This window comes from Bradyrhizobium zhengyangense (assembly GCF_022012435.1).
Taxonomy (GTDB): domain Bacteria; phylum Pseudomonadota; class Alphaproteobacteria; order Rhizobiales; family Xanthobacteraceae; genus Bradyrhizobium; species Bradyrhizobium zhengyangense.
In genome coordinates this window covers 111251-225555 of record NZ_JAKLUA010000008.1, presented here as the reverse complement: position 1 = coordinate 225555, position 114305 = coordinate 111251, and the positions used below count along the sequence as shown (strand labels likewise).

Below are 114305 nucleotides of genomic sequence, written 5' to 3'. Positions count from 1 at the left end.
TCACCGCCTCATCGTAGAGCCCCTTCTCGACGCCGTGCCCCTCATGCAGCGACTTCGCGAGGTCGTAGATCATCTTCCCTTTGGGATCGTCGAATTCGGGCGTGCGGCGATCGCGGATTGCGTCGATGATCTCGGGCCTCATGCCGCCCGCCAGCGCGAGCCGCTTGTGCGCATACCATTCGTAATGCGCGGTCCAGTGCCGCGCCGTCACCAGGATCGCGATCTCCGACAGTTTCGCCGGGAAGATGGTGTCGTAGCGGAGCACTTCGCCGAGCCGCGTGGCGTGACGGGCCATGTCGGGGCTGTTGAGCCAGGCCATCATCGGCGCCGGTGGCTTGCCGCGTTTGCCGGCAATCGACTCGTCATAGGTCTGCCGCTGGCTCTCGTTCATTTCGCCAGGCGAAAGAAGCTTTAGGCGCATTCGCGTTTCCTCTTTGTTTTCAAGCACCGTCGCGCTGCGACTATAGCCGACAACGGACTGCGGAAGTGGTTGAATTCCGCGAGGGCTTGGCCCAGAGTCGCGCCCAACAAGTTTTTTGATGATGGAAACGACCATGAGCGAGTCTGAAACCGCAGATCTTGAGAAATTCCGCAGCGAGACGCGCACCTGGCTGGAGGCGAACTGCCCGCCGGAGATGCGCAAGCCCGCGACGTCGGATGCCGACGTGTTCTGGGGCGGGCGTAACGCAAAATTCTCGTCCGAACCACAGCGCATCTGGTTCGAGCGCATGCGCGACAAGGGCTGGACCGTGCCTGACTGGCCGAAGGAATATGGCGGTGGCGGCCTCACCGCTGCCGAGCACAAGGTGCTGCGCTCCGAAATGGCGAGGATGGGCGCGCGCCCGCCGCTGTCGAGCTTCGGCATCTGGATGCTCGGGCCGGCGCTTTTGAAGTATGGCAACGAGGCGCAGAAGAAGGAGCATCTGCCAAAGATCGCGGCGGGGCTGATCCGCTGGTGCCAGGGCTATTCCGAGCCGAACGCGGGCTCCGATCTCGCCTCGCTGCAGACCCGCGCCGAAAGCGACGGTGACGATTTCGTCATCACGGGGTCGAAGATCTGGACCTCTTATGCCAATTACGCCGACTGGATCTTCTGTCTGGTGCGCACCGATCCCACGGCCAAGAAACACGACGGCATCAGCTTCATCCTGTTCGACATGACCTCGAAGGGCGTGACGACCAAGCCGATCCTCCTGATCTCCGGATATTCGCCGTTCTGCGAAACCTTCTTCGACGGCGTCCGCGTGCCGAAGTCGCACGTGGTCGGCACCGTCAATCGCGGCTGGGACGTCGCCAAATATCTGCTGCAGCATGAGCGCGCGATGATCTCAGGCATGGGCGAGCGCGGCGTCGGCCGTCCTCTCGGCCAGATCGCGGCTGATTCCGTTGGTGCCGATGCGCAAGGCAAGCTCGACGATGCGATGCTGCGTGGCCGGATCGCGACCTTCGATGTCGATGAAGCAGCGCTTGCCGCTTGCGCCGAGCGCGCGGTCGATCTCGCCAAGGCAGGCCAGGCGCATCCGGCGTTCTCGTCGGCGATGAAATATTACGGCACCGAGCTCAACAAGCGCCGCTACGAGATCCTGATGTCGGCCGGCGGCGTCGATGCGCTGGAATGGGAGAGCGAGCGTTCGCGCCAAGGCGCCCGCCCACGCGCCTGGCTCCGCACCAAGGCCAACTCGATCGAGGGCGGCACGACCGAAGTCATGCTCGGCATCGTCGCCAAGCGCATCCTGGATCTGCCGGGGGCGTGAGGCTTCTGTCATTCCGGGGCGCGACGAAGTCGCGAGCCCGGAATCCATTCCTCCACCGACTCTGCCGCCCGATGGATTCCGGGCCTGGCCCTTTGGGCCATCCCGGAATGACCAAGGCAAAATAGATTTCGAATCGGAAACACATCCATGGCCCTCGTCCTCACCGAAGAACAATCAATGCTCCGCGATTCCGCGCGCGGGCTGATCAGCGACAAGGCGCCGGTGTCGCACCTGCGCGCCTTGCGCGACAACAAGGATCCCACCGGCTTCTCCAAGGAGCTGTGGCATTCCTTCGCCGAGATGGGCTTTGCCGGCCTGCTCGTGCCGGAAGAATTCGGCGGCAGCGGTCTTGGTTTCATGGAAGCCGGTGTCGTCATGGAGGAGATCGGCCGAACCTTGATGCCGTCGCCGTTCCTCGCCACCTCTGTGGTCGCAGCCTCCGCGCTGAACCGCGGTGGCAATGCCGCGCAGAAGGCGGAATATCTGCCAAAGATCTCCAATGGCTCGCTGCTCGCAACGCTCGCAATCGACGAGGGCGCCAAGCACCGCCCGCTCCAGACCGCCTTGCAGGCCGTGCGTGCCGGCAACGGTTTTAAACTTTCCGGCGCCAAGGCGCTGGTGGTCGACGGTCACGTTGTTGACCTGTTCATCGTCGCCGCGCGCACTTCCGGTTCCGCCGGCGAGCGCGATGGTCTGACCTTGTTCCTGGTCAACCCGAAGGCCAAGGGCGTGTCGATCGAGCGCACCATCATGGTGGACGCGCACAACGCGGCGCGGATCGAGCTTGCCAATGTCGAGGTCAACGCCGACAGCGTGCTTGGCGAGGTCGACCAGGGCGCCGCTTTGCTCGATAGTGTGCTCGATATCGGCCGCGGCGCGGTCGCCGCCGAGATGGTCGGCCTCAGCGACGAGGTCTTCAGCCGCACCGTCGAATACCTCAAGAACAGAAAGCAGTTCGGCAAGCTGATCGGCGAATTTCAGGCGCTGCAGCACCGCGCCGCCGAGCTCTATGTCGACATCGAGATCACCCGCGCCGCCACGATGAAGGCGCTGCAGGCGCTGGATGCCGACGTTGTGAAGGCCACTTCAAGCGTCGCGGTCGCCAAGGCACGCGCCGGCACCACCGCCACCCGCGCGGTGCAGGAAGGCGTGCAGATGCACGGCGGCATGGGCATGACCGACCAGTTCGACATCGGCTTCTTCATGAAGCGCGCACGCGTGTGCGAAGAGCTGTTCGGCGACGCCAACTACCACACCGAGCAGCTGGCGCGCGCGCGGGGGTATTGAGGCGAACTGAGGCGCGAGGAGCCCGCCTCATACGCGGTGTCGTCGCCCGGCAAGCCGGGCGATGACAGTTGAGAGTGTTGGGAGCGCTTACCTCAAGCCCGTCATTGCTTCGCTTCGCTCGCAATGACGGCGGAGGGACCTGTCACCTCATCGGCGGTGCATACTGCACGCCGCCCGCATTCCACAGCTGGTTCATGCCGCGCGGGATCTTCAGCTGCGACTTCTCGCCGATATTGCGCTCGTACATCTCGCCGTAATTGCCGACATGGCGGATGATGCGCACGGCCCAGTCCTTGGTGAGGCCGAGCTGTTCGCCGTAATTGCCCTCGGTGCCGACCAGACGCATCACTTCCGGCTTCTTCGACTTCAGGGCCTCGTCGATGTTCTGCGAGGTGACGCCGAGCTCCTCGGCGTTGATCATCGCGTAGAGCGTCCACTTCACGATCATCATCCAGTCGTCGTCGCGCTGGCGCACGACGGGGGCGAGTGGCTCCTTGGAGATCATGTCGGGCAGGATCATGTGATCGCCGGGCTTGGACAGGTTCAGCCTGAGCGCATAGAGCTGCGAGACGTCGGCGGTGAGCGTATCGCACTTGCCGGTGTCGTAGGCCTTCACCACGTCTTCCAGCTTGTCGAACTTCATCAGCTCATACTTCATGTTGTTGGCTTTGAAGTAGTCGGCGAGGTTGAGCAGCGTGGTGGTGCCTGATTGCACGCAGACCTTGCTGTCGGCGAGGTCGAGCGAGGTCTCCTTGGTGCGCGAGCGCGGCACCATGAAGCCTTCGCCGTCGTAATAGGCGACAGCAGGGAAATAGAGATCGTATTCGAGCTCGCGCGACATGCTCCAGGTGGAGTTGCGCGAGAGGATGTCGACCTTGCGGCTCTGCAATTCCTTGAAGCGCTCGCTGGCGTCGAGCGGGATGAACTTCGCCTTGCCCGGATCGTCGAAGATCGCCGATGCCACCGCGCGGCAGAAATCGACGTCGAAGCCGGTCCAATTGCCCTTGTCGTCGGGGATCGAGAAGCCCGGCAGGCCCTTGTTAACGCCGCACAGCACTTCGCCGCGGCGTACGGTGCGCTTCAAGGTGCGGGTGTCGTAGAACTCGTAGGTGATGGCCAAGGCGGCGACCAGCACGGCGACCGCGAGCCCGATCAGCAGGCCGCCTCGAAATGTGCGCATCATGTTGCTCTCTCGAAAAAATCGGGAAAAGGAATTCTGGAAGCGGCGGGACGCATGATCCCAAGGAAATTCCAAGGGATCATGCTCGGAGCAAGAACTTAGAGTTCGGGCTTCTGGCGGATGACCACTTTGGTCCCGACAGGGACGCGATCGTAGAGATCGGCGACGTCGTTGTTGACCAGGCGGAAGCAGCCCGAGGACACCTTGGTGCCGATCGTGTCGGGACGGTTGGTACCGTGGATGCGATAGACCGTCGTGCCCAGATACATGGCACGGGCGCCGAGCGGGTTGCCGGGGCCGCCCGCCATGAAGCGCGGCAGGTAAGGCTGGCGCTGGATCATCTCCGGTGGCGGCGTCCAGTCCGGCCATTCCTTCTTATTGGTGATCTGCACCAGGCCCTGCCACTGGAAGCCGTCGCGGCCGACGCCGATGCCGTAGCGGATCGCGCGCCCACCAGGCTGGATCAGATAGAGGTGGCGCTCGGCAGTCGAGATGATGATGGTGCCCGGCGCTTCGGTGGTGCGGTAGTACACGACCTGCTTCTGCCATTCCGGATCGAGCTCGTAGCTGTCGCCGGCGATCAGGCCGGGCTCGTCGCCGCGGTCGGGCTGCTGGGCGAAAGCTTGTGGCGCGGACAGGATCAGGCCCATCGCAGCCAACAACGCCCCGGTCAGGCGACGAAAATCCATCATTTCAAGCTCTCCCCGCTGCCACAGCGCAAATCGTTAGGGTCCATCTGAACTCAGGGGCAGCTTCGTGGCAAGTTCAAGGCGCGCCCGGTTGGTATGTCACGAGAATGCTTTGGTTTTTTGACGAGGATCAACACCATGAACAGGGTGGGTTGGCGCGAAAAGCAGTGAGGCGGCCTCGCCCCCGGGTGGAGCGCCCAATAGCAGCGCTCTCACCGTTCCCTCCCCCCCTTTTGGGGGAGGAGTAGGAGGGGGGTGCCACTCGGGGACTCTCTCGATTGCGCACCCGCCCTTGCATCTTCAACAAACTGACAGCTTTTCCTGAGCTACCCCTCCCGCTAGCCCCCCACAAGGAGGGAGGGAACGCACCTTCGTCTCGGCGCTAGCGCGGTCTCATCTCATCGATCCCTAAATCTGATTAGCCTCCGGCCCGATCCCCAGCCGCCGCACGATCTCGGTGCCCACCGCGCGGGCCTCGTTGCGGGAGCCGATCCTGGGGCTGCGAAACCGCCGTCCCGAGCGGAGGCGGATCGTGACGATGCAGTGCTCGTCCTCGGAGCGGCCGCGGCGATCGACCGTGATCGCTTTCACGTCGTGCCCTTGGATTTGATCCACGCGCGGCTGGCCGTTGCCCCAGAGGCGTTCGACGCGAATATCGCCCTCGCGGATGATCCAGAACGCGCCGGTGACCAGGTTTGCAAATCGGTAGACGCCGAACGCCGCGATCAGACCCAGTGGTAGCAGCAAGTAGTCGATCCATTGGGGCGGCAGGCCACGCCAGAGCCTGTAGGCATAGGGTGCGACACTCAGCGCGACGGCGATCAAGGCCGCGATGCTGAGGTCTCGCTGCGAAAATGGCTCGACGGGATCGCCAAGCCGCATCTCGGAATTGCTGGCATCGAGCGGATTGACGGGGGCCTCGACATCAGGGACGTCGAACTGCGCCGCGATCCGCGCCACGGTGTCATGAACATGGGTGACGTCGGACAGCGGCGGGGAGGTCAGGCGTTCGCCGGAGGCCAGCGTAAAGGCGAGTTGGAAGCGGGCCTTTGCGGTCTTGCTGCCGGGAACCTGCAATCCCGTGATGTCGTCCTTCGCGACGATTCGCGTCTGGAGCTTTCCGAACGGACGCTGCCGTCCGATCAGGATCTCATCCGGCGTGATGATCCACACCACGGCGGGCGTCAGCATGACCACGCCAACGAAGGCGGCCCCTGCCAGCAGCGCGACCACCGAGATGACGATCTCGAGGGCATCGTGGGTGAACAGCCCGGGCGTGAAGCAGAGCGCAACGGCCGCCGCCGAGCCGGCCACGACCAGCCGCTGCGCGATCGAGGAGCCCTCGCGAAGGCGGATGTCGTTGCTGGTGGTCGCGTCGTTCATTGCGGCGGCTGATTGCGTCGCGCGCGAAACTCCACGGACGGGTCCGTGGAGTCAAGCGGCAACGGCAAAGCCGCCGCAGGTTGGCCTAGCTGCTGGCGTTCAGCAACTTCGCGACGGTACGGTCGATCTCGTCGTAGCGGCCTTCGCCTTCGTGTTGGAACACGATCTTGCCGGTCTGGTCGATCAAATATTGAGCCGGCCAATACTGGTTGCGGTAGGCATCCCAGGTCTTGGAGTCATTGTCCTGTGCCACCGGATAGGTGATGCCGTGGCGCTTCAGCGCGGCCTGCACGTTGGACGCCGAGCGCTCGAACGGGAATTCCGGCGTGTGCACGCCGACCACGACGAGGCCCTTATCCTTGTATTTGGCATAGAGCTCGGTGACGTGCGGCAGCGTGTTGACGCAGTTGACGCAGCCATAGGTCCAGAAGTCGACCAGCACGACCTTGCCGCGCAGGTCAGAGATGTTCAGCGGCTTCGAGTTGAACCAGTTGCTGATGCCGGCGAAGTCGGGCGCGGTCACCGCTTGGCTCGCTGCGACCTTGACCGGCACTGCGGGCGTGGCCTCGTCGCAGATGCCGGGGATCACAGCGCCGGTGACGGCGAAGCCGATCAGGGCGGCGGAGACGGCGAGCAGCTTGAAAGTCATGTTCATGTTCTCCGTTCGAGAGGTGAAGGATCACAGGCCGATCTGGCCGGTGGGATAGAAGCCGGTGAGCCACGCCACGATCAGCGTGTCGTATTGGAAGTAGGCCGCGAGCGCGAAAGCGATCACGACCACGCCAAAGCCCTGCTGCAGGCGCGGCGAGATGCGCGCCAGGCTGCGCACGCGCGTGGTCGCGGCCTGTCCGCCATAGGCGATCGCCAGCATCGGGATCGCTGCGCCAATCGCATAGGCGACCAGCAGCGTGCCGGCCCAGGCCAGATTCTTCGACGTCGCGACCAGCGTCAGAATCGAGCCGAGCACGGGGCCGGCGCAGGGTGTCCAGACGAGGCCGAGCGTGGTGCCGAGAACGAGCCCCCCGAGTGCGCCCTCGCGCTGTGCGCCGCCCACTGCGCCGAGATTGAGCCAGCCATTGAGCCGGACCGAGAGCCATTCGAACGGCGCCGGCCACAGCATCAACAGGCCAAAGCCGAGCAGCAGCACCGCCGCCGCCTCGCGCAGCACATTCGGATCGAAATCGAACAGTTTCGTCAGCGCACCGAGCAGCAGCGCCACCGCGGAGAACGAAACGACGAAGCCGAGCGCGATCAGCGCGGGGCGCGCAGGCGAGGAATGCCCGATCGAGGCGCCAAGCAGGATTGGCAGCATCGGCAGCGTGCACGGCGCGGCGATGGTGAGGATGCCGGCGAGGATGGCGAAGAGAAGCTCGAGCATGACAGGCCACTCGTGAAAGAGGTCACGAGGGCAGTTCGCGATGGAGGCGTGGATCGTTACGCGGTGTCACGCGCTCGTGACGGGGGAGGAGAGCAACGGTGTCGGCGACAGCGGCAGTGCGCTCCCTCCCCCACAAGGGGGGAGGGAATGATGGAGCATTGGCCGCCTCACTGAGGAGCAGCCACGAACATCGCAACTTGGCCTCCCAAATACAAAACGACCCGGAGGGGGGCATCCCGTCCGGGTCGCTGGAGGTCTTGGGAGGGTTTAACGAAACCGTATGTGATCTTTATAGGGACGAAGTTTTTCCGCCTGATGTTGTGCTTTGTTTCATTTGTTTCGTCGGCGGTAACGCTTTCGTGTCCCGGGAAGGGACCGGAAATCCGGTCCTATCCCATTGAAATCATTGGCTTTAGGCGGCGAAACGGTCGACACCGCAAGTCTTAAGCAAATCGGCGAGTTGCTTGCGGGCGTAGAACATCCGGGTCTTCACCGTGCTCTGAGGGATGCCGATGATCTGTCCGACCTCCTCCACCGACTTCTCGTGGTAGTAGACGAGGTTGATGATCTCGCGATGCGCGGGTGAGAGCTTCTGGACGCAGGCGCGCAGGATGGCGCTGGTGTCGCTGCGGTCGAGCGAGGTCTCCGGCGTGTCGCAATCGTCGGGGATCTGGCGCACGTCCTCCTGGTCGATGTCCTCGAAGCGGCGCTGGCGCATCGCGGTCAGCGCCTTGAAGCGGGCGATCGAGAGCAGCCAGGTCGAGACCTGCGAGCGGCCCTGGAACTGGCCGGCGGTCCGCCACACGTCCAGAAACACCTGGCTGACGAGATCTTCGGCGGTGGTGGCGTCACGCACGATACGCAGGATGAAGCGATAGACCCGCACATTGTGACGGCAATAGAGGATGTGCATGGACGTCCGGTTGCCGTCGGCAATGCTTTCGAGAAGCATGTCGTCCGAGGTCGCCTGGGCAGCGATGATGCTCTGGCTGGCTTGGGCGTTGATGGCGATGACGTTCGGCATTGACTTGGCTCCCCGGTGACGCCGCAACCGAGCGGCGTTTCCTTGGACCAAAGTGTTAATCAGCCATCGTTTCGGGACGTCTGCACGAAAAGGGGAAAATGGTTTCGTGCGCCGCTAAATTGTTTCGTCGAAGAAATTGCGACGAAACATTCGGACCAAAAAAGCGTGGAATTTCAAGGCTTGGAAAATACGGTACTGCGGAATGGGACTGGGAGGAACGAATTTCCGGGCCTTGCGTTTGGTCGCGTTACACCCATCGGCGTCGTCACGACGCAGGTCCGGCTCCAAGCACCGTGCTGTGGGGTGGGCAAAGACGCCCTTCGCGCCGTGCCCACGATCTTTTTGTAATACTGCGAGAATGGTGGGCACGCTCCGCTTTGCCCACCCTACGGCACCTGACGAGGCGCGGTCTACGCCTTCTCGCCCTGCGGCGAGAACAAATAGCCGCCGCCGCGGATGGTGCGGATCACGGCGGGCTTGGTCGGGTCGGGCTCGATCTTGCGGCGGATGCGCATGATGCGCAGATCGACGGCGCGGTCGAAGGCTTCGGCGTCGCGCGCATTGGCGAGCTCCAGCAGGCGCTCGCGCGACAGCACGCGCTTCGGATTGGCTGCGAAGACCTTGAGCAGCCCGAACTCGGACGCGGTCAGCGGATGCTCATTGCCCTCGTCGTCGCGCAGGGCCTGGGCTTCGAGATCGAGCCACTTTGTCCCAAAGCGCACCAATTGATCCTTGTCCGATTTCGCCGGCGCTGCGTCGCTGCCTGCTGATTTCGCCGGCGTGCTCCGCCGCAGCACCGAGCGGATGCGCGCCATCAATTCTCTGAGCTCGCAGGGCTTTGCGACGTAATCGTCGGCGCCGAGCTCGAGGCCGACGACGCGATCGATCGGGCTCGCGGTTGCCGTCAGCATGATGACAGGCACGTTGATGCGGCTCTTGAGGTCGCGGATGATCGAGAGGCCGTCTTCCTCGGGCATGTTGAGGTCGAGCACGACGAGATCGGGCATGCTGCCGTCGATCGCGGCGCGCAAGGATTTGCCGCCGTCGCACAGCGTCACGGTGAAGCCGTGCATCTTGAGGTAATCGCCGACCATCTCCCGGGCCGGGGCCTCGTCGTCGACGATCATGATGTGCTGGCTTTGTGTCATGTCACTCAGATCTCGTACTCAAATCACGGCATTTCGGTCGCGGGCAGGGTGATGGTGAAGGTCGAGCCCTTGCCCGGGCCGTCGCTGTCGGCGGTTACCTCGCCGCCATGCATGTCGATAATACGCTTGACGATGGACAACCCAAGCCCCGTCGAGCTCTCACCCGCCGTCGGCTTTGCGGATAGCCGCTGGAACCGGCCGAACAGGCGGCCGAGATCCTCCGGCGACAGGCCGGCGCCCTCGTCGCTGACGCGGATGATAGTGTCGTTGCCCTCATGGCTGACCGCGACGGTGATCTTGCCCGCGATCGGTGAGTATTTGATGGCGTTGCTGATCAGATTGTCGATCGCCTCGCGGATGCGGTCGGTGTCGCACATGGTGACGATGTTGGCGGGCGCGCTGACGCTGATCGCCTGCTGCTTGTTGACCGCGAGCGGCTGGTTGGCCTCGGCGACCTCCTTCACCAGCGCGGCGACGTCGACCGGCTCGCGGCGGATGGTGATGTCGAAGGCATCGGCCATCGCGTCCGAGATCAGATGATCGACCATCGTGGTCAGGCGCTTGGTGGCGTCGCGGATATGATCGACCTGGGCGACCACGCCTGACGACGAGGCGCCGGTCGAGATCAGCTCCTTCAACATCTCGGTGCGGCCGAGGATGACGCCGAGCGGGTTCTTGAGATCGTGCGCGACGGTGCCCAGGATCTCGTTCTTGAAGCCGTTGGCGCGCTGCAGCCGCAGCCATTGCGCCGAGAGCCGGCGGTTGGCCTGCATCAGGGCGCGGGTGCGCTGCGCGACGCGGTCTTCCAGCTGCGTATTGGCGTCCTGGAGCTGCTGATACAGGATGACGTTGTCGAAGGCGATCGAGAGCCGGCTCGAGAAGATCTCCACCAGCGAGCGGTCGGTCTCGGACAGATCGCGCTCGGACTGCAGCAGCACCACGACCTCGCGCCCGGAGCCGGTGCGCAGATAGATCACGCTGCGGTGGTCGGCGAATTCGTTCTTGCGGCGCTGGAAGGCGTCCTCCACCAGCTGGCGCAGATCGGGGTCGAGCGCCTTCGACGAGGTCGTGCCGATGAAGCGGCTGTAGCAGCCGCTGCCGGCGAGCACGGAGAGCTCGGCATCGACGCCGCCATTGTCGCGCAGCACGAGGATGCCGGCGCAGTCGACATTGAGCAGCGAGGCGAGCTGGGTCAGCACGCCCTCGGCGAGCCGCTGCATCGACTTGAAGTCGTACAGCGTCGAGGCCGCATCGATGATGATCTCGAGCCCGCGCCGCGTCTGCACCATGCGCTCGAGCTGCTGGTAGGAGCGCAGCGCCGCGGTCAGCGAGGTGAACAGCTTGTCGGCGGTGAGCTCGGTCTTGGCCTTGTAGTCGTTGATGTCGTACTGCACGATCACGCGCCGCTCCGGCGCCTGGCCGGGCTGGCCGGTGCGCAGGATGATGCGCACGGTCTCGTTCTTGAGCACGTTGCGGATGTATTCGACGAGCTCCAGGCCCGCGACGTCGGTCTCCATGATGACGTCGAGCAGCACCGCGGCGATGTCGCTGTGCTCCGCCATCAGCTTGCGACCTTCCGCCGCGGAATGGGCGGAGAGGATCTCCAGGCCCTGGCCGTTCAGGCTGTAGTCCGAGAGCGCAAAACGGGTGCCGTCATGCACGGCCGGATCGTCGTCGATGACGGCGATTTTCCATTTCCGGGCATCCGTATCCTCCGACGCGGTACCGGTGTCGTCGATCAGGTGGAGGACATCGTCCTGTTCGGCCATTGAGAAGTCCCGTCACTTTCTGTGCTTTGCGCGCCGCCCTTGGCGATCCGCGGCATGATAATCCGAAAAGTAGTGCCTTGTCCCAGCTTGGATTCCAGCATCATCCGCCCGCCGAGCTGCTGGGTGACAAGGTTATAGACGATATGCAAGCCCAGTCCCGTGCCACCTTCATTGCGCCGGGTGGTAAAGAATGGGTCAAAGGCCTGGCGCTGCACGTCCGGGGTCATGCCGGCTCCGTCATCGGCGAAGATGATCTCGATATCCTCGGTGCCGCGCGGCCGGGCCGAGATCGCGATGGTGCCGGCACGCCCGTCGGCGAAGGCGTGGTTGGCCGCGTTGAGGAACAGATTGGTCAGGATCTGGCCATAGGAGCCGGGATAGCCGTCGAGCAGCAGCCCCTCGGGCACGTCGACCTGGAGCGTGATCGGCGAGCGCTTCAGCACCGGCCGCAAGCTCGCGATGATCTGGTCGGTCGCTTCGCTGAGTGAGAACTGCCGCCGCTCGGCATGGGAGCGGTCGACCGCGACCTGCTTGAACGACTGAATCAGCTCGCCGGCGCGGGTGAGGTTGGCGACGAGCTGCTGCGAGGCGTCGCGCGAGGACTGCACGAATTCCTCGAGCTGCGAGCGGCGCAGGCCGCCGTCACCCTTCAGCTGCGCCTCGAAAATCTCGGTGCGCCTCGCAAAGCTCGACGCCACCGTCAGGCTGATGCCGATCGGGTTGTTGACCTCGTGCGCGACGCCGGCGACGAGGCCGCCGAGCGCCGCGAGCCGTTCGGCGTCGATCAGATTCTGCTGCGCGGCGTTGAGCTCCAGCAGGGCGCTTTCGGCCTTTTCCTTGGACGCGCGCAGTTCGTCCTCGGTCTGGCGCTTGGCGATCGCGTTCTCGCGGAACACCTCCACCGCGCGCGCCATGGCGCCGACCTCGTCGCGCGCGCGCGTGCCCTGCACCTCGCGGCCGAGATCGCCGAGAGTGATCGCGCGCATCGCGGTCATGATCTGTTGCAGCGGCAGCCGGATCGACAGCGCGATCAGCACGCCGGCGGTAAGGATGATGCCGAGGAAGATCACCGCGATCGACAGCACCCGCCGCGAAATATCCGCCAGCGTGCGGTCGAACGTCTCCTGCGCCTTCTGCTCGCGCTGGCGCATCTTGGTCGAGAGATCGTCGATGGCGCCGATCGCCTCGGCCTGGCTGGCGTCGATGGTGTTGCGCAGCAGCTCGGTGCGGTTCGTCAGCTGCTCGGAGAGTTTGGCAAAGCCCTCGCGCAGCGCCGTGGTGCGGATTGCGAGCTTTTGCAGCGCCATCTTCTGCAAATCGTTGTCGGCGAGATCGATCATCACGGGAATGGTCTTCTCGATCGTCTCGGTGTGGCGGCGCGCGTCGTCAGCAGCATCGACCGATTGCGACAGATAGTAGGAATTGGCCGCAACCAGCATCGCGGTGAAGGCCTCGCGCGACTTGCCGAGCGAAGGCCAGATCAGCGCGTCGCGATGGCCGGTGGCGCCCTCGATGATGGAGTAGAGGCCGGCCATGTCCTTGGCGGGGCCTTGCACCTGCTCCTCATAGGTCTTGGCGATGGTGGCCTGAACGCTGCGCAGCTCGCCGAAGCCGTTGAGGAAGCGGTCGGTGGTGCGCTCCAGCTCCTCGACCGACCCTGACAGCATCGGGTCCTTGGCGGCGCGGTCGGTCAGCGTGCCCAGCACGGCCTCGCGCAGCAGCAGGATCTCGGCGAACAGGTCCGGGCTCGGCTGGTTGATGTAGCGGTGGATCAGGTTCTGCAGCCGCCCGGTCTCGCTTTCGAGCAGCGCCAGGATGCGGTCGGATTCGCGCACCTGCCGCACGTCGTCCCAGGCTGAGCTCAGCACCTGCGCGCCGTTCCAGATCATCGCCACCAGCACGATCACCACGGCGGAGTTCAGCGCCGCGATCGAGAGGATGCGCCAGCGGATGGGCACCGCCCGCAACACGCCGACGAGGCGCGCGCGCAGCCGCCCGATCGGGCCGGCCGGCCGTTCTGCGCTCTCGCTGGTGCCGGGCGCGATCAAGTGGCGTCACTCCACCTTGCGAATACGTTCGATCAGCGCGGCCGCAGCGGGATCCTGCGCGGCCTTGGCGTAAATCGGCGCCATCGCATCCTCGAACGGCTTGCGGTCGATATCCCTGGTCACGACGATGCCGGCGGCCTCCGCCTTGCGCTGCGACTGCTCCTCGAGGTCGCGCCATTTCTCGCGCATGTAGAGGCTCGAGCGCGCCGCGGCTTCCCTGAAGATGGTCTGGTCCTCGGCCGACAGGCTCTTCCAGGCCTTCAGCGAGATCACCAGCACCTCCGGGCTCATCGTGTGCTCGGTGAGGGTGTAGTAACCGGCGTGCTTGTAATGGTCTGTGGTCACGAAGGATGGCCAGTTGTTTTCGGCGCCGTCGATCAGATGGGTCGAGAGCCCCGTCAGGACCTGCCCATAGGGCAGCTCGACCGGTTCGGCGCCGAGCGCGCGGATCATGTCGCTCATCAACTCCGATTGCTGCACCCGGATCCGCAACCCCTTGAGGTCGGCGATGCTCTTGACCGGGCGAACGCTGTTGTAGATCGAGCGGGCCCCGGAATCGTAGAAGGCGAGCCCGACGAAGCCGTAGGGCTCGAAGCTGCCCAGGATTTCCTTGCCGATCGGCCCGTCCAGCACCTTCTGCATGTGCTCGATGGACCGGAACAGGAACGGCATGGCGAGCACGTTCATCGCCGGGACGAAATTGCCGATCAGGGCCACATTGGTCCGGTTGAGGTCGATCGCGCCGGCGCGGGTCTGCTCGATCGTCTCCTTCTCCTCGCCGAGCTGGCGGGAGTGAAACACCTTGATTTCGTGCCGGCCGCCGGTGCGCTCGGAGATCAGCGCGCCCATGTAGCGCAGCGCCTGGACGGTTGGGTAATCCTCGGCCTGGGTATCGGCGGCGCGGAATTCGCGCGCAGCTGCGCTCGTCGCGCCGATGGCGAGCAGAAGCGCGACGAAAATCACCCCGGTCCGTGAGAGTTCGGCACGGTTTAACACTGGCACACTCAACCCCTCGGAGATGGAGTCTATGACGGGACCAAAAGGTTCAACGCAATCTACCAGATGGTAAAGGGAAGGCCATCCCGCCCGGGGGGCGGCGGATTGTGCGGTGCCGCCGCCGTCATTCCCGGTTGAAACCGCTTCTCGCGCGCCTTAAGCAGGGTGCGGTCGCCTTTTGCCGCGTCATACGGGAAGAGCCATCGTGACTTCAGCATTGCGCCTCTTGCAGGTCGCCGCCGCCACCTTGGCCCTCGCCTTGAGCTGCGAGGCGCGCGCCACCACCGACATCGCGCTGTGGCACGCCATGTCGGGCGAGCTTGGCAAGCAGCTCGAGAAGCTCACCTCGGACTTCAACGCCTCGCAGTCGGACTATCGCATCGTGCCTGCCTACAAGGGCAATTACACCGAGACGGTGACGGCCGCGATCTTTGCCTTCCGCTCGCGCAGCCAGCCTGCGATCGTGCAGGTCAACGAGGTCGCCACCGCGACCATGACCGCCGCCAAGGGCGCCATCTATCCCGTCTACAGCATGATGCGCGACATGGGCGAGCCGTTCTCGCTGAACGACTACCTTCCGGCGGTCTCCGGCTATTACACCGATGCCACGGGCAACCTGCTGTCCTTCCCGTTCAACTCGTCGACGCCCATCCTCTATTACAACAAGACCATGTTTCGCGACGCCGGCCTCGACCCGGAGACGCCGCCGAAGACCTGGCCCGAGCTTGGGCTGGCGGCAAAACGGCTGCGCGACCGCGGCGCCGTGTGCGGCTTCACCACGTCGTGGCCGTCCTGGATCCACATCGAGAATTTTTCGGCGTTTCACAATCTGCCGGTGGCCACGCGCGGGAATGGCTTTGCTGGCCTTGATGCGGAATTGACCATCAACAATCCGGTCGTGGTCAAGCACATCGCCCAGCTCGTTGAATGGCAAAAGACAAAGCTGTTCGACTATAGCGGCCGCGGGCAGGCGGCCGAGCCGCGTTTCCAGAACGGCGAATGCGGCATCTTCATCGGCTCGTCGGCGACGCGCGCCGACATCAAGGCGAATTCGAAATTCGAGATCGGCTACGGTATGATGCCGTACTGGCCGGATGTGAAGGGCGCACCGCAGAATTCCATCATCGGGGGCGCCACGCTGTGGGTGCTGCGTGACCGGCCGCGCCAGGAATACAAGGGCGTGGCGCGGTTCTTCGCCTATCTGTCGCAGCCCGGCGTGCAAGCCGCCTGGCACCAGAACACGGGCTATTTGCCTGTGACCCGCGCCGCCTTCGAGCTGACGCGCGCGCAAGGCTTCTATGAGCGCAATCCGGGCTCGGCGATCTCGTTCGAGGAGATCACGCTGCATCCGCCGACGGAGAATTCGAAGGGCATAAGGCTCGGCTCCTTCAACCTGATCCGCGGCACCATCGAGGAAGAGCTCGAGCGGGCATTTGCCGGCCAGAAAAGCGCGCAAGGTGCGCTCGATGCCGCGGTCGAACGCGGCAACAAGCTGCTGCGCCAGTTCGAGCGCGCCAGCCCCGAGCGATAGCGGTCGGCCTGCGCGCGGGGCGTGGGTCCGTTCACCGGCCAAGCCCCATCCGTCGCCACACAACCTGAAATATGTGCGCGAGTTCACACACACCGCGCCATGCACCTGCAATAATCGCAGACGGCCTGTCACCCAAGCTGGTGGCAACGCTTGTCGCCGCCGATCGGCGGCGATGAAACTTGTAGCTGTTTCGCCCTTTCATTTTTCAGAAAATCGCATTGGAGGCTATCAATGCCCTGCTCATGCTTCATCATCCCGAATGATGTTCTGACCAAGCTCTCCCAGGACAAGAAGCTCTCGGCTTCGGTCCGCAAGCGGATGGTCGACACGGTCCAGATCAGTCATGAACTGCGCGAATTGCGCAACCAGGCTGCGAGATTCACCAGCGTCGCTGCGACGCGTGCCGATGGGTTGGTCACGCTTGCCGCGGCACCATCAGTCACGGTCTACGACTGCAAGCACACGCAGACGCTGCCGGGCACCCCGATTCCGAAGCCGAAGACGTCGTCGGACGGATCCGTCAAGCGCAGCTTCAACCAGACCAGCAAGGTGGCAAAGTTCTACGAGCAGGTCTTCAACCGGAACTCGATCGACGATCATGGCATGACCATGATGTCGTCGGTTCATTTCGGCCAGAGCTACAACAACGCGATGTGGAACGGGTCGCAAATGCTCTATGGCGACGGTGACGGCAGCATCTTCGTCGATTTCACCAGAGGCAACGACGTCATCGGTCATGAGCTGACCCATGGTGTGACCCAGCATAGTCTGCAGCTGGCCTATAGCGGCGATGCCGGCGGCCTGAACGAGAGCATCTCGGATTGCTTCGGCTCGATGTTCCGGCAGTGGGAAGCCAACCAGAACGTCAAGAAGGCGGACTGGCTGATCGGGCGCGACATCATGGGGCCGGGCTCGAAGAAGAAAGGTTTCACCTGCCTGCGCGACATGGCCGATCCCGCAGCCAAGCACTGCCTGGCGCCGCAACCGACCAAGTACTCCCAGATCACGCCGGGCATGGATCCGCACTATTCGAGCGGGCCGCCCAATCTGGCTTTCTGCACGGCTTGCGTGACGCTGGGCGGTAATAGTTGGGGCCCGATCGGGCAAGTGTGGTATCGTTCGCTCACGGGGTTCGGCCCGACGCCGAACATGACGATGAAGGCGTTCGCCGCCCGGACCCGTCAGGTGGCGCACACAATGTATCCGAGTACGGCTGCCGTCTCCGCCGCCGTCAACGCCGGGTGGACGAAGGTGGGGCTGTAATCGCTGCAGCACGCCGCGAAAGGATGAGAGCGTGGATCGTTTGAAGATCGAGCGCGTAGGTGGGGTCGCCGGCTTCGGCGGCCCTCACCTCAAGAGCCGGGGTGAATTGGCATTGTCGGATCTGTCGCCCGCCGATCAGAAGACGGTGGAGTCGCTCTTTGCCGATCCAAAGAAAGTTCCCGCCTCGCATCCAGGACAGGCTGACGCGTTCAGTTACCGGATCACCCGCGGTTCCCAGACGATCGAAGTGCCCGAACATGCGGTCCCCTCGACCATCAAGAGCAGCGTCAAGGATGTGCTGGAGTAGGGTCAGGCCGAGCCGGGGACTCTGATGGAAGAGACATTGTCGCCGGATGCGGCCGGCGCTTGGGGGCCGTCGGCTTCGACGAACCTTGCGGCCTATCGTGCCTTGCGTGCCGACCGGTCACGATGGCTGCCGATCGCGCTCGATATCGCTCGCAGCCACGGCATCGATGCCGGCGCGCCGCATGTGTTCTCGACCGGCACCAATCTTGTGGTTGGCCTCGGCGATCGCCTGATCCTGAAAATCTTCCCGCCGCTGCTGCAGGCGCAATTCGTCTCCGAACGCGGCTCGCTGATGCAGCTCGCGGGCCGGCTTCATTTGCCGATCCCCGAGATCGTCGCTGAGGGGGAGCGCGACGGCTGGCCCTATCTGATCATCACGCGGCTATCTGGCACGCTCGGATCGGAGGTCTGGCCATCCTTGCCGGAAGCGCAGAAAGAGCGCGTGCTGCGCCAGATCGGCGAGACCATCGCCGCCGTCCAGCGCGCGCCGCTCGGCCCGCTCGCAGGGCTCGAGCCGCGCTGGGATGTTTTCATGCGCGCGCAGATGCAGCGCTGCCGTATGAGGCACACGCGTCTTGGCCTCGCGCCGAAATTTCTTGCTGGCCTCGACGATCTCCTGCGCGACGCGGCGACGCTGATCCCGATGGACGCGCCGCCGGTGATCTTGATCGGCGAATACATTCCGGAAAATTTTCTGCTCGCCAGCCGCGACGATCAATGGTCGCTCGCCGGCCTGTTCGATTTCGGCGACGTGCGCGCGGGATGGCGCGACTACGATCTGCTCGGCCCCAGCGCCTTCATGTCGGCGGGCCGGCCGGGCAGGGTGTGCAGCCTGCTCGAAGGCTTTGGCTACGCGAAGCCTGATTTCGCGCTGAAGCGCCGTCTGATGGCATTGATGCTGCTGCACCACGCCAGCGACCTCAACAGCCACATCTGCATCGAGGGCTGGCAGGACAAGGTGAGCGATCTGGTCGAATTGCAGGAGCTGATCTGGGCGGAGTGATTATTTGGCTCCGTCCCTCTCCGTCATTCCGGGGCGCCGCGAAGCGGCGAGCCCGGAATCCATTCTTCGGCATGTTCTGCGGCCCGATGGATTCCGGGCTCGATGCTGCGCATCGCCCCGATTGACAGGCGTTGCCTATTGGGCGTGCCGGCCTCAAACTTGGCCTATTAAATAAGCAAATGTTTCTCTTTGCATGCAATGCTTGGAGCTTGAGCTTCGATCCCTCGTCCGCGTATTCGATAATACACAAGTAATATCAAATATTTATTCTTGATTTGGCTTCCCCATAACCTTGGCATGAACCTTGCGAATCCGGTTCCAACCAGAAACTTCTGAGTTGGAGCACCCGCCATGAAGCGCCGCGATTTCCTCAAATCCGTCTCCGGATTGGCCGCTGGCGCGGCGCTTCCGGCCGCGCCCCAAATCATCTCCTCGGCCTATGCCGATGCCCGCTCCGAGACGCTGCTGATCGTCTCGGAAGGCGGTCCCAACAATCTCGACATCCATGGCGTCGGCACCAACGTGCCCGGCTATGAGGTGTCGTGGAATTGCTACGACCGCCTGATCAGCCACGAGATGAAGAGCGGTTCCGGCGGCGTGCCCTATTACGACCGCGACAAGTTCAAGGGCGAGCTCGCCGAGGAGTTCAAGATCGACGACATGTCGGTCACCTTCAAGCTGCGCAAGAACGCCAAATTCCACGATGGCGCGCCTGTCACGGCGAAGGACGTGAAGTGGTCGCTCGATCGAGCCGTCAGCGTCGGCGGCTTCCCGACCTTCCAGATGAGCGCGGGCTCGCTCACCAAGCCGGAGCAGTTCGTCGTCATCGACGACTACACCGTGCGTGTCGACTTCCTGAAGAAGGACAGGCTGACCGTTCCCGATCTCGCCGTCATCGTGCCCTGCATCGTCAACTCCGAACTGGTGAAGAAGAATGCCAGCGAGAAAGACCCCTGGGGCCTCGAGTTCACGAAGCAGCAGACCGCGGGCTCCGGCGCCTACAAGGTGACGAAGTGGACCGCCGGCACCGAAGTGATCATGGAGCGCAATGACGATTGGGTCTGCGGTCCGTTGCCGAAGATCAAGCGCGTGATCTGGCGCATGGTGCCGCAGGCCGGCAACCGCCGTGCGCTGCTGGAGCGCGGTGACGCCGACATCTCCTACGAGCTTCCGAACAAGGATTTTCAGGAGATGAAGGCCAACGGCAAGCTCAACGTCGTCTCGCTGCCGTTCTCCAACGGCATCCAGTATATCGGCATGAACGTCACCAAGCCGCCCTTCGACAATCCGAAGGTGCGCCAGGCCGTCGCCTACGCGCTGCCCTATCAGAAGATCATGGACGCCGTGATGTTCGGGCTCGCGAACCCGATGTTCGGCGCGCCGAAGGACAAGCCGACCGAAGTCGCCTGGCCGCAGCCGCACAAATACAACACCGACATCGAGAAGGCGAAGGCCCTGATGGCGGAAGCGGGCGTCGCCGGCGGCTTCGAGACCACGATCTCGTTCGACCTGAATTTCGCCGGCGTCAACGAGCCGCTCTGCGTGCTGGTGCAGGAGAGCCTCGCGCAGATCGGCATCAAGACCACCATCAACAAGGTGCCGGGTGCCAACTGGCGCACCGAGTTGAACAAGAAGGAGATGCCGCTCTTCACCAACGTGTTCTCGGGCTGGCTCGATTACCCCGAGTACTTCTTCTACTGGTGCTATCACGGCAACAATTCCGTCTTCAACACCATGAGCTACAAGTCGGCGGAGATGGACAAGCTGATCGACGGCGCGCGCACCGCAGCCGCGGCCGGTGACACCGCAACCTACGAGGCCGACGTGAAGGGTTTCGTCGATCTCGCCTTCACCGACATCCCGCGCATCCCGCTGTATCAGCCTTTCGTCAACGTCGCGATGCAGAAGAACATCTCGGGCTATCAGTACTGGTTCCACCGCAGGCTCGATTACCGCGCGATGGCGAAGGGGTGAGCCGTCATGCTCACCATGATCGGCAAGCGCCTGATGTTCGCGATTCCCTCGCTGATCGGCGTCGTCATCGTCACCTTCCTGCTGACGCGCGCGCTGCCCGGTGATCCCGCCGCGTATTTCGCCGGTCCCGCCGCGACCAAGGAGGCGGTCGAGCAGATTCGGAAAAAACTCGGCCTCGACAAGCCGCTGATCGAGCAGTTCTTCCGCTACACCAACGATCTCGCCCATGGCGATTTCGGCAATTCGCTCACCACGGGACAGCCGGTCGCGACCGAGATCCGCAATCGCCTGCCGGCCTCCGCCGAGCTCACACTGCTCGGCCTCATCGTCTCCATCGTCATCGCCATTCCGCTCGGTGTGCTGGCGGCAACGCGGCCGGGCTCGTGGATCGACCATCTCTGTCGCATCACGACGACAGCGGGCGTGTCGCTACCCGTGTTCTTCACCGGCCTGATGCTGGTCTATCTCTTCTACTTCCAGCTCGGCTGGTCGCCCGCGCCGCTCGGCCGGCTCGACGTCTTCTACAGCGCGCCGCCGACGGTGACCGGGTTCTATCTGATCGACACGCTGATCGCGCGTGACTTCGAAGCGTTCCGCTCGGCGTTGAGCCAGCTCATCCTGCCGGCGACGACGCTTGCGATCTTCTCCCTGGCGCCGATCGCGCGCATGACCCGCGCCTCGATGCTGGCGGTGCTCGCCTCTGAGTTCGTCCGCACCGCGCGCGCCAGCGGACTGTCGCCGACGACCGTCATCGTCACCTACGCTTTCCGGAATGCGATGCTGCCCGTGATCACCACGCTCAGCATGGTGTTCTCGTTCCTGCTGGGCGCCAACGTGCTGGTCGAAAAAGTCTTCGCCTGGCCCGGCATCGGCTCCTACGCCGTGGAAGCGTTGATCTCCTCGGACTTCGCACCGGTGCAGGGTTTCGTCCTCACCATGGCGGTGATGTACGTGCTGCTCAATCTCGTGATCGACATCCTCTACGGCGTGATCGATCCGCGCGTGCGGTTGGAGGGCTGAACCATGAGCTCTGTTGCGCCTGCTGTTGAGCCTGTTGGTCCCGCACGCACCTCGGGGCTGTCTGCGATCCTCGAACAGACACGCTATGTGCTGAGCGAGAACAAGGTCACGGGCTTCGCTTTCGCTCTGCTGATCCTGATCCTGATCGCGGCGATCTTCGGTCCTTATGTCGTGCCCCACGATCCGCTCGCCTCCGACACTGCCGCGGCGCTGAAGCCGCCGTCGGCCGCGCACTGGTTCGGCACCGATCAGCTCGGTCGCGACATCTTCAGCCGCGTCGTGGTAGCGACGCGGCTCGATACGTTCATCGCGGTCGCTTCCGTCGTGCTGGTGTTCCTGATGGGCGGCCTCGCCGGCATCGCGGCCGGTTATTTCGGCGGCTGGACCGACCGCATCGTCGGCCGCATCGCCGACACCATCATGGCCTTTCCGCTGTTCGTGCTGGCGATGGGCATCGTCGCCGCCCTCGGCAACACCGTCCAGAACATCATCCTGGCCACGGCCATCGTGAACTTCCCGCTCTATGCTCGTGTCGCGCGCGCCGAAGCCAATGTCCGCCGCAACGCCGGCTTCGTGCAGGCCGCGCGGCTATCAGGCAACGGCGAATTCCGCATCCTGCTAATGCATATCCTGCCGAACATCATGCCGATCATGATCGTGCAGATGTCGCTGACCATGGGCTACGCCATCCTGAATGCCGCGGGTCTTTCCTTCATCGGGCTTGGCGTTCGCCCGCCGACGGCCGAATGGGGCATCATGGTCGCCGAAGGGGCGGGCTTCATGGTCTCGGGCGAGTGGTGGATCGCGCTATTCCCCGGCCTCGCGCTGATGATCGCCGTGTTCTGCTTCAACCTGCTCGGCGACGGCCTCCGCGACATCGTCGACCCGCAGCGGAGGACGTGATGGTCTGGAAGAAATTCTCCAATGATTCCGGTGCCACTTCTACTGTGCATGGGGTTGTTTTCGACCTCTTGAGCGACGGGAGGCATTCGTGACCGCCCGGCCGCTGCTCGAGGTCCAGGATCTCACGGTCGAATTCACCACCCGCCGCGGCATCATCAAGGCCGTGCAGCACGTCAACATCTCCGTCGCCAAGGGCGAGACGCTCGCCATCGTCGGCGAGTCCGGCTCCGGCAAGTCCGTGACCTCCTATGCGGTGATGCGCATCCTCGACCGGGCGGGGCGGATCGCCGAGGGCTCGGTGATGTTCTCCGGCATCGACGTCAAGGCCGCGAGCGAAGACCAGATGCGCGACCTGCGCGGCCGCGAAGTCTCGATGATCTTCCAGAACCCGCGCGCCGCGCTGAACCCGATCCGCAAGGTGGGTGACCAGATCGAGGACGTGCTGCGCACCCATGTTCAGCAGGCCCAGGTTGCCGATCATGGCGAGAAGGCGATCGAGGCGCTGGAGCAGGTCAAGATTGTCCGCCCGCGCGAGCGCTATCATGCCTATCCGTTCGAGCTCTCAGGCGGCATGTGCCAGCGCGTCGTCATCGCGCTTGCGCTCGCCTGCAATCCGCAGCTGCTGATCGCGGACGAACCGACCACCGGCCTCGACGTCACCACGCAAAAGGCGGTGATGGATCTCATCGTCGAGCTGACCAAGCGCCGCGCGATGTCGACCATCCTGATCACCCACGACCTCGGTCTCGCCGCCGCCTATTGCGACCGTGTCGTGGTGATGGAAAAGGGCCGCGTGGTCGAGACCGCCAAGGCCGCCGATATCTTCGCGAACCCCCAGCACCCCTACACCAGGAAGCTGATGCGCGCGACGCCGCGGCTCGGCGTAAGCTTGCGCGATCTGCTGCCGGAGGAGGAGGGCGCCTTAGCCGCGGCGCCCGCGGAGGCCGCTCCGGCGCCGACTGCAAGTGCGGAGAAGCAGCCCCTTCTGCTCATCGAAAAGCTGGTCAAGGAATATCCCCGCCAGGGCGCCACGGCCACGCTTGGCAAATTGTTCGGCCGCAAGCCGCCCGTCGAGCCGGACGTGTTCCGCGCCGTCGACGGCATCAGCTTCTCGATCGGCCATGGCGAGAGCGTGGGCCTGGTCGGCGAATCCGGCTGCGGCAAATCGACCACGTCGATGATGGTGATGCGCCTGCTCGACCAGACCTCCGGCCTGATCCAGTTCGACGGCGAGGACATCGGCGGCATTCAGCCTGCCGCCTTTGCCCGGCTGCCGCAACGAAGCCGCATCCAGATGGTGTTCCAGGATCCGACCGACAGCCTCAACCCGCGCTTCACCGCGGTGCGCGCCATCGCCGATCCGATCATGCAGCTCGGCGATATTAGGGGACGCGACGCGCTCCGCACCCGCTGCGAGGAACTGGCCACCATGGTCGGCCTGCCGCATAATCTGCTGGATCGTTTCCCGCACCAGCTTTCCGGCGGCCAGAAGGCCCGCGTCGGCATCGCCCGCGCCATCGCGCTGCATCCCAAGCTGGTGATCCTGGACGAGCCGACCGCGGCGCTCGACGTCTCGGTGCAGGCGGTCGTCCTGAACCTGCTTCAGGACCTCAAGGCGCGGCTAGGTATGAGCTATCTGTTCGTGTCGCATGATTTGAATGTAGTGCGCTTGTTGTGCGATCGTGTCATTGTGATGCGGACGGGGCGGATCGTCGAGGAAGGAGCTTCCGAGAAGGTCTTGAGCGACCCGCAGGACGACTACACCAAGGAGCTGCTGACGGCGATCCCGCACCCGCCGTTGCAGGTCCACTAAGAGTGCACTGAGCTTGAGAGAGTGATGGCCGAGCCGCTGGACGACTATATCGACGCCGTATCGAAAGCGCTGGCGCTGCCGGTCGAGGAGGCCTGGCGGCCTGCGGTGCGCGCCAATCTCGAGGTGTCGCTGCGGCTTGGCCGCCTGGTCGACGAATTCGCGCTGCCGGACGAGACCGAGCCGGCGCCAATCTTCACCGCCTGATGCTGCCATGACCTCCAAGCCAGAAATGACGGCCTCGGAAATCGCGGGCGCGGTTACGAGCCGGAAGATGTCGGCCCTCGACGCCACCGAAGCGGCGCTTGCGCGCATCAAGCAGCGCGACACCATCCTCAACGCCTTCACCGACGTCACCGCCGATCGCGCCCGCGCCAAGGCACGCGCCATCGATGCCGATATCGCCGCTGGCAAGGCCGTCGGCCCGCTCGCCGGCGTGCCTTTTGCTGTGAAGAACCTTTTTGACGTTGCCGGGCTTCCGACCCGTGCCGGCTCGAAGATCAATCGTGACCTCGCACCCGCAAAGCGTGACGCCACCCTGATCGAGCGCATGGAGGCCGCCGGCGCCGTCCTCGTCGGCGCGCTCAACATGGGCGAATACGCCTATGACTTCACCGGCGAGAACATCCACGACGGTCCCTCGCGCAACCCGCATGACACCACGCGGATGAGCGGCGGCTCCTCCGGTGGTTCCGGTAGCGCCGTTGGCGGCGCGCTGGTGCCCATTGCTTTGGGCTCCGACACCAACGGCTCGATCCGCGTGCCGTCGTCCTTCTGCGGCATCTTTGGCCTGAAGCCGACCTATGGCCGGCTGTCGCGAGCGCGCTCGTTCCCGTTCGTCGCGAGCCTCGATCATCTCGGCCCGTTCGCACGCTCGGTCACCGATCTCGCGCTCGCCTATGACGCGATGCAGGGCTCGGATGCTGACGATGGCGCTTGCACGACGCGCGGGCTGGAGCCGACCCTGCCGCTGATCGCCAATCCGGTGTCGGATCTGCGCATCGCGATCGCCGGCGGTCACTTCCAGAAGAACGTCTTTCCGGAAGCCGTCGAAGCCGTCAGCCGCGTTGCCAAGGCGCTGGGCGCGACCGACGTCGTGGACGTGCCCGAAGCCTCGCGCGCTCGCGCGGCAGCTTACGTCATCACCACCACCGAAGGTGCCTCGCTGCATCTCGATCGCTTGCGCAAGCGCCCGAACGATTTCGATCCGGCCGTGCGTGACCGGCTGATCGCCGGCGCGATGGTGCCGGCGGCGCTGGTCGACCGCGCGCAAAAATTCCGCCGCTGGTATCGCGCGCAGTTCGCCGAGATCTTCAAGTCGGTCGATGTGCTGCTCGCACCGGCGACGCCCTGCACGGCGCCAAAGCTCGGCCAGATCAATTTCAATCTCGACGGCGTCGAGCTGCCGGTGCGAGCCAATATCGGCATCCACACCCAGCCGATCTCCTTCATCGGCTTGCCGGTGGTTGCCGTGCCGGTGCCGCTCGAGCCGCTGCCGATCGGCGTGCAGATCATCTGCGCACCTTGGCGCGAGGACATCGCGCTGCGCGTCGCGTACGCATTGGAAAAGATGGGCGTGGCCGCCGCGCCAGCCCCAAGGGGACTTTAAGAGGTTTTTGAGATGGAGATCGATCTCCCCGACGTGATCGCGGAAGTCAAAGCCGCATTCGAGCGCTATGAGCAGGCCCTCGTCAGCAACGACGTCGCCGTGCTCGGCGAGCTGTTCCGCAACGATCCCCGTACACTGCGCTACGGCATCGGCGAGAACCTCTACGGCTACGAGGCGATCGCAGGCTTCCGCGCCGGCCGCTCGCCGGTCGGTCTCAACCGCCGCAGGGCGAAGACCGTCATCTCCAGCTATGGTCGCGACACGGCGGTTGCTTCCACCTTGTTCTATCGCGACACGGCTCCCGGCAAGGTCGGCCGCCAGATGCAGACCTGGATTCGCTTCCCGGAGGGCTGGCGCGTCGTCGCTGCCCATGTCAGCATCATCGACGAGTCGAAAGAGACCTGACCGTATGACGCTTGACGATTTTCCGCCCGGGACACTGCCGGCCGAACCGATGGTGCCGCGCGTCGACCGTGCCTCGCCGTCGGTGCAGAAGGTCACGCGCGCGGAGGAGCTGCGTCTCCAACTCGCCGACGAGATCGTGCGGGGAACTCTGGCCCCTGGCGCGCCACTGGACGAGACTGACATCGCGCGGCGCTTCAGCGTCTCGCGGACGCCGGTGCGCGAAGCGCTGCGTCAATTGGTCACGAGCGGCCTGGTCGAGGCGCGGCCCCATCGTGGTGCCGTGGTCGCGCAGCCGTCGATCGAGCGGCTCAAGAGCATGTTCGAGGCGATGGCGGAGCTTGAGGCATTGTGTGCCGGCCTCGCGGCCGAGCGCATGTCGGCCGCCGAGCGTCACGGTTTGGAGGCCATTCACGAAGAGCTGCGCGTTCTCAGCTACGCCGGCAATCCCGATCGCTTCCACGAGGTCAATGAGCGCTTCCACAACGCGATCTATGCGGGATCGCAGAACGGCTACATCGCCGAGATCACGCTGGCGACGCGCGTGCGCGTGCAGCCGTTCCGTCGCGCCCAGTTTCGCAATCTCGGCCGTCTCGCCAAGTCACAAGCCGAGCACGACCGCGTCGTCGTCGCCATCATGCGCGGTGACAAGCAGGGCGCCGCCGCCGCGATGCGCGCCCATATCGAACTGGTGCGCGGGGAGTATGAGATTTACGCGGTGTCGGTGTAGGGCGCCGCCTACGTCTTGGCGGCTTCCGCCATGAACTTTCGCCAGCCGCCATACGCCGTGATATCGCGCGCCTCGCCCAGCACCTCCGGCTCGACGAGAAACCCTTTCACGCTACGACCATCCGTTAGCCTGATCGTCCCGATCGCCATCGGCGCCGGAATCGCATTCACGAACTTGCCGAACGCAGACGACGACAACGTCCAGATTTCGAGCTCAATCGACGCGCCCTTGCCCGCCTCGACGCGCAACATGCCGGGCTTCGGCGGTGCGGTCGGAAGCGCATAGAGCTTGTAGTCCGGTGCGGTCTTGGTCACCTCGATCAGCTTCGCATTCAGCGCCTTCAATTCCCCGTTCAGCGCCATGCCGGAGAGGTGTGCGCCGACGACGGCAATCGGAATCTCGTCGCTACTGTTCGTGGGAAGGGCCGCAAGCGGTGCCTGCGCCACGCCCTTCGCGCCAACGGTCAGTTTCGTATCTGCATGGAAGACGCGGCCGATGCTCGCGAGCATCCCATCGCGTCCTGCCGGCGCCAGCAGCGTGATGCCGAACGGAATGCCGTCCGCGCGCATCGATGCCGGCACAGCGAGGCCGCAGAGATCGAGCAGGTTGACGAAATTGGTGTAGGTGCCGAGCCGGCTGTTGAGTTCGATCGGATTGGCCAGCACCTGCGCGGTCGTATAGGCGGTCGGCGCCGTCGGCAGCACCAGGGCATCGATGTTGGCAAACGTGCGCTCCGCGATCTTGCGCAGTCCCTGGAGGCGATAAAGCGCGGAGAAGGTCTCGGCTGCCGTCAGCCGCGCGCCGGCCGCGGTGATCTCGCGCGTCACCGGATGAATCGAATCGGGCGCGGATGCCAGCAGATTCTTGATCACGAGATAGCGCTCTGCGACCCACGGGCCCTCATAGAGCAACCGGGCGGTCTCGTAGAACGGCTCGAGGTCGAATTCAACCAGCGTTGCCCCAAGTGCGGTCCAGCGCTTCAGCGCATCGGCGTAAGCGGCTTCCGATTTCTTGTCGCCAAAGAAGATCAGTTGCCCGTTGCGCGGCACGCCGAGACGCAGCTTGGTCGGGAAGGCGGTGATTGGCTCAAATGGCCGGTCGCGCGAAAACGGATCGGCCTGGTCGGGGCCGGCCATCACCGAAAGCGCGAGCGCGGCATCATCCACCGTCAGTGCGAACACCGAGATGCAGTCGAGCGTGCGGCAGGCTGGTACCAGGCCCGCGGTCGAGATCATGCCGAGGCTCGGCTTCAGCCCGACAATGTTGTTGAGCATCGCTGGCACGCGGCCGCTGCCGGCCGTGTCGGTGCCGAGCGACAGCGGCACGAGCCCTGCGCCGACGGCCGTCGCCGAGCCCGAGCTCGAGCCGCCGGGGATTAGATCCTCGCGGATCGAATTCTTCGGGATGCCATAGGGCGAACGCACGCCGACGAGGCCGGTGGCGAACTGATCGAGATTGGTCTTGCCGATGATGATGGCACCGGCCGCACGCAGCCGCTCCACCGCGGTCGAGTCGTGCGTCGGCGTGTAGGAGAAAGCCGGGCAGGCTGCCGTGGTCGGAAAGCCCAAGGCGTCGATGTTGTCCTTCACCGCGACGGGAATGCCATAGAGCGGCAAGCTGGCGGCATCGGCGCGCGCCGCAAGCTTTTCGGTTTCGGCAAGCGCGTCCTTTTCGTCGCGCAGGCTGATGAAGATGGCGGGATCGTTGTGCTCGCGGATGCGCTGATAGGTCCGGGCCACCGTCTGCGCCGGCGTGAGCGTGCCTGCGCGATGTGCGGCCACAATCGCGGCGATCGTTTCAGGCTGCTCAGCCCCCAGTTCAGCCCCCATGGCGTCAAAACTCCGGCAACATGTCTTCACCCGGAATGAAGCAAGCGATGTGCCATTGTGTACAGAATCCGGGCAGGCCCGACGCTTCGGATAATATCGCGAGATCAGTAGGTTGTGGGATGTTTTGCCGATCGGTGGGGTCGCGGCCCCAAAGCCCCGGAACGGGCATCTGCCCAAATCGTGGGCAGTCGTGTCAGGTGAAGCCGGCAAGGATCTGAAGCAGCCGCTCCCGGTTAGCCTTGCCGATCTTCTCCTCGATATGCCGTTCGTGCTCGGCGGCGAGGCGCTTGAATCCTGCCAGCGCTGTCTCGCCCTGCGCGGTCAGGTGCAGCGCGTGCGATCGCCGGTCCGATTTCGATTTGACCCGCTTCAGCAGCTTCCGCTCTTCAAGGCTATCGAGCAGATGCACCAGCCGGGCGCGCTCGATGCCGAGGCGTTTTGCCACCGCCATCTGCGAGAGCCCCGGATTGGCGCCGATCACAGTCAGCACCGAATATTGCGTCGGCCGGATATCGACCTCTCGAAGCGTCTTGATGAAGTCCTGAAAGATCCAGATCTGGAAGCGCCGCACCGCGTAGCCGGCGTGGCCGATCAGCCCATCGAGGCCGATCTCGTCCGCGTCGATCCGCCGCGCCGCGCCGTTGCCGGTGCGTTTGCGAGGGGACGTCTGGGCTGCGCTGGCTGTCACGTGGGATCTCCTGCCGCGCGACCATAGCGGCTGGAGGCCACGAGCGGAAGATTGTTGTTGACGACAACAATCGTCTTGCCCAACATTATGATCAAAAGCGGCCCGAAACGAGGCTGCGACCGATCCCCTGACACGGGTGAGGAGGAAACCATGACGGCGGCCATTCGCGGTGACGCTTCGAGCCTGTTCGCAACGCCCAAGACCGTCGCCGAGCATCGCGCCGACGGCAGCATCGTGCTGCGCTCGCCAGAGCCCCTGTGCGATTGTGCGCGCTGTATCGGCGACTGGCTGGAGCATTTTGCGCGGGAGACGCCAGACAAAATCTTCCTCGCGGAGCGAGACAGCGCCGATACGCCGTGGGCCACCATGACCTACGCGGGCGCCTTGCGGCGGGTACGCGCGGCAGCGTCGTGGATTCTGGAGCAGGGGCTCAGCGCGCGGCGTCCCGTCGTCATTCTGTCCGACAACAGCATCGATCACGCGCTGCTCGCGCTTGCCGCCCAGCATGTCGGCGTGCCCTCGGCCGCGATCTCGCCGGCCTATTCGCTGATGTCGAGGGATTTCGACAAGCTGAAAAGCATGATCGCGCTGCTTGAGCCCGGCGCGATCTATGTTTCCGCCACAAAGCCGTTTGCCGCGGCGCTCGCAGCGATCAAGCCGCTGCACACAGCGCAGATCATCAGTGGCGTCACTGACGACGCCGATGCGCTTGCCTTCCGTGCCATCGCGGCAACGTCCGAGTCTCCCGACGTTGCAAAGGCCTTTGCCGCCGTGACGCCTGATACGATCGCAAAATTCCTGTTCACCTCGGGCTCAACAGGCACGCCGAAGGCCGTCATCAACACCCAGCGCATGCTGACCTCGAGCCAGCAGGCGAAGGCACAAACCTGGACCTTTCTCGAACAAGGCGATGATCTTGTCATCCTCGACTGGCTGCCCTGGAGCCACACGTTCGGCGCCAACCACAATTTCAATCTCGTGCTGCGCAATGGCGGCTCGCTCTATATCGACGGTGGCAAGCCCGCGCCCGGCCTCTTTTCAACATCGCTGGCCAATTTGAAAAGCGTGATGCCGACGGTCTATTTCAACGTGCCGCGCGGCTTCGATATGCTGATCGCGGCGCTGCGTGGCGACGAGGAACTGCGCCGGCGTTTCTTTGGCGAGGTGAAGTTCGCCTTCTATGCCGGTGCGGCCTTGCCGCAGAATCTCTGGGACGCGCTCGAGCAACTCTCCGTCGAGACCGGTGGCCGCGCACTACCGATGGTCTCGGCGTGGGGCTCGACGGAAACGTCGCCGCTGGCGACCGACTGTCATTTCCTCGCGGAGCGTTCCGGCAATATCGGCGTGCCGATTCCCGGCACCGAATTGAAGCTCGTGACCTCCGGCGACAAGCTGGAGGTGCGGGTGCGTGGCCCCAACGTCACGCCTGGCTATTGGAAAGCGCCGGAGCTGACGAAGCAAGCGTTTGACGAAGAGGGATTTTATCTCATCGGCGACGCCGTGAAGCTCGCGGATGCGAAACGGCCCGAACGTGGCTTGTTCTTTGATGGCCGTGTCGCTGAGGATTTCAAGCTCAACTCGGGCACCTGGGTCAGCGTCGGCACGTTGCGCGTCGCTGGTATCGCCGCCCTGGCGCCGCTTGCGCAGGACATCGTGGTCAGCGGCCATGGCGGCGACGAAGTACGGTTCCTGGTGTTCCCCAATATCGTTGCCTGTCGCGCTCAGGCCGGTTTGCCGGAGGCGGCGGGCGTGGGTGATGTGCTGGCGCACGAGAAGGTCAGGACGGCCATCGCGCAAGGCCTGGCAAAGCTGAAGCAGCAGGGCGCCCATTCCTCCGGTCACGCCACCCGTGCGCTGCTGCTCGCCGAGCCGCCGTCGGTCGATGGCGGCGAAATCACCGACAAGGGCTACATAAATCAACGTGCCGTGCTTACGCGGCGCGCCGACGCTTTGGCGCGGTTGAACGACGATGCGTCGGCCGAGTGGATCGGTTGCGGCTAGACTAACGGAGCCGAATACCGATTGGCCGCGTGCTGCGGCTTGGCGTCCCCCCCTATGCGGATGATGCTTCAAATCGCCGGCACATGCCGCGGTGCGGCGGCACTTGCCAAAATAAGAAATGGAAGTAATGATTATAATATATAACTAAATAGGGAGGTCCGCATGAGGACTGGCTTGATATCGACCGCCGCGCTGGCCGCGCTTCTGGGATCGACCGCCTTGGCTCGCGCCGACGGCGAGGCCTGCTCGCCGGTCACCACCGCGTCGCTCGGCATCTCCAGCATCGAGATAACCGGGTCCAAAACGCAGGACGCCGCTAACGGTCTCCCCAAGCATTGTATTTTGACGGGGCTTGCCAACCGGCGCACGGGAGTCGACGGGAAGCAGTATGCCATCGGGTTCGAATTGCGATTGCCGGCCGAGTGGAACGGCCGCTTCCTGCATCAGGTCAATGGCGGCAATGACGGCGTGGTCGTGCCCGCTCTTGGCAGCCTGCCCGAGGGCTTAGCCTCCGGTGGCACAGTGCCACTGGCGCGCGGTTTTGCCGTGCTGTCGTCGGACAGTGGTCATTCCGGCTCGGACCCCGCGAACAAGTCGCTGGGCCTGACTGCCGGCGCGGCGTTCGGCCTCGATCCGCAGGCGCGGCGCGACTATGGTTATGCCGCCGACATGACGCTGTCGCCGGTCGCAAAGCAAATCATTGCCCTTCACTACGGACGCAAGCCGGATCGCTCCTATATGGCGGGATGCTCGAACGGCGGGCGTCACACCATGGTCGCGGCGTCGCGCATGCCGGAAAATTACGACGGCTTCCTCGTCGGCAATCCTGGGTTCGATCTGCCGCGCGCTGCGATCCAGCACGCCTGGGACGTGCAGGCCTTCCTGAAAGCTGATCCCGATCTGCGCAAGTCCATCACCAAGGAGGACGCCCAGCTCGTTTCCTCGCGCATTACGGAGGCCTGCGATACGCTTGACGGCGTCAAGGATGGGCTGACGGCCAATCTCGCTGCCTGTCAGAAGGCGTTCGATTTCAAGAGTCTGGCCTGTGCTCCGGGGCAGAACAGCGCTTGCTTGTCCGAAGCCAAGGTCGACGCCCTGAAGATGAGCCTCGCCGGACCGAAGAATTCCAAAGGTGAGCCTCTCTATTCCGACTGGCCCCTCGATGGCGGCATCGGCACCGGCAATTGGCGCACCTGGAAGGTCGAGAGCCCCATCGCGCCCTGGAACAATTACCCGATCATCGCCACCATGGGCGCAGCGTCACTGAACTACATCTTCTCGACACCCCCGGTCGTGGTCGAGGGCAGCAACGAGAAGCTGGTCGAGGCACTGAAGGCCTATGATTTCGACAAGGACGCGCCCAGGATTTTCGCCAAGGACGCCACCTTCACGGAATCGGCCATGGACTTCATGACGCCGCCCGACATCGATGATCCAAAGCTCGCATCGCTCCAGAAGTCCGGCGGCAAGATGCTGATCTATCATGGCCAGGCCGATCCGGTATTCTCTGTGAACGACACCATCCGCTGGTATGACCGGCTGAACAAGAACCTGCAGGGGCATGCCGACAGCGTCGCGCGCCTGTTCACGATTCCCGGCGAAACGCATTGCGGTGGCGGCGTCACCCTCGACAAGTTCGATGCACTGACCGCGTTGACCGACTGGGTGGAAAAGGGCAAGGCACCCGAGCGCGTCATTGCGTCCGCCAACCCCGCTAACAAGGAAGTCCCTGCGTCCTGGAGTCCAGGCCGCACGCGGCCGCTGTGCCCCTATCCGAGCTACGCCGCGTATTCCGGGCAGGGCGACAGCGAGGACGCGGCGAATTTCGTCTGCAAGACGCCGTAGCTCGTCGGGTGTCGGCAACCTCGAGGTTCAAAATAAGGGAGGCTCGGCGGATGCGGGGGAAAGGTCAGATTGCATCGAAGATGCAATCTCTCCTCACCCCTTCGCGGCCATCACTTTGGCTGCATCCGAAATCCCTCGTGCCATCGAGACGAATTCGCTCGGCATCATCACCAGCGTCATGGTGTTCTGCTCGGCGCCGACTTCGGTGATCATCTGCATGCGGCGGAGTTCGAGGCCGGCGGGGTTCTGCATGATCACTTCGGCGGCCTGGCGCAGCTGCTCGGCGGCGTCGAGTTCGGCCTCGGCCTTGATCAGGCGTGCGCGCTTCTCGCGCAGGGCTTCGGCCTCCTGAGCCAAGGCGCGCTGCATGCTTGGCGGAATCTCCACGCTCTTCATCTGCACCAGCTCGACCTTGACCCCCCAAGGTTCGGTGGTGGCGTCGATCGCCCTTTGCATGACGTCGGCGATGGTATCCTGTGCCTTGAGGATCTCGTCCAGCGTGTGCTGTCCGAGCACGGCGCGCAGGGTCGTCAGCGAGACCTGTACGACGGCGTTGGAAACGGCCTTCACCTCGATCACGGCGCGCTCGGGATCGACGATGCGATACCAGACCACAGCGTCAACCTTGATCGGAACGTTGTCGCGCGTGATGCCTTCCTGCTGTTCGACGTTGGCGGTAATGGTGCGCAGGTCGAGCTTGTCCTGCCATTCGATCACGGGCCACACCAGATAGAGGCCTGGCCCGGCGGTGCGGTTGAACCTGCCGAGCCGGAATACGACGCTGCGTTCGTATTGATTGGCGACGCGAATGCTCATCAGCAGAAGGATCAGCGCCGCGAAGCCGGCGATCAACAGGAACGAAAGAGGCGCGAAAAAATCGACGACGGACATGGCCGACTCCAACATGGATCCAATGCGCCGCGGATTAAATAGCGGCCATCGTCGGGTTCAAGCTGGGCGGTCGATGATCGCAGGCAATATATTTTTTGGTCGAGGGACTTGACGTTTAGCCCACCACCTTGCTGCTGCCCTGCGTGATCAGCCGCGCCGCGCGCTGGTCTCGCGCGTAGATCCACAGCCAGCTCAGCGCGACGCTGAGGCGGTGGCGGAGGCCGATCAGGAAGTAGATGTGGGCGATGCCCCAGATCCACCATGCGATGGTACCGCGCAGTTTGACCTTGCCGAAATCGATCACCGCGAGCCGCTTGCCGATCTGCGCGAGGCTGCCGGCGTGCTTGTAGCGGAACGGGGTGGTCGGCGCGCCCTGCAGTCGCGCCTTGATGGTTGCGGCGACATGTTTGCCCTGCTGCTTCGCCGCAGGTGCGATGCCGGGCACGGGCTTGCCGTTCCAGGCGTTGATGTTGACGGTGTCGCCGATCGCGAAGATTTCGGGATGGCCGGGAATGGTGAGATCGTCGGCGATTTGCACGCGTCCGGCGCGATCGCTCGGTGCGCCCAGCCATTCGGCCGCGGGCGAAGCGCGTACGCCGGCGGCCCAGATTCGTGTCTTGGCCTCGAGCAGCTTGCCGCCGAAGACCACGCCATCACGGTTGATCTCGGTCACGGCCTGCCCGAGCACGACCTCGACGCCGATCTTTTCCAGCGAGGCCTGCGCGTAAGCCGAGAGATCGTCGGGAAAGCCCGCCAGCACGCGCGGGCCCGCCTCGATCAGCACGACGCGCGCCTTGTGGGTGTCGATGTTGCGAAAATCTGCCGGCAGCGTGTGATGTGCCATCTCGGCGATGGTGCCGGCGAGCTCGACGCCGGTCGGGCCGGCGCCGACGATCACGAAGGTCAATCGCGCCGCGCGCTTCGCGGGATCAGTCTCCCGCTCGGCGCGCTCGAACGCCACCAGGATGTGACGGCGCAGTGTGGTCGCGTCTTCCAGCGTCTTCAGTCCCGGCGCCCATGTCTCCCACTCGTCATGGCCGAAATAGGCGTGGCGCGCGCCGGTGGCGAGCACCAGCGTATCGTAAGGCACCTCGCTGCCATCGTCGATCTGCACGCATCGCCTGTCGGCATCGACGCCGCTCACTGTGGCAAACAGCGTCGTCACCTCACGGCGGTCGCGCATGAGATGACGGATCGGCCAGGCGATCTCGCTGGTCGCAAGCGAGGCGGTCGCGACCTGGTAAAGCAGCGGTTGAAACAGATGGTGGTTGCGGCGGTCGATCAGCGTGATCTCCACCGGCGCGCCGGCAAGCCGGTAAGTCGTCTCCAGCCCGCCGAAGCCGGCGCCGACGATGACGACACGATGGGGATTTGCGGCCATGATGCACCCTCTGATCTCGCTGCTTCACTCACTTATTTAAGTGCGGATTGGGTGCCGTGGTCCAATAGCCGTCCTCAATGATGGAATAGGCTTGGCGTATCGATATTCCCGCGAAAAAGCGCCGCAGGCTCCGGACCGGCCTTGGCCGGCCTCGGCCGAAGTGAGTAGAATTATATTTCTTGCCATCTCCGTTTAGGGCGAAATATGGTGCAGGACGAGCCGCTGGGCCATTGGCGGCGCGACAGATTTTGCGTTCAATAGAGGCAGACCCGGGGCGGCGATCACCCCGTTTCCGGGGGCCAATAATAGGGAGGGGAGTGAGTTATGAGGACGGCATACTGGCTGGCGGGTGCAGCGGCGCTGGTGCTGGCAAATCCGGCATTCGCCGGCGACACCATCAAGATCGGTTTCGTCTCGACCTTCAGCGGCCCGACCGCCGTGATCGGCAACGACATGCGCAACTCGTTCGAGCTCGCGCTCGACCATCTCGGACGCAAGATGGGCGGCAAGCCGGTCGAGGTGATCTACGAGGACGATGGCCAGAAGCCTGATGTCGGCAAGCAGAAGACCGAGAAGCTGGTGCAGTCCGACAAGGTCGATTTCCTGGCCGGCTACATCTGGTCGAACGTGCTGCTCGCCTCGCTCAAGACCGCGGTGGACTCGCAGACCTTCCTGATCTCCGCCAATGCCGGCCCGTCGCAGCTCGCGGGCGAGCTGTGTAGCCCTTACGTGTTCTCGACCTCCTGGCAGAACGACCAGACGCCGGCCGCCATGGGCCTTTACATGAACGCGAACGCCGTCAAGAGCGTATTCCTGATCGGCCCGAACTACGCCGCGGGCAAGGATATGCTCGCGGGCCTGAAGAGCACCTTCAAGGGCGAGGTCAAGGGCGAGGAATACACGGTCTGGCCGAGCCAGCTCGACTTCTCCGCCGAGCTGGCGAAAGCCCGCGCCTCCGGCGCCGAATCGATCTTCGTGTTCTATCCCGGTGCGGCCGGCGCGCAGTTCCTCAATCAATATGTCCAGGCCGGCATGAAGAGCACCATGCCGCTCTACACCGCCTTCACCGTCGACGAGACGACGTTGCCGTTGCAGAAGGAGAATGCGTTCGGGGTGCCCGGCGCGCAGGAGTGGGTGAACGATCTGCCGAACGAGCAGAACAAGAAGTTCGTGGCCGACTACCGCGCAAAATATCCGAGCGCCCGGCCGAGCTATTACGGCGCGCAGGCCTATGACGCGGCGCAGCTCATCAACAGCGCGGTGGTCGCCGTCGGCGGCGACACGACCAAGAAGGACGCGATGAAGGCCGAGATGGAGAAGGCCAACTTCAAGTCGCTGCGCGGCGCGTTCAAATACGGCAACAACCACATCCCGATCCAGAACTTCTATCTGCAGGACGTGGTGAAGGGCGCCGGCGGCGAGCTCTCGCTGAAGACCGTCGCCACCATCGTCACCAACGATCAGGACCGCTTCCACGACAAGTGCCCGATGAAGTAAGGGCTTAGTTTCCCCCTCTCCCCGCGTGCGGGGAGAGGAGCCCGCGAGGGGAGAGGGTCATCACACCCGCGGCATGCTCGCGGGCCGCATCTCGCGCGCTTGCGCGGCGAGCCTGATGCCGGCATTGGGCGCGCCAAATCCCTGATAGCTCCGCCGCTCGACGATCTCGAAGAAGAAGCGCTCGTCGAAAATGTGGGTGTAGACCTGGAAGAATTCGCCGTCGCCCTCGCGGTCGTAGAGGATGTGGTTGGCGCGGAGCTTGGCCATGACATCGGGCGCGAGGTCGTATTTAGCTTCGATGTCGTCGTAGTAATTGTCAGGGATATCGAGGAAGCCGGCGCCGCGGGCGCGCATCGCGGCGACGGTCGCAAAGATGTCCTCGCACGCAAAGGCGACATGCTGCACGCCCGAGCCGAAAAACTCCGAGATGAAGCGGGCCGGCAGTGTGCGATTGGCCGAGGAGCCGTTGACGACGAAACGCAGGCTCTGGTCGCCATTGATGAGAGCCTGGCTCTGCACGAGGCCTCTGGGGTCGGCGATCTCCATCTGCGGCAGCCGCTTCAGGTCGAGGATGCCGGTGTAGAACAGCAGCCACGACAGCATCTCGTCATAAGGCATCGACTGCGCGATGTGATCGACCGCGATCAACGCATCCGCGCTTGCGTTGCTCGCGACGGGCTCGAAATCCGTGTCCCAGTTCTTGCCGGCCTGGTCGAGGAAGTACAGAAGGCTGCCGCCGACGCCGTGGATCGCGGGGATCTCCAGCTCGCCCGGCCCCACCGGTTGATAGAAGGTGCGCGCCTTCAGCGTCTCGGCCCGCTGCATGGCAAGGCCGGCATTGTCGATGTCGAGCGCGATGGCGCAGACGCCGGGACCATGGGTGACATAGTGCGAATGCGCAAAGCCGCCGGTCTCGGAGTTGATCACGAGCTCGACCCTGCCTTGCGACCAGCGCTCCACCGCCTTGCTGCGGTGCTTGCCCGTCTTGCGGAAGCCGAGCTGCGAGAACAATTGCGCGAGCTCGCCGGCCTTGGCCTCGTTGACGGCGAATTCGATGAAACCGGTGCCGCTGCTCTTGGGCTTAGGGGCCAGGGGCTCGCCGACGAGCTTTGGCCAGTCCGGGGCGAGGTGGTCCTGCAACAGGATCAGCGAGCGCAGGCCGTCGACCGCCGTCTGCGCCGCGGAGCCGGCGCGGAACTGGTCGTTGAAGATCTCCAGCGACCATGGCCCGGAATAACCGGTCGCCGCGATCGCCTGCATGAACTCGCCGACCGGCAGATCGCCCTGGCCGGGGAAGGAGCGGAAGTGCCGGCTCCACGATAGGATGTCGAGCTCGAGCTTGGGCGCGTCGGCGAGCTGCACCAGGAAGATCTTGTCGCCGGGGATCGAGGCCATGGCGCGAACCGGGAACCCCGGCGCCAGCGCGTGAAAAGAGTCGAGGATGACGCCGATCGCGGGATGATCGGCGCGCCGCACGATCTCCCAGGCGTCGCGATAGTCGTTGACGTGCCGGCCCCAGGCCAGCGCCTCATAGCCGACGCGCAGGCCCCGCTTGGCAGCGCGGTCGCCGAGCTCGCGAAAATCGTCGGCCGCGCGGTCGATGCCGCCGAGCGAGTGAGGGGACACGTTGGAGCAGATCAGCAAGAGATCAGTGCCGAGCTCCTGCATCAGATCGAACTTGCGCTCGGCGCGGGCAAAATTGCGCGTGCGCTGCGGCTCCGGCATGCCCTCGAAATCGCGGAACGGCTGGAACGCGCAGATCTCTAGATTGAGGTCCTTGCAGAGCTTTGCGATCTCGCGCGGCTTTGAACCGAACGACAGCAGGTCGTTCTCAAAAATCTCCACCGCCTCGAAGCCTGCGGATGCGATGGCACGCAGCTTTTCGTCGAGGGCGCCAGAGAGGGAGACCGTTGCGATCGAGCGCTTGTTCATGCTGCCTGCTCCATGATGTGGCCCGGCGATATTTTCTGGCCCGTGCGCGCGGCCTCGCTGACGGCCTCGACGACCGCGAGCGTCCCCATCGCATCCTCCGCCGAGATCAGCGGCTGTTCGCGCCCCGCGATCACCGCGCAGAAATGCCGGAGCTGCTCGGCCAGCGGATCGACAGCCGCCGGCGCGATGCTCTCGCGCGCCAGCGGCGCGTACCAGCCAGACTGTTGCGCGTAGGACCAGAGTTCCATGTTCGGCACGGACAACGAGCCCACGGTGCCGGAGAAGATGTAACAGGGCTGGTCTTGCTTGGGATACGCGGGGTTCTCGCCGGAGGTGAGCTCCCAGCTCCACGGTGCCGGCGTTGCGTCCGACACGGCTACTGTTCCGAGCGCACCGCATTCGAAGCGTAGCAGCAATGCGGCGGTATCCTCGACGGCAAAGCCGCGAGCCTTGTTCGAGGTCAGTGCCTGCACCTCGGCGATCTCGCCGCAGACAAAGCGGAGATTGTCGATGTCGTGGATGAGGTTGATCAGCAGCGGGCCGCCGCCGTGCTCGCGCCGCCACGCGACATCAAAATAATCGTCGGGTTTCTTCAGCAACCACAGCCCGACCACGGCCGTGAGCTGGCCGAGCTTGCCTGATGTCACTGCCTCGCGCGCGGCCTTGATGATCGGATTGTGCCGGCGATGATGGCCGACCAGCATCGGCACGCCGGTCCGCCTGACCGCGGCGCACAGGCGCCGCGCGGCTGCGACGGTATCAGTCACCGGCTTCTCGATCAGCGCGGGTACGCGGGCCTCAGCGCAATCGAGCGCCATCTGGAAATGCAGTGCGTTCGGGGAGGCGATAATCAAACCGTCTGGCTTCTCGTCCGCAAGCAAAGCGCGATGATCTGCGTGCCAGGGCGTCTTGCGTGCTTGCGCAAACTCTTTCGCGTTGGGGGAGGGATCAGCGATGCCGGCCAGCACGCAATCCGGCGAAGCGTCGATCAGTTCGACATGGCGGCGGCCGATCAGGCCGGCGCCGGCCACCGCGATGCGCATTTTCGCGCTCATGCCGCGCTCTCCTCCATGGCGCCGCCGAGGAAGAGCTGGCCGATGCGGGGATCGTTCAGAATGCGCTCCGCTTTGTCGACCATACGAGTCTGGCCGAGCTCGAGCACGATGCCGATGTCAGAAATCTCCAGCGCCGAGCGCGCGTTCTGCTCGATCATCAGGATAGTGACGCCGCGGTCGCGCAGGCTCTGAAGGATGTCGAAGGTCTGCTGCACCATCAGCGGCGACAGCCCGATCGAGGGCTCGTCGATCAGCACCAGCTTCGGCTCGAGCAGCAGCGAGCGGGCGATTTCGAGCTGTTTCTGCTCGCCGCCGGACAAGGTCGAGGCCTGCTGGGTCGATTTGCGCCGCAGCGCCGGAAACAGGTCGAGCGCGGCCTCGATTCGTGTCGGCAGGTCGATGCCCTTCGCCGCGACCCCGCCGAGCTCGATGTTGTGACGTACCGAAAGCTCGGGAAAGATGTTGCGGCCCTGCGGCACGTAGCAGATGCCGGCATTGAGCAGCGCGCGCTGGCTCAAGTTTGTGACGTCGCGGCCGGCAAAGCTGATCTTGCCCTCGCGGAGCTTCAAGAGACCGAAGATCGCCTTGAACACGGTGGACTTGCCGGCGCCGTTGGGGCCAATGATCGTGGTGATCGTCGCGGACGGCACCGAGAAGGTGGTGCCGTTCAGAATCGTCATCTTGCCGTAGCCGCCGACGAGATTGTGAACCGAGAGGATCGGGTCGCTCATGGCTCGCGCTCCCTAATGTCCGAGATAGGCTTCGATCACGGCCGGGTTCTTCCGAACCTCGTCGGGCCGTCCCATCGCCAGCACCTTGCCTTCCGCCATCACCATCACGCGCGAGCACAGCGACATCACGAATTCCATGTTGTGCTCGATCACGACGAAGGTGGCATTCTTCTCGCGGTTGATCGCGACCAGCCGTTCCTTCAGGTCGGACAGCATGGTCGGATTGACGCCGCCGGCAGGCTCGTCGAGCAGCACCAGGCGTGGGCCGCCCATAAAGGCCATGGCGGCATCGAGCAGCTTTTGCTGGCCGTAGGAGAGGCCGCCGGCGGGTTCAGCCGCGAGATGATCGAGCTTGAAGAATCCGATCATCTGGTTGGCGGCGTCGGTCAATCCGGCATCGGAGCGGCCGACCAGGCGCGAGGCCATGTTGCCCTGATGCTCCTGACCCGCGAGGATCAGATTCTCGCGAACCGAAAGCTTTGGAAACACCTGCAGAAGCTGGAAGGTGCGACTGACGCCGAGTTTGTTCAGCTCGGAAGGGCGCAAGCCCGTGACGACCTTGCCGTCGAGCCTGACCTCACCGCCTGATGGCGTGAGCTGGCCGAGGATGCAGTTGAACAAGGTCGACTTGCCGCAGCCGTTCGGGCCGATCAGGCCGAGGATCTCGCCCTCGCGCACGTCGAAGGAGACGTCGTCGACCGCGGTGATGCCGCCGAAGCTCTTCTTGATATTGGTGACCTCGAGCACCGCACTCATTGCGCCGTCTCCAGGCGGGATTTGGCGACGGCGCGCAGTGCGGAGGCCGCCTTGGTGCGCCGTGCGGCCATATGGCGGTCGAGGATTCCCAGGATGCCTGTCGGCGACCAGATCAGCAGCCCCATCACCGCGATCGCGTAGAGCATCAGATAATAGCCTTCGGTGAAGCGCAGCCATTCTGGCAGCAGCACCGCGATCATCGCGCCAAGGAACGGGCCGAAATAGAAGCCGGCGCCGCCGACGATCACCATCATCAAGAGATCGAGCGAGAGCGACAGGTTGAAGGGAACGGGATCGATATATTGCGTCAACGGCGCATAGAGCGCGCCGGCGACGCCGCCGAGCGCCGAGCCGATCGCGAACGCCATCAGCGTGTAGCGGCGGGTATCGATGCCGAGTGATTGCGCGCGCAGGGGATTTTCGCGCAGTGCCATGAAGGCGCGTCCCCAGGGCGAGCGGATCAGCCACCACACCGCCAGCGAGACGATCGCAAGCGAGCCGAGACAGATATAGTAGAACGGCAGCGGTTTGTTGGTCGCAATGCCGAAAAAGTGCGGCCGCGGGATGCCGGAGATGCCGTAGATACCGCCGGTCAGCCAGCTCTCGTTGCGGAACACAAGGAAGGCGAGGGTGGAGAAGGCGAGCGTCACGAACGCGAGGTAATGGTGTTGCACGCGTAGCGCGGGATAGCCGAGCACCCAGCCGACTGCGAAGCTCAAGGCGATCGCGACTGCAATTGCCGCCGGCAGCGGCCAACCGTGGGTCGTCATGATCGCGGCGGCATAGGCGCCGATGCCGACGAAGGCGCCCTGCGCCAGCGACACCTGGCCGGCATAGCCGAGCGTGAGATTGAGCCCCATCGCGGCGATGGTCATCACCGCCCATTGGCTCAGGATGAACAGACCGTAGCGGTTGAAGTTCATGGGGATGACGATCAGGCCGGCGATGACGGCGAGGCCGAGCGCGATCTTCAGGGGTTTGGCATAGCCGCTCATACCGTGCGCTCCTCGGCGCGGCCGAGCAGGCCCTGCGGCCGGAACAGGATCACGGCGATGAGGAAGATCATCGGCACGGCGGCTCGATACTGCGTCGAGACATAGGCGGCCGCGAGATTGTCGAGCACGCCGATCAACAGGCCGCCGGCGATCGCGCCGCGGACCTGGTTGAAGCCGCCGACGATCGCGGCGATGAAGGCGGCCTGGCCCAGCACTTCACCGGAGGAGAACTTGGCGAGATAGATCGGCGTGATCAGCAGCGACGCCAGCGCGACCAGGAAGGCGTTGATCAGGAACGTCAGCAAGATCATGCGCTCGACAGGCACGCCGATGATGCGCGCGACCGTGGGGTTCTGCGCCGCCGCCTGCATCTGGTGACCGAGCGAGGTGCGATTGAGCAGCGTGGTCAGGCCGAATACAGCCAGGATCGCGACGACCAGCACGCCGATGCTTTGCAGCGAGACGGCGTGGCCGAGGACGGAGATGTCGCCGGTCGGCACGATCGACGGAAACGGCGACGCCTCGGCGCTGAAGAATTGCTTCACGGCTTCCTTGATGCCGATGGCCAGCGCCATGGTCGCGATCGCCAGCGGCAGCACGCCGTGGCGCATCATCGGGTCGACCAGCAGCATCTTGAAGGCGAGACCAAGCAGGATCATCGACAAGAGAATGCCGAGGATGATCGCGAGCCAGAACGGCGCGCCGACATGCATCGCCGCTAGCATCAAAAACGCCGGCAGCATCACGAACTCGCCTTGCGCAAAATTGATGGTTTGCGAGGTCTGCCACAGCAGCGTGAAGCCGACCGCGACCAGCGCGTAGATCGCGCCAGTGGCGAGGCCCGCGACCAGGAGATCGAACAGATTGGACATTTTCCCCTCTCGCCGCCTTATCTTCTCCCTCTCCCCGCATCCGCCTTCGCTAAAGCTCCGGCGAGACAGGCGCGGGGAGAGGCGAAGAACGCCTCACTTCAGCTTCGGCAATACCTGCTTCACTACCTGCTTGCCGTCGACCACCTCGACCAGGAAGCTTTGCCGATCGATGTCGCCATTCTGGTCGAAGGTGACGTCCATCAGAATGCCGGGCTCCTCAGAGGCCTTGATCGTCAGGCCGTGCAGCGTGTCGGCGAACGCCTTGGGGTCGACCTTGCCCATCTTCTCGGTGGTGGCCTTCACCATGTAGACGGCGAGGTAGCCCTTCAGGCCGTTATGATCAGGGACGTAATTGTACTTCTTCGAGAAGCGGTCGCGGAAACCCTTGATCAGCTCGACCGGCGCATCCGTGGTGAGGCCGACATGGCCGCGCGCGCCGTTGGCGGCATCGCCGGCGAGCTCGATCACCTTCTGGCCGATCAGCGTGGTCTCGCCCATCAGCGGCGCAGTGACGCCCTGGCGCTTCAGCTCCTTCAGGATGCGCGCGCTCTCCTCTTCATTGAGGTAGACGAACACGGCATCGGGATTGGCGGCCTTGATCTTGCCGACGTCGGCGGCGAAATCGGCCTGGCCCGCTTCAGTGGAGAGATCGGCGACGACCTTGGAGCCGAGACGCTCCAGCTCCTTGATGACGACGTCGCGTCCGCCACGGCCGAAGTCGTTGTTGACCCAGACCACCGCGACCGACTTCGCCTTCATGTCGTCGTGGATGTACTTTGCGACCTTCGGCATCGAGGATTGCTGGCCGAACGAGGTGCGGAACAGGAATTTGTTGCCGGCCTGCGTCAACTCGGCGGCTTCGCCGCCCATGATCTGGGTGATGCCGGCTTCGGCGGCGAGCGGCGCGGTGACCTTCACCGAGCCGGAATAGCCGGGGCCGAGCAACACATAAGGCTCGGCGTCGAGCGCCTTCTGCACCTGCGCGCGCGCCACGCCCGGGTTCGATTGCGAGTCGGCGTGGGTGACCTCAAGCTTGCGGCCGAGAATGCCGCCCTTGGCATTGATCTCCTCGATCGCGAGGTCGATGCCGTTTTTCCAGTTGGTGCCGACGGTTGCGCCGCCGCCCGACAGCTCGGCGACGTCGGCGAGCTTGATCGTCTGTGCGAAGGCGCCCGTGGTCGTGATGGCAGTGAGCAGTGCGCCCACCAGTAGCGTTGATTTCATCGTCCTCTCCTCCCGTTTCAATTTTGCAAGCGGCCTTGTGTCCGGCCGCTTCGCCTCAAGCTGCCTGATAGGCGGCGCTGCGCGCTGCCATCACGGCGTCAAAAGCCTCTCCCATGACTTCAGTCGATGGGGCAAGGCCCGTGAACAATTCGAAGGCGTCGGCGGCCTGGTAGATCGCAAGCTCCCGCCCGGTCATGATCCGCGCGCCCTTCTCTCGCGCAGCGGCAAGCAGCGGCGTGATCAGCGGCGAGTAAACGGCGTCGGCGACCCACAGGTTTTCGCGCAGCAGCGCCGGGGGGACCGGCGTGTCCCGGTTCGGCAGCATGCCGACCGGCGTGCCGTTGACGAGGCCGGTTGCGCCATGAAGCGCGTCCTCGACGCTTCGGGCGACCCGTGCGCCGCCGTGGTTGGCCAGCAGCGCGGCAAGCTTCTCGGCACGCGCCGGCTCGCTGTCGAAGATGCGCAGGTCAGTCACCTTCAGGCTCGCCAGTGCGAAGGCGATGGCCTTGCCGACACCGCCAGTGCCGATCACGGCCACTGCATTTCCGGCAGGCGCCAGCAGCGGCTTGACCGCGCGCGCAAAGCCTGTGGTGTCGGTGTTGTGGCCGATCAGTCTGTTATTCCTGACCACGACGGTGTTGACCGCGGCCATGGTCGCTGCCGTCGATGCCAGCTCATCAAGCAGCGGCACCACGGCTTCCTTGTAGGGGAAGGTGACGTTGACGCCGGCAAAGCCGAGCCGGCGCACGCCCTCGAGCATCATTCTCAACCCGGTCGCGTCCGCGCCGGCGACCTCGATGAGCTGGTAGTGGCCCCGCAGGCCCAGCGCCTCGGCGGCGCGCTCATGCATGGCAGGGGAGGCGGAATGAGCGATCGGCGCGCCGATCAGGCCGGTCAGGAGTTTTTTGGAGGCAGCGGGGCCGCGGCTAGACATGATCCACTATCGTCTCTTGATCGTCCCTCGATGGTCCTTGGGGCGCGCGTTGATGTTAGGCCATTAGCGGGGAAATCCGCGCAATTCCAAGAGGGACGATAGCCCTTCCTCTGCCTAACACAATTACCCTTTCGTCCCGCAAACCTAACATAATGTTATTTCTTCCGCGTCCGCCCGGGCACGGCCTTGCCGTTGCCGCGGGACGGCTCGACCGCGCGCATCTCGGCACGCAGGGATTCGATGAAATATTCGACATGGAGCGACAGCGGCGCGCCGCGCTTCACCGCGATATAGGTGTCGAACCGCGTCGGCTCGGCGATCTTGATCAGCTCGATGCCGGGATAGCCGCCATGAGCCACCGTGAACTGATCGATGATGGCGATGCCGAGCCCTGCCTTCACCAGCGCGCAGACCGTGGTACCGAAGCGCGCGCGGATGGTGATGTTGTAGTCGAGCTTATGGCGCGCAAACATCTCGGCCATGATCCGGCCGTAGGGATCGTTGGGATCGATGCCGATCAGCGGATAGCGCGTCATCTCGGCCGCCGAGACCTGCTTGCGGCCGGCGAGCTCGTGGCCGGGCGGCACGATGCAATAGAGCTCGCCCGAGGCGAGCGGCAGGAAGTCGAGACCGGAATGCTCTAATCGGTAGCTCATCGCCACGCATTCGCCGCGGCCGAGCAGCAGATAGTCGATGGCTTCCTCGATCTTGAGGATGTTGATGTCGATGCCGAGATCCGGATAGCGGCGCCGGACACGCTCGATGGCGCGCGGCACCATCACCTGCGAGATGCTCGGCACCGAGCCGATACGCAGTTCCGACAAGCCGCCGCGGCCGATCTTGGAGATGATCTCGGAGAGGTCGTCGACCTTCTTGTAGACGCCGTTGATCTGCTCGAAGATGTTCTCGGCTTCCGGGGTCGGGAAGTAGCGGCCGTTCTGGCGCTGGAAGAAGCGGATGCCGAGCGAGCGCTCGGTATATTTGACCAGCCGGCTGATCCCCGGTGCCGATACGTTCAGCAGCTTGGCCGCGCCACCAATGGTGCCCGTCACCATCACGGCACGGATCACTTCAACCTGGCGCAGTGTCATCATGATCTTGGTATCCGAAAGACGATCGCGGCGGCGATCATCTCACGAGCGATGCAAGGTCATCCAGCGTCAAATACCTGGCGATGTGGATGGCGACGCGCCGGCTTTGTCCTCCCGGGAGGGGGGAGCTCATTCATGACGATACGAGCGGATCAGTTTCGCTGCCGGAATGTCCTGAAATCAGCGCGCTCAAATCGAAGGGCGTCGTCGCGCGATCCGTTGCGTCGGCGTCGTTTGCTGCAGCTGCGTCCTAGCTTGCCGGTCCCTCCGGCGACACGCTGCCGGGACGTTCCGCGCGTTCGCTCCGCAGCACGTCGCGGGCGAACTCGATGATCTTCTGCTTGTTCGCCGTATCGCGGACGGCGAAAAACACGCGGTTCAGTTCCAGGCCGAGCACGCTGTTGAGGGCGATGTTCTCGTCTTCCATCGTGGCTTTCCCGCTCTAGACGCCTGAGGTGTAACTGGAGGTCACTTCCTCCACAAGTAGATTAAATCTTCGATGCCGATGCCACCCCGGGGAATTACGGGCGCGAGTGAATTGAGGCAGTCCCCCAAGACGTGTTATACGGATGCGCGAGCGTCAGGGAACGCATCGATGACCGCCGTTGACTATGGCCGCGAGGCGCTGGACTTCATCGAAGGGCTGGGAGCCTATGACAGGGTCCCGGATGCCATGGACGCGCTCGAAACGGCGTTCGGTCGCTTCGGCTTCGAGACCATAATCGTGACCGGATTGCCGAATCCTGATCAGCGGTTCGCGCAGATGGTGCTCGCCAAGCGCTGGCCGGCGGGCTGGTTCAGTCTCTACACGCAAAACAATTACGATCGCGTCGATCCTGTGGTGCGCCTGTGCCGGCAATCGCTCAACCCATTCGAGTGGTCGGAAGCGCCGTATGATGCCGAGATCGAGCCGAATGCGGCAGAGGTGATGAATCGCGCCACCGATTTCCGGATGTCACGCGGCTTCATCGTTCCCATCCACGGGCTCACCGGCTACGAGGCCGCGGTGTCGCTCGGCGGCGTCCATCTCGATCTCAATCCGCGCAGCAAGCCGGCTCTGCATCTGATGGCGATGTACGGCTTCGACCACATTCGCCGTCTGCTCGATCCTGCACCGAGTCGCTCGGCGCGCCTGACCCCGCGTGAGCGCGAGGTGATCGCCTGGGCGTCGCAGGGCAAGTCCGCGTGGGAGATCGGTGAGATCCTCAACATCACGCAGCGCACCGCCGAGGAACATCTTGCAACCGCTGCGCGCAAGCTCGGAGCTGTCAACCGCACGCATGCGGTTGCACTCGCGATTCGCCACAAGATTATCAATCCGTAAGCAACGTACTGGGAAATTTCCCAATATCGACTCCGCGCCTTTTCGCGGAGGCTACCCCCGTTGAGGCTGGATGGGGGTTTTCATGATTCACGCAATTTCCGCCGTCAATCGCCACCTATATGAAGACGTACTCGAGCAGCATTTCCGGCTGCGCCACGACATATTCGTCGAGGAACGGCACTGGGAGACACTTCGCAGGCCCGACGGTCGCGAGATCGATTCCTATGACAACGAGGACACCGTTTATCTGCTCGCATTGGAGGAGCGCCGCGTCGTCGGCGGCCACCGGCTTTATCCGACCACCAAGCCCTCGATGATGAGCGAGGTGTTTCCGCATCTGGCCGCCGTGCGCGGCTGGCCCGAGGATCCGCTGGTCTGGGAGTGGTCGCGCTATTTCGTCGTTCGCGATCGCCGCGATGGCGCGCTCAACCTGCAACTGATGGCGGCGGTGCAGGAGTTCTGTCTCGATCAGGGAATCGCGCGCGTCAGCGCGATCATGGAGACCTGGTGGCTGCCGCGTTTCCACGAGGCCGGCTTCGTCGTGACGCCGCTCGGCCTGCCCGCGCTGGTGGAGAATGCCTGGACCATGGCGGCGACCATCGACATTCGCCAGGAGACGGTCGATGCCCTGCATGATCGCATCGGCATGGCCTCGATCGTCCATCAGGACGGACCGCGTCTCGATTGCATCGCCCATGCCAACAATTGCGGCCGCACTGCCGCGCAACGAAAGTGCGCCTGAGATGTCGAATATGATGCGAGATAGCCAAATCATGGCGCAAACCAAGGACGAGAATCTCGGCTACATGTCCGACATGGCGCTCGAGCTGGCGCAGATGGCCGAAGATTCGGGGTTGGCGACGCTGGCCTACCTGTTTCGGATGGCGGCGCTGGAGGCCTCGACGGCCAATAGCGAGCTCAACGTGCCGGACGATTTCTCCCGCCAGGTCACGTCGCACTAGACGCCACCCCTCGTTCCGACCTCTCACGCCCTCTCCCCGGAAACGGGGGGAGGGCTATCGTTTGGGTGCGGCAAGCTGTCCTATCCTGCGCGGCGTTGCTGGACCGATGGAAGGTCGCATGCACCGGCATGCAACAAAGTGCATGTCTGGTGCGGAATCGCTCTTGCCTCGGAACGATACTGCCATTACCCATTTTTCTGCCTTGTAGAGGCAGGGGGAGCTCTTTCACTGATGGCGACTGTGTTCGAACATCGGCGCGCGTCCGCGTGCGCCTGAAAGAGTCTTGATGCTGCTCGTCGTCGAACAGTTCCTGAACGGATTGCAGTTCGGCCTGCTGCTGTTTCTGCTTGCCGCCGGCCTGACGTTGGTGTTCGGGATCATGGATCTCGTCAACCTCGCGCACGGCTCGCTCTACATGATGGGCGCCTATTTCGCTGCGACCTTCGCGGCGTGGACCGGCAGCTTCCTGCTCGGCGCGCTGCTGGCGCTCGGTGCGACGCTGGTGCTCGGCATCGTGCTGGAAATGAGCGCGCTGCGACATCTCTACGGGCGCGACCATCTTGACCATGTGCTCGCGACCTTCGGCCTCATCCTGTTCTTCAACGAAGCCGTGCGCTTGATCTGGGGACCGGCGGGCCTTGCGCTGCCGCTGCCGGCCTGGCTCACGGTGCCGGTGCCGATCCTGCCCGGCATTCACTATCCGGCCTACCGCCTCGCCATCATCATCGTCGCGCTGCTGGTGGCGCTGCTGCTCTATCTCGGCGTGATGCGCACCCGCATCGGCATGCTGATCCGCGCCGGCGCCTCCAACCGCGAGATGATCGGTGCGCTCGGCATCAACATCAAGCTGCTCTACACGCTGGTGTTCGGCCTGGGCGCCGCACTCGCCGGCCTCGCAGGCCTGATGCAGGCGCCGATCCTCACCGTGCAGATCGGCATGGGCGAGAACATCCTGATCCTCGCCTTCGTCATCATCGTGATCGGCGGCATCGGTTCGATCCGCGGCGCATTCCTGGCCGCGATCTTCGTCGGCATGATCGATACGCTCGGCCGTGCCTTCCTGCCCAATCTGCTGCGGCAGGTGCTGAGCGGCGCCGCTGCCTCCACCGCCGCGCCTGCGCTGTCATCCATGCTGATCTATCTCCTGATGGCGATCGTGCTGGTGGTGCGGCCGGAGGGGCTGTTTCCGGCCAACCGTCGATGAAGGGTTTGAGCGTGAGCAAGGCCGTCACGGCCCTGATGCTGGCGGGCCTCGTGCTGCTGCCGCTCTATTCCTCCCTGTCCGGCAACATCTTCATCCTGACGCTGTTCACGCGCATCGTCATCCTGGCGCTTGCGGCCGCGAGCCTAAACCTGATCATGGGTTTTGGCGGCATGATGAGCTTCGGTCACGCCGCCTATCTCGGCATCGGCGGCTATGCGGTCGGCATGCTCGCGCAGGAAGGCGTGGGAAGCGGCTTCGTCCAATTCCCGGTCGCGCTTGCGGCGTCCGCGATCTACGCGCTGGTGATCGGCGCGCTGTCTTTGCGTACCCGCGGCGTCTATTTCATCATGATCACGCTGGCTTTCGCGCAGATGGCCTATTACGTCGCCTCGGGCCTCGCGCGCTATGGCGGCGATGACGGCCTCACCGTTTACAAGCGCAGCGATTTCTCCGGTCTGATCAACCTGTCGAACCGTACGCAGTTCTATTATCTCTGTCTCGCCTGCCTGTTCGGCGTGATCTTCCTGATCTGGCGCATCGTCAATTCGCGCTTCGGCCTCGTCGTGCAGGGCCTGCGCTCCAACGAGCAGCGCATGCAGGCGATTGGCTTCCCGGCAAAACGCTATCAGCTCGTCTGCTTCGTCATCTCAGGCACGATGTGCGGTCTCGCCGGCGCGCTGCTCGCCAACAACACAGATTTCGTCAGTCCTGCCGTGATGTACTGGACCCGTTCCGGCGACCTCATGGTGATGGTGATTCTGGGGGGCATGGGCACGCTGTTCGGCCCTGTCATGGGTGCGGTGGTCTATCTGCTTCTGGAAGAGTTCCTGTCGCAGATCACTGAATATTGGGCGCTGATCATGGGCCCGCTGCTGCTGTTGATCGTGCTGTTCGGCCGCGGCGGCATCATGGGCCTGCTCGGGAGGATCGGCCGTGGCTGAACCGCTGCTCCGCGTCGAAAAGCTGGTGCGCCGCTTCGGCGGTATCGTCGCGACCGATCACGTCTCGCTCGATGTCGCGGCGGGCGAGCTGCACGCCATCATCGGCCCGAACGGCGCCGGCAAGACCACGCTGATCAGCCAGCTCACTGGGCATCTCGCGCCGCATTCCGGCAGCGTCTCGCTTGGGGGGCGCGATATCACTTACTTGCCGGCCTATCGCCGCTGCGCGCTGGGCCTCGCACGCTCGTTCCAGATCACTTCGCTCCTGCTCGACTTCACCGCTGCCGACAATGTCGCGCTGGCGGCGCAGGCGCACGCCGGCACCTCGTTCCGCTTCTTCGCCAATGCCCGCAAGGAGAAGGGCTTGCGCGACGCCGCGTACGCCGCGCTCGACCGCGTCGGCCTTGCCCACCGCGCCGACGTCCAGGTGTCGAAGCTGAGTCATGGCGAGCGGCGCCAGATCGAGCTTGCCGTCGCGCTCGCGAGCAAACCGAAATTGCTGTTGCTCGACGAGCCCATGGCCGGTCTCGGCGTCACCGAATCTCAGGGCATGGTCAAGCTGCTCCAGGAGCTGCGCAAAGAGGTCTCGATCGTGCTGGTCGAGCACGACATGCCCGCGGTGTTCGCGCTCGCGGACCGCATCTCGGTGCTGGTCTATGGCCGCGTCATCGCCTCCGGCGATCCCGACGTGATCCGTGCCAATGAAGACGTCAAGCGCGCCTATCTCGGCGACCAGCATGTGGTGACGCATCATGGCTGACACGCTGCTCGACGTCGAAGGCATCGAGACTTGCTACGGCCTCAGCCAGGTGCTGTTCGGCCTGTCGCTGTCGATCAAGCCGGGCGAGATGGTATCGCTGATGGGCCGCAACGGCATGGGCAAGACCACAACGATCCGTTCCATCATGGGCCTGACGCCGGCACGATCGGGCGCGATCCGCTTTGCGGGCACTGACGTGCGGACGCAGCCGTCCTATCGGATCGCGAAGCTTGGCGTCGGGCTGGTCCCCGAAGGCCGCCAGATCTTCCCCAACCTCACCGTCCGCGAAAATCTTGTCGCGGCCGCGGCCGATCGCTTTGGCAGCGCCAATCCCTGGACGCTCGCCGCGATCTATGTGCTGTTCCCGCGGCTCGCCGAGCGCGCCGCCAACATGGGCAACCAGCTTTCCGGCGGTGAGCAGCAGATGCTGGCCATCGGCCGTGCGCTGATGACCAACCCAAAGCTACTGATCCTGGACGAAGCGACCGAGGGTCTTGCGCCATTGATCCGTGACGAGATCTGGAATTGCCTGTCGATGCTGAAGAGCCGGGGCCAGTCGATCCTGGTCGTCGACAAGAACGTCGACCATCTCGCCCGCATATGCGACCGCCATTACATCATCGAACGCGGCAAGACGGTCTGGTCCGGGACGTCGGACGAGCTGATGGCCGAGCCCGACCTGCAGCACAAGTACTTGGGAATTTAGTTGCGGGTGACGCGCGCGGTCTCGCGTCATATTCACTGGCGTCCCGGCCTAGTGCGCAATTGCGCACGGGGGGGCGGGATCCATACCGCGGAATCTATCGAGTGCGCGCGGATCTGCGCTTCGCTTGTCCAGGACGACGAAGCAACTCAATTCGAGCTATCGATCAAGTTCTCCAGCAGCCGCTTCAACTCGCTCGTCGATTTGTCGCCGTAGCTCTCCAGGATGTGCTCCTCCTGGTCCACCGCGAGCGAGTTGAGCTTCTTGCACAGCACCTTGCCGCGGTCGGAGATGAACATCAGCACCTTGCGGCGGTCGTTGGGGTCCTGCAGGCGATAGACCAGCGTGTCGGAGACCATGCGGTCGATCATCTTGGTCAGCGTCGGATGGTTGAGCAGCACCGCGTCGGCAAGCTCGCCCATCGAGTGGCCGTCGCCGTCCGACAGCACTTTCAGGATGCGCCACTGCTCGACGGGAACTCCCTCCTTGCTGAGGCGCAGTTCCAGCTGCCGGTTGATCTCCCGGTTGGCTTGCGCGAGCAGGTAGGCGAGGTGTTCGGTGATGGGAGCGTTCGATTTTGCCACGGCTAAGACTTCGTCTTGACCCAAATGAGTGAATGTCTTGCAATCAATGCTGCATCTATATGCACTTCAATTGTTGAATATTCAATATTTTCAAAATAGGATCATTGCCCAACAAAAGGGCGGAAGCCGCGGCCGCCTGCTCAATGTGCTTTCAGGTCTGGTGCCAGACAGGAGTTGGCGTGCGCGCGACGGTAAACTTCCCGGCTCACGGCGGTCCGGCGTTGCCGCCGTCTTTGCTGTTCAGGAATCTGTCGTCATCGGCGGCTGATGGCGCGCTGTCGCCGCGCGATCACGCCCTCTTCAAGCGGCGCGGCACCAACAGGCTGCGTGTCGGCGGCTTCATCTGCTGCACGGGATCCCCGGGCGTCTGGGGTCCCTGCGCGACCAATTCCGCGCAGCTCGCCGTTGCCGAGATCAACAAGCGCGGCGGCATCCTCGGTCGCGAGATCGAGTTTTCCGTCTACGATGCCGGCGGTCCGCTGGACGAGGTGCTGAACCGCGCCGAGCAGGCGATCGCCTTCGACGAGCTCGATCTCATCGTCGGCCTGCACACCAGTGCGGTCCGCGTCGCCTTGCGCGATATCACCACAAGGCATCGCATCCCCTATATCTACACACCGGTCTACGAAGGCGGCGAGCGCACGCCGGGCGTGATGGCGATCGGCGAGACGCCGCGCTGGCAGAGCCGGCCGTCGATCCACTGGCTCGCTGACGTCAAGAAGGCGAAGCGCTGGTACCTGATCGGCAGCGATTACGTCTGGCCCTGGCAGTCGCACCGCGCGGTGAAGAACTACATCAAGGAAACCGGCGGCCACGTCGTCGGCGAGGAGTTCGTCCCGCTCGGCGAGGACAATCACGAGCCGCATCTGGCGCGCATCCGCGCCGCGCGGCCGGACGTGGTGCTGATCTCGCTGATCGGCACCGACAGCAGCGCCTTCAACCGTGCCTTCGGCGAATGCGGCCTGGGGGCCACCACGCTGCGGCTCGCCGGCGCCATGGACGATACCGTGCTGCTCGGCATCGGCGCCGACAACAGCGAGAACATGTTCTGCGCCTCCGGCTATTTCACCGGCACCGGCGCGCGCGCCAATGACGACTTCCAGGGCCGCTATCGCGCGATGTTCGGCCCGAACGCGCCGCCGATCGGCTCGGTCGGTCAGTCCGGTTACGAAGGCATGCGCTTTCTCGAAGCGGTCGCCAACAAGGCGGGCTCATTGGCGATGGGCCCGATGCTCAAAGCCGGCCGCAACATCGTCTACAGCGGCGCGCGCGGAACGGTCACCGTTCGCGACGGGCGCGCGCGGATGCCGATGCATCTCGCCGAGGCCGATGGTCTCGATTTCAAGCTGATCAAGCCGATCTGACCGGCGCGCGACAATTCGCAGGGCGCCTGAGCGCAAAATAATACTTGAAAAGGAAAATATTTCCGTTTTGAATGTTTCCGCGGGGCCGATGGTGCGTCGCGCCGGGGCGGCCACGCCCATCTTCGTTTCAAGAAACTTCAGGAGAGCGCCGTGACAGTTGTCCTTCCCACGCCAGCCCAGCTTCGCAGCGTCGCCGAGCAGTGCGGCCTTTCACTGACCGACGACGACGTCGCCTCGTTCCGCGGTCTGATGCAGGGCTCGATCGAGGCCTACAATCTCGTCGCCGCGATGCCCGACGAGGTGCCCGAGGTGAAATACCCGCGCACGCCGGGCTACCGGCCCTCGGCAGAGGAGAACCCTCGCAATGCCTGGTATCGCAAATCGACGGTGAAGGGTGCGGCCAGCGGCAAGCTCAAGGGCAAGACGGTGGCCTTGAAGGACAACATCATGCTGGCCGGCGTGCCCATGACCAATGGCTCGTCGACCCTGGAAGGCTATATGCCCGATTTCGACGCCACCATTGTCACGCGCATGCTGGATGCCGGCGCCGAGATCGTCGGCAAAACGCATTGCGAGCACTTCTGCCTGTCCGGCGGCAGCCACACCGGCTCCTACGGCCCGGTGCATAATCCGCACAAGATGGGCTACTCGGCCGGCGGCTCGTCGTCGGGCTCGGGCGTCGTGGTTGCGCTCGGCGAGGTCAACATGGCGATCGGCGGCGATCAGGGTGGCTCGATCCGCATGCCGTCCTCGTTCTGCGGCATCTACGGCATGAAGCCGACCTGGGGCCTCGTGCCCTACACCGGGATCATGCCGATCGAGATCTATGTCGATCACACCGGCCCGATGACCGCGACGGTCGCCGACAATGCGCTGCTGCTCGAAGTGCTCGCCGGCGACGACGGCTACGATCCGCGCATCAAGGCACCGAAGGTCGAGGAGTACACCAAAGCGCTCGGCCAGGGCGTCAAGGGCATGAAGATCGGTATCGTCAAGGAAGGCTTCGAGCAGCCGGGCGCAGAGGCCGTGGTGAATGAAAGTGTTCGCGAGGCGGCGAAACGCTTCAAGGATCTTGGCGCCAGCGTGGAGACGGTGTCGATCCCGATGCATCTCCTGGGTGGCGCAATCTGGACGCCCATCGGCACCGAAGGTCTGACGCAGACCATGATGTTCGGCGATGGTTACGGGCTCAGCCGCGGCGATCTCTATTCGACCTCGCTGATGGATTTCCATCGCGGCTGGCGCCGCCAGGCCGATTCGCTGTCCGAGACCACCAAGCTGTTCATGATGCTCGGTACATACATCAACAATAATTTCGGCCCACGCTTCTACGGCAAGGCGCTCAATATCTCGCGGCGGCTGACCGCGGCCTACGACAAGGCGCTCGGTGATTATGACCTGCTGCTGATGCCGACCACGCCGATGAAGGCGACCAAGCTGCCGGAGCCCAATGCCAGCCGTGAGGACTACGTCGCCCGCGCGCTGGAGATGATCTCCAACACCGCGCCGTTCGACATCACCCACCATCCCGCAATGTCGCTGCCCTGCGGCATGGTCGACGGATTGCCGGTCGGCCTGATGCTGGTCGGCCGCATGTTCGAGGAATCCACCATCTACCGCGCCGCGCATGCCTTCGAGCAGGTCGGCGACTGGAAGAAGATGTGAGGGGCGCGCTGGTGCAGGCGGGGTGGATCGCATCCTATGGCTAACGCGTTCGTCGCGGCGTTCGAAATCCTGAGCTTTGGCGCGATCATCGTCCTGATCGTGCTGGGGCTCGGGATCATCGCCAGCATGATGGGCATCTTCAACTTCGCGCAGGGCGAGTTCGTCCTGCTCGGGGCCTACATCACCTATCTCGCCTATGCCAAGGGCCTGCCGATCTGGGCCGGCATGGTTGCCGCGCCCTTCCTGGTCGGCGCGCTCGGCTTCGTGCTGGAGGCGCTGATCATCCGCCGCTTCTATGCCGCGCCGATCGTGGCGATGCTCGGCACCTACGCGCTCGGACTGATCATCCGCGAATCCGTGCGCGGGCTGATCGGCGGCTTCTATCTCACGGTGCCCGAGCCGATCGGCGGCTCGATCGACATCGGCACCATGCACATCTCGGCGTGGCGCTTCACCATCATCGTCATCACGCTCCTGGTGATGGTCGGCTGCTATCTGCTGCTGTCGCGCACCAGCTTCGGCCTGCGCATGCGGGCCACGCTGGAGAATCCGTCGCTGGCGCGTGCGTCAGGCATCTCCACGCCGCTGATGTACGGCGCCACCTTCGCCTTTGGGTCGGCGCTCGCCGGCCTTGCCGGCGCGCTGATCGTGCCGGTGTTCAGCCTCTCCGCCGATCTCGGCATCCGCTTCCTGATTCAGGGCTTTGTCGCCGTCATGGTCGGCGGTGTCGGGTCCTTCATTGGCCCGGTCGCCGGTGCCGGCGTCATCGGCACGCTTAGCGCCGCGCTGCCGTGGATCATGGCGCCCGTGGTCGCCGATGTCCTCGTCTTCGTTCTCGCCATTGCCTTCATCAAATTCCGCCCGCAGGGCCTCATCGCTGGAAAAGGGGTTTAGTCATATGTTCGATCGTCAACTCTCGCGTCGCCGCTTCTTGTCCAATTTTGCCTTCGCCTCCGGTGCCGTCGCGACCGGCGTCGGCAGCTGGGTGATCCCGGCGCCCTGGGCCAATGCGGCCGAAGCTCCCATCAAGGTCGGCATCGCGACCGACCTCACCGGCCCGATCGCCTACGCCGGCAATGCCGACGCCAACGTCGCCAAGATGGTGATCAAGGACATCAACACCGCGGGCGGCCTGCTCGGCCGTCCGCTCGAGCTCTACATCGAGGACACCGCGTCGAATGAATCGGTCGCGGTCGGCAACGTGCGGAAACTGATCCAGCGCGACAAGGTCGACATGGTGCTGGGCGGCATCACCTCGTCGATGCGCAATGCGATCAAGGACCCCATCGTGGCGCGCGGCAAGACGCTCTACATCTACCCGCAGCTCTACGAAGGCAAGGAGTGCACGCCCTTTCTATTCTGCACCGGCCCGACGCCGGCGCAGCAATGCGACGAGTTCATTCCCTGGCTGATCAAGAACGGCGGCAAGAAGTTCGCGCTGCCGAGCGCCAACTATGTCTGGCCGCACACGCTCAACGTCTATGCTCGCAAGGTGATCGAATCCAACGGCGGCGAGGTCGTGTTCGAGGAATACTATCCGCTCGACCAGATCGACTTCTCCTCGACCGTCAACCGCATCATCTCCAACAAGGTCGACGTCGTCTTCAACACCGTCATCCCGCCGGGTGTCGGCCCGTTCTTCAAGCAGCTCTATGAAGCGGGCTTCCTCAAGAATGGCGGTCGTCTTGCCTGCGTCTACTATGACGAGAACACGCTCAACATCAATCAGGCCAACGAGATCGAGGGCCTTGCGAGCTGCCTCGACTATTTCAAGGTGCTGACCAAGGAGAACCCGTTCGACGCCAAGATCCAGGCGGCCTACGAGAAGGATTTCCCGGGCAACTTCCTGTTCGCCGCCGGCAGCGCGGCGACCGGCACCTATCGCGGCCTGAAGCTGTGGGAAGCTGCGGTGAAGGAGGCCGGCAAGATCGACCGCGAATCGGTCGCCGCCGCGCTCGATCACGCCAAGATTGCCGAAGGTCCGGGCGGGCCGGCCGAGATGGTGCCGGGCAAGCGGCACTGCAAGATGAAGATGTACACCGCGGTCGCCAAGGGCGGGAATTACGAGATCGTTGGACGCAGCGATGGTCTCGTCGATCCCAAGGAATGCTAAGCTCGTATGTCGAAGTCGATGAGCGCAGTGAAACAGGCGATCCCCGCCGAGCTCGGCGGGGAGACGGACGTCGCAATGACTGAACGCGTAGCGATCGCCCAGGCTGTCGCCGGTCGAAAAGTCCTGCCGGTCGTGGAGGGCGTGGTGCTCGTCGCCGCGCTGCTCGCGCCGCTGGTGCTGCAGGATTACCTCACGGTGTTCGCGACGCGCGTGGTCATCCTGGCGCTGTTCGCGCTGTCGTTTGACCTGGTCTGGGGCTATGCCGGCATCATGAGCTTCGGCCAGGCCCTGTTCTTCGGTTCGGCTGGGTATGGCGTCGCGCTGCTCGCGCGCGACCTCGACATCACCAACATCTTCCTGGTGCTGCCGGCAGGCACGCTGATCGGCCTCACCTTCGCGCTGCTGCTCGGCGGCTTTCTGCTGCTGGGCCGGCATCCCTCCAGCGTGATCTTCGTGTCACTCGGCACTCTCACGGGCTCCTACGCCGCCGACCGGCTCGCGCGCGGCTGGTATTATCTCGGCGGCCAGAACGGCATTCCCTCGATTTCATCGATGACGCTCGGCGGCTACGAATTCTCGGAAGGCCCGGCGTTCTATTACCTCGTTCTCGGCATCCTGATCGTCGTCTATCTGCTCTGCCGTTTCCTGGTGCGCTCGCAGTTTGGCCTCGCACTCGCGGGCTTGCGCGAGAACGAGCAGCGCATCGCTTTCTTCGGCTACAAGGCGCAGCACCTCAAGGCAATCATCTTCGCGATCGGCGGTGCCATCGCCGGACTTGCCGGCAGCCTCTATGCCTTCCACGAAGGCTTTGTCTGGCCCAATATGGTCGGTGTCGTCGTCTCGACGCAGGTCGTTCTTTACGTGCTGTTCGGCGGCTCCGGCACGCTGATCGGCGCCGTCATCGGCACCGTCATCGTCGAGGGTGTCAGCTTCTGGCTGTCGGACAACTACCGCGATATCTGGCCGATCATTCTCGGCGTGTTGCTGCTGCTGGTGATCCTGTTCCGGCCGCTCGGGCTGATCAGCTTTGTGCTGGGCGAGCGCGAGCGGGTCGGCAGCTTCAGTGCCAAGCGGAAGGAGAAGCGAAATGCCGCTCCTTGAAGCCGCGGGCATCTCAAAGATCTTCGGCAAGCTCACTGCGCTCGACGGCGCCGCGCTCACCGTCGGCGAGAACGAGTTTCATGGCCTGATCGGCCCGAACGGCTCCGGCAAGAGCACGTTGATGAAGTGCATCGCCGGCGCGGAAGTCCCGACGCAGGGCAAGGTGAGCTTCGTCAACACCGACATCACCGCGTTCACGCCGACCGAGCGTGCACGCGCCGGCATGAGCCTGAAATTCCAGATCACCTCAGTCCTGCCGTCGCTGACGCTGTACGACAACATCCTGCTCGCGCTGCAGGCGCAGTCCTCGCTGCTCGATCTCGTGTTCTCGCGCACGCGCGGCGCGCTGCATGATCAGGTCATGACCATGCTGACGCAATTCCGCCTTGCCGACCGCGCCTTCGACGCGGCGGCCGCGCTGTCGCACGGCCAGCAGCAATGGCTCGAGATTGCGATGGCGCTCGCGGGCAAGCCGAAACTTCTGCTGCTCGACGAGCCGACCGGCGGCATGAGCCTGGAGGAGCGCCGCGTCACCGGCGAATTGCTGCAGCCGATCAAACAGCATTGCTCGCTCGTCATCGTCGAGCACGACCTCGATTTCATCCGCGACATCTGTGATCGGTTGACCGTGCTCGACCAGGGCAAGGTGCTGGCTTCAGGCACCGTGCCGGAGATCCAGGCCAACACATCCGTCCAGGAGATTTATCTGCGCCGTGCCTGAATTTTTGGACATCAAGCATCTCGACGCCGGCTATGGCCGCAGCCAGGTCCTGTTCGACGTCAACCTCGGCATTCCCTGGCGCGGCGGCGTCGCCGTGCTCGGTCGCAACGGCGCGGGCAAGACCACGCTGATGAAGACCATCGTCGGCGAGCTGCCGGCGTGGAAGGGCGAGGTCGGCTTCGACGGCCGCGACATCAGCCGCCGCCGCCCCGAAGAGCGCGTCCGCGCCGGCATCGGCTACGTGCCGCAGGAGCACTCGGTGTTCGCGCGCCTGTCGGTGCGCGACAATCTCGCGGTCGGTTCGCTCTTCAACAAGGATGTCAGCGCGGTCGACCGCGTGCTGGCGATCTTTCCGAAGCTCGGCCAGCGCCTCGACCAACCCGCCGGCACGCTCTCCGGCGGCGAGCGCAAGATGCTCGCCATCGGCCGCGCCATGTTAGGGGATCCAAAGCTGCTGCTGCTGGACGAGCCGACCGAGGGCGTCTGGATCGGCGTGATCGAGGAGATCACCGAGCGCCTGATCGAGCTCGCCAAGAGCATCGCCGTCATCATCGTCGAGCAGCATCTCGACCTCGCGCTGCGCGTCGCCGACTACGCCTACGTGCTGGATCGCGGAAGAGTCGCGCTGCAAGGCGCAGCGGGCGAGGTGCGGGGCAATCCGGAATTGATGCGGTATCTGGCGCCGTAGGGTTGGGCGAGGCGCGCCGCTCTCGCCCAGAACTCAGTACGCCGCGGCTTATCGGTTCAAAAACTGCTGTCTCTGGAATACTGGATCGCCCGCTTTCGCGGGCGATGACGGCGGAGTTCGTTTCGAGAGCGAAGCCGCCCTTATTTCAACGCGCCAAAGCGGCTGTCGAACGAGTTGGACGACACCACGGGTGCAGCGCCGGCCATCTGGCCGCTGTCGCCCGCACCATCGTTCACCGACGGCTTCAGCGCGGGCCGCGTTGCGGCGACCTTGGTCTCCGCGGGCTTTGTCGGCTCGGCGGGCTTGGCGGCAACGGCCGGCTTATCCTTTGGGGTATCGCGATGGACGAGATGAGTCACCGCGGCCTTCAGCTTGGAGGCCGTGCTCGGCGCTGCGGGGGCCGGGGTCACGGAGGCGGTCGCTTGCGGCGGCGGCGTGGTCGCCGTGGTGTCGGCGGTGCTGAAGCCCATCTTGCGGCCGATATTGGAGAAGAAGCCGCCGGATTTTTCGGCAGGCTGAACCGAGGCGACGCGTGTGTTGGTCGCGGGCGCGCTGACGGCGACGACCGGCTCTTCCTGCGGCGCGGAGGCGGCCGGCTCGAGGTTCGGCTTCGGCGGGTTGACGGTGCCGGGGATTGTGCCCGGCGCCTTCGACATCGCCAGCATCTGCAGCGTATTGCCTTCGGCGCCTTCCGACAGGCCGGTCGAGCCTTCCGGAATCTTGGCTGCGAAGACCTTGTTCATGCCGCCGTCGATGCCGGTGTTCATGCGCGCCACCGGCGTGCCCTTGGCGACGAGCTTGTTGTACTCGGCCTCGTCGCGCTGCTCCTTCTCGCGCACGGCGCTGGCGATATCTTCGGGGATCACATAGGCCGGGCACTTGGCGGAGGCATCAAACACGGGATCGCGCTTGGCGTCGGGCGCCTTGGCCGCGTCGAACACGTACTTCTTCTCGCAGAAGTCGACCTTCGGCTCCTGCCGCGTCACCTCGAAATGATCATAGCCTTCCTTGATCATCTTCCAGAAGGCCATGTTCGGATTGTTGCGGTGCTTGGCCATGTTCACCGGCGTCATCCTGAAAGGATAGGCCTGGAACTGGAACGCCTTCTGGCCGCCGAAGAAAGATTCGCGGCCGAGCGAATAGATCTCAGCGATCTGCTCGTCCGTCATGGCGTAGCAGCCGCGTGACGAACAATCGCCATGCACCATCAACTGCGAGCCGGTGCGCCCCAAGGCGCGGTCGAACGCGTTGGGGAAGCCGGTGTTGAACGAGAGGTAATAGGCCGACTGCGGATTCATCTGGCTTGGATTGATCGAGTAGAATCCTTCCGGCGCCTGGCGGTCGCCTTCCCGCACCTTCGGTCCGAGATCGCCCGACCAGCGGCAGATCGGATAGGTCTTGAGCAGCGCGAACTGGCCTGACCGGGTCTGCTTCCAGATCTCGAGCTCGGCTTCCTGCTTGAACAGGCGGATCAGGATCGGCGAATTCAGATCCATATCTTTCTCGCCCATCGCGGCGATGAGCTTGGGCGAGACCGGCTGATTGGCCTTGGCGTTGGTCGCCAGCGACACCTGATCGGTATCGCAGCCGGCGAGCACGATACTGGCGGCAAGCGCAACCGAAGCCAAGAGCGCGCGAGCAAGCGAACGAGAATTCAAGATGGACCCCACAACGTGCCGGGCGGAAGCGCGAACCCCGATTTGTGGAGCTTGGCCTGACCGGACAGCCGGACTTTTTCAGACCAAACCCCAGCGCTTATGCCCTGAAGCCATTGATTAAAATTCTAACCTCCGCCCCTTGAGGTCGCAACCCGACCGGGGATCACGAGCCCGTTGGCGCGGCGGCGTGGTCAACAGAGACTTAAACTGGGCCGGAACTTGGACTTTGCAGTCGAACCGGTACTGAGATCGCCGATTTGGGCAAAAAAAGGGTTAATGCGGGGTTACCGGGCCACCAAACCGTCATTCCGGGTTCGATGCTGCGCATCGCCCCGGAATGACGATGAATCAGCCCAGTTTCCGGCCGATATCGAGGAATTTCTGCCGGCGCTGCTTGCGGATGGCCTCGCCGTCCATGCCGCGGAGCTCGTCGAAGGCCTTGGCGATGGCGTCTCCGGTGGTGGCGATCATGGCGGCGGGGTCGCGATGGGCGCCGCCGACCGGCTCCTTCAGGATGCTGTCGATCACCCCGAAGCGCAGCATGTCCTGGGCGGTGATCTTCATGTTGTTGGCGGCTTCCTGCGCCTTGGAGCCGTCGCGCCAGAGGATCGAGGAGGCGGCTTCCGGCGAGATCACGCTGTAGATCGCGTGCTCAAGCATCAAGACCTTGTTGGCGGTGGTGATGGCGATGGCGCCGCCCGACATGCCTTCGCCGGTGATGATGGCAACGTTCGGCACTGTCAGCGCCATGCAGGCATCGGTCGAGCGTGCGATCGCTTCAGCCTGGCCGCGCTCTTCGGCGCCGATGCCGGGATAGGCGCCGGCGGAATCGGCCAGCGACAGCACCGGCAGGCCGAACCGCTCGGCCATCTCCATCAGCCGCACGCATTTTCGATAGCCCTCGGGGCGCGCCATGCCGAAATTGTGCTTGATGCGGCTCTCGGTGGAATCGCCCTTTTCCTGGCCCATCACGCAGATGGCTTCGCCGCGGAAGCGGCCGAAGCCCGCGACCAGTGCCTCGTCCTCGCCGAACTTGCGGTCGCCGGCGAGCGGGGTGAATTCGGTGATCAGGCCCTTGATGAAGTCGTTGAAATGCGGCCGCTGCGGATGCCGCGCCACCAGCGTCTTCTGCCAGGGCGTCAGGTTTTGATAGAGGTCGGCCAGCGCCTGCGCGGCCTTGTCCTCGATCCGGCCGATCTCCTCGGCGATGTCGGTGCCGGAGGCAGCGAGCGTCCTGAGCTCATCGACCTTGGAGTCGAGCTCGGCGACGGGCTTTTCGAAGTCGAGATAGCTGCGCATCTGGTCTGGCATCGTTTCAATATAGGGGGACGGGACGACGAGGCGAAGCGAGGCTGGCTTCAGGAAAAGAAGTTTAGCTTCTTCAAGGGGTTGACCTGTGCGCTCTCGGGAGCGCGCCAAATCAAGGATAAGGCCACGGCTCTTTCTGCGGAGATGTGGCCGAAGTCAAGGCGGATTAGCCCGCCGCGGAGCGGTGGCGGCTACTTCTCCGCCAGCGGATGCAGGTCGCGCACCAGGCTCTTCAGCCGTTCCTCGACCACGTGGGTGTAGATCTGGGTGGTCGAGATGTCGGTATGGCCAAGCAGGGTCTGCACGATGCGCAAGTCGGCGCCGTTGTGCAGCAGGTGGCTCGCGAACGCGTGCCGCAGCACGTGCGGAGAGACCAGCCGTGCTTGCAGTCCCGAAGCGACCGCGAGCTCCTTGAGGTCGCGGGCGAAATGCTGCCGCGTCAGATGCCCGCTCTCGCCGAAGGAGGGAAACAGCCATTTCGTAGCGGCGAGGCTGCCCTTCTTCTCGCCCTTGGAGGCTTCCGTCGCACCGAGATAATCCGCCATCGCCTGCCGCGAGGCCTCGTTGAGCGGCACCAACCGTTCCTTGTCGCCCTTGCCGCGCACCACGATCATGCGGGCGTCGCGCTTGGCCGCCGTGCGTGGCAGCGACACCAGCTCGGAGACGCGCAGGCCCGTGGCGTAGAGCACCTCGAGCAGACAATAGAGCCGCAACGCCCGCAGCCGCTGCGAGGGCGAAGCGTCCGCCGCCTCGCTCATCTCCTTGGCGCGGCGGAGCATGCGGTCGACATCCGAGATCGACAGCACCTTCGGCAGGCCGCGGCCGCGCTTGGGGCCAGACAGGATCGCCGCGGGATCTTCGGTTCGGATGCGCTCGTTCAGCAGGAAGCGGAACAGGTGCCGCATCGCCGACAGCCGCCGCGCGACGCTGGAGGATTTGAAGCCGCGCGCATCGAGGTCGCCGAGATAATCGCGCAACGTCTGCGTCTCGGCGTCCACAAAGCTGTGGCCAGCTCGGGTCAGAAACTCGGAAAAATCGGTGAGGTCGCGCCTGTAAGCATCGAGCGTGTTGGGCCCGGCACCCTGTTCCGCCGCGAGCATGTCGAGGAACAGGCCGGTGAGCTTGGCGTCGGAGGGCTTGACGTTGGAGGGCTTGGCGGAGGATTTGCGCATGCCCTTCAGGCTAGCTCCTATTTCTTGAGAAACTTATCCGGCGGGATCGTCACCGTCATTTCCCGCGGCTTCGGATTGACGAAGTTGGCCAGCGCGAACACCACGCCATAGACGATGCCGGCGATCACGGCGACGACCGTCAGGAAGCGGAACAGGCTGGGCATCGGGCAAGGTCTCGATACGGGTCTTGAACGGGCAAATTAACCAATGAAATCATCCAACATGTTCGCCGGGTCATAGCAAGAGTCCTCTGGCGAGGGCCCCGAGGGGGTCGTATAGGTGGCCGGGATGCCCGCCTTTGGCGGCAGTTTGAGCGAGATCCAATCGAGCCAATAATGTCCGACGCCGAGTTGCCAGTACAAGCGAGCCCTGAGGCCGACATCCTGTCGGCACTGGGCGGGCGTTCGATCGTGCTGGTCGGCATGATGGGCGTCGGCAAATCGACCATCGGTCGCCGCCTGGCGGCGCGGCTCAAGCTCACTTTTGTCGATGCGGATACCGAGATCGAGGCGGCGGCCGGCATGACCATACCGGAGATTTTCGAGCGCCACGGCGAGCAGCATTTCCGCGACGGCGAAGCGCGGGTGATCGCGCGCCTGCTGGAGGGCGGGCCGCTGGTGCTGGCGACCGGCGGCGGCGCCTTCATGCGCGAGGAGACGCGGAGCCGCATCGCGGCGAAGGCGATCTCGATCTGGCTCAGGGCGGACCATGACGTCATCATGCGGCGGGTGCGCCGCCGCGCGGACCGTCCGCTGCTGCAGACCCCCGATCCCGAAGGCACCGTGACGCGCCTGCTCACCGAGCGCGAGCCTGTTTACGGCAAGGCCGACCTCACCATCGCCTCGCGTGAGGTGCCGCATGACAAGATCGTCGAGGAATGCATCGAGACGCTGCACGCGTATCTCTGTGGTCCACCATCAGCCGATATCGCGAGTGCCGTTCGATGACCGCGCCTTTGAAACATTCCGATCCCGTCAATGTCGACGTCGCGCTCGGCGATCGCGCCTATGACATCGTCATCGGCCGCGGCGTGCTGTCTTCGCTCGGTGAGCGGGTCGCGGCTTTGCGTCCCGGTGTGCGCACGGCCATCGTCACCGACCGCACTGTCGCAAAATACTGGCTCGAGCCCACGGAAGCCTCGCTCGCCGCCGCCGGCATTCCGACCTCGCACGTCATCGTCGAGGAAGGCGAGATCTCCAAGACCTATGCCGGCCTGGAAAAAGTCAGCGAAGCCCTGATCGCCGCCAAGATCGAGCGCAACGATCTCGTCATCGCGCTCGGCGGCGGCGTCGTCGGCGATCTCGCCGGCTTTGCCGCTGCGATCCTGCGCCGTGGCGTCGATTTCGTGCAGGTGCCGACCTCGCTGCTGGCGCAGGTCGATTCCTCCGTCGGCGGCAAGACCGGCATCAACTCGCCGCAGGGCAAGAATTTGCTCGGCGCCTTCCACCAGCCGGTGCTTGTCATCGCCGACACGGCCGTGCTCGACACGCTGTCGCCGCGGCAATTCCGCGCCGGCTATGCCGAGGTCGCAAAATACGGCGTTCTTGGCGACGAGGCCTTCTTCACCTGGCTGGAGAAGAATCACGCTGACATCTTCAAGGGCGGCTCCGCGCGCGAGCATGCGATCGCGACCTCCTGCCGCGCCAAGGCCGGCGTCGTTTCGCGTGACGAGCGCGAGACCGGCGAGCGCGCGCTGCTCAATCTCGGTCACACTTTCGGCCACGCGCTGGAGGCCGCGACGGGTTTTTCCGACCGCCTGTTCCACGGCGAGGGCGTTGCGATCGGCATGACGCTGGCGGCGCAGTTCTCGGCCAGGCTCGGCATGATCGGCGAGGCTGATGCGGCCCGCGTCGAACGCCACCTGATCGAAGCCGGCTTGCCGACGCGCTTGCAGGACATCGCCGGCTTTGCGCAGGAGGGGCTCGCCGATGCCGACGCGCTGATGGCGCTGATGGCGCAGGACAAGAAGGTCAAGCGCGGCAGGCTCACCTTCATCCTGCTGCAGGCCGTCGGGCGCGCCGTCATTGCCAAGGACGTCGAGCCGACCCCGGTGCGCGACTTCCTGAAGGACAAGCTCGCGCAAAAGGCTTGATGCGCGGCGGAACGATCAAAGCGTTTTCGAGCGAAGTGGATACGGGTTCGCGTCAAGAAAACGCGTCAAAAGAAGAGCTTTGAGAGTCTCATGGATTGGCTCGGCTTCACCATCGTCATCATCTGCCTGCTGGTCTCGGGCTTCTTTGCCGCGAGCGAGACCGCGCTGACCGGCGCCTCGCGCGCCAGCATGCTGCGGCTCTCCAAGCAGGGCAATCGCGACGCCGACGTGGTCTCGCGGCTGCTCGACATGCGCGAGCGCCTGATCGGCGCGCTGCTGCTCGGCAACAACATCGCCAATATCACCGCCTCGGCGCTTGCGACCTCCATCTTCACCGCCTGGTTCGGCGATGTCGGCGTGCTCTATGCCACCGGCGTGATGACGGCGCTGGTCGTGATCTTCGCCGAAGTGCTGCCCAAGACCATCGCCATCAATGCGCCGGACCGCATGGCGCTCGCGGTCGCGCGCCCGATGCGGCTGACGATGTATGTGCTGGGTCCGTTGCTGCGGGTCGTCGAAATCATCGTGCGCATGTTGATGCGCGGCTTCGGCCTCGCCGGCGAGCATCAGGCGATCCTGTCGCCGACCGAGCGCCTGCGCGGTGCGGTCGACCTGTTGCATCACGAGGGCAAGGTCGAGAAGCAGGACCGCGACATGCTCGGCGGCCTGCTGGATTTGCGCGAGCTCCAGGTCTCCGACGTCATGATCCATCGCACCGAGATGATGATGATCAACGCCGATCTGCCGCCGGAGGAGCTGGTGCGTGAGGTGCTGGCGACCGAATACACCCGCATCCCGCTCTGGCGCGAGAAGCCGGAAAACATCATCGGCGTGCTCCACGCCAAGGATCTCCTGCGCGCGATCCGCGCCTCCGACGGCGACACTTCGCGCATCGACGTCTCCACCATCGCGCTGCCGCCCTGGTTCGTGCCGGAGATGCGCCCCGTGTCCGAGCAGCTCAAGGCATTCCGCCGCCGCAAGACCCATTTCGCGCTCGTCGTCGACGAATATGGCGAAGTCGAAGGTCTCGTGACGCTGGAAGACATTCTGGAAGAGATCGTCGGCGACATCTCAGACGAGCACGACGTCGTCGTCGCCGGCGTGCGCGCCCAGCCGGACGGCTCCGTCGTGGTCGACGGATCGGTGCCGATCCGTGACCTCAACCGTGCCATGGACTGGCGCCTGCCGGATGGCGAGGCAACCACGGTCGCAGGCCTCGTCATTCACGAGGCGCGCTCGATCCCCGACCGTGGCCAGAGTTTTACGTTCCACGGCTTCCGCTTCCGCGTGCTCCGCCGCGAACGCAACCGCATCACCGCGCTCCGTATTTCACCGGTCCCGCGCGAGGCCGAGATGGAAGAGGCAAAGCCGAGACGGGCGGGGACGTCGTTCTGATGCATGGTCGGTGTCATCGCCCGCGAAAGCGGGCGATCCAGTACGCCGCGGCAGCTCGATTCTAGCCGCGCCGTCTCGGAGTACTGGATGCCCCGCTTTCGCGGGGCATGACAGCGGTTAGCCTTCCCCCGGCGCCTGCGCGTGGATCGCCAGCGCATGCACGCCGCCGGAAAGTTCCGCAGCCAGCGCCGCATTTATCATGCGATGACGGTCGACCCGGCTCTTCCCTTTGAAGGCTCCAGACACAATATAAACGCGAAAGTGCGTCTCGCCACTCGGCCGATGGCCGGCATGGCCCTCATGCAAATGTGACTCGTCGACGACTTGCAGGCTTTCCGGCGTGAAAGCTTCCTGCAACTTGTTGCTGATAATGTCGCTCATAGCCATGTGTGTGTGCCATTCAGGTGCAGAGACGCACTCCGTTATTTGCCGGGTTCGCAGCTAATTGCAATGTCAAGACTTGAAGGTTTTTGCATTGCGTAGTCAAAGTCAGCCATGCCGATCGATTCATCAAAGTTCTTCGACTCCATCCGCGTGAAGCCGCGGGGCAAGCAGGCCGAAGTGAAGCCGCGCGACACCGCGGTCGGTTGCGAGTGGGCCGGGTGTCAGAACAAGGGCGCGCACCGCGCGCCGAAGGGTCGTGATAACCAGCGCGAGTACTGGCACTTCTGCTTGGACCACGTCCGCGAGTACAATCAGAACTACAATTTCTTCTCCGGCATGAATGCCGACGCCGTCGCGCGCTATCAGAAGGATGCGCTGACCGGCCATCGCCCGACCTGGAAGATGGGCGCCAATGGCGGCAAGAAGGGCGCGGAAGCCGAGATCGATATGGCGTCCGATCCGTTCAGCATGTTCAGCGAGATCAACGGCCGCGCCAACTGGCGCAAGGGGCCGGAGGCCGAGCCGAAGGCCGAAACGCGCAAGGTCATGAATGCCGAGCGCAAGGCGCTCCAGGTCATGGGCCTCGGCCCGAATTCCAAGCTCGCCGACGTCAAGGCCAAGTACAAGGCCCTGGTCAAGCAGCACCACCCCGACGCCAATGGCGGCGACCGCTCCACCGAGGATCGCCTGATCGAGATCATCAAGGCGTATAATTATCTCAAGACGGTGGTGCGGGAGGCCTGAGCCTCCCGGCATTCTCTGGCGTCGTCCCGGCTTTCGCCCCATGGAATCTACGATTTCGGAATGCTGAGCGCCATCGCGTCTCAGCCATCCGTCATCACGCCACAAACGCCTCCGGCATTGCCCCCACATAAGACGAGCTCGGCCGGATCAACCGTCCCGTCCGCTGCTGCTCGCGTGCATGGGCGGTCCACCCTGCCGCGCGCGCCACCGCGAAGATCGGCGTGAAGGCCTGCCGCGGGATTGCCAGCGCATCGAGCAGGATCGCGGTGAAGAACTCCACATTGGTCTCCAGAGGCCGCTCCGGGTTCTTCTTGCGCAGCGCTGCGCGGATATAGGCTTCGACCTCGCCGGCAAACGGCAGATCGGTGCCGTTGGAGGCGAGCGCCTCGACCGCGGTCTTCAGCACATCCGCGCGCGGATCTCGCACGCGATAGACGCGGTGACCGAAACCCATCATCCGCTCGCCGCGCGCCAGCGCGGCATCGACCCAGGGCTGGATGCGCTCGCGCGTGCCGATCGCATCCAGCATTTCCAGCACCGGCTCCGGTGCGCCGCCGTGCAGCGGACCGGTCAGCGCGCAGTAGCCGGCGGTGACGGCCGCGAACAGATTGGCTTGCGTTGAGGCCACGACGCGCGCGGTGAAGGTCGAGGCGTTCATGCCGTGGTCGCTGGCGGTGACGAGATAAGCATCCAGCGCAGTCACCTCGCGAGCCGCGGGCGAGCGTCCATGCAGCATGCGCAACGTGTCGGCGGCGTGGCTGACGGTCGGATCAGGCGCGATCGGCTCCAATCCCTTGGCGCGCCGGACCAGCGCGCCCGCGATCACCGGGAAGGCGCCGACGATGGTCGCCTCGTGCTCGAGCCCGTGCTCGGCGCGCAAGCCGGCGACCGCCGCACGAAAACCGTCGATGATGCCCATGCCGCGCGTTGCCGGCAGCAATTCGTCCAGCCGCGCGAATGCCCGCTCGCGCGCCGCGCCGAGGCTCGCCCGGACATTGGCTTCGGTGAGGGTGGTCTTGCTCGCGCCGTTCCAGAGCCGGGCGGTGACGCCCTCGAAGCTCGAGACGGCGGCGAGGCGGCCGACATGCTCGCCGGCGATGATCAACTCACCGCGCTCGCCGTCGACGTGGCTCAGCACGGTTTCGGCCGCGGGGACGCCGTCCAGACCGATCTGGCTTTTGGTGAGGTGGATGTTCATGGACCAAATCTCCTTTTTTGCACTGCACCAGAAGAAAATCGGCCCTCTCGACAGATTGATCAATCTTGATTACATAAATCAATATGAATATTTCCGAAGAGCTCTACCTCTCTGCCCGGGAAGCCGCCGCCGAGCTCGCGATCTCACCGGCCACCCTCTACGCCTATGTCAGCCGCGGCCTGATCCGCTCCGAGCCGACGCCGGACTCGCGCAAGAACCGCTATCGCGCCGAGGACGTGCGCGCCCTGAAGGAGCGCCGGGTGCCATCGCCGGAGCCGCGCGGCCTGCGCAGCTTCGACGCGGACCTGCCTGTCATGGACACGGAGATCTCGACCATCACGGAGGAGGGCGCGATCTATCGCGGTGTGAACTGCATCGATCTCGCCGAGAACGACACGCTGGAGCACACCGCAACGCTGCTATGGGATGTCTCCGACGTCGATCCCTTCGCTCCTGACAATCAGCCAAAGATCTCCGACGAGATGCGCGCGATCGCGCAAGCCGCGCGCCGCGCCGCGCCGATCGACCGCGCCATTGCCGTGCTCGCGCTCGCGACCGGCGCCGATTCCCGTGCCTTCACCCGCGCACCCGATGGCCGCGCGCTGGTCGGCGCGCGCATCGTTCGGCTCCTTGTTGCCACGATGCTGAATTCCGAGCCGTCATCCGATCCGCTGCATCAGCAGATCGCGCGCGCCTGGGCGCCCGACAACAAGCACGCGCCTGATTTGATCCGCCGCGCGCTGGTACTGCTCGCCGACCACGAATTGAACGCGTCGACCTTCACCGCGCGTTGCGCAGCCTCGACCGGACTCAATCTCTACGATGCCGTGATCGCCGGTCTCGCTGCGCTGAAAGGCCCGAAGCACGGCGGCGCCGGCGTGCTGGCCTCGCAGCTCGTCAAGACGCTGGTCGACCGCGATGTCGAGCCGATGGTGCGCGAGCGCGTGGCGCTCGGCGAGCGCTTTCCGGGCTTCGGCCACGGCGTCTACAAGCGCGGCGATCCCCGCGCGCAATCGCTGCTGAACGCGCTGGCCCGCGCCGGCGCGCCGCGCAAATTCACCAAAGAGGTGCCCGAGCGGATCGCGGAGGCGACCGGCGAGTTCGTCAATATCGACTATGTGCTGGCTGTGCTCGTCCACGCGCTGCGCCTGCCTGCAGGCAGCGAGCTCGCATTGTTCGCCATGGCCCGCAGCGTCGGCTGGATCGCCCATGCCAGCGAGCAATTGCAGTTCGGCAAGTTGATCAGGCCGCGGGCGAGGTATGTGGGACCGGCGCCGGGGCGGCGGACGACAAATCCAGGGGCCGTCGTCCCGGACCAGCGAGCAAAGCGAGCGCCCATTCAGGACCCATAGTCCCAGGGTGGTTTGGCGAAGGCTCGGGATTGCCAATTTCGCCACACCATTCCCGGGAGCAATGAAGCCTGGTCTTCGCCACGACGACGGATGTGGGCGCCTTACCCCCGCGCCTTCGCTGCCGCCACGCCGCCACCGTGCCTTCTCCGGATGGTCCAGATCGCCAATCCCACCACGATCGCAACACCGATCACGCTGAACATCCAGATGTGCTTGCCGATATGCTCATGGTGCGGCAGCCCGGCATATTCATGCAGGGCCGACACCGCCAGTACACCCGGCAGCACATGGGCGGGCGCCCAGACCAGGATCGCCGGGATATTGACCGCGTAGAATTTCGCCGGCGTCATCCCGAGCGCACCGGCTGTGATGGGTACGAAGGCGCGGATCGGCGGCACGAAGCGGGCGAAGAACACCGCCCAGGTGCCGAAGCGATGGAAGAAGGTCTCGCTCTCCTCGACCACACGCGGATATCTGGTCAGCGGCCAGGTGTTGAGGATCCCGCGCTGCTGCCGGTGCCCGATCCAGTAGGCCGAACCGTCGCCGATCACGGCGCCGACGGCCGCCGCGAGCAGCACCCATTGCAGTTTCAACTCGCCGCCCGGGATGAGGGCGCTCAGAGCCAGGATGATGGTCGAGCCCGGGATGACCGATCCCACCACCGGGACAGCTTCGAGAAGCGCCGCCAGGAACAGGGTCAGATAGGCCAGCCACGCGTGGACTGAGACGAAGGATATCAGCGGATCAAGGAAAGAAGTCACGAGGTCTCTGTAGCGGGCTGGAGCATTCGGGTTCAGACCCTTACACAAGTAAGCAGAGGCGACGAAAGTGCCATTCGCTTGGGCAGGGCGCCTGCCCGGCGCGAAATTTGGGCGAGATTTGCATTGCAGCCTTCCAAAAATCGCGTTCCTTGCCTATCTAAATGAAAAGACAACGGAACTTTGATTGTGGGGCGGGCTTCTGCCGGCACGTTGTCTCTGATAGGTTCGCAGCCGCACCCAGCCGCAGCCAACGTGCAAATAACTGGTCTCGGGATCGCCCGGGACCTCGGAGGATTGATGACGACCGCCGCGATGTCCAAAGTTGAGGAAGTTTCCGGTTTGCCCGACATGAAGGTGTCGGTGCGCCAGGTGTTCGGGATCGACAGTGATCTCGAAGTGCCGGCCTATTCCGAAGTCGATCCTCACGTTCCTGAAGTCGATTCCGACTACCGTTTCGACCGCGCCACCACGCTTGCCATTCTCGCCGGCTTCGCTCGCAACCGCCGCGTGATGGTCACCGGCTATCACGGCACCGGCAAATCCACCCATATCGAGCAGGTCGCCGCCCGCCTGAACTGGCCCTGCGTGCGCGTCAACCTCGACAGCCACATCAGTCGTATCGATCTCGTCGGTAAGGACTCCATCGTGGTCCGTGACGGCAAGCAGGTCACCGAGTTCCGCGACGGCATCCTGCCCTGGGCGCTGCAGCACAACGTCGCGCTGGTGTTCGACGAATACGACGCCGGCCGCCCGGACGTGATGTTCGTGATCCAGCGCGTGCTCGAAGTCTCCGGCCGCCTGACGCTGCTCGACCAAAACAAGGTGATCAAGCCGCACCCGTCGTTCCGCCTGTTTGCGACCGCCAACACGGTCGGCCTCGGCGACACTTCGGGCCTCTATCACGGCACCCAGCAGATCAACCAGGGCCAGATGGACCGCTGGTCGATCGTCACCACGCTGAATTACCTTAGCCACGACGAGGAAGTGGAGATCGTGCTGGCGAAGGCCAAGCACTATCGCACCCAGGAGGGCCGCGACATCGTCAACAAGATGGTTCGCCTCGCGGATCTCACCCGCAACGCCTTCGCCAATGGCGATCTGTCGACGGTGATGAGCCCGCGCACAGTGATCACATGGGCCGAGAACGCCGATATCTTCGGCGATATCGGTTTCGCCTTCCGCGTGACCTTCCTGAACAAGTGCGACGAGCTCGAGCGTCCCCTGGTCGCCGAGTTCTACCAGCGCTGCTTCAACGCGGAACTGCCGGAATCGGCCGTCAACGTGGCGCTCAGCTGATATCTCTCGCGGCATGTCGTCCCGAAGGCCGGGACCCATACCGCGAGGTCTCTCGATGAAGCGATGCTGATAGTTTTCCCTGACGCACCAACCGTCGGTGGCTATGGGTCCCGGCCTTCGCCGGGACGACGGTGAGATCGAGATGAGCACGCCCTCCAACTCCAAATTCCGCAACACCAAGGAAGCGCCGACCGAGCCGTTCAAGCGTTCGGTCGCGTCCTGCCTGAAGGCGATCGCGAAGTCGCCCGAGCTCGACGTCTCCTTCGCGGCCGAGCGTCCGGGCCTTGCGCCGGGCAAGGCGCGGCTGCCGGAGCCGGCGCGCAAGATGACCAAGCGCGATGCTGCGATCGTGCGCGGCCACGCCGATTCCATCGCGCTCAAGATCGCCTGTCACGACGCCAAGCTGCATCGCAAGCTGATGCCGGGCAATCCGCAGGCACGCGGCGTGTTCGAGGCGGTGGAGCAGGCCAGGGTCGAGGCCATCGGTGCGCGCCGCATGGCGGGCGTTGCCAAGAATCTCACCGCGATGCTCGATGACCATTTCCATCGCGGCAAGTTCGACGAGATCACCGACCGTGCCGATGCACCGCTCGCCGATGCCTTGGCGATGCTGGTGCGCGAGCGCCTGACGGGCCTGGCGCCGCCCACGGCCGCAAAGAAGATGGTCGATCTCTGGCGTCCGATTCTCGAAGACAAGATCGGCAAGCGGCTCGACCGGCTCGATGGCGTGGTCGAGGACCAGACCAAGTTCGGCGATGCCGTGCATGATTTGCTGACCGCGCTCGAGCTCGGCGACGAGCGCAGCGCCGACAGTGAGGACAACGAAGACGACGACGAGAACCAGGACGGCGACAACGATCAGTCCGGCGCCGAGGGCTCGCCCGATTCCGACGCCGCGCAGGAGATGAGCGCCGACCAGGCGCAGGCCTCATCCGAGGAGATGAGCGAGAGCGCGATGGAAAGCGCGCAGGCCTCGACCTCTGACACCTTCGACGACGGCGAGCTTGGCGACGACGAGACGCCCGGCGAGGCGACGCGTCCGAACCAGCACGGCAAGAACGAGCCGCGCGGGCCGGAATATCACGCCTTCGCGCCGAAATTCGACGAGGTCATCGCCGCCGAGGACCTCTGCGACCATGACGAGCTGGAGCGCCTGCGCGCCTATCTCGACAAGCAGCTCGCGCATCTGCAGGGCATCGTCGCCCGCCTCGCCAACCGCCTCCAGAGGCGTTTGATGGCGCAGCAGAACCGCGCCTGGGAGTTCGACCTCGAAGAGGGCATCCTCGATCCCGCGCGCCTGTCGCGCGTGGTGACCGATCCCTATCATCCGCTGTCCTTCATGCACGAGAAGGAGGCGACGTTCCGCGATACGGTCGTGACGCTGCTGCTCGACAATTCCGGCTCGATGCGCGGACGCCCGATCACGGTCGCCGCCACCTGCGCCGACATCCTCGCGCGCACGCTGGAGCGTTGCGGCGTCAAGGTCGAGATTCTGGGCTTCACCACGCGCGCCTGGAAGGGCGGGCAATCGCGTGAAGCGTGGCTAGCCGCCGGCAAGCCGGCCAATCCCGGCCGTCTCAACGATCTCCGCCACATCATCTACAAATCCGCCGATGCCCCTTGGCGCCGTGCGCGCAAGAATCTCGGCCTGATGATGCGCGAGGGGCTGCTGAAGGAGAACATCGACGGCGAGGCGCTGGACTGGGCGCACAAGCGCCTGCTCGGCCGGCCCGAGCAGCGCAAGATCCTGATGATGATCTCGGACGGCGCGCCGGTCGACGATTCCACGCTGTCGGTCAATCCCGGCAATTATCTCGAGCGGCATCTGCGCCACATCATCGAGGAGATCGAGACCCGCTCTCCGGTCGAGCTGATCGCGATCGGCATCGGCCATGACGTGACGCGCTACTACCGCCGCGCGGTGACGATCGTGGACGCCGAAGAACTCGGCGGTGCCATCACCGAAAAGCTCGCCGAGCTCTTCAGCGAGACCAACACCGCGCCCACCCAGCCGGCCGGTCGCCCGCGACGCAAATTGCATTCGTGAGCACACATCGATCCCGCCGCAGCTTTATAGGCCACGCGGCGGCGGGATTTTCCACTCTCGCATCATCCCGTCTCGTGCAGGCGCAGGCCGTGCCCAAGCCGGCGCAGCCCGAGCACGCCGTCGACGCGCCCGTCAGCATCGAAGTCAACGCGCGGCCGATTCCCAGTTTCGAACCGCGCGATCGCGCGCGCGTGCGCTTCGGCTCGTTGCAATATCGCAGTGGCTTGGTGCTGACCTCGCCGCATCGCGGCTTCGGCGGCCTCTCAGGCTTTCGCTTCCTCGATGACAAGGGCGAGCGCTTCCTCGCGCTCTCGGATCAAGGCACCTGGTTCACCGGCGCCGTCCGCTATGACGGCAGCAAGATGGCCGGGCTCGACGGCGTCGAGGCCGCGCCGATGCTCAACGCCGAGGGGCGGCCGATTACGGAGAAGCGGCTCTGGTACGACACCGAGTCGCTCGCGCGCGACGGCTCGCTCGTCTATGTCGGGCTGGAGCGCGTCAACCAGATCATGCGCTTCGACTTCGCCAAGGGCGGCACGCGCGCCCGCGGCGAGGTGATCGCCTCGCCGGCTGCGATCCGCAAGCTGCCGGTCAACAAGGGGCTCGAGGCTTTGGTGTTCGTGCCGAAAGGCCAACCACTTGCCGGCACGCTGATTGCGTTCTCCGAGCGCGGGCTGGATGCCGACGGCAACCTGGTCGCCTTCCTGATCGGCGGCCCGTCGCCCGGCCAGTTCGCCGTGCGCCGCACCGACAAGTTCGACATCAGCGACGCCGTGCTGCTAGCCTCCGGTGAGGTCCTGATCCTCGAGCGCAAATTCTCCTGGTTCACCGGCATCGACATCCGCATCCGCGCGATCCCCCTGAAATCGATCGCGCCGGGCGCGCTGGTCGACGGCGGCGAGCTGTTTCGCGCCGATCTCGGCCATGAGGTCGACAACATGGAAGGCATCGACGCTCACGTCACGGCCGATGGCGAGACCGTGCTGACCATGGTGTCGGACGACAATTTCTCCATGCTCCAGCGCACGCTGCTGCTGCAATTCACGCTGGTGGAGTAGGTTGAACGTCGGCGGCCCCTTCGCCGACATACAATCATGCCCCACCGCCGCGCCGTCATCGCCATGCTTCTCGCCCTAGCCGCATCGCCGGCTTTGGCGACATCAGAGCATCAATACGGCAAGAATGAATACGCCATCATCCTCGGCGGCAAGGCGCCGAACGGAAAGTTGTCCGTTGCCGCCCATGGCGGCGGCGAATCCGGCAGCGACGGTTTTCGCATCTACCTGATGGCGGAGCCGGCGCATCGCAAGCTGATGACGCTCGACGACATCAACGACGACAACATCCTCGACAGCGCGCCGGATGCCTTCCACGCGGCGTGGTCGGCGGATTCGCGCGACGTCGCGGTGTCGTTCCGCAGCGAGCGCCACATCGTCACGCTGAACATCTATTCGGTCGACGGCGCGCGCGCGAAGCTGCTCGACGGCCCTGATCTGTTCCGCGACGTCACCGGCCGCACAGTCGATCGCGTCAACGATGCCGACATGCGCACCTCAGTGCCTGTTTTCACCTGGGCGGCCCCGCGTCGCTTCCATCTCACCGACTTCCGCGTCTTCACGGCCGACGACACCGCGCTCGCCGACAAGCTCGGCCCGCTCGGCAAGGCCAGCAAGCGCGACGGCGGCGGCAACACGATCCAGTTTTCCGCGCAGGCGGACGGCGAGATCCTGCCCAACGGCAGGATCCGCATGGGCAAGCCGATTCCGGGGAAGTTCGAGGATTTGCCGTAGCGTGATGGGGCGGGCGTAGGCCGCGCCACAAACTCCGCCGTCGTCCCGGGGCGCGCAGCGAGCCCGGGACCCATACGCCGCAGCAGGAGTTTTGCGAAGACTCGGAGTGACCAGCCTTCGCCAAACCCAATCCTGTGGTTATGGATCCCTGGCTCACGCGTCGCGTGCCCCGGGATGACAGCGGGGTTCTTGGCACCGCCCCCGCAATGCATGGCCCCGCCACCCGCCATGCCGCCCGCGCATCTCGCAATTCGCGAAGGGGCCACTAAACTTCATGCAATCGCTTCCTTCCCTCTCGTCTCCGGATCCTCCGCATGAGCGCCCTGTTTTCCCCGATCAAGCTGCGCGGCCTGACCTTGAAGAACCGCCTGGTGGTGTCGCCGATGTGCCAGTATTCGGCCGAAGACGGCGTTCCCACCGACTGGCATTTCACCCACATCAACAATCTGGCGCTGTCGGGCGCTGCGATGTTCTGCATCGAGGCGACCCATGTCGAGGCGATCGGCCGCATCACGCCGGGCTGTCTCGGCCTCTACAGCGATGCCTCCGAGGCTGCGCTGAAGCAGATCATCGCCTCGGTGCGCAAGCATTCGCACACGGCTGTCGCGATGCAGCTCGCCCATGCCGGCCGCAAGGCGTCGAGCGCGCGGCCCTGGGACGGCGGCCAGCTCATTCCGCCTGACCAAGGCGGCTGGCAGACCGTGGCGCCGTCGGCGATCCCGCACAAGGAGGGCGAGGCCGCGCCCGTCGCGCTCGATGCGAGCGGCTTGAAGCGCATCCGCGAGGCCTTCGTCGACAGCGCAAAACGCGCGGAGCGCATCGGCATCGATGCGATCGAGCTGCACGGCGCGCACGGCTATCTCATGCATCAGTTCCTGTCGCCGATCTCGAACAAGCGCACCGACGAATATGGCGGTTCGCTCGAAAATCGCATGCGCTTCCCGCTCGAAATCTACGACGCCGTGCGAGCCGTGTTCCCGCACGACAAGCCGGTGGGCATGCGGGTGTCGTCGACCGATTGGGTCGAGGGCGGCTGGGATCTGGCGCAGACCATCGAATTCGCCAAAGCGTTGAAGGCGCGCGGCGTCGACTGGATCGATGCCTCCTCCGGCGGCGTTTCGCCGCTGCAGAAGATCACGCTCGGTCCCGGCTATCAGGTGCAATTCGCCGAGGCCATCAAGCGCGAGACCGGCTTGCCGACCATTGCGGTCGGCCTGATCACCGAAGCGAAGCACGCCGAAGAGATCGTGGCTTCAGGCAAAGCCGACATGGTCGCGCTCGCCCGCGGCATGCTTTACGACCCCCGCTGGGGCTGGCACGCCGCTGCCGAAGTCGGCGGCGAAGTCGAGGCCCCGCCGCAATATTGGCGCTCGCAGCCCTCGACGCAGAAGGCGCTGTTCGGCAAGACCACGTTTGGGGCGCGCTAGTTCTTCACCTCTCCCCGCGCTCGTCCGCCGAAGCCTTGGCGAAGGCGGATGCGGGGAGAGGGAGTAAGCAAGACCTCACGCATCCGTAACTCCCCTTAGCTTTCGCACCGGCCCAAACTGGCCTAACCTCCGCGCATCCTCACGGAGGTCCGCCATGCGTTTTCGTGTTCGCAAGACTGCCCATTTGTTCGAGCGATTGGGCCTCGCGATGGCTGGCGCTGCGTGCGGGCTGTTCGTCGGCGCCTATGTCGGATCGGCTATACCCGTGCTCACCACGCAGGGCTTCCTGCTGCTGATGATGCTGCTCGGCGTCGTCGGCTTCTATCTCGGCATCGACACGCCGCAGCTGCCGTTCGACGACGCCCACAGCCATATCGATGCCGCCGAGCTGTTGAGCTCCGCCGGCACGCTCTGCGCCACGCTCACGGCGCTGGTCTCGGTCGCCGTCATCGTGCTCCGCCTCGAGCCGCACGACGCGCTGACCTGGCTGGTGCTGCTGGGCTGGATCGGCGGCGTGACGATGCAGATCGTCGCAGGCGCAAAGGCCAGGATGCGGAAGGCGTGAAGGGGGTCTTGTTGCGATAGATCGTGCCACGCCATTTGCTGGGCTACCCCCCTCCCTGACCCTCCCCCACAAGGGCGGAGGGAACAGAGCAGCGTGCCCGGCGAGTAGTTTGAACGATGTCAGCGCAACAGCGCCCTAAAACACCACGCCCACCCGCGTGCCGCGCTTCCACGCGATGCGGCAGCGCTTCTTGGTGTTCACGTGCAGCAGCTCGAAGCGATCCGGGATCTTCACCTGCCCGCCGAGATCGACGCACGCCCCGCCGGGCGAATAGTCGATCAGCGTGCACGGGATCACCGGCGCGCGCGGGTCTGTGATGATCTTGGCCTGGCGGGACACCAGGCCGGCGGGCTTCACACGGGCAAACTTTCTCGGAAATTGTGGCACGTGTCCTCCTGCTCCGCTGTTCTTGCGGAGGTCTCGGGAACAATGATGCCGACGATGTGATGCGATCACGCTAAAGCGAGGACGAGAATTTTAATGAAAAGTAGCGGCGATGGGAGAATGCGGAGGTAGCGGGGTGGGGGGAGGAGACAAGAGAGTCAGTGAGGTACTCCACTGCGGCCACAAATTCAGTTGTCGTCCCGACCTAGTGCGCAATTGCGCACGGGGGCCGGGACCCATACCGCGTGATTTCTCGGTGACGTAAGGTCGAAGTACTAACGACGAATCTTCGCCAAACCACTCCCTGTGGTTATGGGTCCCGGCCTTCGCCGGGACGACGGCGGAGGATGTAGCGCGAGCCTGCCTCCTCACGCCCTCCATCACCCCGTCACAACCGCCTCCGCCCCCGCCGCCAGATCCACCCCCGGCGGCACCGGCATCGGCACCGTCACATACGCCTTCGGCAAATTCACCGGCCGATAGCCAGGCTCCACGTCCATCCGCTTCAGCACGCTCTCATGCACATGCGCGCCTTCAGGAATGAGGCGCGGCTCGGCATCGGGAATGTAGAACCCCAACACCACCTTCCGCTCGGGCCACTCCCGATACTTCGCGCTCTTCGGAAAATACTCCAGCACGCGCCAGGCCGAGCTCATCGAATTATGCAAGCTCCCCGCCTTGCCGGTGACCGCGGGCGGGACATACTGGAACGGCGAGTTCTTGCGCTGGATGCCCCAGGCGAGCTGGTTCACGGTGCGCCTGTTGAAGTTCAGCCCGGCCTTCTCCGCCTCGTCGATCATCCATACCAGCGGATATTTCGACTCGCCGCTTTCCGTCTCCGGATAGCCGCCGCCGACGTCGCAATGCACGCCGGAGAACCACACCTGCATGATGTCCTGCGCCACCTTCTTCTCGTCGGGCACGTAGCGGTTGCTCCAGTACTCCTGCGGCTCCTCATACGGCTTCAGGCGGAACATGCGCCGCCGCTCGTCGATCGCGATCGCCTGGCGGAAGATGTTGACGCTCGGATTGCGCCTGACGAAGGCGAGCTCCTCCAGCGTGAACACGAGGAAGAACACGTCGCGCCGCGGCACGATCACGCTCGCCACCGTGTCCCACACGCCGATGAAGTGGATGGTCGGCCAGCGCGTCGAGGTGATGCGCGCGAACTGCGCGGCGAGGTCGAACTCGTCCTTCGGCAGCGGCCCCTGGTCGTCGACGACGATATCCTTGAGATCCTCGACGTCGTTGCCGCGCCCGGTGCCGGAATATTGCTTGTAGGCGACGAGGCCCGAGCCTGCGAGATTCGCCTGCTCCGGCGAGATCAGTCCGACCTTGTGGATCAGCCCCGCCAGCACGCGCACCGTGTAGGCGCCGCGCGAAAAGCCGAACAGATAGATGCGGTCGCCGGGCGCATAATGCTCGATCAGGAAGCAATAGGCTGACAGCACGTTGTCATCGAGCCCGTAGCCGGTGGCGAGCCCCAGCACCAGATTGATGTTGGCCTTCCACCTGTTCCAGGTCGACGGCTCCGTCACCGTACCGACGCCGGGATCGTAAAACACCATCTGCCGCGGCTGCGTCTTGTCGGTCTTGCGCAGGCAGCGATAGAGCTTCAGGACGTTGGAGATGTTCTCCGAGATCTCGTTGCCGGTGCCGTCACAGCAGATGACGAGGTTCTTCGGCTCAAGCTTGTGATCGTGCTCCACAGGTCGGCCCCTCCAGGTGATGCTACCGGGGCGAGTATAGCGCAAATGCGCGACGACGAGGAGACGCGGGTGGTTGCCGCTAAGGCGGTGCGCTCCGTCTCCCCGCAAGCGGGGCGAGGTGAAAAGCACCGGCTCCGCGGCGATTGCGAATCCTACTTCTTCTTCCCCGGCCCGAAATCCGGCTGCCATGCGACGTCCTTGCGGCTCGGCGCCGCGGCGATCACCTTGGCTTTCTCCTTCTTCGGCTTCTTGGTTTCGCGGTTGCCGCGTTGCTGTCCCTTGGCCATGGCATCAATCTCCTTTGCGGGTTTCAGTTCGTCCAGTTCGTCCGATTGCAGCACGCGGCCGCGCGGCGTGCAGACGCGCACGTCCATGAAGCCGTCGCGCAGCAGCTTGCGCGCCAGCCGCAGCGCCACGGTGGCGTTGCTGCGGCCGTGATTGGCGCTGCCATATTCGCCGGTCGCCCAGATCAGGTAGGGTACGCGCACGGGCTTAGCCATGGAACAGGGCCGCCGCGCCAACGAGAAGCAGCAGGAACAATGCCACATCGACCCGTGGAACGATCCATTCCGAGGCACGAAAACGCGGCATCGCATGCTCCTGCGCGAGCACGAACGCGTCGTGCTTCAGCGACTGGTTTCTCGGCGGGAGCGCGCGTGACCCTCAGTCACCGGTCGATGCCGTCTAGGAGATGCGGTGATGCGTTCGAGCCTACGCCTGCATCGGACCAATAGCGAGGATTAAAACGCTGCGTGCGCAGCGGAAGGTGCTTCACCTCTCCCGGAGGGAGAGGTCGGATCGCCCCCGGCGATGCGAAGCATCGTCCGGCGCGATCCGGGTGAGGGGGCACGGTCTCACCGTATGCCGCGGCCCCCTCACCCGGATTACTCAGGCGCGCAATTGCGCGCGTGAGTAATCCGACCTCTCCCCGCTGGGGAGAGGTGACACTGAGCACAACGACGATAGCGCTGGCTATTGCCGCGCATTGAGCGCATGGTCGTAACGAGCTGGCGTCGGCTGGGGCCGCTGTCGCAGGAAGGCAGGCGTGCATGACCACCCGTACGCGGCGGGAAACCGTCACGTTCCGGCATCCGTTCCGCATCCACGGTATCGATCGGCTGCTGCCTGCAGGCAGCTATCAGGTACTCACCGACGAGGAGACGATCCTGGCTGAGACCGTCTCGGCCTGGCGCCGCGTCGGCACGTCGATCATCGTGCCCAAGGAAGACGTGGTGGAAGGCGTGCTCGGCTCCAAGAAAATGTGCAAGGACATGCGCTCGATCCGCGCCGTTGACCTTGCGGACGCGCGTCGCATCGATGCGAGTGTCGCCCATGACTGATGTTCCCGTCGATCTCGACAAGCATCGCGGCATGGCCGCGCAGAAGGCGACCGACCTGCGCCGCGCGCTGGCCGAAGTCGAGAGCAATGTCCGCCAGCTGCGCGAGCGCGAGGCCGATCTCGAAAACCGCCTGATGACCGTGCCTGCCGCCTCCTGGGCCGAGGCCGCCGTGAAGGCGCGCTACCTTCTCAATCTCTACGCCGCAAGCCTGCCGGTCGAGGACACCCGCCACCGCGCGCTGGTGACCGCCCTGTTCGACGATTTCGCAAGGCTCGGCGAAGACAGCTGAAACGCCGCACCCGCTGAGCGCGGAACCGTGGCGATAAAGCATGATCCGGAAAAGTGCGAAGCGGTTTTCCGAAAAGATCATGCTCAAACAACAACCTGAAGCGCGATGACGATTCATCCTGATCTCATCGCGCTTTAGAGCTGGCTATTGCCGCTCGATGCGCCCATGCTCGGCCGCAGCAGCGTCGGTTGGGGCTCCCCTCTCTCGAAAGGCAGGCCACCATGTCCATCCGGTCGCGACGCGAGACCATCACATTCAACCATCCGTTCCGCATCCGCGGCATCGATCGCATGCTGCCGGCGGGCGCCTATGAGGTCGTCACCGACGAGGAGATGATCGAGGGCCTGTCGTTCGCGTCCTGGCGCCGCATCGCCACCATGATCACGGTGCCGGCCGAAGGCGCGCGCGGCGTGACGGAGATGCTGTCGATCGGCTCGGTCGACCTTGCCGACGCGCAGGCCCAAGACGCGCAAGCCAAAGACGCGCAAGCCAAAGACGCGCAAGCCAAAGACGCGCAAGCCGCTGATGCGAGCGTCACGCCATGAAGGACATCCCGGTCGACCTCGACAGGCATCGCGGCATGGCCGCGCAGAAGGCGACCGATTTGCGCCGGGCGATCGCCGTCGTCGAGGCCCATGTCAGGGAGCTGCGCGAGCGCGAGACCGATCTCGAAAACCGCATGATGACGGCGCCCTCCGCCTCGTGGCCCGAGGCCGCGGTGAAGACGCGCCACCTGCTCAACCTCTATACCGCGAGCCTGCCCAGCGAGGACGCGCGCCACCACGCGCTGGTGACGGCGCTGTTCGACGATTTCGCAAGGCTCGGTGGGGATGCCTGAAGCGCCGCGAGCGCGTGCATCCCGCGATGCCCTGTGCATGGAAACAGGTGTGCGCATTGAAAGCAGGTCGTCCCGGCCCCCGCAATTGCGCACTAGGCCGGGCCGACGCACAATCAAGGAGTCCCCCATGAAGCTCACCCCCGGCCGCTATATCGGCCACGAACAGGACCGCGGCATCGTCCAGTTCTCGATGCAGGACGGCCCCCACGAGATCGCCTGCGCGATCTCGACCTCAGCGCTCGACGACCTCGAGCGCGGGATGCGCACCAAGCCCGATGAGCGCGAAGCCCAGTTCATCCGCCTGCGCGAGCAGATCGAAGCCTGCGCAGGCCGGAAGTATCAGGCCACGGAGTTCGAGGGCTCGCCGCCGGGCATCGTGCTGCGGAGCATTGATTTTCGGGGGTAGGGGGGCGAGCGACAGTTTCAACTCAGTCCCGCCCGTCTTGCGCAGGAAGGTACACAGCTTCAGGACATTGGGTTTGTACCGAGCGATCTCTTTGCAGCCGATGTTGCAGCCGACGACGACTTTCTCGGTGCCTTGCTGGAGCCGCTTCTGGTTGCTTCCATCGTGGCGATCGCTCAAGAGTCCATCGGAGCAAGTTCAGCGCCTTCGCCATACGGGAAATCGTAACTGGCGTAGGACCGAATTTGGATGAGAATACCGCTCAGGCCGCAGCGAACCAGGATTCTCTCGGTTTCAAGAAAAAGCGAGTGGGCGGTGCGAAGTCGGTTCTAGTTTTCGAGTAATCCGGATTGTAGGCAATCTCTTTGTCAGAGAAATGCATAGCTTTCCTCACTAATCCGACCACTAAAATAGTCTTCTGTACGATTGGAGCGCATCGCTTCCTTAAAATACTCGGGAGCGGAGCTGAACTTTCGTGATGGGTCGGGGATGGCGCCGGTTAGGCCGTAGATCAATGTATTGAGGAAGGTGGACTTCCCCAGGCCGTTGGCTCCAATCAGGCAAAATACATTCTTGTCTACGCGGACGTCTGCATTCGGCTGGAGAGAATAGAGATCGAAATTGGCAAGCTTGATTCGATGAATTTCCGGAAGGCCAATTTTCTTTGCGGAAAATTCATCAGCCACGCGTGATCTCCATCTTCTCGAAGCTAGCGTCGTCCTTTGCCATTGATTGTCACATTGCTGTTCGCAACGAGAACGCTCCCGAGAAGAATCCGGAGCAACCGAGCTTGATCTTCATGTAGATAGTTTGAACGGCGCAATATTGCGCGCGCTGTGCTATATACGTCGGCGCTGAAAACGAACTTTCCGCTTACGCCGGGCTCTTTCAAGGTCGCGGGCATTCCCGCGATAAGCGCTTCGTCAGCTTTCCGTATGACTAAAGTTGACAGAATCCTCTCATACTTGGCGCAGAAACTTGACGGGGAGAGAGGCGCGAGTTTCGTTCGTATGAGATCGGCAAGGAACGGATTAACCTCGACCGTGGTCGAATTGATTCCAAGCATGCGGCAGGTCAGGGCGGTCGTTCCCGATCCTCCGAACGGGTCTAAGCAGCGCTCCACGCGATAAGGGAGCGAGGCAAGAACATCAGCCACGAATTTCGGAGAGAACGCCTCCTTGAAATGAAACCACCGCTGGAAGGGGACATTTGCGGTGCCTTGATTCGAACTTGGTGGACCAATCTCGGCGTAGTCCTCAAGCCAATCGGTAACGTCCCTCGCACGGGTCTGTCGCTGAACAAGTTTACGGGTGTTACGGACAGTTTGCTGAAGATCTGTGTCCCAGAATTCCGACATTGTGCAGTGCTTCGCTCGATCGAATGATATCGATGGTGCAGCAAGCGCTGTGCCAGCACACAACTTCAAATTTGGCTGCAAATAAGCCAGTTGCATAGAGGGCTTGGCAAGAAACGCTCTCTCCGAATGGGAAATTTTTTCCGGTCGGCAGATTTGGCAAACAAAAACGGCCGGATCTTTCGATCCGGCCGCAACGCAAAACTCAACTGGCTAAGCCTAAGCCACGCGACGCAACTTAGCCCCCGCCCAACTTTGAAATTCTTAGCTGGCCTTCTTCTCCGGCGCAGGCGTCGGGCCGACCTTCTTCTGGATGGCGCGCTTCAGCTCGAGGGCGCGCGGCGACAGGGCGTCGGCCTTGGCCTTGAGCAGGAAGGCGTCGAGGCCGCCATTGTGGTCGACGCTCTTCACCGCGTTGGTGGAGACGCGCAGGCGCACGTTGCGCTCCAGGGCTTCGCTGATGAAGGTCACGTTGACCAGGTTCGGCAGGAAGCGGCGCTTGGTCTTGATGTTCGAGTGGCTGACCTTGTGGCCGACGAGGGGGCCCTTGGCCGTCAGTTCGCAGCGGCGAGACATGGCAAAAATCCTTCCGTCTAAACCCCCAATGATTGCGGCCGCCATTCGGGGCGCCACGGGGGCAAATTCTCTGTCCTTGCAGGGAGCGGGCGGACGTATAGGGGGTGAGGGCCGGGACGTCAAGGTTTTGGGCGGGGATAGTGCCCCGAAACAGGTGTCATCGCCCGGCTCGACCGGGCGATCCAGTATTCCAGAGGCCGGCGTTTGAGAGCCCGGCCTCACCAGATCCGTCTCGGCGTACTGGATACCCCGCCTTCGCGGGGTATGACAGCGGAATGGGCGGGGGGAGGTGTGCGTCCCTGACGCATCGCTAATCACCAAAACGGCAATGTTTAAAACGCCTTACCATCACATAAAGGGCGCAATCGCCGCCGCATAGTCCGGTGAGTTCCCGGCTTATCGCCCTAGGGATACATTGCTTGCGGCCGTAACAGGCTTAAGTAACAACCTCGCTTCCCCGATTGGATCGCCTCGTGCCCACGTTCCCCCTCTCATCGCCCCGGCTGCGGTCGGCCGGCAGGCTGGCCTTGGCCGCTGTTGCCGGGCTGGCGTTGGCGTGGGCGGCGGAGCCAGCGGCGGCGCAGGGCAAGCTCGAGGCGCAGTATGAGGCGAGCCTATCAGGCATTCCGGTCGGCCGCGGCGCCTGGAACATCGATATCCAGGACGACGTATTCTCGGCCGCGGCCTCCGGCGGCACCACCGGCATTCTGAAATCCTTCGCGGGCGGGTCCGGCACCGGCGCCTCGCAGGGCCGCGTCGTCAATGGCGCGCTGGTTGCCACGGCCTACCAGGCCTCCACCACCACCTCGAAGAAGACCGAAGAGATCCACATCACCCTCGACAAGGGCAATGTGAAGGATTTCGGCATCATTCCGGAGCCGCCCGTCGATGCCGACCGCATCGTCGTCACCGAGGCGCATCGCCGCGGCGTGTTCGATCCGATGACGGCCTCGCTGGTGCGCGTGCCCGGCACCGGCGATCCGCTGTCGCCGGAAGCCTGCCACGGCTCGGCGCCCGTGTTCGACGGCCGCATGCGCTACGAGCTCAAGCTCGATTTCAAGCGCATGGAGACCGTGAAGGCGGAGAAGGGCTATCACGGCCCGGTCGTGGTCTGCGCGCTCTATTTCGTGCCCGTGGCCGGCTACATCCCCGACCGCCCGGTGATCAAATATCTCGCCGCCCAGCGCAACATCGAGATCGCGCTCGCGCCCGTCGCGGGCACCCGAGTCCTGGTTCCGTTCTGGCTGAAGATTCCGACGCCCTTGGGGCCGGCGATGCTGGAAGCCACCAGCTTCATCACCACGGCCCAGCCGCCGCGGGTAGCGAAGACGCAGTAAGGCTGCTGCGCGCCCCACCAACAGCCGCCATTCCGGGGCGCGCCTCTTTGGCGCGAACCCGGAATCCATCGCTCCGCGGCGACTGTCTCACGATGGATTCCGGGCTCGTCGCTGCGCGACGCCCCGGAATGACTGATATCAATGACTTACCTACTGTGCATGGGGTTGTTTCAATCACATGCCTCGCAGCGCCACCATTCGCCGGGAATCCATTTGACTCCGCCCCGATTCTGATTCGACTCCGCGCCATCCCCAACTTAAGGAAATCCGACACCAAATCGTCGCTTGTGCGGCACCCCAAAACTCCATCTAGTGCACACGCAAAACGAGTCCCACGACACCTTGCGTGAACGGAACAGGACTCCGAGGGGAGTCAGCGATTCGGCCGCGATTCGTTCTAGAGTCGTTCCGAAGCTTAAAGGATGAGGAAAAAGCGTCGCAAAGTGAGACAGTTGCGCGAGGTTTGGGGAAGCTGCTCCCACACACCAGGTGTCATCGCCCGGCTTGACCGGGCGATCCAGTACGCCGAGGCGGTTGTGGTTGAGCGGATGGGCCGCGGCGTACTGGATGCCCCGGTCAAGCCGGGGCATGACAGTCGTATGCCTGGCCACGTGCAGCATTCGGAGACATAGCCGACACCTCAGCACCACCCCGCCCCATCAAGCCCTGACATTCGCCCAATCAGCCATTACCTAATCCGGCAGACATGGCCTTTCCTCCCTCCTCCTTTGCTTCCGAGCGCGTGCCCGGCGCTGGCGTCACTGCGGTGCTCGGGCCGACCAACACCGGCAAGACCCATCTCGCCATCGAACGGATGCTCGCGCATTCCTCGGGGCTGATCGGCCTGCCGCTGCGCCTGCTCGCGCGCGAGGTCTATAACAAGATCGTCGCCCGCGTCGGCCCCGAGGCTGTCGCGCTTGTCACGGGCGAGGAGAAGATCAAGCCGAAGAGCCCGCGCTATTGGGTGTCGACCGTCGAGGCGATGCCGCGCGATTTGGATGTCTCCTTCCTCGCCGTCGACGAGATCCAGATCGCCTCCGACCTCGAACGCGGCCACGTCTTCACCGACCGCATCCTCAATCGCCGCGGCCGCGACGAGACGCTGCTGCTGGGTGCTGCGACGATGCGCCCGATCATCGAGCGGCTGTTGCCCGGCGTCTCCATGATCACGCGGCCGCGCCTGTCGCAGCTGGAATTCGCCGGCGACCGCAAGATCACGCGCCAGCCGCGCCGCACCGCCATCGTCGCCTTCTCCGCCGACGAGGTCTACGCCATCGCCGAGCTGATCAAGCGCCAGCACGGCGGCGCCGCCGTGGTGCTGGGCTCGCTCTCGCCGCGCACACGCAATGCGCAGGTCGAGATGTTCCAGAACGGCGACGTCGATTATCTCGTCGCCACCGACGCCGTCGGCATGGGCCTCAATCTCGACGTCGACCACGTCGCCTTCGCCTCCGACCGCAAGTTCGACGGCTTTCAGTTCCGAAGGCTGACGCCGGCCGAGTTCGCGCAAGTCGCCGGCCGCGCCGGCCGTGCCACGCGCAACGGCACGTTCGGTACGACGGGCCGCTGCGGCCCGTTCGAGCCCGAGCTCGTGAACGCGCTCCAGAACCACATCTTCGATCCCGTGAAGATGCTGCAATGGCGCAATTCGAAGCTGGATTTCTCCTCCCTCGGCGCGCTCCAGGTCTCGCTGAACCTCGCCCCCGGCCACGAGACGCTGACACGGGCGCCGATCGCCGAGGACATGCGCGTGCTCGACCACGCCGCCCGCGACGTCGAGGTGCGCGATATCGCGCATGGCAAGGCCGCCGTCGAGCGGCTGTGGGAAGCCTGCCAGGTCCCGGACTACCGGAAACTGTCGCCGGCCGCCCATGCCGAGCTGGTGACGACGCTCTACGGCTTCCTGATGCGGAAGGGCTGCATCCCCGATTCCTGGTTCGCGGCCCAAATCGACCAGGCCGACCGCATCGACGGCGACATCGACACGCTGTCGGCCAGAATCGCGCAGATCCGCACCTGGACCTTCGTCGCCAACCGCCCGGACTGGCTGAAAGACCCCGAACGCTGGCAGGGGACCGCGCGCGAGGTCGAAAATAAATTATCGGATGCGCTCCACGAACGCTTGACTGAGCGTTTCGTTGATCGCCGGACCAGTGTATTGATGCGCCGCCTGCGGGAGAACACGAGCTTGAATACGGAAATCGGCAAGACCGGCGAAGTTATCGTCGAAGGCCATGTCATCGGCCGCCTCGATGGCTTCACCTTTGCACCGGATGCGGCGGAAGCCGGCTCCGATGCGAAAGCCTTGCAGGCTGCCGCGCAAGCGGTGCTCGCCGGCGAGATCAATGCGCGCGCCGAAAAACTGGGCAACGCGCCGGACGACCAGTTCGTGCTGACCTCCGACGGCACCATCCGCTGGACCGGCGATGCTGTCGCGCGTCTGACGGCCGCAGAGGAGGCGCTGCATCCGCGCATCCGCATCATCTCGGATGAGCGCCTGACGGGCGGTCCCCGCGACAAGGTGCAGGCGCGGCTCGACCTCTGGCTCAAGACGCATATCGAAAAGCTGCTCGGGCCGATGTTCGAGCTGTCGAAGGCCGAAGACGTCACCGGTATCGCCCGCGGCATCGCCTATCAGCTGGTCGAGGCGCTGGGCGTGCTCGAGCGTCCGAAGATCGCCAACGAGCTGAAGGATCTCGACCAGCCCTCGCGCGCGACGCTGCGTAAGTACGGCGTCCGTTTCGGCGCCTATCACATCTATTTCCCCGGCATCCTCAAGCCCGCCGCGCGTGCGCTCGCTGCGCTCTTGTGGGCGCTGAAGCAGGACAATGTCGATCTCTCGGCGCTGTCGGGCGCCCAGCATCTGGCTTCATCGGGACGCACTTCGTTCCCGGTCGACAAGAGCTTGCCGCGCGACGCCTATCGCGTGCTCGGCTACAAGCAGGCCGGCGAGCGCGCCGTCCGCGTCGACATTCTGGAGCGCCTTGCGGACCTGATCCGTCCGGCACTCGCCTGGCGCGAGAATTCGCCGGGCGAAAAGCCCGGCGGCGCATTCGATGGCCGCGGCTTTGTGGTGACGCAGGCGATGACCTCGCTCACCGGCTCGGCGGGTGAGGACTTTGCTTCCGTGCTGCGCGCGCTCGGCTATCGCATGGAAAAGCGCGCGCCGCTGCCGCCGAAGCCGGCCGCGCCTGTTGCTGCGGAAACGCCGGCGGCTGAGGCCTCCACCGAGGCGCCTGCGACCGAAGAGGCGGCTGCGCCCGCGGATGCTGCGATCGAGGCCGTCACCGTCGAAGACGCGCCCGGCATGGAGCAGCATGACGAGCCCGCGCACGAAGGGCCGGCGCTCGAAGCCTCGCCCGAAGCGCCCGTCACACCAGAAGATGCGCCCGGCATCGCGCCGCCGGCGGAAGAGACCGCTGCACCGGCAGAGGCTGCCGCAGAAACCGCTCCCGCCGAGACCGCCGCAACGGAAGCCGCCGCATCTCCCAACGCTGCCCCGCCTGTCGAGGCGGCGCCGGCTGAAGCTGCCGCTGCGCCCGCCGAGCCCGAGCTCGTCGAAGTCTGGCGTCCCGGTGGCCGTCACGAGGATCGCAAGCCGCGTCACGAGCGTCATCGCCATCAGCGTCACCACAATCAGCGGCCGCAGCACGCGACCGCTGAGGCTGGTGCTGAAGGCGCCACGGCCGCGCCGGGCGAAGCCGCCGAAGGCGCGAAGCCGGGTGAGCGTCGTCACGGTGGTCATCGTCGCGACGGCGGCAGGGACTTCCGCAAGCCGCGCGAAGGTGGCGCCGAGGGCGCACCGCGTCAGGAAGGGCGCGACGACAGGAATCGCAGCTTCCAGGGTAAGGACCGCGACAAGGATCGCGATCGCAACCGCGACAACAAGAAGTTCGGCGGCGATCGTGACAAGGGCCGCGACAATCGTGGCCGTGACCGCGACAAGGGACGTGACCGCAGGGACCGCGAGTCCGGTCCGTCGCTGCGCCCCTACGCCTCGAGCGCTGCCCCGCGGGAGCGCGATCGTCCCGCCGACCCGAACTCGCCTTTCGCCAAGCTCGCTGCGCTGAAAGAGCAGCTTTCCGGTCGCAAGGAGTGATCCACGACCGAGCGGCAGCGCCTCGACAAATGGCTGTGGCACGCGCGGGTGGTGAAGGCGCGGACCTCGGCGGCTGAGCTCGTCGAGTCCGGCCACGTCCGCATCAACGGCACGCGCGAGACATCGCCCGGCCATGCGATCAAGATCGGCGACGTCATCACCGTCGCACTCGATCGCACCGTGCGCGTGCTGAAGGTGACCGGCTTCAACGAGCGCCGCGGCGACGCCGCCTCGGCGCGCGTGCTTTACGAGGAGCTCGGCGACGTAAAGCGCAATTAATTGCGCTCATCGTTCATTTCTTGGTCGATCAACCACATAAAGCCGTCATGATCGGAGCTTCCCGACCTTGCAGCGCGGGGCCATCCGCGCTACGCAAGCCGCGACTTTTAAGAGAGCTTTTCGGAGCGTTGGATGACTTACGTCGTCACTGAAAACTGCATCAAGTGCAAGTACACCGACTGCGTCGAGGTCTGCCCCGTCGACTGTTTCTACGAGGGCGAGAACATGCTGGTCATCCATCCCGACGAATGCATCGATTGCGGCGTGTGCGAGCCGGAATGTCCGGCGGACGCCATCAAGCCGGACACCGAGCCGGGTCTGGAAAAGTGGCTCGAGGTGAACTCCGAATACGCCAAGAGCTGGCCGAACATCACCCAGAAGAAAGAATCACCTGCCGACGCCGAGGAGTTCGACGGGCAGGCGGGCAAGTTCGAGAAATATTTTTCTAAGAACCCCGGCTCCGGAGACTAAAATCCGGCGCAAACTTAACCCTAATACCTTCGTCAGCGCCGAAAACCAGCCCCCAAGACCCCTAAATCATTGATTTTTGCGGGAAATGTGCTATATTGGGCACATTAAGCCGAACCCCGTCAGCCCCGTTGGCCCCTCTGGGTTCCCGTGAAACCAAATGTCGAAACAGGGGCGTGGCAGTTTCCGCGCGCAGGCTGTGTCACAGAAAACGCGTAAAAAGAGTACTTCAGCGAGGGCTTCCCATAAGGAGGCCAAAAAAGTCGCCGCGGCCAGCCGTAGCGCATCCAAGGGTCGGACCGCGACTAAGGCGCCGGCTGCAAAGTCCTCGAAGAAAAGAAGTGCAATGCCTAACAAGACTGCCAAACCGGCCGCGAAAGCGACCGTTGCCAAGCCTGCTGCTGCCAAGCCTGCTGTTGCCAAGGCTCCCGCTGCCAAGCCCGTTGCTCCGAAGGCTCCTGTTGCTGCCGCCCCTGCCAAGGCCCCCGTTGCTGCTGCCAAGCCGGCCGTGAAGGCTGCTGCACCTGCGCCGAAGGTCGAGGAAAAGAAGGTCGTGACCCAGCGTCAGGGCTTCAAGGCCAATGAATTCGTCGTCTATCCCGCTCACGGCGTCGGCCAGATCCTGGCCATCGAGGAGCAGGAGATCGCCGGTGCGAAGCTCGAGCTGTTCGTCATCAACTTCATCAAGGACAAGATGACGCTGCGCGTTCCGACCGCCAAGGTCGCCAATGTCGGCATGCGCAAGCTGTCCGAGCCGGCGCTGGTGAAGAAGGCGCTGGAGACCCTCAAGGGCCGCGCCCGCGTCAAGCGCACCATGTGGTCGCGCCGCGCCCAGGAATACGAAGCGAAGATCAACTCGGGCGACATCGTCGCGATCGCGGAAGTCGTGCGCGACCTCTATCGCTCGGAGTCGCAGCCGGAGCAGTCCTATAGCGAACGCCAGCTCTATGAAGCGGCGCTCGATCGCCTCTCCCGCGAGATCGCGGTGGTGCAGCACTCGACCGAGACCGAAGCGGTCAAGGAAATCGAGGCCCAGCTCGCCAAGAGCCCGCGCCGTGCCAATGCCAAGGCGGAAGCCGCCGATGGCGAAGGCGAGGCGGATGCCGAGGGCGATACCGACGATACCGATGGCGACGACACCACGGTCGCCGACGAGGCCGCGTAAGCATCTCGTCGCATCGATCGCAACAGATCAAAAGCCCGGCCGCTCGGCCGGGCTTTTTGTTTGGGTGCGTGATCCAACGGCGGCCGAGCCTCGCCTTGGTCACGCCCGCGGCTGGGTCCAGATCGCGATCGGCCGCTCGAGCCCGCGGATCGCCTGGGGATCGCGGGCGATCAACGATGCAAAGGCGTCGGCGGTGCTACCGAGCTCCAGCTTGGCGCGACTGACGAGGTCGTTGCTCGCCACCAGCGCGCAGTCGAGCTCGCGCGTCAGCCCCTCCAGTCGGCTTGCGGCATTGACGGTCGCACCGATCACGGCAAATTCCAGACAGGTGTGCCCGATATCGCCGAGCACCACCGGTCCGTAATGCAGGCCGAAGCTGACACGCATTGGCGGCTCACCCGATGCCGTTCGCTGCGCGCTCCATCGGTCCGCTGCCGCGATCATGGCCTGGGCACAGCGCAACGCGTTGCTGGCGTCGCGCGGGCCTGCGAAGGGGGTGCCGAATGTCGCCATCAGTCCATCGCCCAGATATTTGTCCAGCGTGCCCTCGTGGCGGAAAACCTCCTGCTCCATCAATCCGTGGAACTCGCGCAACGTCCGCACCACTTCGTCCGGAGAGCGCACATCGGCAAAGGCCGTGAAGCCGACGATGTCCACGAACAGCACCGCGATGTCCTGGGTGCGCACCTGCTTCAACGGCTCGTCGTGCTTCGATAATTCCGTGACGACATTGGGCGAGAAGTAGCGCGCAAGGTTGCCGCGTTCCCGCTCCACCGCGGCGTGTCTGATCAATAGATCATTGCTGCGGCGAACCGCGAGCGCCAGCGTTACGGCCACGATCAGGAAGACGACGATTTCCTGGATGCGGAGGCCGAATCCGATCGCAGTGGGTGAGATCAGCGCGAGCAGCCTGTGATCGCCGCCCACCGCCTCTGCAATGCGGGCGGTCAGCGCGGGATCGCGATCAGGTTGCCACCACACCCAGGCCGCGCCGATCGTCCAAAGCGCTGCCGTCCATGTTCCGACTGCAACCACGGTTCGCCAGGAATAGGCCAGCGTGGCGCCCGCGAGCAGCACGAAGAAGTAGATGAAGTTGCCGAAATGGTATTGCATCGCCACCGGCCAGTGCGTCGTGCCGAAGGGGTTCGGGACGACGATGACGAATGTGAGCAGCGCCAGATCGCAGAACAGAAGCGCCAATTCCGATCGCGATACGCCGACCCGCCCGACCCTGACCTGCGCCCAGCCGATCAGCGCGAACAGGCTGAGCAACGCCACGTAATAGAGCTGGTCCCATGCCGGGTTGATGGCTAGCAGCAGGCAGGCGATGACGGAGAGCGCGACATAGCGCGCCCGCACGGCCAGTTGCAGGCCCTCCCTCTTGCCGGCCTCGAGCGCTGCCTGTGCAAACTGAACGGTTTCGGTGTCGCGCTGACTGCGCGCAAGCGACGGCGCGGCGGACGAGCCGAGGCGCTCGACGAGCATTGTCACGGGGCGGTCTCCTCGCTTGGGCCGTTGCAGCACAGCGGCGGCCGTCAGCCACCGCATCGGGCACTCTAGTGATGCATGGCCGCGAGGTCATCAGCTCGCGCGAGTGTTTTCCTCCCCGCGCGGCGAACCGCTCACTTCACCGGCCGCTTCTCGAGCTTCCTCGCCAGCGTGCGCCGGTGCATGCCCAGGCGCCTTGCCGCTTCCGAGATGTTGAAATCCGTCTCGATCAGCGTCTGGTGGATCCGCTCCCATTCCAGCGTCTTGATCGAGGTCGGCCGCACGTCCAGCGCGACCTCGGCGTTGCCTTCGGCCTTGGTGAAGGCGGCTTCGATGTCGTCGGTGTTGGAGGGCTTTGCGAGGTAATGGCAGGCGCCAAGCTTGATGGCCTCGACGGCGGTCGAGATGCTGGCGAAGCCCGTCAGCACCACGATCAGCATCTCCTCATCGTGGGTATGCAGCAGCTCGACGCAGGCAAGCCCAGAGGCACCGCCGAGCTTGAGGTCGACCACGGCGTAGCCGAACGATCGGTCCTCAAGAACCTTCCGGACGTCCTCGATCGAAGCAGCGAGCACGACCTCGTAGCCGCGGCGCTCGAACGAGCGCTTCAGCGTGCGCGCAAAGCCTTCGTCGTCCTCGACGACGATGAGCGAACGGTCAGGCGTCAAAGCTGCCTCCGATCGCGAGCGTGGCGAGCGGCAGGGTCAGGCGTACGGTGGCGCCACGTTTCCTGTGGTTCTCCGCGGTCACGCTGCCCCCCAGCTTACGCACCACGTTGACCACCAGGAACAGGCCGAGCCCGCCGCCGGCGCGGCCCTTGCTCGACTGATAGGGCTTTCCGAGCTGGGCCAGCATTTCCGGCGCGAAGCCCGGGCCGCGGTCGCTGATCGAGAGCACCAGATTGTCGCCTTCGCGCTCGGCGAGCAGTTCCACCCATTCGCGCGAGACTTCATAGGCATTGTCGAGCACGTTGAAGATCACCTGCTTCAGCGCGACGTCCGAGACGATCGCGACATCCTCACCAAAGGTGTTGGTGAAATAGAGCGTCCGCGCCGAGCGGGCGTCGCGCCATTCCTCGACCAGCGCGGTGACGAAGGCGGTCACGGTCGTCGGCGAGGATCCTTCGCCGCGCGCCTCGCCGGCCGATACCAGAATCCCCGTTACGATGCTTTTGCAGCGTTGCAGGGAGGTCTCCATCTCCGTGAGATCTTCTGCGAGCTCCTGATCGGCGACGAGATCGGGCATGCGGCGCCAGTCGCTGAGGATGACGGAGAGCGAGGCGAGCGGCGTGCCGAGCTCATGTGCCGCGCCGGAGGCGAGCAGGCCCATGCGGACGATGTGGTCCTGCTCGGCGGCATGCTGGCGCAGCGCCGCCAGATGCGCGTCGCGCTGGCGCAAATTCCTGTTGATGCGGGTGACGAACACGACCAGCAGCACGGCGTTGAGAACGAAGCCCAGCAGCATGCCGGTGACGGTGAGCGTGTAGGTCTCGCTGAGGGGATTTGGCGGCAGGTCGAGCGGTCGGTAGGCCATGGTCAGCCACACGAAGCTCGCGCAGCTCAGTGCCACCAGCGACCAGGTCGAGCGGGCATCGAGCAGCACCGCGCCGAGCGTGACCTGGAGCAGGAACAGCGAGGTGAAGGGATTGGTCGCGCCGCCGCTGAGATAGAGCTGTGCAGTCAGCGCCGCGACGTCGAGCATCAGCGCGACCAGCAGCTCGTTGTTGGTGATCGCGGCGCGATGGCGCACCCAGACCAGGCTTGAGACGTTGAGCAGCACCAACGCGCCGATCACCGCGCCCATGCGGGTCAGGGGCAGGGGAATGCCAAGCCAAAAATGCACGCCGCCGATGGTCACGATCTGGCCGACCACCGCGGTCCAGCGCAGCTGGATCAGCAGCGCCATGTTCTTGCGGTTGGTCTCGTCGTCGGTGGGGGCAGCGCCGATCAGCTCGCTGCGCGCGTCCGCCTGCGATTGCAGCGTGACAGCCGGCTCGCCCAAACTAGTCCCGTCGTCAGGTCGGTTCGACGATCGTTCCAGCATCTGATCCCGTCCTGCGGGCGGAGGCGTCTGGGCCGCCGGCCGGTTCGTGGACGAAGCGTTGGCGGCGGAACAGCCCGCCGCGAAATGTGACGAAAAGTCTACCAGCCAGCATGAAAGCCAGGGCAAACCACGTCAGCGCGTAGATCAGGTGGTTATTGGGAAAGCGGATCACGGTCAATCCGCCGATGGGACCGCCAGCGGATTGTGATCCGGCGTCCGCATCGATGAAAAAGGGCGCCACATTCTGGAGATCGCGGGCCGCCGCAATCGCGGCGACATCCCGCGAATACCAGCGGTTGTGCTGAGGCACGTTGTCCCTGAGGAATCCGCCCTTCGGCTCGGTGACGCGCAAGAGGCCTGCGACCACGACCCGGCCGTCCGGATTGCCGCCCTGGCGCGTCGATGGGTCACGCCGCTCCGACGGCACGAAGCCGCGGTTGATCAGGACTGTCGTGCCGTCATCGCGCTGGAGCGGCGTCAGCACCCAATAGCCAGGGCCTTCCTCGGTGACGGCCTGAACGAGGGTCTCGCGGTCGTGCAGGAAGCGGCCGGAGACGTCGACATGCCGGTATTCGTCGTTTGCGGCACTGATGGTCGGCCATGAAGTCCGCGAGGGGAGCGGCTGCGCCGGGGCGTGGACGCGCTGCTCGACCCGGTCGATCAGCGCCAGCTTCCAGGCGCGGCGCTCGACCTGCCAGACGCCGAGGGCCATCAAAACGACGAAAGCGATGAGCGAGAGGACCGTGAGCCACAAGGAGGGGCGATGCGCTGCGCTTGCGGGGCTGCGCGGTTCGTTATCCCTCTGGCTCACGGGATCGCTCACTTCATTCCCGTCATCTCGTGGATCGGCATCATGTTGCTGTTGAGGTGGTTCATCACCCACAGCGAACCCGACAGCGCGATCACCACCATGACGATGGTGAAGATCAACGCCATCATGCTCCAGCCGTTCTCGGACTTGGGGCTCATGTGCAGGAAGTAGATCATGTGCACGACGATCTGCACGACCGCGAAGGCCATGATGACCAGCGCGGTGATCTGCTTGCTCGGCAGCGTGCCGCTCATCACCAGCCAGAACGGGATCGCGGTCAGCACCACCGAGAGCACGAAGCCGAGCATGTAGCCCGAGAAGGTGCTTTGGGCGTGGCCGTCGTCGTGGTGATGGTCGCCCGCGTGCGCGGCGTGGGTATCGGTGCTCATCGCAGAACTCCCAGGAGATAGACGAAGGTGAAGACGCCGATCCAGACCACGTCGAGGAAGTGCCAGAACATCGACAGGCACATCAGGCGGCGGCGGTTGGCCTCGATCAGGCCGAAACGCCAGACCTGCACCATGAGGGTCACCAGCCAGATCAGGCCGCAGGAGACGTGCAGGCCGTGGGTACCGACCAGGGTGAAGAAGGCGGACAGGAAGGCGCTGCGCTGGGGCGTTGCGCCCTCATGGATCATGTGGGCGAACTCGGTGAGCTCGATGCCGATGAAGGCGGCGCCGAACAGGCCGGTGATCAGGAGCCACATCTGCGTCTGCGCGATCTTGTTCTGCTGCATCGTCAGCATGGCAAAACCGTAGGTGATCGACGACAGCAGCAGCATCGAGGTGTTCACTGCGACCAGGTTGAGGTCGAACAGGTCCTTCGGCGCGGGGCCGGCGGCGTAGTTGGCGCCGAGTACGCCGAAGGCGGCGAACAGCATCGCGAAGATGAGACAGTCGCTCATCAGGTAGATCCAGAAGCCGAGCGAGGTGCTGTAGCCTTCCGGATGCGGATGTTCGTCGGCGAGGTAGAAGACCGGTTCGCCGGTCTGGGCGGGATTGACAGCGACAGTCATTTACTTGGCTCCGGCGAGCAGTTTGGTGCGCGAGTCCTCGGTCCGGATGACGTCATCAGCCGGAATGTCGAAGTCGCGGTGATAGTTGAAGGTGTGACCGATCCCGACGGCGAGCATCGCGACGAAGCTCAAGGCGGCCAGCCACCACATGTACCAGATCAGACCAAAACCCATCGCGGTGGCGAAGCCGGCGAGGATGATGCCGGTGCCGGTGCTGCGGGGCATGTGGATCGATTTGAATCCCATGAGCGGACGCTGATAGCCGCGCTTCTTCATGTCCCACCAGGCGTCATTGTCGTGAACGACGGGGGTAAAGGCGAAGTTGTAGTCCGGCGGCGGCGAGGAGGTCGCCCATTCCAGCGTGCGCGCATCCCAGGGATCGCCGGTTACGTCCTTGAGCTGCTCGCGCTTGAGGAAGGAGACCGCGAACTGCATCAGCATCGAGAGAATGCCGAGGAAGACGAGGCCGGCGCCGATCGCGGCGATGACAAACCAGATCTGAAGCGAGGGATCGTCGAAAACGCGCAGGCGGCGGGTCACGCCCATCAGGCCGAGCACGTAGAGCGGCATGAAGGCCATGTAGAAGCCGGTGACCCAGAACCAGAACGACATCTTGCCCCAGAACGGATCGAGCTTGAAGCCGAATGCCTTCGGGAACCAGTAGTTGATGCCGGCGAACGCTCCGAACACCACGCCGCCAATGATCACGTTGTGGAAGTGCGCGATCAGGAACAGGCTGTTGTGCAGCACGAAGTCGGCCGGCGGCACCGCGAGCAGAACGCCGGTCATGCCGCCGATCACGAAGGTCAGCATGAAGGCAATCGTCCACATCATCGGCAGCTCGTAGCGGATGCGGCCGCGATACATCGTGAACAGCCAGTTGAACATCTTCGCGCCCGTCGGGATCGAGATGATCATCGTGGTGATGCCGAAGAACGAGTTGACGCTGGCACCCGAGCCCATCGTGAAGAAGTGGTGCAGCCACACCAGGTACGACAGGATGGTGATGACGACCGTGGCGTAGACCATCGAGGTGTAGCCGAACAGCCGCTTGCCGGAGAAGGTCGAGGTGACTTCCGAGAAGATGCCGAAGGCGGGCAGAACCAGGATGTAGACCTCAGGGTGACCCCAGATCCAGATCAGGTTCACGTACATCATCGGGCTGCCGCCGAAATCGTTGGTGAAGAAGTTGGTGCCGACATAGCGATCGAGCGAGAGCAGCGCGAGCACGACGGTCAGGACGGGGAAGGAGGCGACGATCAGGATGTTGGTGCAGAGCGAGGTCCAGGTGAACACCGGCATCCGCATCATGGTCATGCCGGGGCAGCGCAGCTTGACGATGGTGCAGATCAGGTTGATGCCCGACAAGGTCGTTCCGACGCCGGCGACCTGCAGCGCCCAGATGTAATAGTCGACGCCGACATCAGGACTGTAGCCGATGTTCGACAGCGGCGGATAAGCCAGCCACCCGGTGCGGGCGAATTCGCCGATGAACAGCGAGGCCATCACCAGTACCGCACCGCCGACCGTCATCCAGAAGCTGAAATTGTTCAGGAACGGGAACGACACGTCGCGGGCGCCGATCTGGAGCGGCACGACATAGTTCATCAGCCCGGTCACCAGCGGCATCGCCACGAAGAAGATCATGATCACGCCGTGGGCTGTGAAGACCTGGTCGTAGTGATGGGCGGGCAGGAAGCCTTCCGAGCCGTTGAATGCGAGTGCCTGCTGCGCGCGCATCATCAGGGCGTCGGCGAAGCCGCGCAGCAGCATCACGATGCCGAGGATCATGTACATGATGCCGATGCGCTTGTGGTCCACCGTGGTGAACCACTCGCGCCACAGATAGCCCCAGAGGCGGAAATAGGTGAGGCCGGCGAGCAGCGTGACGCCGCCGAGCGCGACCATCACGAAGGTGCCGACGAGGATCGGCTCGTGGAACGGCAGCGAATCGATGCCGAGACGGCCGAAGATGAACTTGAGAAGATCAGGAGACATGCTGGATCTCTTTAGGAGTCTGACTTCGGACGCTGTCCGATGAAGAAGGACGAGGACTTCAGCGGCGCAAAAGTCGGCCGCTTCAGGCCGGCGCCGGTGAGCGGCGCGGTGTCGAGCGGCGCCTTGATCGACGCCGTGGTCTGGCCTTGCGGCGCCTCCGGCGTGCAGGTGCCGGCGACGAAGACAGGCTCGGGACCGAGCACGGTGCCGCGGCGCGCGTACTTGTCGTAGGAGAGCGGCAGGGTGTTGTTCAGGCCCTCATGGCCGTTGCCGCCCTTGGCGTCGATCGCCATCATCTCGCTCTGGCACATCTTGCCGGTCTCGACGCACATGTTGAGGATCAGGCGATAGAGATCGGCATCGACCGTGCCCCAGCGGCGCACCGGCTCGTTCTCGCTGGGCTTCTCGAGCTGGAGATATTCGGCGCGGCCGAGCGAGCCGCCGGCCGATTTGGCTTGCGCGACCCAGGCGTCAAATCCCTTGTCGTCAAGTCCGTGGAAGTTGAAGTGCATGCCGGAGAAGCCGGCGCCGCTGTAGTTCGCCGAAAAACCCCTGTAAGTGCCGGCGTGGTTGATCACAGCGTGGAGCGATGTCTCCATGCCCGGCATCGCATAGATCTGTCCGGCGAGCGCTGGAATGTAGAACGAGTTCATCACCGATGACGCGGTGATGTGGAAATTGATCGGGCGGTCAACCGGCGCTGCGAGCTCGTTGACGGTGGCGATGCCGTAGTCGGGGTAGATAAAGAGCCACTTCCAGTCGAGCGCGACGACATCGACGTCGAGCGGAGCCTTGGACTGGTCGACGGCACGCTCCGCATGGATGCGGCCGATGTTGCGGTAGGGGTCGAGCAGATGCGTGCCCATCCAGGTCAGCGCGCCCAGGCAAACGATGATCAGTAGCGGCGCCGACCAGATCACCAGCTCGAGCTTGGTCGAGTGGTCCCAATCCGGCTCGTAGCGGGCGGATGTGTTGGACTGGCGGTAGCGCCAGGCGAACAGCACCGTCAGCGCCATCACGGGGACGACGATCAGGAGCATCAGGACGGTGGAGATGATGACGAGGTCGCGCTGTTGCGCCGCGATATCGCCGGCTGGCGCCAGCACGATGTAGTTGCAGCCGCTGAGGGCGGCTGCCAGGGGTAGCAGCGCCAGGATCTTGAGACGGGACACGGGCCGAGCCTTATGAGAATGAGTTTCCTTTGCGGGGCCAATGGGTAGCTGCGGCGCAGCAATCCGGACATTGGACAATTTGTCCAATGTTGCACTGCGGGATGTTGGGTCAAACAGGGCGAGATTGGCTGGCGTTTCGCCGGGCGGTCGGCTTTGGTTTTCAGGACGTTAAGGGCGCACGCATGGCGACGGCACAGACCCCCGCAATGGCGGATATCCACTCGGGCGAGCACGGCCACGACCAGGCCAGTCCCGGCGAGATCGCCATCGGCGTCATCATCGGCCGCACCTCGGAGTTCTTCGACTTCTTCGTCTACGCCATCGCCTCGGTGATCGTGTTCCCGCGCCTGGTGTTCCCGTTCACGAGCGAGCTGACCGGCACCCTCTATTCCTTCATGATCTTCGCGTTGGCCTTCATCGCCCGGCCGATCGGGACCGTCATTTTCATGACGGTCGACCGCGAATACGGCAAGACGGCCAAGCTGGTCTCGGCGCTGTTCCTGCTCGGCACCGCCACCGTTGCGCTGGCGTTCCTGCCCGGCTATTCCGAGATCGGCGCGGCCGCGATCTGGCTGCTGGCGCTGGCGCGTCTCGCGCAGGGTCTGGCCTGGGGCGGCGCCTGGGACGGCATGGCCTCGCTGCTGGCACTGAATGCGCCGGCCTCCCAGCGCGGCTGGTACGCGATGGTGCCGCAGCTCGGCGCTCCGCTCGGTCTGATCGTGGCGAGCGCACTGTTCGCCTATTTCGCCGGCAACCTCTCGGCGGACGATTTCTTCGACTGGGGCTGGCGCTATCCGTTCTTCGTCGCTTTTGCCATCAACGTCGTGGCGCTGTTTGCGCGCCTGCGCATGGTGACGACTGAGGAATATGCCTCGTTGTTCGAGACCCGCGAACTGCAGCCCTCGCGCATCTCCGACACCGTTGCCCGTGAAGGTCACAACATCATGCTCGGCGCGTTCGCGCCGCTGGCAAGCTTCGCGCTGTTCCACATGGTCACGGTGTTCCCGCTGTCCTGGGTGTTCCTGTTCACCCGGGAAAGCCCGGTGCGCTTTCTGATCATCGAGATCGTCGCCGCCGTGTTCGGCGTCGCCGCGATCGTGGCCTCCGGCATCATCGCCGACCGCGTCGGCCGCAAATCGCTGCTGATGGGATCGGCGATCGCGATCGCGATCTACAGCGGCTTTGCCCCGCAGCTGCTCGATGCCGGTGCGTTCGGCGAGACCATCTACATGGTGATAGGCTTCATCCTGCTCGGCCTCTCCTTCGGCCAGTCCTCGGGCGCGATCGCCTCGAACTTCAAGCAGATGTATCGCTACACGGCGTCCGCCCTGACGTCCGACATGGCCTGGCTGTTCGGCGCCGGCTTCGCCCCGCTGGTGGCGCTGCTGCTCGCCACCAATCTCGGCGTCATCGCCTCGGGTGCCTACCTGCTCTCGGGCGCGTTCTGGACCCTGCTCGCGCTCTGGCTCAGTGGCCAGCGCGAGGCGGGCGACATGGACGCGGGCGAATCCTCGAACTGACGGGAATAAAAATTGGGCCGGACGATCCTGTTTGCTGCCGCAAACAGGAGCTCACATGAACGTTCGGTCCGTTTCCGTCTTTCCGCCAAGCGCGACAAGCCTGGCTCTCGCGATACTTTCGATTGCGCTTCTGAGCGCAGTCAGCCCTGCCGGCGCGACCGGCAATGCCGCGCGAGGGCAGACGCTCTACAAGGGCTGCGCAGACTGCCACTCGATCAATGAGAACGGCGTCGGGCCGATGCACAAGGGCGTCGTCGGCCGCAAGGCGGGCAGCGTCGCCGGCTACGATTACTCGCCCGATTTGAAGAACTCCGGCATCGTCTGGACCGAGGACAATCTCGACAAATGGCTGACCGGGCCGCAGGCCATGGTGCCTGAGACCAAGATGTTCTTCGATGTGCCGGATGCGCAGGATCGCGCCGATATCATCGCGTATTTGAAAGAAAAGGCGAAGTAGAGCGGCGCCTCAGTCCGTCACGATCTTCACGCGGTCGCGGACCTTCACCTGCGCGGTGCGGTCGAGCCCGTTCAGCACGCGGAAGCGTTCGGCGGGATGATCGACGCCTGCCATGCGGTGGGACAGCGATTCCACGGTGTCGCCGGGCTGCACCGTGATGACCTTGATGCGCAGCGGACGTGCGGCCTGGATCTCCTCGAGGGTCAGGCGGCGGAATGAATTGACGGTCTCGCGCGCATTGCGCTCGCTCTCGGTCGACTTCTGCCGCGTGGCGAAGATGAAGCGATAGACGTCGCTGCCGAAGCGCAGCGCATAGACCTTGAACTGCCACTGGTCGCCTTTGGCGGTGGCGGACGCGGCCGGGAATCCGTTGATGGTCAGGTCTTCGGTGGAGGCCTTCTCGACGCCTTCCATCCAGCCGGAATTCAGATAGTCGCCGAGCGACTGTTCGGCCGGCACGCGCACGACGTCGAAGCGCATCGCCTGCGAGCCGCCCTCGCGCACGCCGATCACCGCCTGTGCGGTGTTGTCGAGCGTGAAATTATCAGGCGCCTGAAAGGTGAAGCCGAGCTTCGGATGCAGGAAACGCCGGCCGCGGACAAAGCCCTCGCTGGGGTCTTCGCCATAGACCAGGTTGTCGATCGCGGCGAGATAGCTCTCGCGGTCGCGCTCGGCGCCCTCGGGCGCCACATATTGCCGTGCGATCATCTGCGCGTTCTGCACGCGTTCGGGCGTTGCCGGATGGGACGAGGTGAAATCCTGCGCGCGAGGATCGAGCGAGCTCTTGCCAGCTTTGAGCTCGGCATTGCGCTCCATCGCCGAGAGGAAGCGGGCCGCACCATAGGGATCGAAATGCGCCTTGGCGGAGATGCCGACGCCGATGCCGTCAGCCTCGAATTCCTGGTTGCGCGAAAAGCTCGCCATGGTGAGCTTGGTCTTGGCGAGCGCGAGCGCGGTCAGATCAGGGTCGGTGCTCATGTCGGTGACGACGCGGGTGACGATCGCGGCCTGGCGGGCCTGGTCCTCGCGCATCGCGGCGTGCTTGGACAGCACATGCGCCATCTCGTGGCTGAGCACGGAGGACAATTCGGAGGTATCGCTGGCCAGCGCCAGCAGGCCGCGGGTCACGTAGAGCTGGCCGTTCGGCAGCGCGAAGGCGTTCACAGCGCCGGAATTGAGGATGGTGACCTTGTAGCCCTGATCAGGGCGATCGGAGGCGGCAACGAGGCGGTCGACAGTCTTGCTGACCAGTGATTCGAGCCTGGGATCGTCGTAAGTGCCGCCATAGCTCGCCAGGATGCGCTCGTGTTCCTTTTCGGTAGCGGGGGTCTGGGCGACAGCCGGTTTCGGCTTGGGCATCGCCACGGTTGCCGGGGTCGCTGCCGTCTGGAACCGGCCCATATCGCCACAACCGGCCAGGCCCGTGCCCAGCAGCAGGCAAAGCGCTGCCGGCGCAGCCCGAAGGCGGCGTGCTTCGCCCTTCTTGTGCTGTTCTAGCACCCCATTCACGTCGCTTAACCCGTGCCCGGCCCTATCTTAAGGCCTTACCCCAATAGGCTCGTTTGCGCCCAGCAATTCAACCTGTCCCAAGAGACGTACGTCGATACGCGGCCCCGCAGTCCCCTCAACCCAGCCCCGAACGCGGATACGACGATTTTCCAGGGACTTAAGGGGCATTCCGGCGTTTTCGAACGCCGGCAGATTGCGCTTTGAAATAGTCACCGCAAAGCCGTGTGTCCAGTTCCGTCCGAAGTTGAGGTAGGTCATTGCCCCAGCTTGCCGGACCGACAGGACTTTGCCCTCGACCACCATAAAGCGCCCGATCCCGGCCAAAATATCGTCCGGACTTTCCGCGTTTTTTATGGCCGACGGGTCAGCCCAGCTGCCCTTTTTTTGGCGCCGCGCCTCAGCCTCCGACGCCATCAGGGCAGCAGCACAATCCTTGTCGGAGATTTCGGCCGAGACGAGGGCATCGCCCTGGGCGAGAAGCATCGATTGAACCGAGATGTCGCTCTCGCCGATGAATACCAATGCGTCCTGGCGACCATAGCGGTCGGGTGTGTCATCGGTGCCGCGCAGGACGACATCGCGGCCGACGAGCAGCGAGGTCAGCGCCTGCCTGGTCGTTGCCGTCGCCTCGACGCCGGTGAGACGGACTTCGCGGCCGTCATCGAGACGCACGCTGTGAGCATCGGTGACCGCCGCGACCCGGCCCTCGCCTTGTGCTTCGAATTGGCACGGCGTCGCGAACGCGGGGTGACCGGCGAAGAGAAACAATCCGACGATAAGGTGAAGCCGTTGCGTCACGAGACCCGGAGAGGTTGCGTTGTGCTCTAGCTTTACCCCAAGTGTATTGGGTCGCGAAGACGTTTCCTCACACTCCGTCATTGCGAGGAGCGAAGCGACGAAGCAATCCAGAGTCTCTTCTCGGTGGGATTCTGGATTGCTTCGCTTCCGCCGTCGCTCTTCGAGCTATGGCGGACAAGGCGCTCGCAATGACGTGGAGACATTTGTTCGCATCCCACCATTCCGCTTTGCGGAAAACACGCGCGCCAATCGTGCTCTCGTGACGCGCCTCGCGCTTGCTGCGCTCTCGCGCATGCGGCATGATTGCGGGAATAGCAAGATCAAGCCGCCATTCAGAGCAAGGCGATCAAGGGAGGTTGTTTTCAATGAAGTCGATTTTGTCGGGCATTTTTGCCGCCGCGTTTGCCCTCAGCGCGAGCGCTGTGCAGGCCCAGGACAAGCCTCCCCTCAAGATCGGCGGCATCCTCGACATGTCGAGCCTCTATGCCGACATCACCGGCCCCGGCAGCGAGACCGCAGCCAAGATGGCGGTGGAAGATTTCGGCGGCGAGGTGCTCGGACGCAAGATCCAGGTGCTGGCGGCCGACCATCAGAACAAGGCCGACCTCTCCGCCAACATCGCGCGCGACATGCTCGACAATCAGGGCGTCGAGATGATCTACGACGTCGCGGCCTCCGCGACCGCGCTTGCCGCTGGTGAGATCGCGAAGGCGCGTAACAAGATCATCATCTTCAACGGCCCGGGCTCGATCCGTCTCAGCAACGAGGCCTGCGGGCCCACCACGATCCACTACGTGTTCGACACCTATGGGCAGGCCAATGTGACCGGCCTCGCAGCCGTGAAGTCGGGCCTCGACACCTGGTTCTTCCTCACCGCCGACTATGCCTTCGGCCAGGATCTGGAGAAGGACACCAGCGCCGTCGTCACCAAGACCGGCGGCAAGGTGCTCGGAAGCGTGCGCCATCCGCTCAACACGTCGGATTTCTCGTCGTTCCTGCTTCAAGCGCAGGCCTCGAAAGCCAAGGTGATCGGGCTCGCCAATGCCGGCGGCGACACCGTCAATGCCATCAAGCAGTCGGCCGAGTTCGGCATCATGAAAGGCGGCCAGAAGGTCTCGCCGCTGCTGGCCTTCGTCACTGACATCGACTCGATCGGGCTTGAGACCGCGCAGGGCCTGCTACTGGCCGAAGCCTTCTACTGGGACATGAACGACGAGACGCGCGCCTTCTCGAAGCGCTTTCAGGAACGCGTCAAGCGGCCGCCGACCTCGGCGCAGGCCGGCGTCTATTCCTCCGTCATGCACTATCTGAAGGCGGTGAAGACGGCGGGCACGACGGATGCGGCCGCGGTGATGAAGGTGATGAAGGACACGCCGATCAACGACTTCTTCGCTCATAACGGCAAGATCCGCGAGGACGGCCGCATGGTGCACGACATGTACCTGTTCGAGGTCAAGAAGCCGTCGGAATCGAAAGGCCGCTGGGACGACTACAAGCTGCTCGCCACCGTGCCCGGCAGCGAAGCGTTCCAGTCGCTGGAGCAATCGCGCTGTCCGCTGGTGAAGAAATAGTCACCGTCATTGCGAGGAGCGCAGCGACGAAGCAATCCAGACTGCCTCCGCAGAAGCATTCCTGGATCGCTTCGCTTCGCTCGCAATGACGAGTGTGGTAACAGCCCGGTCAAACAAACAACAAGGGAGACGCCCCATGAACGACATGGTCCTGCAAAAGCTCGAAGGCGGGCTGCTCACCATCACCATGAACCGGCCGGAGCGGAAGAATGCGCTCAATCCCGAGATGGTCGCAGGGCTGGTCGAGGCGGCGCGGCACGCGGCCGACGATCCCGAGGTGCGCGCGGTGCTGTTCAAGGGCGCTGGCGGTTCGTTCTGCGTCGGCGGTGACGTCAAGTCGATGGCGGCCGGCCGCGCACCCCTGCCGTTCGAGCAGAAGCTTGCGAATCTCCGCCGCGGCATGGAGGTCTCGCGCATTTTGCACCAGATGCCGAAGCCTGTGGTGGCGCAGCTCGACGGCGCCGCGGCCGGCGCCGGTCTGTCGATGGCGCTGTCGTGCGATCTGCGTGTTGCCTCCGAATCCTGCAAGATCACGACCGCCTTCGCCAAGGTCGGCTTCTCCGGCGATTACGGCGGCACGTATTTCCTGACCCAGCTGCTCGGCAGCGCGCGGGCGCGCGAGCTCTATCTGACCTCGCCAGTGCTGACCGCCAGGGAAGCGCATGCGATCGGCATGGTGACCAGGGTCGTGCCCGACGCCGAGATCGACACTGCCGCGCACGAGCTCGCGATGTCGCTGGCGCAGGGGCCGTCGATCGCGCTCGGCTTCATCAAGCGTAACATCAACAACGCGGAGCATCTTCCGCTGGAGGATTGCTTCGACGGCGAGGCGATCCACCACACCCGCTGCAGCGACACCGAGGATCACAAGGAGGCCGCGAAGGCTTTCGTCGAGAAGCGCAAGCCGGCTTTCAAGGGCGCATGACGATGGCGCCCTATATGCGGCTGCGGCAGATTTGTCTGGTCGCGCCGCAGCTCGCGCCTGTCATCTCAGATATTTCCGAGATCATGGGCCTTTCCGTCTGTTATCGCGACGGCAATGTCGCCAAATACGGCCTGGAGAACGCGCTGCTCCCGGTCGATACGATCCTGCTGGAGGTGGTCGCGCCGTTCAAGGACGGCACCACGGCCGGTCGCTTTATCGAGAAGACCGGCGGCCGCGGCGGCTACATGGCGATCTTCTGCTGCAACGATCCGGATGAGCGCGGCCGCAACGCCAACGCGCTTGGCGTGCGCACCGCCAACGTGATCGACCACGCGCCCTATCACGGCGTCCAGCTCCATCCCCGCGATTGCCGCGCGGCCTTTATCGAGTTCAACCACACTGAGGGCAGCGACGACATTCTGGGTGCCTATCCGCCGGCCGGGCCCGACTGGCAAGACTACATCCGCAGGGATGTGACGCAGGCGTTGACGGCGGTGGAGATGCAGAGCCCCGACCCTCACGGCCTGGCGACGCATTGGGGTAAGATCATCGGGGTTGCAGTTAGCGGCGACGCCGAATTGAAGCTGCCTAACGCAACCTTCCGTTTCGTGAAGGGCGCCAGCGAGATCATGAGCGCGCTGGAGTTTCGGGTGGCTGACGTCGCGGGCGTGCTGCATGCAGCCAGGGAAAAGGGGCTCGCAGTTGCGGGCAACGAATTCCTGCTGGGCGGCGTGACGTTCCGCGTTGGTTGATTTCAGGAATCCGTCACCCTGAGGTGCTCGCCTCTGCGGCGAGCCTCGAAGGGCGACGGCCACCAGGCCGGGCCGTTCATCCTTCGAGGCTTCCAGCACGGTGCTGTGCACCGCGCTGCTCGCACCTAGGATGACGGGTTGAGCTAGCCGCGAAGAGCCGTAGAGAGCGCAATCACCGCCCCTTAAAATTCGCCACGCGACGTTCTTCTGTCGCCTTCACGCCTTCCTTGAAATCCTCAGTCGCCCGCAGGCGGGTCTGTTCGGCGAGCTCGTGATTGGTCGCGGCCATCACGCGGTCAGCGAGGCCTGCGCGCATCGTGGCACGGGTGGAGAGCAGGCCGAGGGGCGAGCATTCTGCAATCTCGCCGGCGAGCTTCATCGCGGCCGCTTTGACCTGATCCTGCGGCACCAGCTCGTTGGCGAGGCCCCACTTGTAGGCCTCTTCGCCGGTGACGCGGCGGCTGGTGTAGAACATCAGCTCGGCGTTGTTCTTGCCGATCAGCTCAGGCAGTGTGGTCGTCAGTCCGAAGCCGGGATGGAAACCGAGCTTGGTGAAGTTCGCGGAGAAGCGCGCTTCGGGGCAGGTGACGCGGAAGTCCGCTGAAACGGCTAGCCCGAGGCCGCCGCCAATGGCCGCGCCCTGCACGGCGGCAACGATCGGCTTCTTGGCGCGGAAGATGCGCACGGCCTGGATGTAGAGATGGTTGATCGGGCCGAGACTGTCGGCCGGGTCCCCCTTGGCCTTTTTCTCGGCCTCCTGCGCTTCCTGTGCCTGCCGCGCGGGATCGCCAAAATTGGCGCCGGCACAGAACGCCTTGCCTTGCGCGGAGAGAACGGAGGCTCGGATCTCGATATCGCGGTCGAACTCATCGAGCGCATCGGCAATCTGGTTGATCAGCGAGATGTCGAAGAAGTTCAGCGGCGGGCGGCGGATTTCGATGGTGCCGACGTGCCCGACCTTCTCGACGCCGATATCTTTGTAGGTGCTCATGATGTCCTCGAAGGTTTAGCGCAGGCCCAATCCGCGGGCGATGATGCCGCGTAGCACCTCGGTGGTGCCGCCTTGGATGGTGAGTTTCGGTGCGGTCTTGATGGCGAAATCGAGCTGCCGCTCCAGCGTCTCGCGATTGGTCGCAGTCTCCTCGACGAAGGCGGCGAGATCACGCACGCGGTGCGGAAGTTGCTGCTCCCAGACCGTGCCGATGTCCTTGACGATGGAAGCCTCGACCACCGGCTCCTTGCCGGCTTGCAGCATGCCCGCGACGGACACCGACATGCGCCGCATGGTGTGGAGCTGCGCCACGAGCCGGCCGATGCCTTCGGCGCTGCGCGTGTCCGGATTGGGGCCGACCGCGCGGACCAGCTCGGTCAGCACGTAATAGGTTTCGAGGAAGCGCTCCGGACCCGAACGCTCATAGGCGAGCTCCGATGTCGCCTGCTTCCAGGCGCCGTCGACCTCACCGAGCACGTGATCGTCTGGGACGAAGAAGTCGGTGAAGACCACCTCGTTGAACTCGTACTGGCCGGTGATCTGGCCGATCGGGTTCACCTTGATGCCCGGCTGCTTCATCTTGACCAGAAACTGGGTCAGGCCGTGGCGGCGATTTTCCTTGGTCGGCGGCGAGGTGCGGAAGATCGCGATCATGTAGTCGGCGATGTGCGCCGACGATGTCCAGATCTTGGTGCCGTTGATGAGGTAGCCGCCGTCGGTCTTTGTCGCGCGCGTCTTCGCAGCGAACAGGTCCGAGCCGGAGTTGGGCTCGCTCATGCCAATCGCAAAGCAGATCTCGCCGCGGCAGATGCGCGGCAGGATGTCCATCTTGATATGTTCAGGCGCGTATTTCAGCAGCACCGGCCCGCTCTGGCGGTCGGCGACGAAGAAGCGCCGCGTCGGCGCATTGGCGACGCGCATCTCCTCGGTCACCACGTAGCGCTCGAGGAAGGAGCGCTCCTGGCCGCCATATTTCTTCGGCCAGGTCATGCCGAGCCAGCCCCTGGCGCCGACCTTGCGGGAAAATTCCGGCACGTCGGTGTCTTCGCGGTTGGGCTTGTGCGGATCGAAGGTGCCGGCGGCGATCTCCTCTGCGAGGAAGGCGCGCACTTCCTTGCGCAATTGCTCGCACTTCTCGGGCAGGCGGATCGGATCGAAACGAAGCGCAGCGGTCATGTGTCTCGGTCCTTGTTAGCGCGAAGCCACGAGCGGCCACAATTCGTCGGCGCCACGGCTCGCGACCAGCTTGCCGAGCTCGACGGCCCAGTAGCTTTCCGAGCCGAAATCGTCGCGCCAAGCCAGCGCACGTAGCGAAAAGCGGTGCAGGATGTGCTCGATGGTGAAGCCGATCGCGCCGTGGACCTGGTGCGCGATGCCCCCGCCCTTTTCCGCAGCTTCCGCGCAGCGGATCTTTGCCGCGGCGGCTTCGAGATAGACCTCGTCGTCGAAGCTCTTCGCGTTCGCGATGGCGTCGGCCGCCGATGTCGCGGCAGCAAGCGCAGCGGCGGATTCGCCGGCGAGACGCGCGAGGTTGTGCTGCACCGCCTGGAATTTCGAGATCTTCTTCTCGAAGGCGACGCGTTCGTTGGAATAGCGCACGGAGATATCGAGCATCGATTCCAGCGCGCCCGCAATCTGCAGGCTGCGCACGACGCCGCCCATCAGCATCAGATTGGTCTGGTCGACGCCAGACGCGGCCTTGATGGTGATAGGCTGGACCTTGTCGAGCGTCACGGTATCGCTGTGGTCGTAGCCGACATTGAGGCCGGACTCTGTTCGCGCCTTGCTCGCATCCACAAGTGCAACCGCGACACCGTCCTTGCCATGCGCCAGCACCGCAAAATGCTTGGCTGCTTTCGCAAAGGGCACGCCGCGGCAGCGGCCCGAGAGCGCGCCGTCGGCATCAACGGTGATGCGATCCTTCGGCGAGGCCGGCAGCACCGTCATCTCGCCTTCGGGCGAGGCAATCTTCGCCTGCGCCAGCAGCCAGCCCGCGAGCATGGTTTCTGCCAGGGGAACCGCGACAGCGAAGCGGCCGGCGGCGTTCAACAAGGCAAAACCGTCGGCGAGGCTGGCGCCGGAGCCGCCGAGATCGTCGGGCACCCACGACAGCGGCAAGCCGGCTTCGCTGAGCGCCTGCCACAGCGGCGCCTGCCATGAGCCCTTCTTGTCGTTGTTGATGGTCTGCGGATCGGCGAGATCGGCGAAGATTTTTTCCGCGGTCTCGACGACGATATTGTCACTCTCCGCCACAGCGTTCCCCGTGTTTTGCCATTGGCGCGTCCTGCCCAAGGGGGCGGCGCGCGATCTCTTCTTGCGCCCGATGATCCGAAAAAGCCATGGCCCTGACAAGCGTTGATCGCAGGCCTATCTGCGGCGCCGGCATAGGCAAAAGGATCGATCTGGACTAATTCCGCTTAGCGGAGTTTGCTCGATTTGCAGCGCGCGGCAAACTCGCTAAACAAGGCGCCAGATTCAACACGGGGAAGGAAATCCGGATGGCCAAGGACAGTTTGTGCGCAATCGTGACAGGGTCCGCATCCGGCCTTGGTGCTGCGACCGCGGAAATTCTCGCAGCGACCGGAGCGCGGCTCGTCATCAACTATTCCTCGAGCCAGAAGGAAGCCGAGGCCACGGCGGAAGCGTGCCGCAAGGCCGGCGCTGCGGAAGTGCTGGTTGCGCAGGGCGATGTCTCGAAGGATGACGATTGCCGCAGAATCGTCGCGGCCGCGAGCGGCTGGGGCAAGCTCGACATCCTCGTCAACA

Annotated in this window: 109 protein-coding genes and 1 pseudogene (2 of these 110 running past the window's edge); 58 read left to right on the top strand and 52 right to left on the bottom strand. The window is 64.2% G+C overall.

The genetic code is table 11. The features are described 5' to 3' along the window. Positions 1–421: the 5' portion of a carboxymuconolactone decarboxylase family protein gene (locus tag L6637_RS24825; protein WP_237872270.1), read on the bottom strand. It extends 125 nt beyond the left edge of the window; 421 of the gene's 546 nt are visible here — the first part of the coding sequence; the start codon lies at positions 419–421; its stop codon lies off the left edge, out of view. Between the two features lie 133 nt (positions 422–554). Between L6637_RS24825 and L6637_RS24820 the strand changes: the two genes are divergently transcribed. Continuing rightward, positions 555–1754 (top strand): acyl-CoA dehydrogenase family protein, encoded by a 1200-nt coding sequence (locus tag L6637_RS24820; RefSeq protein ID WP_377803131.1) that lies wholly within the window; start codon positions 555–557, stop codon positions 1752–1754. A gap of 147 nt (positions 1755–1901) precedes the next feature. Next, positions 1902–3041: an acyl-CoA dehydrogenase family protein gene (locus L6637_RS24815; protein WP_237872266.1), complete on the top strand. Its 1140-nt coding sequence runs from the start codon at positions 1902–1904 to the stop codon at positions 3039–3041. Positions 3042–3183: 142 nt separating this feature from the next. Here the strand turns inward: L6637_RS24815 and L6637_RS24810 are convergent, their stop codons facing one another. The 10 genes from L6637_RS24810 to L6637_RS24765 all read right to left on the bottom strand — a co-directional run bounded on the left by L6637_RS24810 (position 3184) and on the right by L6637_RS24765 (position 14662). After that, positions 3184–4221 carry an amino acid ABC transporter substrate-binding protein gene (locus L6637_RS24810; RefSeq protein ID WP_237872362.1) on the bottom strand — a complete coding sequence of 346 codons (1038 nt, stop codon included), beginning with the start codon at positions 4219–4221 and terminating at the stop codon, positions 3184–3186. A 98-nt stretch (positions 4222–4319) separates the two neighbouring features. Then, positions 4320–4913 carry a L,D-transpeptidase family protein gene (locus L6637_RS24805; RefSeq protein ID WP_237872264.1) on the bottom strand — a complete coding sequence of 198 codons (594 nt, stop codon included), beginning with the start codon at positions 4911–4913 and terminating at the stop codon, positions 4320–4322. Between the two features lie 405 nt (positions 4914–5318). Continuing rightward, positions 5319–6293 (bottom strand): hypothetical protein, encoded by a 975-nt coding sequence (locus tag L6637_RS24800; RefSeq protein WP_237872263.1) that lies wholly within the window; start codon positions 6291–6293, stop codon positions 5319–5321. Positions 6294–6378: 85 nt separating this feature from the next. Next, a complete protein-coding gene (locus L6637_RS24795) occupies positions 6379–6942 on the bottom strand; it encodes a thioredoxin family protein (RefSeq protein WP_237860204.1) in 564 nt (187 codons plus the stop codon). A 30-nt stretch (positions 6943–6972) separates the two neighbouring features. Further along, positions 6973–7671, bottom strand: coding sequence for a cytochrome c biogenesis CcdA family protein (locus L6637_RS24790; RefSeq protein WP_237872261.1), 699 nt, complete (start codon positions 7669–7671; stop codon positions 6973–6975). 412 nt (positions 7672–8083) lie between these two features. Beyond that, a complete protein-coding gene (locus L6637_RS24785) occupies positions 8084–8695 on the bottom strand; it encodes a sigma-70 family RNA polymerase sigma factor (RefSeq protein WP_128954513.1) in 612 nt (203 codons plus the stop codon). 410 nt (positions 8696–9105) lie between these two features. Beyond that, positions 9106–9843: a response regulator gene (locus L6637_RS24780; RefSeq protein ID WP_194464964.1), complete on the bottom strand. Its 738-nt coding sequence runs from the start codon at positions 9841–9843 to the stop codon at positions 9106–9108. Between the two features lie 23 nt (positions 9844–9866). Further along, positions 9867–11612 (bottom strand): ATP-binding response regulator, encoded by a 1746-nt coding sequence (locus L6637_RS24775; RefSeq protein WP_237860198.1) that lies wholly within the window; start codon positions 11610–11612, stop codon positions 9867–9869. Further along, positions 11582–13612, bottom strand: coding sequence for a sensor histidine kinase (locus L6637_RS24770; RefSeq protein ID WP_377803136.1), 2031 nt, complete (start codon positions 13610–13612; stop codon positions 11582–11584). Before L6637_RS24770 ends, L6637_RS24775 begins: the two co-directional genes overlap by 31 nt. A gap of 54 nt (positions 13613–13666) precedes the next feature. Then, positions 13667–14662, bottom strand: a complete 996-nt coding sequence (locus L6637_RS24765) for a TRAP transporter substrate-binding protein (protein ID WP_237860194.1) — start codon at positions 14660–14662, stop codon at positions 13667–13669. 199 nt (positions 14663–14861) lie between these two features. Between L6637_RS24765 and ugpB the strand changes: the two genes are divergently transcribed. The 12 genes from ugpB to L6637_RS24705 all read left to right on the top strand — a co-directional run bounded on the left by ugpB (position 14862) and on the right by L6637_RS24705 (position 27207). Next, the gene (gene ugpB / locus L6637_RS24760) at positions 14862–16187 is read left to right on the top strand and encodes a sn-glycerol-3-phosphate ABC transporter substrate-binding protein UgpB (RefSeq protein ID WP_377803128.1); all 1326 of its coding nucleotides are present in this window, start codon (positions 14862–14864) and stop codon (positions 16185–16187) included. Positions 16188–16418: 231 nt separating this feature from the next. Beyond that, complete coding sequence (locus L6637_RS24755) at positions 16419–17450, top strand: M4 family metallopeptidase (protein ID WP_237872259.1); 1032 nt, start codon at positions 16419–16421, stop codon at positions 17448–17450. A 31-nt stretch (positions 17451–17481) separates the two neighbouring features. Next, complete coding sequence (locus L6637_RS24750) at positions 17482–17757, top strand: protealysin inhibitor emfourin (RefSeq protein ID WP_237860190.1); 276 nt, start codon at positions 17482–17484, stop codon at positions 17755–17757. Positions 17758–17781: 24 nt separating this feature from the next. Further along, entirely contained in the window at positions 17782–18759 is a 978-nt protein-coding gene (locus tag L6637_RS24745; protein WP_237872257.1) for an aminoglycoside phosphotransferase family protein, read from the top strand. 351 nt (positions 18760–19110) lie between these two features. Beyond that, positions 19111–20733 carry an ABC transporter substrate-binding protein gene (locus L6637_RS24740; protein ID WP_237872255.1) on the top strand — a complete coding sequence of 541 codons (1623 nt, stop codon included), beginning with the start codon at positions 19111–19113 and terminating at the stop codon, positions 20731–20733. 6 nt (positions 20734–20739) lie between these two features. Further along, positions 20740–21753: an ABC transporter permease gene (locus L6637_RS24735; protein WP_237860183.1), complete on the top strand. Its 1014-nt coding sequence runs from the start codon at positions 20740–20742 to the stop codon at positions 21751–21753. Positions 21754–21756: 3 nt separating this feature from the next. After that, positions 21757–22656: an ABC transporter permease gene (locus L6637_RS24730; RefSeq protein WP_237872253.1), complete on the top strand. Its 900-nt coding sequence runs from the start codon at positions 21757–21759 to the stop codon at positions 22654–22656. Positions 22657–22744: 88 nt separating this feature from the next. After that, positions 22745–24469, top strand: a complete 1725-nt coding sequence (locus tag L6637_RS24725) for a dipeptide ABC transporter ATP-binding protein (protein WP_237872250.1) — start codon at positions 22745–22747, stop codon at positions 24467–24469. 24 nt (positions 24470–24493) lie between these two features. Next, positions 24494–24673, top strand: coding sequence for a DUF4089 domain-containing protein (locus L6637_RS24720; protein ID WP_128930863.1), 180 nt, complete (start codon positions 24494–24496; stop codon positions 24671–24673). Between the two features lie 7 nt (positions 24674–24680). Further along, positions 24681–26075, top strand: coding sequence for an AtzE family amidohydrolase (locus L6637_RS24715; RefSeq protein ID WP_237872248.1), 1395 nt, complete (start codon positions 24681–24683; stop codon positions 26073–26075). 12 nt (positions 26076–26087) lie between these two features. Next, positions 26088–26480 (top strand): oxalurate catabolism protein HpxZ, encoded by a 393-nt coding sequence (gene hpxZ / locus L6637_RS24710; RefSeq protein ID WP_057747099.1) that lies wholly within the window; start codon positions 26088–26090, stop codon positions 26478–26480. A gap of 4 nt (positions 26481–26484) precedes the next feature. Continuing rightward, complete coding sequence (locus L6637_RS24705) at positions 26485–27207, top strand: GntR family transcriptional regulator (RefSeq protein ID WP_237860178.1); 723 nt, start codon at positions 26485–26487, stop codon at positions 27205–27207. Positions 27208–27215: 8 nt separating this feature from the next. On the opposite strand, the gene atzF is transcribed toward L6637_RS24705, so the two are convergent. Together atzF and L6637_RS24695 are read right to left on the bottom strand one after the other, a co-directional pair. Next, entirely contained in the window at positions 27216–29036 is a 1821-nt protein-coding gene (gene atzF, locus L6637_RS24700) for an allophanate hydrolase (RefSeq protein WP_237872246.1), read from the bottom strand. A gap of 193 nt (positions 29037–29229) precedes the next feature. Beyond that, the gene (locus L6637_RS24695) at positions 29230–29724 is read right to left on the bottom strand and encodes a MarR family winged helix-turn-helix transcriptional regulator (protein ID WP_237860175.1); all 495 of its coding nucleotides are present in this window, start codon (positions 29722–29724) and stop codon (positions 29230–29232) included. Between the two features lie 150 nt (positions 29725–29874). On the opposite strand from L6637_RS24695, the gene L6637_RS24690 reads away from it, so the two are divergent. Both L6637_RS24690 and L6637_RS24685 read left to right on the top strand, forming a co-directional pair. After that, a complete protein-coding gene (locus L6637_RS24690) occupies positions 29875–31725 on the top strand; it encodes a feruloyl-CoA synthase (RefSeq protein ID WP_237860173.1) in 1851 nt (616 codons plus the stop codon). 162 nt (positions 31726–31887) lie between these two features. Continuing rightward, positions 31888–33570 (top strand): tannase/feruloyl esterase family alpha/beta hydrolase, encoded by a 1683-nt coding sequence (locus L6637_RS24685; protein WP_237860171.1) that lies wholly within the window; start codon positions 31888–31890, stop codon positions 33568–33570. Between the two features lie 93 nt (positions 33571–33663). Here L6637_RS24685 and L6637_RS24680 read toward each other — a convergent pair whose 3' ends face one another. After that, positions 33664–34461 carry a slipin family protein gene (locus tag L6637_RS24680; RefSeq protein ID WP_237860169.1) on the bottom strand — a complete coding sequence of 266 codons (798 nt, stop codon included), beginning with the start codon at positions 34459–34461 and terminating at the stop codon, positions 33664–33666. A 115-nt stretch (positions 34462–34576) separates the two neighbouring features. Further along, complete coding sequence (locus tag L6637_RS24675; RefSeq protein WP_237860167.1) at positions 34577–35842, bottom strand: NAD(P)/FAD-dependent oxidoreductase; 1266 nt, start codon at positions 35840–35842, stop codon at positions 34577–34579. A 324-nt stretch (positions 35843–36166) separates the two neighbouring features. Here L6637_RS24675 and L6637_RS24670 point away from each other — a divergent pair, with 324 nt between their 5' ends. Next, positions 36167–37339, top strand: a complete 1173-nt coding sequence (locus tag L6637_RS24670) for an ABC transporter substrate-binding protein (protein ID WP_237860165.1) — start codon at positions 36167–36169, stop codon at positions 37337–37339. 60 nt (positions 37340–37399) lie between these two features. On the opposite strand, the gene L6637_RS24665 is transcribed toward L6637_RS24670, so the two are convergent. From L6637_RS24665 to L6637_RS24620, 10 genes are all read right to left on the bottom strand, one after another. Next, entirely contained in the window at positions 37400–39271 is a 1872-nt protein-coding gene (locus L6637_RS24665; RefSeq protein ID WP_237872244.1) for a bifunctional sugar phosphate isomerase/epimerase/4-hydroxyphenylpyruvate dioxygenase family protein, read from the bottom strand. After that, complete coding sequence (locus tag L6637_RS24660; RefSeq protein WP_237872242.1) at positions 39268–40326, bottom strand: Gfo/Idh/MocA family protein; 1059 nt, start codon at positions 40324–40326, stop codon at positions 39268–39270. The genes L6637_RS24665 and L6637_RS24660 overlap by 4 nt, the downstream gene beginning before the upstream one ends. Beyond that, a complete protein-coding gene (locus tag L6637_RS24655) occupies positions 40323–41057 on the bottom strand; it encodes an ABC transporter ATP-binding protein (RefSeq protein ID WP_237872240.1) in 735 nt (244 codons plus the stop codon). Before L6637_RS24655 ends, L6637_RS24660 begins: the two co-directional genes overlap by 4 nt. Before the next feature lie 12 nt (positions 41058–41069). Continuing rightward, entirely contained in the window at positions 41070–41813 is a 744-nt protein-coding gene (locus L6637_RS24650; RefSeq protein ID WP_237860157.1) for an ABC transporter ATP-binding protein, read from the bottom strand. After that, a complete protein-coding gene (locus L6637_RS24645) occupies positions 41810–42808 on the bottom strand; it encodes a branched-chain amino acid ABC transporter permease (RefSeq protein WP_237860155.1) in 999 nt (332 codons plus the stop codon). Before L6637_RS24645 ends, L6637_RS24650 begins: the two co-directional genes overlap by 4 nt. Continuing rightward, entirely contained in the window at positions 42805–43680 is an 876-nt protein-coding gene (locus tag L6637_RS24640) for a branched-chain amino acid ABC transporter permease (protein WP_194464941.1), read from the bottom strand. Before L6637_RS24640 ends, L6637_RS24645 begins: the two co-directional genes overlap by 4 nt. Positions 43681–43773: 93 nt before the next feature. Further along, the gene (locus tag L6637_RS24635; protein WP_237872238.1) at positions 43774–44904 is read right to left on the bottom strand and encodes an ABC transporter substrate-binding protein; all 1131 of its coding nucleotides are present in this window, start codon (positions 44902–44904) and stop codon (positions 43774–43776) included. A gap of 55 nt (positions 44905–44959) precedes the next feature. Then, entirely contained in the window at positions 44960–45838 is an 879-nt protein-coding gene (locus tag L6637_RS24630; protein ID WP_237860150.1) for a shikimate dehydrogenase, read from the bottom strand. A gap of 155 nt (positions 45839–45993) precedes the next feature. Further along, a complete protein-coding gene (locus L6637_RS24625; protein ID WP_237860147.1) occupies positions 45994–46932 on the bottom strand; it encodes a LysR family transcriptional regulator in 939 nt (312 codons plus the stop codon). A 247-nt stretch (positions 46933–47179) separates the two neighbouring features. Further along, a complete protein-coding gene (locus L6637_RS24620) occupies positions 47180–47356 on the bottom strand; it encodes a hypothetical protein (RefSeq protein WP_237860145.1) in 177 nt (58 codons plus the stop codon). Positions 47357–47524: 168 nt separating this feature from the next. Between L6637_RS24620 and L6637_RS24615 the strand changes: the two genes are divergently transcribed. The 7 genes from L6637_RS24615 to L6637_RS24585 all read left to right on the top strand — a co-directional run bounded on the left by L6637_RS24615 (position 47525) and on the right by L6637_RS24585 (position 52826). Next, entirely contained in the window at positions 47525–48253 is a 729-nt protein-coding gene (locus L6637_RS24615; protein ID WP_237860142.1) for a helix-turn-helix transcriptional regulator, read from the top strand. Between the two features lie 82 nt (positions 48254–48335). Further along, the gene (locus L6637_RS24610; RefSeq protein ID WP_237872236.1) at positions 48336–48995 is read left to right on the top strand and encodes an acyl-homoserine-lactone synthase; all 660 of its coding nucleotides are present in this window, start codon (positions 48336–48338) and stop codon (positions 48993–48995) included. A gap of 1 nt (position 48996) precedes the next feature. Next, on the top strand, positions 48997–49215 hold the full coding sequence (locus L6637_RS24605; protein ID WP_333909388.1) for a hypothetical protein: 219 nt from the start codon (positions 48997–48999) through the stop codon (positions 49213–49215). A 286-nt stretch (positions 49216–49501) separates the two neighbouring features. Next, the gene (locus tag L6637_RS24600; protein WP_092251677.1) at positions 49502–50419 is read left to right on the top strand and encodes a branched-chain amino acid ABC transporter permease; all 918 of its coding nucleotides are present in this window, start codon (positions 49502–49504) and stop codon (positions 50417–50419) included. Then, positions 50416–51360 carry a branched-chain amino acid ABC transporter permease gene (locus tag L6637_RS24595; protein WP_237872235.1) on the top strand — a complete coding sequence of 315 codons (945 nt, stop codon included), beginning with the start codon at positions 50416–50418 and terminating at the stop codon, positions 51358–51360. The genes L6637_RS24600 and L6637_RS24595 overlap by 4 nt, the downstream gene beginning before the upstream one ends. After that, positions 51353–52120: an ABC transporter ATP-binding protein gene (locus L6637_RS24590; RefSeq protein WP_237860134.1), complete on the top strand. Its 768-nt coding sequence runs from the start codon at positions 51353–51355 to the stop codon at positions 52118–52120. Before L6637_RS24595 ends, L6637_RS24590 begins: the two co-directional genes overlap by 8 nt. Beyond that, the gene (locus L6637_RS24585; RefSeq protein ID WP_237860132.1) at positions 52113–52826 is read left to right on the top strand and encodes an ABC transporter ATP-binding protein; all 714 of its coding nucleotides are present in this window, start codon (positions 52113–52115) and stop codon (positions 52824–52826) included. Before L6637_RS24590 ends, L6637_RS24585 begins: the two co-directional genes overlap by 8 nt. A gap of 146 nt (positions 52827–52972) precedes the next feature. Here L6637_RS24585 and L6637_RS24580 read toward each other — a convergent pair whose 3' ends face one another. Then, positions 52973–53407, bottom strand: a complete 435-nt coding sequence (locus tag L6637_RS24580; protein ID WP_237860130.1) for a MarR family winged helix-turn-helix transcriptional regulator — start codon at positions 53405–53407, stop codon at positions 52973–52975. Positions 53408–53586: 179 nt separating this feature from the next. On the opposite strand from L6637_RS24580, the gene L6637_RS24575 reads away from it, so the two are divergent. From L6637_RS24575 to L6637_RS24545, 7 genes are all read left to right on the top strand, one after another. After that, on the top strand, positions 53587–54771 hold the full coding sequence (locus tag L6637_RS24575) for a substrate-binding domain-containing protein (protein ID WP_237860128.1): 1185 nt from the start codon (positions 53587–53589) through the stop codon (positions 54769–54771). A 150-nt stretch (positions 54772–54921) separates the two neighbouring features. Next, positions 54922–56436 carry an amidase gene (locus tag L6637_RS24570; protein WP_237872233.1) on the top strand — a complete coding sequence of 505 codons (1515 nt, stop codon included), beginning with the start codon at positions 54922–54924 and terminating at the stop codon, positions 56434–56436. A 36-nt stretch (positions 56437–56472) separates the two neighbouring features. Further along, the gene (locus tag L6637_RS24565) at positions 56473–57330 is read left to right on the top strand and encodes a branched-chain amino acid ABC transporter permease (protein ID WP_237872231.1); all 858 of its coding nucleotides are present in this window, start codon (positions 56473–56475) and stop codon (positions 57328–57330) included. 4 nt (positions 57331–57334) lie between these two features. Next, the gene (locus tag L6637_RS24560) at positions 57335–58549 is read left to right on the top strand and encodes a substrate-binding protein (protein ID WP_237860121.1); all 1215 of its coding nucleotides are present in this window, start codon (positions 57335–57337) and stop codon (positions 58547–58549) included. Positions 58550–58555: 6 nt separating this feature from the next. After that, a complete protein-coding gene (locus L6637_RS24555; protein ID WP_237872229.1) occupies positions 58556–59650 on the top strand; it encodes a branched-chain amino acid ABC transporter permease in 1095 nt (364 codons plus the stop codon). Beyond that, positions 59637–60371 (top strand): ABC transporter ATP-binding protein, encoded by a 735-nt coding sequence (locus L6637_RS24550; RefSeq protein WP_237872227.1) that lies wholly within the window; start codon positions 59637–59639, stop codon positions 60369–60371. Before L6637_RS24555 ends, L6637_RS24550 begins: the two co-directional genes overlap by 14 nt. Next, positions 60364–61059, top strand: coding sequence for an ABC transporter ATP-binding protein (locus tag L6637_RS24545; RefSeq protein WP_237872225.1), 696 nt, complete (start codon positions 60364–60366; stop codon positions 61057–61059). Before L6637_RS24550 ends, L6637_RS24545 begins: the two co-directional genes overlap by 8 nt. A gap of 140 nt (positions 61060–61199) precedes the next feature. Here the strand turns inward: L6637_RS24545 and L6637_RS24540 are convergent, their stop codons facing one another. The 4 genes from L6637_RS24540 to L6637_RS24525 form a co-directional block, all read right to left on the bottom strand. Further along, on the bottom strand, positions 61200–62717 hold the full coding sequence (locus L6637_RS24540) for a L,D-transpeptidase family protein (RefSeq protein WP_237872222.1): 1518 nt from the start codon (positions 62715–62717) through the stop codon (positions 61200–61202). Between the two features lie 348 nt (positions 62718–63065). After that, positions 63066–64028 (bottom strand): acetyl-CoA carboxylase carboxyltransferase subunit alpha, encoded by a 963-nt coding sequence (locus tag L6637_RS24535; RefSeq protein WP_128949359.1) that lies wholly within the window; start codon positions 64026–64028, stop codon positions 63066–63068. Positions 64029–64216: 188 nt separating this feature from the next. After that, a complete protein-coding gene (gene xerD, locus L6637_RS24530) occupies positions 64217–65197 on the bottom strand; it encodes a site-specific tyrosine recombinase XerD (RefSeq protein WP_237872220.1) in 981 nt (326 codons plus the stop codon). Between the two features lie 17 nt (positions 65198–65214). Continuing rightward, complete coding sequence (locus L6637_RS24525; protein WP_035669499.1) at positions 65215–65361, bottom strand: hypothetical protein; 147 nt, start codon at positions 65359–65361, stop codon at positions 65215–65217. A 171-nt stretch (positions 65362–65532) separates the two neighbouring features. Between L6637_RS24525 and L6637_RS24520 the strand changes: the two genes are divergently transcribed. The 3 genes from L6637_RS24520 (at position 65533) to L6637_RS24510 (ending at position 68684) form a co-directional block, all read left to right on the top strand. Next, positions 65533–66144, top strand: coding sequence for a shikimate kinase (locus L6637_RS24520; RefSeq protein WP_237860112.1), 612 nt, complete (start codon positions 65533–65535; stop codon positions 66142–66144). After that, a complete protein-coding gene (aroB, locus tag L6637_RS24515; protein ID WP_237872218.1) occupies positions 66141–67289 on the top strand; it encodes a 3-dehydroquinate synthase in 1149 nt (382 codons plus the stop codon). Before L6637_RS24520 ends, aroB begins: the two co-directional genes overlap by 4 nt. A 90-nt stretch (positions 67290–67379) precedes the next feature. Continuing rightward, entirely contained in the window at positions 67380–68684 is a 1305-nt protein-coding gene (locus tag L6637_RS24510; protein WP_237860106.1) for an HlyC/CorC family transporter, read from the top strand. Between the two features lie 117 nt (positions 68685–68801). Here L6637_RS24510 and L6637_RS24505 read toward each other — a convergent pair whose 3' ends face one another. Beyond that, a complete protein-coding gene (locus tag L6637_RS24505) occupies positions 68802–69071 on the bottom strand; it encodes a BolA family protein (RefSeq protein ID WP_237860103.1) in 270 nt (89 codons plus the stop codon). A 108-nt stretch (positions 69072–69179) separates the two neighbouring features. On the opposite strand from L6637_RS24505, the gene L6637_RS24500 reads away from it, so the two are divergent. Beyond that, positions 69180–69812, top strand: a complete 633-nt coding sequence (locus L6637_RS24500) for a J domain-containing protein (protein ID WP_237860100.1) — start codon at positions 69180–69182, stop codon at positions 69810–69812. A 94-nt stretch (positions 69813–69906) separates the two neighbouring features. Here L6637_RS24500 and L6637_RS24495 read toward each other — a convergent pair whose 3' ends face one another. After that, positions 69907–71010, bottom strand: coding sequence for a citrate synthase/methylcitrate synthase (locus L6637_RS24495; RefSeq protein ID WP_237860097.1), 1104 nt, complete (start codon positions 71008–71010; stop codon positions 69907–69909). A gap of 83 nt (positions 71011–71093) precedes the next feature. Between L6637_RS24495 and L6637_RS24490 the strand changes: the two genes are divergently transcribed. Next, positions 71094–72362 (top strand): citrate synthase family protein, encoded by a 1269-nt coding sequence (locus L6637_RS24490; RefSeq protein ID WP_237872216.1) that lies wholly within the window; start codon positions 71094–71096, stop codon positions 72360–72362. Between the two features lie 101 nt (positions 72363–72463). On the opposite strand, the gene L6637_RS24485 is transcribed toward L6637_RS24490, so the two are convergent. Then, entirely contained in the window at positions 72464–73123 is a 660-nt protein-coding gene (locus L6637_RS24485; RefSeq protein ID WP_237860092.1) for a DedA family protein, read from the bottom strand. 297 nt (positions 73124–73420) lie between these two features. Here L6637_RS24485 and cobS point away from each other — a divergent pair, with 297 nt between their 5' ends. The 6 genes from cobS (at position 73421) to L6637_RS24455 (ending at position 80248) form a co-directional block, all read left to right on the top strand. Further along, positions 73421–74419 carry a cobaltochelatase subunit CobS gene (gene cobS, locus L6637_RS24480; RefSeq protein ID WP_028175820.1) on the top strand — a complete coding sequence of 333 codons (999 nt, stop codon included), beginning with the start codon at positions 73421–73423 and terminating at the stop codon, positions 74417–74419. Between the two features lie 142 nt (positions 74420–74561). After that, positions 74562–76466, top strand: a complete 1905-nt coding sequence (gene cobT / locus L6637_RS24475) for a cobaltochelatase subunit CobT (RefSeq protein WP_237872213.1) — start codon at positions 74562–74564, stop codon at positions 76464–76466. After that, positions 76463–77524, top strand: coding sequence for an esterase-like activity of phytase family protein (locus L6637_RS24470; RefSeq protein ID WP_237872211.1), 1062 nt, complete (start codon positions 76463–76465; stop codon positions 77522–77524). Before cobT ends, L6637_RS24470 begins: the two co-directional genes overlap by 4 nt. Before the next feature lie 36 nt (positions 77525–77560). After that, the gene (locus tag L6637_RS24465) at positions 77561–78256 is read left to right on the top strand and encodes a hypothetical protein (RefSeq protein ID WP_237872209.1); all 696 of its coding nucleotides are present in this window, start codon (positions 77561–77563) and stop codon (positions 78254–78256) included. A gap of 314 nt (positions 78257–78570) precedes the next feature. Then, entirely contained in the window at positions 78571–79683 is a 1113-nt protein-coding gene (locus L6637_RS24460) for an NADH:flavin oxidoreductase/NADH oxidase (protein WP_237872208.1), read from the top strand. A gap of 154 nt (positions 79684–79837) precedes the next feature. Next, positions 79838–80248 (top strand): hypothetical protein, encoded by a 411-nt coding sequence (locus tag L6637_RS24455; protein WP_237860080.1) that lies wholly within the window; start codon positions 79838–79840, stop codon positions 80246–80248. Between the two features lie 135 nt (positions 80249–80383). On the opposite strand, the gene L6637_RS24450 is transcribed toward L6637_RS24455, so the two are convergent. The 3 genes from L6637_RS24450 to L6637_RS24440 all read right to left on the bottom strand — a co-directional run bounded on the left by L6637_RS24450 (position 80384) and on the right by L6637_RS24440 (position 82841). Beyond that, complete coding sequence (locus tag L6637_RS24450) at positions 80384–80635, bottom strand: PilZ domain-containing protein (protein WP_188108249.1); 252 nt, start codon at positions 80633–80635, stop codon at positions 80384–80386. 377 nt (positions 80636–81012) lie between these two features. Beyond that, a complete protein-coding gene (locus L6637_RS24445) occupies positions 81013–82341 on the bottom strand; it encodes a DUF2235 domain-containing protein (protein ID WP_237872206.1) in 1329 nt (442 codons plus the stop codon). Between the two features lie 152 nt (positions 82342–82493). Beyond that, positions 82494–82841, bottom strand: a complete 348-nt coding sequence (locus L6637_RS24440; RefSeq protein WP_237860073.1) for a hypothetical protein — start codon at positions 82839–82841, stop codon at positions 82494–82496. A 549-nt stretch (positions 82842–83390) separates the two neighbouring features. Here L6637_RS24440 and L6637_RS24435 point away from each other — a divergent pair. The 5 genes from L6637_RS24435 (at position 83391) to L6637_RS24415 (ending at position 85214) form a co-directional block, all read left to right on the top strand. Next, a complete protein-coding gene (locus L6637_RS24435) occupies positions 83391–83681 on the top strand; it encodes a hypothetical protein (protein ID WP_237872204.1) in 291 nt (96 codons plus the stop codon). After that, the gene (locus L6637_RS24430; RefSeq protein ID WP_237872202.1) at positions 83674–83970 is read left to right on the top strand and encodes a hypothetical protein; all 297 of its coding nucleotides are present in this window, start codon (positions 83674–83676) and stop codon (positions 83968–83970) included. The genes L6637_RS24435 and L6637_RS24430 overlap by 8 nt, the downstream gene beginning before the upstream one ends. 221 nt (positions 83971–84191) lie before the next feature. Beyond that, positions 84192–84515 (top strand): hypothetical protein, encoded by a 324-nt coding sequence (locus tag L6637_RS24425; RefSeq protein WP_237872200.1) that lies wholly within the window; start codon positions 84192–84194, stop codon positions 84513–84515. Further along, positions 84512–84808 carry a hypothetical protein gene (locus L6637_RS24420; RefSeq protein ID WP_237872198.1) on the top strand — a complete coding sequence of 99 codons (297 nt, stop codon included), beginning with the start codon at positions 84512–84514 and terminating at the stop codon, positions 84806–84808. The genes L6637_RS24425 and L6637_RS24420 overlap by 4 nt, the downstream gene beginning before the upstream one ends. 127 nt (positions 84809–84935) lie before the next feature. Next, on the top strand, positions 84936–85214 hold the full coding sequence (locus tag L6637_RS24415) for a DUF1488 family protein (RefSeq protein ID WP_237860064.1): 279 nt from the start codon (positions 84936–84938) through the stop codon (positions 85212–85214). Between the two features lie 365 nt (positions 85215–85579). On the opposite strand, the gene L6637_RS24410 is transcribed toward L6637_RS24415, so the two are convergent. The 3 genes from L6637_RS24410 to rpmB form a co-directional block, all read right to left on the bottom strand. Next, the gene (locus L6637_RS24410; RefSeq protein WP_237872196.1) at positions 85580–85897 is read right to left on the bottom strand and encodes an AAA family ATPase; all 318 of its coding nucleotides are present in this window, start codon (positions 85895–85897) and stop codon (positions 85580–85582) included. Positions 85898–85920: 23 nt separating this feature from the next. Next, positions 85921–86568 (bottom strand): class I SAM-dependent methyltransferase, encoded by a 648-nt coding sequence (locus L6637_RS24405; protein WP_237872193.1) that lies wholly within the window; start codon positions 86566–86568, stop codon positions 85921–85923. A 261-nt stretch (positions 86569–86829) separates the two neighbouring features. Then, positions 86830–87141, bottom strand: a complete 312-nt coding sequence (rpmB, locus tag L6637_RS24400; protein WP_237860058.1) for a 50S ribosomal protein L28 — start codon at positions 87139–87141, stop codon at positions 86830–86832. Between the two features lie 527 nt (positions 87142–87668). On the opposite strand from rpmB, the gene L6637_RS24395 reads away from it, so the two are divergent. The 5 genes and pseudogenes from L6637_RS24395 to L6637_RS24375 all read left to right on the top strand — a co-directional run bounded on the left by L6637_RS24395 (position 87669) and on the right by L6637_RS24375 (position 94489). Next, on the top strand, positions 87669–88478 hold the full coding sequence (locus tag L6637_RS24395; protein WP_237872358.1) for a DUF3108 domain-containing protein: 810 nt from the start codon (positions 87669–87671) through the stop codon (positions 88476–88478). Positions 88479–89184: 706 nt separating this feature from the next. Continuing rightward, positions 89185–92577: a helicase-related protein gene (locus L6637_RS24390; protein WP_237872191.1), complete on the top strand. Its 3393-nt coding sequence runs from the start codon at positions 89185–89187 to the stop codon at positions 92575–92577. Between the two features lie 9 nt (positions 92578–92586). Then, positions 92587–92856 (top strand): annotated as a pseudogene (locus L6637_RS24385) (RNA-binding S4 domain-containing protein); the annotation flags it as partial. A gap of 132 nt (positions 92857–92988) precedes the next feature. Next, positions 92989–93327, top strand: a complete 339-nt coding sequence (gene fdxA, locus L6637_RS24380) for a ferredoxin FdxA (protein ID WP_128949385.1) — start codon at positions 92989–92991, stop codon at positions 93325–93327. Positions 93328–93670: 343 nt separating this feature from the next. Further along, on the top strand, positions 93671–94489 hold the full coding sequence (locus L6637_RS24375) for a CarD family transcriptional regulator (protein WP_237860047.1): 819 nt from the start codon (positions 93671–93673) through the stop codon (positions 94487–94489). Between the two features lie 99 nt (positions 94490–94588). Here the strand turns inward: L6637_RS24375 and L6637_RS24370 are convergent, their stop codons facing one another. The 8 genes from L6637_RS24370 to cyoA all read right to left on the bottom strand — a co-directional run bounded on the left by L6637_RS24370 (position 94589) and on the right by cyoA (position 103016). Beyond that, entirely contained in the window at positions 94589–95974 is a 1386-nt protein-coding gene (locus L6637_RS24370) for an adenylate/guanylate cyclase domain-containing protein (protein ID WP_237872356.1), read from the bottom strand. 137 nt (positions 95975–96111) lie between these two features. Then, positions 96112–96645: a response regulator transcription factor gene (locus tag L6637_RS24365; protein ID WP_092233395.1), complete on the bottom strand. Its 534-nt coding sequence runs from the start codon at positions 96643–96645 to the stop codon at positions 96112–96114. Continuing rightward, positions 96635–98020 carry an ATP-binding protein gene (locus L6637_RS24360; protein ID WP_237872189.1) on the bottom strand — a complete coding sequence of 462 codons (1386 nt, stop codon included), beginning with the start codon at positions 98018–98020 and terminating at the stop codon, positions 96635–96637. Before L6637_RS24360 ends, L6637_RS24365 begins: the two co-directional genes overlap by 11 nt. Continuing rightward, on the bottom strand, positions 97992–98831 hold the full coding sequence (locus tag L6637_RS24355) for an SURF1 family protein (protein WP_237872187.1): 840 nt from the start codon (positions 98829–98831) through the stop codon (positions 97992–97994). Before L6637_RS24355 ends, L6637_RS24360 begins: the two co-directional genes overlap by 29 nt. A gap of 8 nt (positions 98832–98839) precedes the next feature. After that, on the bottom strand, positions 98840–99220 hold the full coding sequence (cyoD, locus tag L6637_RS24350; protein ID WP_237860041.1) for a cytochrome o ubiquinol oxidase subunit IV: 381 nt from the start codon (positions 99218–99220) through the stop codon (positions 98840–98842). Next, positions 99217–99846 carry a cytochrome o ubiquinol oxidase subunit III gene (cyoC, locus tag L6637_RS24345; RefSeq protein ID WP_128949391.1) on the bottom strand — a complete coding sequence of 210 codons (630 nt, stop codon included), beginning with the start codon at positions 99844–99846 and terminating at the stop codon, positions 99217–99219. The genes cyoD and cyoC overlap by 4 nt, the downstream gene beginning before the upstream one ends. Then, the gene (gene cyoB, locus L6637_RS24340; protein ID WP_237860038.1) at positions 99847–101844 is read right to left on the bottom strand and encodes a cytochrome o ubiquinol oxidase subunit I; all 1998 of its coding nucleotides are present in this window, start codon (positions 101842–101844) and stop codon (positions 99847–99849) included. 11 nt (positions 101845–101855) lie between these two features. Beyond that, positions 101856–103016, bottom strand: a complete 1161-nt coding sequence (gene cyoA / locus L6637_RS24335; protein ID WP_237872185.1) for a ubiquinol oxidase subunit II — start codon at positions 103014–103016, stop codon at positions 101856–101858. Positions 103017–103198: 182 nt separating this feature from the next. On the opposite strand from cyoA, the gene L6637_RS24330 reads away from it, so the two are divergent. Then, entirely contained in the window at positions 103199–104536 is a 1338-nt protein-coding gene (locus L6637_RS24330; protein ID WP_237860034.1) for an MFS transporter, read from the top strand. A gap of 55 nt (positions 104537–104591) precedes the next feature. Further along, positions 104592–104993 (top strand): c-type cytochrome, encoded by a 402-nt coding sequence (locus L6637_RS24325; RefSeq protein ID WP_237872183.1) that lies wholly within the window; start codon positions 104592–104594, stop codon positions 104991–104993. A 9-nt stretch (positions 104994–105002) separates the two neighbouring features. Here the strand turns inward: L6637_RS24325 and L6637_RS24320 are convergent, their stop codons facing one another. Together L6637_RS24320 and L6637_RS24315 are read right to left on the bottom strand one after the other, a co-directional pair. Further along, complete coding sequence (locus L6637_RS24320; protein ID WP_465251686.1) at positions 105003–106502, bottom strand: M48 family metalloprotease; 1500 nt, start codon at positions 106500–106502, stop codon at positions 105003–105005. 27 nt (positions 106503–106529) lie between these two features. Further along, entirely contained in the window at positions 106530–107381 is an 852-nt protein-coding gene (locus L6637_RS24315; RefSeq protein WP_237872181.1) for a thermonuclease family protein, read from the bottom strand. A 284-nt stretch (positions 107382–107665) separates the two neighbouring features. Between L6637_RS24315 and L6637_RS24310 the strand changes: the two genes are divergently transcribed. The 3 genes from L6637_RS24310 (at position 107666) to L6637_RS24300 (ending at position 110548) form a co-directional block, all read left to right on the top strand. Continuing rightward, positions 107666–108871 carry an ABC transporter substrate-binding protein gene (locus L6637_RS24310; RefSeq protein WP_237872179.1) on the top strand — a complete coding sequence of 402 codons (1206 nt, stop codon included), beginning with the start codon at positions 107666–107668 and terminating at the stop codon, positions 108869–108871. Positions 108872–109007: 136 nt separating this feature from the next. Further along, positions 109008–109796 carry an enoyl-CoA hydratase gene (locus L6637_RS24305; protein ID WP_237872176.1) on the top strand — a complete coding sequence of 263 codons (789 nt, stop codon included), beginning with the start codon at positions 109008–109010 and terminating at the stop codon, positions 109794–109796. A gap of 2 nt (positions 109797–109798) precedes the next feature. Continuing rightward, positions 109799–110548, top strand: coding sequence for a VOC family protein (locus tag L6637_RS24300; protein ID WP_237872354.1), 750 nt, complete (start codon positions 109799–109801; stop codon positions 110546–110548). Positions 110549–110720: 172 nt separating this feature from the next. On the opposite strand, the gene L6637_RS24295 is transcribed toward L6637_RS24300, so the two are convergent. The 3 genes from L6637_RS24295 to L6637_RS24285 are packed head-to-tail and all read right to left on the bottom strand — an operon-like array spanning position 110721 to position 113792. Then, positions 110721–111539: an enoyl-CoA hydratase/isomerase family protein gene (locus L6637_RS24295; RefSeq protein ID WP_237860021.1), complete on the bottom strand. Its 819-nt coding sequence runs from the start codon at positions 111537–111539 to the stop codon at positions 110721–110723. Between the two features lie 15 nt (positions 111540–111554). After that, the gene (locus L6637_RS24290; RefSeq protein WP_237860018.1) at positions 111555–112715 is read right to left on the bottom strand and encodes an acyl-CoA dehydrogenase family protein; all 1161 of its coding nucleotides are present in this window, start codon (positions 112713–112715) and stop codon (positions 111555–111557) included. Between the two features lie 15 nt (positions 112716–112730). Next, entirely contained in the window at positions 112731–113792 is a 1062-nt protein-coding gene (locus tag L6637_RS24285) for an acyl-CoA dehydrogenase family protein (protein ID WP_237872174.1), read from the bottom strand. Positions 113793–114037: 245 nt separating this feature from the next. Here L6637_RS24285 and L6637_RS24280 point away from each other — a divergent pair, with 245 nt between their 5' ends. After that, positions 114038–114305, top strand: the 5' portion of a protein-coding gene (locus tag L6637_RS24280; RefSeq protein ID WP_237872172.1) for an SDR family NAD(P)-dependent oxidoreductase. 518 nt of this gene lie beyond the right edge of the window; 268 of the gene's 786 nt are visible here — the first part of the coding sequence; its start codon is at positions 114038–114040; its stop codon lies off the right edge, out of view.

Coding starts and splice junctions, on each gene's coding strand:
- L6637_RS24490 (WP_237872216.1), top strand. CDS start 71,094: ATGAATATTTCCGAAGAGCTCTACCTCTCTGCCCGGGAAGCCGCCGCC.
- L6637_RS24425 (WP_237872200.1), top strand. CDS start 84,192: ATGTCCATCCGGTCGCGACGCGAGACCATCACATTCAACCATCCGTTC.
- L6637_RS24615 (WP_237860142.1), top strand. CDS start 47,525: ATGACCGCCGTTGACTATGGCCGCGAGGCGCTGGACTTCATCGAAGGG.
- cyoB (WP_237860038.1), bottom strand. CDS start 101,844: ATGTCTCCTGATCTTCTCAAGTTCATCTTCGGCCGTCTCGGCATCGAT.
- L6637_RS24690 (WP_237860173.1), top strand. CDS start 29,875: ATGACGGCGGCCATTCGCGGTGACGCTTCGAGCCTGTTCGCAACGCCC.
- L6637_RS24300 (WP_237872354.1), top strand. CDS start 109,799: ATGGCGCCCTATATGCGGCTGCGGCAGATTTGTCTGGTCGCGCCGCAG.
- L6637_RS24820 (WP_377803131.1), top strand. CDS start 555: ATGAGCGAGTCTGAAACCGCAGATCTTGAGAAATTCCGCAGCGAGACG.
- L6637_RS24360 (WP_237872189.1), bottom strand. CDS start 98,020: ATGCTGGAACGATCGTCGAACCGACCTGACGACGGGACTAGTTTGGGC.
- L6637_RS24510 (WP_237860106.1), top strand. CDS start 67,380: ATGGATTGGCTCGGCTTCACCATCGTCATCATCTGCCTGCTGGTCTCG.
- L6637_RS24595 (WP_237872235.1), top strand. CDS start 50,416: ATGAAGGGTTTGAGCGTGAGCAAGGCCGTCACGGCCCTGATGCTGGCG.
- L6637_RS24560 (WP_237860121.1), top strand. CDS start 57,335: ATGTTCGATCGTCAACTCTCGCGTCGCCGCTTCTTGTCCAATTTTGCC.
- L6637_RS24505 (WP_237860103.1), bottom strand. CDS start 69,071: ATGGCTATGAGCGACATTATCAGCAACAAGTTGCAGGAAGCTTTCACG.
- L6637_RS24330 (WP_237860034.1), top strand. CDS start 103,199: ATGGCGACGGCACAGACCCCCGCAATGGCGGATATCCACTCGGGCGAG.
- L6637_RS24535 (WP_128949359.1), bottom strand. CDS start 64,028: ATGCCAGACCAGATGCGCAGCTATCTCGACTTCGAAAAGCCCGTCGCC.
- L6637_RS24325 (WP_237872183.1), top strand. CDS start 104,592: ATGAACGTTCGGTCCGTTTCCGTCTTTCCGCCAAGCGCGACAAGCCTG.
- L6637_RS24670 (WP_237860165.1), top strand. CDS start 36,167: ATGAGGACGGCATACTGGCTGGCGGGTGCAGCGGCGCTGGTGCTGGCA.
- L6637_RS24645 (WP_237860155.1), bottom strand. CDS start 42,808: ATGAGCGGCTATGCCAAACCCCTGAAGATCGCGCTCGGCCTCGCCGTC.
- rpmB (WP_237860058.1), bottom strand. CDS start 87,141: ATGTCTCGCCGCTGCGAACTGACGGCCAAGGGCCCCCTCGTCGGCCAC.
- L6637_RS24730 (WP_237872253.1), top strand. CDS start 21,757: ATGAGCTCTGTTGCGCCTGCTGTTGAGCCTGTTGGTCCCGCACGCACC.
- L6637_RS24600 (WP_092251677.1), top strand. CDS start 49,502: ATGCTGCTCGTCGTCGAACAGTTCCTGAACGGATTGCAGTTCGGCCTG.
- L6637_RS24430 (WP_237872202.1), top strand. CDS start 83,674: ATGACTGATGTTCCCGTCGATCTCGACAAGCATCGCGGCATGGCCGCG.
- L6637_RS24640 (WP_194464941.1), bottom strand. CDS start 43,680: ATGTCCAATCTGTTCGATCTCCTGGTCGCGGGCCTCGCCACTGGCGCG.
- L6637_RS24495 (WP_237860097.1), bottom strand. CDS start 71,010: ATGAACATCCACCTCACCAAAAGCCAGATCGGTCTGGACGGCGTCCCC.
- L6637_RS24685 (WP_237860171.1), top strand. CDS start 31,888: ATGAGGACTGGCTTGATATCGACCGCCGCGCTGGCCGCGCTTCTGGGA.
- L6637_RS24815 (WP_237872266.1), top strand. CDS start 1,902: ATGGCCCTCGTCCTCACCGAAGAACAATCAATGCTCCGCGATTCCGCG.
- cobT (WP_237872213.1), top strand. CDS start 74,562: ATGAGCACGCCCTCCAACTCCAAATTCCGCAACACCAAGGAAGCGCCG.
- hpxZ (WP_057747099.1), top strand. CDS start 26,088: ATGGAGATCGATCTCCCCGACGTGATCGCGGAAGTCAAAGCCGCATTC.
- L6637_RS24315 (WP_237872181.1), bottom strand. CDS start 107,381: ATGACGGAGTGTGAGGAAACGTCTTCGCGACCCAATACACTTGGGGTA.
- L6637_RS24605 (WP_333909388.1), top strand. CDS start 48,997: ATGTCGAATATGATGCGAGATAGCCAAATCATGGCGCAAACCAAGGAC.
- L6637_RS24455 (WP_237860080.1), top strand. CDS start 79,838: ATGCGTTTTCGTGTTCGCAAGACTGCCCATTTGTTCGAGCGATTGGGC.
- L6637_RS24565 (WP_237872231.1), top strand. CDS start 56,473: ATGGCTAACGCGTTCGTCGCGGCGTTCGAAATCCTGAGCTTTGGCGCG.
- L6637_RS24295 (WP_237860021.1), bottom strand. CDS start 111,539: ATGAGCACCTACAAAGATATCGGCGTCGAGAAGGTCGGGCACGTCGGC.
- L6637_RS24550 (WP_237872227.1), top strand. CDS start 59,637: ATGCCGCTCCTTGAAGCCGCGGGCATCTCAAAGATCTTCGGCAAGCTC.
- L6637_RS24810 (WP_237872362.1), bottom strand. CDS start 4,221: ATGCGCACATTTCGAGGCGGCCTGCTGATCGGGCTCGCGGTCGCCGTG.
- L6637_RS24460 (WP_237872208.1), top strand. CDS start 78,571: ATGAGCGCCCTGTTTTCCCCGATCAAGCTGCGCGGCCTGACCTTGAAG.
- cyoD (WP_237860041.1), bottom strand. CDS start 99,220: ATGAGCACCGATACCCACGCCGCGCACGCGGGCGACCATCACCACGAC.
- L6637_RS24375 (WP_237860047.1), top strand. CDS start 93,671: ATGCCTAACAAGACTGCCAAACCGGCCGCGAAAGCGACCGTTGCCAAG.
- L6637_RS24800 (WP_237872263.1), bottom strand. CDS start 6,293: ATGAACGACGCGACCACCAGCAACGACATCCGCCTTCGCGAGGGCTCC.
- atzF (WP_237872246.1), bottom strand. CDS start 29,036: ATGGGGGCTGAACTGGGGGCTGAGCAGCCTGAAACGATCGCCGCGATT.
- L6637_RS24440 (WP_237860073.1), bottom strand. CDS start 82,841: ATGGCTAAGCCCGTGCGCGTACCCTACCTGATCTGGGCGACCGGCGAA.
- L6637_RS24405 (WP_237872193.1), bottom strand. CDS start 86,568: ATGTCGGAATTCTGGGACACAGATCTTCAGCAAACTGTCCGTAACACC.
- L6637_RS24415 (WP_237860064.1), top strand. CDS start 84,936: ATGAAGCTCACCCCCGGCCGCTATATCGGCCACGAACAGGACCGCGGC.
- L6637_RS24370 (WP_237872356.1), bottom strand. CDS start 95,974: ATGCTCGTCGAGCGCCTCGGCTCGTCCGCCGCGCCGTCGCTTGCGCGC.
- L6637_RS24675 (WP_237860167.1), bottom strand. CDS start 35,842: ATGGCCGCAAATCCCCATCGTGTCGTCATCGTCGGCGCCGGCTTCGGC.
- L6637_RS24795 (WP_237860204.1), bottom strand. CDS start 6,942: ATGACTTTCAAGCTGCTCGCCGTCTCCGCCGCCCTGATCGGCTTCGCC.
- cobS (WP_028175820.1), top strand. CDS start 73,421: ATGACGACCGCCGCGATGTCCAAAGTTGAGGAAGTTTCCGGTTTGCCC.
- xerD (WP_237872220.1), bottom strand. CDS start 65,197: ATGCGCAAATCCTCCGCCAAGCCCTCCAACGTCAAGCCCTCCGACGCC.
- L6637_RS24720 (WP_128930863.1), top strand. CDS start 24,494: ATGGCCGAGCCGCTGGACGACTATATCGACGCCGTATCGAAAGCGCTG.
- L6637_RS24655 (WP_237872240.1), bottom strand. CDS start 41,057: ATGAGCGACCCGATCCTCTCGGTTCACAATCTCGTCGGCGGCTACGGC.
- L6637_RS24660 (WP_237872242.1), bottom strand. CDS start 40,326: ATGAGCGCGAAAATGCGCATCGCGGTGGCCGGCGCCGGCCTGATCGGC.
- L6637_RS24525 (WP_035669499.1), bottom strand. CDS start 65,361: ATGCCCAGCCTGTTCCGCTTCCTGACGGTCGTCGCCGTGATCGCCGGC.
- L6637_RS24585 (WP_237860132.1), top strand. CDS start 52,113: ATGGCTGACACGCTGCTCGACGTCGAAGGCATCGAGACTTGCTACGGC.
- L6637_RS24465 (WP_237872209.1), top strand. CDS start 77,561: ATGCCCCACCGCCGCGCCGTCATCGCCATGCTTCTCGCCCTAGCCGCA.
- L6637_RS24520 (WP_237860112.1), top strand. CDS start 65,533: ATGTCCGACGCCGAGTTGCCAGTACAAGCGAGCCCTGAGGCCGACATC.
- L6637_RS24290 (WP_237860018.1), bottom strand. CDS start 112,715: ATGACCGCTGCGCTTCGTTTCGATCCGATCCGCCTGCCCGAGAAGTGC.
- L6637_RS24650 (WP_237860157.1), bottom strand. CDS start 41,813: ATGAGTGCGGTGCTCGAGGTCACCAATATCAAGAAGAGCTTCGGCGGC.
- L6637_RS24785 (WP_128954513.1), bottom strand. CDS start 8,695: ATGCCGAACGTCATCGCCATCAACGCCCAAGCCAGCCAGAGCATCATC.
- L6637_RS24705 (WP_237860178.1), top strand. CDS start 26,485: ATGACGCTTGACGATTTTCCGCCCGGGACACTGCCGGCCGAACCGATG.
- aroB (WP_237872218.1), top strand. CDS start 66,141: ATGACCGCGCCTTTGAAACATTCCGATCCCGTCAATGTCGACGTCGCG.
- L6637_RS24665 (WP_237872244.1), bottom strand. CDS start 39,271: ATGAACAAGCGCTCGATCGCAACGGTCTCCCTCTCTGGCGCCCTCGAC.
- L6637_RS24630 (WP_237860150.1), bottom strand. CDS start 45,838: ATGTCTAGCCGCGGCCCCGCTGCCTCCAAAAAACTCCTGACCGGCCTG.
- L6637_RS24775 (WP_237860198.1), bottom strand. CDS start 11,612: ATGGCCGAACAGGACGATGTCCTCCACCTGATCGACGACACCGGTACC.
- L6637_RS24755 (WP_237872259.1), top strand. CDS start 16,419: ATGCCCTGCTCATGCTTCATCATCCCGAATGATGTTCTGACCAAGCTC.
- L6637_RS24310 (WP_237872179.1), top strand. CDS start 107,666: ATGAAGTCGATTTTGTCGGGCATTTTTGCCGCCGCGTTTGCCCTCAGC.
- L6637_RS24625 (WP_237860147.1), bottom strand. CDS start 46,932: ATGATGACACTGCGCCAGGTTGAAGTGATCCGTGCCGTGATGGTGACG.
- L6637_RS24610 (WP_237872236.1), top strand. CDS start 48,336: ATGATTCACGCAATTTCCGCCGTCAATCGCCACCTATATGAAGACGTA.
- L6637_RS24555 (WP_237872229.1), top strand. CDS start 58,556: ATGTCGAAGTCGATGAGCGCAGTGAAACAGGCGATCCCCGCCGAGCTC.
- fdxA (WP_128949385.1), top strand. CDS start 92,989: ATGACTTACGTCGTCACTGAAAACTGCATCAAGTGCAAGTACACCGAC.
- L6637_RS24680 (WP_237860169.1), bottom strand. CDS start 34,461: ATGTCCGTCGTCGATTTTTTCGCGCCTCTTTCGTTCCTGTTGATCGCC.
- L6637_RS24790 (WP_237872261.1), bottom strand. CDS start 7,671: ATGCTCGAGCTTCTCTTCGCCATCCTCGCCGGCATCCTCACCATCGCC.
- L6637_RS24500 (WP_237860100.1), top strand. CDS start 69,180: ATGCCGATCGATTCATCAAAGTTCTTCGACTCCATCCGCGTGAAGCCG.
- cyoC (WP_128949391.1), bottom strand. CDS start 99,846: ATGACTGTCGCTGTCAATCCCGCCCAGACCGGCGAACCGGTCTTCTAC.
- L6637_RS24805 (WP_237872264.1), bottom strand. CDS start 4,913: ATGATGGATTTTCGTCGCCTGACCGGGGCGTTGTTGGCTGCGATGGGC.
- L6637_RS24635 (WP_237872238.1), bottom strand. CDS start 44,904: ATGAAATCAACGCTACTGGTGGGCGCACTGCTCACTGCCATCACGACC.
- L6637_RS24745 (WP_237872257.1), top strand. CDS start 17,782: ATGGAAGAGACATTGTCGCCGGATGCGGCCGGCGCTTGGGGGCCGTCG.
- L6637_RS24715 (WP_237872248.1), top strand. CDS start 24,681: ATGACCTCCAAGCCAGAAATGACGGCCTCGGAAATCGCGGGCGCGGTT.
- L6637_RS24390 (WP_237872191.1), top strand. CDS start 89,185: ATGGCCTTTCCTCCCTCCTCCTTTGCTTCCGAGCGCGTGCCCGGCGCT.
- L6637_RS24735 (WP_237860183.1), top strand. CDS start 20,740: ATGCTCACCATGATCGGCAAGCGCCTGATGTTCGCGATTCCCTCGCTG.
- L6637_RS24420 (WP_237872198.1), top strand. CDS start 84,512: ATGAAGGACATCCCGGTCGACCTCGACAGGCATCGCGGCATGGCCGCG.
- L6637_RS24740 (WP_237872255.1), top strand. CDS start 19,111: ATGAAGCGCCGCGATTTCCTCAAATCCGTCTCCGGATTGGCCGCTGGC.
- L6637_RS24305 (WP_237872176.1), top strand. CDS start 109,008: ATGAACGACATGGTCCTGCAAAAGCTCGAAGGCGGGCTGCTCACCATC.
- L6637_RS24620 (WP_237860145.1), bottom strand. CDS start 47,356: ATGGAAGACGAGAACATCGCCCTCAACAGCGTGCTCGGCCTGGAACTG.
- L6637_RS24780 (WP_194464964.1), bottom strand. CDS start 9,843: ATGACACAAAGCCAGCACATCATGATCGTCGACGACGAGGCCCCGGCC.
- L6637_RS24435 (WP_237872204.1), top strand. CDS start 83,391: ATGACCACCCGTACGCGGCGGGAAACCGTCACGTTCCGGCATCCGTTC.